The organism is Crossiella sp. CA198 (assembly GCF_052078295.1).
Lineage (GTDB): Bacteria > Actinomycetota > Actinomycetes > Mycobacteriales > Pseudonocardiaceae > Crossiella.
Window position 1 is genome coordinate 55071 of sequence record NZ_JBQJIM010000001.1, and the last position, 111847, is coordinate 166917.

Genomic DNA, 111847 nt, shown 5'->3' on the forward strand with positions numbered 1-111847 from the left:
CCGCCCGGTACAGGCCTTCCTTGGTGCCGAAGGTGTAGTGCACGGTCGCCTGGGCCACGCCGAGTTCGGTGGCGATGGCCCTGGTGCTGCCCGCGCTGATGCCCTCCCGGCCCATCAGGTCGATGGCCGCCCTGACCAGCTGCGGACGGCGTTCGGAAGCCGGAACGTGAGCCACGCGCGGACTATAACCGACTCAGTCGGGCGCTGAAGTTGCCCGACTGAGTCGGCTGATCGGGTCGCCGCTCAGCGGCTGACGACCTCGGCGAGGGCGTCGATGCCCAGGTCCAGCTCGTCCTTGGTGATCACCAGCGGCGGGGCCATCCGCAGCGTGTTGTCGTGCGTTTCCTTGCACAGCACGCCGCGCGCGGCCAGCGCGGTGGACGCCTCCCGCCCGGTCGGACCACCCGGCGCGATCTCCACCCCGGCCCACAGGCCACGCCCGCTGACCTTGGCGATGCCGCGGCCGATCAGGTCGCCGAGCCGGGTGTGCAGGTGCGCGCCCAGTTCGGCCGAGCGCTGCTGGAACTCGCCGGTGGCCAGCAGGCCGACCACCGCGCGGCCCACCGCACAGGCGAGGGGGTTGCCGCCGAAGGTGGAGCCGTGCTGGCCGGGCTGCAGCACGCCGAGCACGGCGGCGCTGCCTACCACCGCGGACACCGGCATGATGCCGCCGCCGAGAGCCTTGCCCAGGGTGTACAGGTCTGCACGCACGCCTTCGTGGTCCAGCGCGAGCAGGCGGCCGGTGCGGGCCAGGCCGGACTGGATCTCGTCGGCGATCATCAGCACATCGCGCTCATCGCAGAGCCGCCGGACCTCGGCCAGGTAGCCCGGCCCTGGCACGACCACGCCTGCCTCGCCCTGGATCGGCTCGACCAGCACCGCGGCGGTGTGCTCGGTGATCGCCGCGGCCAGCGCCTCGGCGTCGCCGTAGGGCACCACCACGAAGCCGGGGGTGTACGGGCCGAAGTCGGCGCGGGCGTCCTCATCGGTGGAGAAGGAGATGATCGTGGTGGTGCGGCCGTGGAAGTTCGAGCCGGCGACCACGATCTGCGCCTGGCCCTGCGGCACGCCCTTGACCCGGTAGGCCCACTTGCGGGCGACCTTGATCGCCGACTCCACCGCCTCCGCGCCGGAGTTCATGGTCAGCACCATCTCGGTGCCGGTCAGCTCGGCGAGTTCGCGGCAGAACAGGCCGAACTGGTCGTGGTGGAAGGCGCGGCTGGTCAGGGTGAGCCGGTTGAGCTGCGCGGTGGCCGCGGCGATGAGCGCGGGGTGCCGGTGGCCGAAGTTCAGGGCCGAGTAGCCGGCCAGGAAGTCCAGGTAACGGCGGCCGGACACGTCGGTCACCCAGGCGCCCTCGGCCTCGGCGATCACCACCGGGAGCGGGTGGTAGTTGTGCGTGCTCCATGCCTCGTCCAGCGCGATGTACTCGGCGGAGGAGCGCGGCGCGCCGGTCGTGGTGGGGTGCTCGGCAATGGCGGTCATGACCGTAAGGCTAAGCCCCCGATTGCGGAGATTTCATCCGCCAGGCATTGCGTAAGCCAGTGATCTGTTGCGCAATCGTCAGATTGGGTGGCGATATGTTGCATCGACGTTAAAACCGCGAATCGAGTGGGTGAGTTGCGTCAGGCGCAATCTTCGTTGCGCCCTCTTCCCAAACCGCAGTGGTCCAGTCCACTGTGAGCGCGGTGAGCACGACGACGACAGGAGCGGTGACATGGCAGATGTTGGGCGTCGCACTTTCCTCGGCGCACTCGGCGCGGCCGTCGTCGGCGGTGGTCTGATGAGCGCCGCGGGCACCGCCTCGGCCGGGACGCCGGAGGCAGGCGGCGAGATCTGCGCGCCGGCCGGACGGGTCTACCTGGGCACCTACACCGACGCGGCCAGCGGCGGCAAGGGCATCGGCCTGGCCAAGGCAGGCGCGGGCGGCGGACTGACCGTCGAGTCCACTGTGGCCAATGAGAGTCCGTCCTACCTCGCGGTGGGTCCCGGCGGCCGCACGGTGTACGCGGTCAACGAGCTGGACAAGGGCACGGTCAGCGCGTTCGCGGTGGCGGACAACGGATCCCTGCGTTCCCTTGGCGCCCGTTCCAGCGGCGGCGCGCACCCCTGCCACCTGAGCGTGCACCCCAGCGGCAAGTACGTGCTGACCGCCAACTACACCTCGGGCACCGTCGGCGTGCTGCCGATCCGGGCCGGCGGCGCACTGGGCAACCCGACCCACATCGTGCAGCATCCCGGCAAGCCGCACGCGCACCAGGTGGTGGTCAGCCCGGACGGAAAGCACGTGCTGGCAACGGATCTGGGCACCTCCTCGGTCTACACCTACACCCTGGACCTCAACTCCGGTCGCCTCACCCCGCGCTCCACGCTGGCCCTGGCCAAGGGCGCCGGTTCGCGCAACCTGGTGTTCCACCCCGGCGGCCGCACCGTCTACATCCTCAACGAGCTGGACTCCACACTCGTTGTGGCGGCTTATGATCCGGCCACCGGCAAGCTCACCGTGGGCCAGCGGATCTCCACCCTGCCGCCGGGCACCACCACGCCGAACTTCCCCGGCGGCATCGCCATCTCGCCGGACGGCCGGTTCGTCTACGGGGCCAACCGCGGGCACAACAGCGTGGCGGTCTTCGCCACCAGCGAAGGCGGCCGCAAGGTCACCCTGGCCGGCACGCCGGGCAGTGGCGGGGACTGGCCGCGGCACCTGGAGGTCACCCCGGACGGCCGCACGCTCTACAGCTCCAACCAACGCGGCAACGTGATCGGAATCTTCGGTGTCGACCCGGTGAACGGCCTGCTGAAGCCCAGCGGTGAGCTGCGCACTCCTACTCCGGTGTGCGTGGTTGTAGCTTAAAACGCCTGGCCAGAACACCCGCTCACGGCGGTACCGCGCATGTTACTGGCCGGTTAATTTGTGGTTCACCTCACTTACCCTGCTCGGAGGTATGGACCATGAACCAGAACCGGTTACTGGCCTGTTTAGCGGCTCTGTTCGTCGCCGGCGCGGTCACCGCCGCACCGGCGATGGCCGCTCCGGCGAAGGCCGCGGCGCCCGTGGACTACGTGGCGCTCGGCGACTCCTACCACTCGGGTGTCGGCACCCGGCAGTACGACTCCGCCAGCGGCGACTGCCGCCGGAGCCCGCTGGCGTATCCCGCGCTCTGGGCGAAGTCGCACCAGACCAGCTCGTTCACCTTCGCCGCCTGTTCGGGCGCGCGCACCGCGGATGTGACCGGCAAGCAGCTGGGCGCGCTCAACGCCAATACCGACCTGGTCACCGTCGGGATCGGCGGCAACGACGCGGGCTTCGCGGACATCCTCACCCGCTGTCAGCTGGGCAGTGACAACGACTGCCGCAGTGCGGTGGACGGCGCGATCGCCTTCGCCCAGCGGGACCTGCCGGCCCGCCTGGACTCGGTGTACCGGGCGATCAAGGCCAAGGCGCCCAACGCCAAACTGGTGGTGCTCGGCTACCCGCGCCTGTTCGACGGCGGACCGTCCTGCTCCTTCGGCGGCATGGGCCAGACCAAGCGGGTCAAGCTGAACTCGGCCGCGGACATCCTCTCCGACGTGGTCTCCGGCCGGGCCTCGGCCAACGGGGCCACCTATGTGGATGTGCGCTCGGCCTTCGCCACGCACGGGATCTGCTCGTCCAATGAGTGGGTCAACGGGCTGAGCTGGCCGATCGTGGAGTCCTACCACCCCAACAGCAAGGGCAACGCCGACGGCTTCCTGCCCGCGCTCAACCGCGTCACCGGCTGACCGGCAACCGCAGGTCGCGCCACAGCCGCACGGCTCGGCGCAGGTGCTCCTCGGCCAGTGCCTCCCGGCGCTCGCCGCGGAGCACCTCGCCGAGCAACTGGGTGGCCCCGGCCTCGCCGTGCCGGTCGCCGAGCCGCTGGTAGAGCAGCACCGCGCGTTCCAGTGAGCTGCGCCCGCAGGCCCGGCGGCCGTCCGCGGAATGCAGTTCGCCCATGGCGCGCAACACATACGCCTCACCGTGCGCGTCCCGGATCCGCTCGAAGATGGACAGCGCTTCGTCCAAACAGGACAGACCGCGGTCCGGGCGGCCCTGGCGCTGGTGCAGCACGCCGAGCTGGTGCAGCACGTGCGCGGCCCGGTGCTCGTCCCCGGCCAGCCGGGACAGTCGCAGCGCGTCGGTGAAGGCCAGCAGTGCTTCGTCGTTGCGGTGCTGGGCCAGCCGGGCGGAGCCGATCGCGTTGCGCGCGTAGGCTTCCGCGCACCCATCGCGGGCGGCGCGGAAGGCGGTCAGCGCGGCCTGGTGGTGTTCGAGGGCCTCGGCCGGACTGCCCAGCACCCTGGCCAGCGCGCCGAGTCCGCAGCGGGCCAGCGCGCGGCCGTAGTCCTCGGCGAAGAGTTCGTGCGCGGCGGTGAAACGTTGCCTGGCACGGCCGTACTCGTCGCGGTAGAGGTGCAGCTGGCCGAGTCCGCGCAGCAGTGCCGCGAGCCGATCCCCTTGTGCCACCGCCACCGCGGTCTCGTGCGTGCGTTCCCAGTCCTCGTGGTGGCTGCCCAGGTCGAAGTAGGGGACCAGGGCCAGCGCGAGGTCGGCGGCCAGGTCCGCTTCGCCGTGCCGGGCGGCCAGGTCCACGGCCTCGACCAGGGCGGGACGTTCGCCGTCCAGCCAGGCCAGGGCGCGCGGCAGCGAGTCGGTGGCCGCGGTGTCCCGCTGGCCGGGGGCGAAGATGTTGACCGGCAGCGCGGCGGTGGCGGCGCGGGCGCGATGCAGCCAGCGGTCCAGGACCTGGCGCACCCAGCCTGGATCCGTTGGGGCGGCGGCGATCGCGGCGCAGCGGGGGAGTTCGGGCAGCCGGTAGCGCGGGCCGCCGGTGGCCGCGGCCCCGGCCACCTCGGCCAGTCCGGCGTCCACCAGTTCCTCCACCGCGGCCGGGTCGCCCAGGCTGTCCGCGTCCACCGGGGCCGGTCCGAGCAGCCCCCAGCGAGCGAAAGTCGTTGCGGCGTCAGGGCTTAGCCGCGCCTGACTGGCGGCGATGCCCGCGCCCGCGTCCAGGTCGCCGCAGCGCAGTTCGGCCAAGCGGCTCGCCGGGTCGGCCAGCCGGGCGGCCAGGGTGCTCAGTCGCCAGCCGGGCCGGGCGGCCAGCCGGGCGCCCGCGATCCGCACCGCGAGGGGCAGTCCGCCGCAGGCCCGCAGGATGGTCGCGGCGGCCTCGGGTTCGGCCGCGATCCGGGCCGAGCCGACGATCCTGGCCAGCAGCCGGTCGCCCTCGGCCGGGGTGAGCGCCTCGACCGGGATCTCATGTGCGCCAGGCAGTTCGGTGAGTCGGCGGCGGCTGGTGACCAGTACCGCGCAGCCGCTGGTGGCCGGGAGCAGCGAGCGCACCTGGGCGGCGCTGGCGGCATCGTCGAGCCACACCAGCACCCGCCGGTCGGCCAGTGCCGAGCGGTACCGGGCGGCGCGTTCGGCGAGTCCAGCGGGGATATCGGTGATGCCCAGGGAGCGCGACAGTTCGGCGAGCAGGCGGCCGGTGGGCGCTGGCCGGTGCGAGCCGCCGAGGTCGAGGTAGAGCTGGCCGTCCGGGAACCGGGTGCGCACCGCGTGCGCGGCCTGGGCGGCCAGCGCGGACTTGCCGCACCCTGCCGGTCCGGTCAGCACCGCGATCCGGGCCGCGCCCAGTTGCGGGGACACCGGTTGCAGCAACGCGGTGAGCTGGTCCAGCGCGGGCTGCCTGCCGGTGAAATCGCCCTCGGCGGGCGGCAACTGGCTGACCGCGGACCGGATCACCGGCGCGGCGGCGGGTTCGGCGGCGGGCAGTTCGCCGGAGAGCAGCGCGGCGTGGATCCGCCGGGACTCCTGCCCCGGTTCCACGCCGAGTTCCTCCAGCAGCCCGCGGCGCAGGTCGGCGAAGGTTTGCAGGGCCTCGGCGTCCCGGCCGGTCCCGGCCAGCGCGAGCATGAGCTGCTGGCACAGGCCCTCCCGGAACGGGTGCCGGGCCAGCAGCTCACGCAACTCGGCGATGGCGGGCTCACAGCGGCCCAGCGCCACCAGCACGGCCAGCCGCTCCTCGGTGGCCTGCAGCACCCGCTCCTCCAGCCTGCGCAGCAACGCGGCCCAGCCAGGGGTCGGCGGCAGGTCCTCCAGGGGCGCGCCACGCACCAGGCCGTCGGCCCGGCACAGCAGTTCCAGGGTCAGCTCCAGCCGCCCGTCCGCCCGGCATTGCCGGGCCCGCCCGGTCAGCTCCTCGAAGACCAGCAGGTCCAGCTCGTCCGGCCGGACCACGATCGCGTAGCCGCGCGGCTGGGCCAGGATCCGTTCCTCGCCGCCGGCCCGCAGGCTGCTGCGCAGGGTGCTGACGTAGGTGCGCAGGTTGGGCACGGCCGAACGCGGCGGCGACTGCGGCCACAGCGCGTCCACCAGTGTTTCCGCTGGTACCAGGCGGTTCGGGTTGAGCAGCAGGGTGGCCAGTAGCTGGCGTGGTTTGAGGCCGCCGATGGGCAGGGCGAGGTGCTGTGCCCGGACCTCCAGGGGGCCGAGCACCCGGAAGTCCAGTTCGTCCTGGGCCATGACCACCCCCGCCGGGCTCGCGGTTGTATGCGGTTTGAAGCCGTTCTGTATGCGCCGCTCGCAGGCTGGCGGCGCCGACAGGAGGGACGGAAGCATGAAAATCAGACGTGTGGTAGCGGCGGGAGTAGGGCTGTTGCTCGCCACGGCCACCGCGGTGGTGCTCGCCCCCGCCGCCCAGGCCGCCGGTCCACGCCCCAGTTTCCAGCTGCCTTTCCCCTGCGGGCAGGCCTGGAACGGCGACAACGACAACAGCAGCGCGCACCGCGCCTACGAGATCGACTTCAACCGGGGCAGCAGCGCGGGCGCGGACAAGGGCGACACGGTCACCGCCGCGGCCGCGGGCAAGATCATCACCTCCGCGCACCAGGGCTCGGCCAACGGCTACGGCAACCTGGTGGTCATCGACCACGGCGGCGGCTGGCGCACTTACTACGCGCACCTGGACGTGCGCTCGGTCGGGGTCGGCGCGCAGGTCAGCCGGGGGCAGAAGATCGGCACCGTGGGCAACACCAGCAAGCCCGGCAACAACATCAGCCCGCACCTGCACTACGAGGTGCGCACCACCGACACCTCCTACCCTGGCAACATCCAGCCCGCCTACTTCAACGGCGCCCGCTTCGGCTACCCGAACCAGACCCTGACCTCCCGCAACTGCGGCGGATCCAGCAACCCCTACGACGCGGCCGAGGTCTGCGGCGCCGGCTACGGCGTGGTCGACACCGCCTCGCTGGGCGCGGCAGGCTCGGTGCAGCTGCTGTTCAACGCGGCCAACGGCAACAACTGCGTGGTCACCCTCAAGAGCGCCTCGGTCGGCACCGCCTCGGCCGTCTCGGCCTACCTGGAGGTGCAGGGCGCGGCCCGGAGCACCGATTCCGGGAGTTTCGAGTACTACGCGGGGCCGGTGCGGAAACCGGCGGACAACAAGTGCGTGAAATGGGGTGGCTCGGTCGGCTCGGCGGCCTACAACAGCCCGTTCGAGCACTGCGGCTGATCCACAACCAGGCGGTGGCAGGCCTGTTACCGGTCTGATAAACAGGCCTGCCACCTGCGGTGACACCCTCGGTCTAGATAACTCCGCCCCGATGGCCGCTTGTTGGTGAGTTTTGCACCGAGATACGTTCTTGGTGTTCTGCTCGCTGATCGAGGGGGCTTCGGTGACTCCACGGACCATCCCGGCGGTTCAGAGCTGGGCAGCCAGTGACGGCAGATTCCGGTTCGGTTCCGGGAGCACGATCCTGGTGGACCCGGCCGCCGCGGCCGAGCTGACCGCGGACGCGAACACCTTCGCCGCCGACCTCGGCCTGCTGCTGGAGGCCGCGCCGCCCAAGGTGCGCACCGCGGCCGCCGCCGAGGCCCAGGACGGGGATCTGGTGCTCGGGCTCGGCGCGACCGACGAGCAGCTCGGCGAGGAGGGCTACCAGCTGGAGATCGGGCCGGTGCTGCGGTTGCACGCCCGGCGCAGGCTGGGGGTTTTCTGGGGCACCCGCACGGTGTTGCAGCTGCTGCACGGCAGCGCGGGGGAGGCGATCGCGGGCGGGCGGATCCGGGACTGGCCGCGCTACACCGTGCGGGGCGCGCTGCTGTGCAACGCCACCAAGCACTACGACCTGACCTGGTGGACCAACCAGATCCGGGACCTGGCCTACCTCAAGTACAACGAGCTGGTCATCTACGTCGACGGCGTCGGGCTGACCCGGCCGGAGCTGGAGCACATCGCCCGGCTCAGCGAGCAGTACCACGTCACCGTGCTGCCGCAGCTGAACATGCCTGGCCACATGGACCAGGTGCTGCCGCCGCACCGCCAGTACCAGCTGCGCCACCCCAACGGCGAGTACCGGCACAACGCGCTGGACATCAGCAACGACGCCGCCAGGGAGTGGGCCTTCGGGCTGATCGAGCAGTACCTGCCGCTGTTCCCCGGCCCGGTGTGGCACTTCGGCGCGGACGAGTACCCGGCCTGGGCGGGCGGTATCGACGACTTCCCGCAGCTGGCCGCCTATGCCCGCCGCCGCTACGGCGCGCAGGCCAACGGCTGGGACGCCTTCAACGGCTTCATCAACGACGGCGCGGAGCGGATTCGCAGGCACGGCAAGCAGATCCGCATCTGGAGCGATATGCAGCGCACGCACGCGCGGGTGGTGCGGGTGGAGCCGAGCACGGTGATCGAGCACTGGACCTCGGACCGGGAAGGGCTGCTCTCGGTCCAGGAACTCATCAACCGCGGGCACAAACTGGTCAACGGCAACGACCAGTTCCTGTACTACAACGGCGGCCGCAACCCCGATGGCAGCCAGCGCAAGAAGACCGACGCGCGGCGGATCTACCAGGATTTCCGGCCAGGGGACATGCACGGCGGCCAGGACCTGCCGGAGGATCACCCGGCGCTGCTGGGCATCCGGTTCTGCCAGTGGAACGACCTGCCGGTGGAACAGCTGGAAAGCAGTCAGGCCACCGAACTGGCCATGTTCGACACCCTGCGCGCGATCGCCCAGCACGCCTGGGGCTCGCCGAAGCCGAGCGCGAACTGGTCCGCGTTCAAACCCGTGGTGGACAACGTGGGCCGGGCGCCCGGCTATGTGCCGCCGCTGACCGTGCCGTACGGGCACGGACCGGGTGCGGCCAGGGACGGCTACGAGGTGGTCACCTTCTTCGCACCGCGGTCCGACGGCAAGGTCGAACACGGCTGGCAGCATCACCCCGGGCACGGTCCGTGGGCGCGCACCGCGTTCGGCGGCCGCTTCGGCGGCGGCATCGCAGGCAACACCCCGGTGATCCTGGACGTCTACGGCAGGCTGACCTACCTCGCCCGCACCAACTCAGGCACGCTGGAATGCGGCAGGCAGCCCGCGCCCGGCTCGGGCCCGTGGACCGACTTCACCGAGCTGCCGGTCAAGACACTCGGTGACCCGGCACTGACCCTGGACGTGCAGGGGCGCCTGACCTTCGTGGTCCGCGCGGCCGAGGGCGGCCTGCTGCTGGGCCGGGAACGCACCCCCGGTTTTGGTGAGTGGGAGTTCACCCGCCTGGAGATCGACGCCCAGGGCGACCCGGCCCTGGTGCTGGACAAGGACAAACACCCCTGCTTCGCCGTGCGCACCGGCGGCAACCGGCTGCTGCTGGGCCGCCGCGAACGCCCCAGCGCGGGCAACTGGCAGTACGCCACCTTCGCCGCCGACGTGGCCGGTGACCCGGCCCTGGTGCTGGACAAGGACCGCAGACTGGCCGCGGCCGCCCGCACCACGAACGGGCGGCTGGTCATCGCGGTGCAGAACGGAAGTGCCTGGGACACCAGGCAGATCAGCGGCGCCGTGGCCGGTGAGGTGGCGCTCGCGCTGCAACCCGACGGCAGGCTGACCTTCTTCGTCCGCGACGGCGAAGGCCATATCCAGCACGGCTGGCAGAACCAGCCCGGCTCGGCGGAGTGGACCGAGGCCGACCTGGGCGGCGCGATCACCAGCGAGGTCAGCGCGTTGCAGGACCACGTGGGCAGGCTGCTGGTGTTCGCCCGCAACAGCGCGGGGCGGATGTGGCACGGGTGGCAGGACAGGCCGGGGCAGGGACCGTGGGAGTTCGCGGAGCTGAGCGGCGGGTTGCGCTGAGAGACACACCCCAGCGGAAATTTAGGGCGGGCCCACGCGCGGGAACCACAGGGGGGAGGGGCTCCGGGGCGTAGGCCCGCGTTAGAAACAGTACTGGCGTGTGTCGCTGTGCGCGGGCGTTTTCCCAAGATTTTTTGCGGATTCTTTCCGCAGGCCAACGCCGACTTCACACCGCCGGACAGCACGCCTCATTACTGCGCGGGAAACGACAACTTCGCGCACAAGTGCGCATCCGCCGGAGGTTTTGCCGGTAATCGGGGCCGGAGGTTTTGTCCCGGCTGCGACACATCAGTCTCATTCTGCCGGTTCCACGCCTTCGAAGATCGACTCCGTGGGTCATTCACGAGCTGTTTACCTTCTCGGACAACGGTTATCCGACTGAACCCTACGATCGGCGGGTGCGTTCCCCACGGTGTAGAACAGAGCGAACCGGTCAGGTGTCTTCGGTCACGACGATGTGACCTGGGACGATCGGTTGTCCAGACTGTGAGGTGTGGCGTGGTGCCGCCCTGCTGTGAGGTGTGACACATCCAAGTGTTGAAACACCCGGCTGGGCAGGTGCGAACTGACACGTGAAGCCGGGCTGAACTTCCCTCAGCTTTCCGGCCGTCGGAAGGAACATGCGATGCGATTCACCGGGATCCTGCGAATCGGTGCGGCGCTGGCCGCCGTCGCCTTGGTCGCTGCCTGTGGCACTGCCGGACAGGGATCCGCCAACGGCAGCCGCTCCCTGGTCGCCCGCGCCGAGGGCGACAAGAAGCTGACCATCGGCATTCGATTCGACCAGCCGGGGCTGTCGCTCAAGGTGACCGAGACCAAGTTCGAGGGCTTCGACGTCGATGTGGCGAAGTACATCGCCGCGCAGCTCGGCGTGCAGCCCGCGGACATCACCTGGAAGGAGGTGCGCGCCGCCGACCGCGAGAACTTCATCAAGAACGGCACCGTGGACTTCGTGGTCGCCACCTACTCGATCAACGACACCCGCAAGCAGACGGTGTCCTTCGCCGGACCGTACTTCGTTGCCGGACAAGGCATCCTGGTCCGGTCCAACACCAACGACATCACCGGCCCGGAATCGCTCAACGGCCGGAAGCTCTGCTCGGTCAAGGACTCCACCTCGGCCCAGCAGGTGCGGCAGAAGTTCGCCAAGGACGCCCAGCTCGTCGAGTACTTCCGGTACTCCGAGTGCATCAACGCGCTGCTGCTCAACAACGTCGACGCGGTCACCACCGACGACGTGATCCTGGCCGGCTTCGCCGCCCAGAACCCCGAGCTGCTCAAGGTGATCGGTAAACCCTTCACCCAGGAGCGTTATGGCATCGGCCTGAACCGGGACGACGCCGAGGGGCGGACCGCGGTCAACACCGCGATCGAGAAGATGATCAGCAGTGGCGAGTGGAAGAAGTCCATCGACCGCAACGTCGGGCCCTCCGGGTACCAGGTGCCGACCGCGCCGTCGATCACCGAGCGGTAGCGCTCACCAGCGTCAACGGCGGGCATCCCCCAGATCGGGGGGTGCCCGCCGTTCTTTTTTCGCCGGGCGGGAACATACCCCACGGGGGTATCGTTGCACTGGTCGTCCACTGAGGAGGAGAGACCGGTGCGCGAACACGAACAGCAGGTGCGGACGACAGCGCCACACGACGGCCACGAAGGCCACCAGCACACGGACGGCGGCCACAGCGCCGCCGGGCACGCCCACGGCGCCCACGGTCACGGTCATGGCGGGCACGGTGATCACGCCGCGCAGTTCCGCGACCGATTCTGGCTGAGCCTGCTGCTCAGCGTCCCGGCCGTCTTCGCCAGTCACATGGTCTCCGGCTGGTTCGGCTACCACGTGCCGTCCTGGCTGACCTGGGTCGCGCCGCTGTTCGGCACCATCGTCTTCCTCTACGGCGGCGTGCCCTTCCTCACCGGCGCCGTCAGCGAACTCCGCGCCCGGCAGCCCGGCATGATGACCCTGGTCGCCATGGGCACCTCCGTCGCCTTCCTGGCCAGCGCCCTGTCCACGCTCGGTGTGCTCGGCCCCGAACTCGACTTCTGGTGGGAACTCGCCCTCCTCGTCGTGATCATGCTGCTCGGCCACTGGCTGGAAATGCGGGCCCTCGGCCAGGCCTCCGGCGCCCTGGCCGCCCTGGCCGAACTACTCCCGGACACCGCGGAACGCCTGGACCCCAACGGAAACCCCGGACCAGTCCGCCTCGGCGAGTTGACCGTCGACGACGTCGTCCTGGTCCGCTCCGGCGGCCGGGTACCCGCCGACGGCGTGGTGACCGACGGCGCGGCCGAGGTCGACGAGTCCATGGTGACCGGCGAATCCCGCACCGTCCGCCGCGCGGGCGGAGACCGCGTGGTCGCGGGCACCGTCGCCACCGACTCCGCCCTACGCGTCCGCATCACCGCCGTGGGGGAGCAGACCGCCCTGGCCGGCATCCAGCGCCTGGTCGCCCAGGCCCAGCAATCCCGCTCCCGGGTCCAGGCCCTGGCCGACCGGGCCGCCGCCGCCCTGTTCTACTTCGCCGCCGCGGCCGGTGTGCTGACCTTCCTGGTCTGGACCCTGCTGGGCGACCTCACCGCCGCCGTCGAACGCACGGTCACCGTGCTGGTCATCGCCTGCCCGCACGCCCTCGGCCTGGCCATCCCACTGGTGATCGCCTTGTCCACCTCGCTGTCCGCCCGCGCCGGCATCCTGGTCAAGGACAGATTGGCCCTGGAACGCATGCGCCAGGTCGACGCCGTGCTCTTCGACAAGACCGGCACCCTCACCAAGGGCCGCCCCGCCGTGATCGGCGTAGCCGGTGACGAATCCACCCTGTCCCTGGCCGCCGCCGCGGAAAGCGACTCCGAACACCCCCTGGCCCGCGCCGTGGTCACCGCGGCGGGCGAGGACATCCCGCGCGCCACCGACTTCCGCTCACTCACCGGCCGGGGTGTGCAGGCCACCGTGGACGGCGCGCTGATCACCGTCGGCGGCCCGGCCCTGTTGCGCGAGAAGGGCATCACCCCACCCACCGACCTCGCCGCCCAGACCGCCGACTGGACCAGCCGGGGCGCCGCGGTACTGCACGTGCTGCGCGACAACCAGGTCCTCGGCGCCATCGGCCTCGCCGACGAGGTGCGCCCGGAATCCCGGGAGGCCGTGGCCGGCCTGCACAAGCTCGGCGTACGAGTGGTCATGGTGACCGGCGACGCCCGCCACGTGGCCGAAGCAGTCGCCGCCGACCTGGGCGTGGACGAGGTCTTCGCCGAAGTCCTGCCCGAGGACAAGGACTCCACGGTCAAGGCCCTGCAAGCCCGCGGCCACCGGGTGGCCATGGTCGGCGACGGCGTCAACGACGCCCCCGCCCTGGCCCGCGCGGACGTCGGCATCGCCATCGGCGCGGGCACCGACGTGGCCATCGAGTCCGCCGGAGTAGTGCTCGCCAGCGACGACCCCCGCGCCGTACTCGCTGTCCGCACACTCTCCACCGCCAGCTACCGCAAAATGCGCCAGAACCTACTGTGGGCCACCGCCTACAACATCCTCTCCGTCCCCCTGGCCGCCGGAGCCCTGGCCGGAATCGGCTTCATCCTGCCCCCGGCAGTCGGCGCCATCGCGATGAGCCTCTCCACCATCGTGGTAGCCCTCAACGCCCAACTCCTCCGCCGCCTCCACCTCACCCCCTGACCACAACGGCCAACACACCGGCAGGGTTTCCCCCTCCGCGAGTGTTGGCCGTTGTCGTACGCCGAGTTGGCCGTTATGGACGCCGAGTTGGCCGAACTCGTACGCCACGTTGGCCGTTGTTGTACGCCGTAGGCCGCTGCGGTCGGGCGAAGCCCGGGGCGGGGGGCGGGGGTGGCTTTTCGAAAACCTTCCCCGAGCGGTTCCCCATCCCCGTCAGCCTGGAGAGGACACACCGCATCCTGGGCAAGCGGCCTGCAACCTGCTTGGCCCTAGCCTCCCAACCGCAACGGGCCGCTTGCCCAGGATGTGGTTTGGTATCGGAGGGCTGACGGGGATGGGGAACCGTACGAGCACTGCTCTTTGCCTTTGACTTTGTTCTTCCCCCCATCCTTTGATTCCTGCCCGTCCGGCGAGGACGCCTGTAACTCTTGATCTTCGCTCTTGACTTTCAAGCCGAAGATCAAAAAAGGATGGCCTCGCCGGCCGGGCAGACCACCGGAGGGGGGAGGCAGATCAACACCCGGGCGAGCAGGTTGCGGGGCGGAGATTGTGCTGCCGGGGCCGGATCCAGCGTGGCTCCGAGGGGGCTCGCGTGTTCTCCGCACGGCCTTCCGCCAGCCAACCACACCCCGATGAGCGGCCCCCGTCACCTTGGGTGGGTTCGGCGGCGGATTGTGTTGCAGGGGCCACTCATCGGGGTGTGGTCTGCATGCTCCAGGCCGTACGGAGAACACGCGAGGGCCCTCGTCGTGGGGGTTTCACCCCTCCGCCCCGTCCCACAACGGCCAACGTGGCGTACGAGTTGGGCCAACTCGGCGTCCATAACGGCCAACTCGGCGTACGACAACGGCCAACACTCGGTGGGGGTTGAGTGTTGGCCGTTGTTGTGTGGGGGTTAGCGGTCGCCGGGGGTGGTTAGGAGGGGGAAGGAGAGGGGGCGTTCGTCGAGGACTCCTGCGGCGGCCAGGGCTCGGGCGGCCAGTTGCATGAGGGGGTGGAAGCGGTAGCGGAAGTAGGCGCTGTGGTTGGCTGGTTCGGCTGAGGCGACCTCGGCGAGCTGGAACTCCACCAGGCGCTCCAGGACCGCTTCCGCGGCGTCCTCGTCCACGTTGAGGGCCAGGGCGGCCTGTTCCACCGAGATCGGGCCGCCGGGCAGGGAGCCTAGGCGGACGAAGGCGGTGCGGTAGCGGCCGGCCAGGAGCCGGAAGTTGGCTTCCACGCTGGCGCGTACGTCGAGTTTGCCGCTGGCCAGTTCGCGCAGCCGCTGGTCCTCGGAGACCAGGCGGTCGGTGAGGCGGCCGATGGACCAGTGCGGGCGCAGGGTCAGCCGGGTGGCGGCGGCGAGCAGGGCCAGGGGCAGGCCGCCGCACAGGTCGACCAGGGTCTGCGCGGAGCCGGGGTCCTGGGCGACTCTGGGTGCGCCGATGACGGACTTGAGCAGTTCCAGGGACTCGGGGGCGCCCAGGGGAGCCAGGTCGACGGTGAGGGCGGCGCCGCGGAAGGGGACCCGGCGGCGGCAGGCGACCAGTACCGCGCAGCCCTGGCCGCTGGGCACCAGGGGGGCGATCTGGGCGGCGCTGCACGCGTTGTCCAGGACCACGATGACCTTGCGCTGCACTGTCCAACTGCGGAAGAGCTGACTGCGTTCGCGGAGTTCGGTGGGCAGCGGGGTGTTCGGGCTGCGGATGGCGCGCAGGAAACCGGCCAGTGCCTCCTCCGGCTCGGTCTCGCCCAGGTCGGCGTAGAGCTGGCCGTGCGGGAAGCGGGTGCGCACCCGGTTGGCCACGTGCGTGCAGAACGCCGACTTGCCCACCCCTGGCGGCCCGACCACCGAGACCACCGGCGGCGCGCTCTGCGGACCGGCGGTCAGCAGGGCCTCGGCCTCGGCGAGTTCCCTGGCCCGGCCGATGAAGGAGGGCAGGTCGGGCGGCAGCTGCGCCGGGGGTTCGGCCCAGCTGGGCGCCGGGCGGACCTGGGTGGTCAGCGGCGGCGCGGGTTCGGTCTCGTCCCCGCCGTTGAGCAGGGTGCGGTGCAGCCGCTGCAACTCCGGGCCTGGTTCCAGGCCGAGGCGGTCCACCAGGGTGGCGCGCAGCCGCTGGAAGACCCGTAACGCCTCGGAGCGGCGGCCGGAGCGGTGCAGGGCCAGCATCAGCTTGGTGTGCAGGCCCTCATGCGTGGGGTGCGCCTCGGCGAGGGTGGTCAGCTCGCCGATGAGCTGGTGGTGGCGGCCGAGCATCAGCTCGACCTCCATCCGCTGGTCGGTCACGCTGGCCCGGCTCTCCGCCAGCCGCGCCACATGCCCGCGCAGCACCGGCCCCGGGTCCACATCGGAGAGCGCGGGGCCGCGCCAGACCGCCAGCGCGCCACGCAGCGATTCGGCGGCCTCATCGAGGAGGCCGTTCTCCAGTTCGCCGCGGCCGCGCTGGGCCAGTTCGGTGAAGCGCTGCACGTCCAGGGTTCCCGACGGCATCGTCAGGGAATACCCGACGCGGTGCGTGTGCAGCACCACGGAGGCGGATTCGGGGGCGTTGCGACCGGTGGCCCCGAACAGCTTGCGCAGGTGGGAGACATAGGTCTGCAGGGTGGTGGTGGCTGTCGGCGGAGGGGTTCCGTCCCACAGCTCGGCCATCAACTCGTCCACGCGCACGACACTGTTCGCGCTGACCGCGAGAAGAGCTAGCACTTGACGCAGTTTTGGTGGGCTCGGCGTGATGGCCACCCCGCCGCGCAGCACCTCCAACTGGCCGAGCACGGACACTTGGATGTTCATCTACCTCCACGTTCCGGACCCCCTCGGGGGCACAGCACGCACTGGTATATCGCAGTTACTCACTCGATTGGTGCAATTGTGCCGGTTCAATCGAGTGAAGGGAAATCATCGCTGATCGAACTTCAGGTGTCATGCGAGATGCTTAGAGATTCTTTAAGCCCGAGATCACCCGAAAGAGCCGACGTCAGGGGGTTCCCATTGTGCGGAATCCGCGCTATGACGCCGGCTCTGCCGTCATCGGTTGTTAACAAGTGCGTGCTTTTGCTTCTCCCAGCATAAGCCTGACCGTCCGCTCAGGCGGCGAGGACCTGTCCGTCGGCCACCTTGACGGTGACCGGGGTGAGGCCGGTCTCGGCAGGCCCCTTCCGCTTGGCCCCGGTCTTGGCGTCGAACTGGCTGCCGTGGTTGGAGCAGGTGACCACGCCGTTGACCGGGGCGTCCACCGGGGTCCCGGCGTGCGGGCAGGCCGCGTTGAACGCCTTGACCTCGGTCTCCGAGGCGCGCACCAGCAGCAGCGGCCCGTTGGGGCCGGTGACCACGGCGCCTTTGCCGACCGGGATGTCGGCCAGCTTGGCCAGGGCCCCGCCGGGTGCGGGTGGCGCGCCGGTGCCCGGCTGGCCGGTGCCGGTGCCCGTGGGCGCGCCGGTGCTACAGGCCGAGATGAGCGCGCCGGGGGCCAGCAGGGCGGCGGCCAGTCCGCACAGCACGGTGCGTCGACTGGGCCCTGACAGCTCGGAAGCGGGCACGGGGAACCTCCTGTGGTGGGTGGACGGTCCGGTTCGTGCCCTGTACTACGCGACCTTCCCCGGACGGGTTCAGGCGGTGGCGAGCTTGATGATTTCCTCGGCCACGAGTTTCGGCGCCTGTTCCGGAATCCAGTGCGTGAGGCCCTCGACCTCGACGAACCGGTACTTGCCGGTGACGTACTGGACGCAGCGCTCGGCGCCTGCCCGCCCGAGTGCGCGGTCCTGCGTGCTCCAGATGTAGGTGGTGGGCACGGTGCAGGGGCCGAGGTCGCCGAGGCTGGGGTTGATCGCCCGGTACCAGTTGAGCGCGCCGGTGAGCGCGGGCCGGTTGCCGAGCAGGGCCAGGTGCGGGGCGGCCTGGTCGGCGGTCAGCGGCGGGGTGAGGGTCTGCCTGAGCCGTTCGCCGTCCTCGGCCAGCAGCACGTCCTCGGCCTTGCCCTCGGTGCGGAACAGGTCGATGTAGGTGGAGCGCTGCCGCTGGTCGGGGTCGTGCTCGCGGGCCCAGGCGAAGGCGGCCGGGTGCGGCACGGACAGCGCGGTCAGGGTCAGCGCCCGCCCGGGGTGCCGGACGGCGAGGTTCCAGGCCACGATGGCGCCCCAGTCGTGCCCGACGATGTGGGCTTGGGGCAGGTCGAGGGCGTCCAGGATGCCGACCGCGTCGGCGGCCAGCAGCGGGATGTCGTAGTCGGCGACGGCGGCTGGGCGGGCGAGCGGTGAGTAGCCGCGCTGGTCGGGGGCGATGGTGCGGTAGCCGCTGGCGTTGAGCTGCTCCACGACTTCGTCCCAGCAGTGGTGCGACTGGGGGAAGCCGTGCAGCAGCAGTACCGCGGGCCCGTCGGCCGGGCCGGACACGGCGACGTCGAAGGTCAGCTCACCGAGACGGATCTCCATGTGCCCCAACGTATCCGGTTCTCACTCCGGCCGCGCGGCCGCGTACCTCGCCCGCAGGATCCGGATCGCCTTGACCGCGCGCGGGCCGTCCCAGGACTGGATGGCGATGGCCGGGTAGTGCTCGTCGTGCGGCAGGTCGAGTTTGGCGAAGTAGGCCTTGTCCGGGAAGGAGATGCCGAGGATCTCGGTCCAGGCCAGCTGTTTGCGGGCGATGAACCCGCGCACGTCCACGCCGTCCTCGGTGATGATCAGCCGCGGCCGGGTGAGCACCAGGGCCCCGGCGGCCAGCAGCAGGCCGACGATGACCATGGCGACCTGGTCGGAGATCCGGAAGTGCGCGCCGGTGTAGGTGACCCGCATGAAGATCCCGGCGCTGCCGAAGGCGATGGCCAGGATCGGGGCCAGGGTGAAGCCGATGATCCGGATCAGGTGCGGGCGGAGCACGACGGTCGCCGGCCTGGCCGGTTCCGTCTTCGTCTGTTCAGCCACGACCGTCATTTTCCACCCCGCAGTTCGCGCAGGGTCACCGCGGTGTCGATGGCGGCCACACACGCCTCGAAGCCCTTGTCCTCGGCGCTGCCGGGCCGCCCGGAGCGGTCCAGGGCCTGCTCCAGGGTGTCGCAGGTGAGCACGCCGTTGCCGACCGGGGTGGACTCGTCCAGGGCGATCCGGGTGAGGCCGTCGGTGACCGCGTCGCAGACGTACTCGAAGTGCGGGGTGCCGCCCCGGATGACCACGCCGAGGGCGACCACGGCGTCGTAGCGGCGGGCCAGTTCCTGGCAGATCACGGGCAGTTCGATGGCCCCGGCGACCCGGACCACGGTGGGTTCGGGCACCCCGGCCTTGGCCGCGGCCACCAGTGCGCGTTCGACCAGCAGGTCGGTGATCTCCGGGTGCCAGCGGGTGGCGGCGATGGCCACGCTGAGCCCACCTGCCTCCGGGACCTCGATCTCCGGCCGTCCTGCCCCGCTCATGCCCGGTCTCCCGTCTCCGCCCCGAGGTTCTCGAGGTCGTACAGCTCGTGGCCCATCCGGTCGCGTTTGGTGCGCAGGTAGCGCAGGTTCTCCGGGTTGGGCCGGATCGGCATCGGCACCCGGTCGGCCACCCGCAGGCCGTAGCCTTCCAGGCCGACGCGTTTGGCCGGGTTGTTGGTGAGCAGCCGCATGGAGCGGATGCCCAGGTCGGAGAGGATCTGCGCGCCGGTGCCGTAGTCGCGGGCGTCGGCTGGCTGACCGAGGGCGAGGTTGGCGTCCACGGTGTCCGCGCCCGCGTCCTGCAGCTGGTAGGCCTGGAGTTTGTGCATCAGGCCGATGCCGCGGCCTTCGTGGCCGCGCATGTAGAGCACCACGCCGCGGCCTTCGGCGGCGACCGCGGCCAGCGCGGCGTCGAGCTGGGGTCCGCAGTCGCAGCGCAGCGAGGCGAACACGTCGCCGGTGAGGCATTCGGAGTGCACCCGGACCAGCACGTCCTCGCCGTCGCCGATCTCGCCGGTGACCAGGGCCACGTGCTCGATGCCGTCCAGGAGGCTGTCGTAGCCGACGGCGCGGAATTCGCCGTGCGCGGTGGGGATGCGGGCTTCGGCGACCCGCTGGACCTGCTTCTCGAAGCGGCGGCGGTAGGCGATGAGGTCGGCGATGCTGATCAGTTTGAGGTCGTGTTCGGCGGCGAAGACCTCCAGCTCGTCGCGGCGGGCCATGTCGCCGTCGTCCTTCTGGCTGACCACCTCGCACAGCACCCCGGCGGGCCGGAGTCCGGCGAGGCGGGCCAGGTCGACGGCGGCTTCGGTGTGGCCTGGACGGCGCAGCACGCCGCCTTCCTTGGCGCGCAGCGGGACCACGTGGCCGGGCCGGTTGAAGTCGGCGGCGGTGGAGTCGGCGTCGGCGAGCAGCCGGATGGTGTGGGCCCGGTCGGCGGCGGAAATGCCGGTGGACACACCGGCGCGGGCGTCCACGGTGACGGTGTACGCGGTGCCGCGGGCGTCCTGGTTGGTGTGGTACATCGGCGGCAGGTCGAGCCGGTCGCAGTCGGATTCGGGTAGCGGCACGCAGATGTAGCCGGAGGTGTAGCGCACGGTGAAGGCGATCAGCTCCGGGGTGGCCTTCTCCGCGGCGAAGATGAGGTCGCCTTCGTTCTCCCGGCTCTCATCGTCGACCACGATGACGGGACGGCCCGCCGCGATGTCGGCGATGGCTGCCTCGATGGTGTCGAATTCGGTCACCGGGTCTCCTTGGTAGCGGCCTCGATGGCCCCGCTGGCGAGCTTCTCGACGTACTTCGCGAGCACGTCCACTTCCAGGTTGACCTGGTCCCCTGGCTGGCGGATACCAAGTGTGGTCAAGTCGAGGGTGGTGGGGATGAGGCTGACGGTGAAGTAGTCGGCGCCGACCTCGACCACGGTGAGCGAGACGCCGTCGATGGCGACCGAGCCCTTCTCGACCAGGTAGCGGGACAGCGCCGGGGGGATGCTGACCCGGACGATCTCCCAGTGCTCGGAGGGTTCGCGGGCGGCGATGCTGCCGGTGCCGTCGACGTGGCCCTGCATGATGTGCCCGCCAAGGCGCTGGCCGAGGGCGGCGGCGCGTTCCAGGTTGACCGGGTCACCCGCGGCGGCCTTGCCGAGGTTGCTGCGCTGGAGGGTTTCCCGCATGACATCGGCGGTGAAGGCGCCGTCTGTGGCCTCCACCACGGTCAGGCAGACGCCGTTGACCGCGATCGAGTCGCCGTGTTTGGCGTCGGAGGTGACCAGCGGTCCGGCCACGGTGATCCGCGCCGCGTCGGTGAGCTGCTCGACCGCGACGAGGTGGCCTCGTTCCTCCACGATCCCGGTGAACACGTCGTCACTCCTGTGTTGTCTTAGTCGGCCTGGCGCGGGAACACCGCGCTGATCCGCACGTCCGGTCCGCTCATGCCGACCTCTTCGAACTGCAACCGCACGGTGTCCGCGATCGTTCCCACCCCGGCCTCGGCGAGCGCGGCGGGACCCGCGCCGAGCAGGCCGGGGGCGAGGTAGAGCAGCACCCGGTCGACGAGTCCGGCGGCGACGAAGGCCCCGGCGAGGCGGGGTCCGCCTTCCAGGAGCACGTCCACCACGCCGCGGGCGGCGAGTTCGGCCAGCACCATCTTGGGCTCGTGGGTGCGCAGGTGCAGGGTTTCGGCGAGATCGTTGCGCACCCGGGCGCCGACCGGCAGTTCTCCTGCCCCGACGACCACCCGGAGGGGCTGCCGGTCGGCGAGGCCGCCGTCGGCGGCGCGGGCGGTGAGTTCGGGGTCGTCGGCGAGCACGGTGCCGCGGCCGACCAAAATCGCGTCGACCTGGCGGCGGAGTTCGTGCACTTCGGCGCGGGATTCCGGGGAGCTGATCCAGCGGCTGGTGCTGTCCGCGGCGGCGACCCGCCCGTCCAGGGTGGCCGCGTATTTCCAGGTGACGTGCGGGCGGCCGGTGCGGGCGTAGTGCAGCCAGGCCCGCAGTGGCCCGCGCCGGACCTGCTCGTCCAGGAGGCCGCTGCTGACCTCGACGCCGTGCGCGCGCAGCCGGTCGGCGCCACCGGCGGCCTTGGGGTTGGGGTCGGCGACGGCGAAGTGCACCTCGGCGACCCCGGCTTCGAGGAGGCCGTCGACGCAGGGTGGGGTGCGGCCGGTGTGGTTGCAGGGTTCGAGGGTGACCACGGCGCAGCCGCCGCGGGCCTTCTCCCCCGCTTCACGCAGGGCCATGACCTCGGCGTGCGGGCCCCCAGCGGGCTGGGTGGCGCCGACGCCGACGACGGTGCCGTCGGCGGCCAGGATGACCGCGCCGACCGGCGGGTTGGGGCTGGTGGTGCCGAGCACGGCGGTGCTGGCGGCGATGGCCGTGCGCATCGCCTCGACCAGGGGTAGCCGGTCCTGGGGGCTCATCCCCGGACCGCGGCGGCCTTGGCGCGCAGCGCGCTGACGGCGGCGGCCGGGTCCTGCGCGCCGTAGACGGCGGAACCGGCCACGAAGCAGTCCACCCCGGCTTCGGCGGCGGCTTCGATGGTGTCGTCGTTGATGCCGCCGTCGATCTCCACCACCAGGGTGAGGTGGCCGGTGTCGACCAGGCGGCGGGCGGTGCGCACCTTGTCCAGTACCTCGGGCATGAAGGACTGGCCGCCGAAGCCGGGTTCGACGGACATCACCAGGAGCGTGTCGTAGTGCTTGAGCACGTCCAGGTAGGGCTCCAGGGGGGTGCCGGGTTTGACCGACAGCCCGGCCTTGGCCCCGGCCGCCTTGAGGTTGCGGGCCAGGGCGATCGGGTCCTTGGCGGCTTCGACGTGCACGGTGACGTTGTAGGCCCCGGCCTCGGCGTAGCCGATGGCCCACCGGTCCGGGTCCTCGATCATCAGGTGGCAGTCGATCGGGATGTCGGTGGCTTTGAGCAGGGACTGCACGACCGGCAGGCCGAGGGTCAGGTTCGGCACGAAGTGCGCGTCCATCACGTCGACATGCAGCCAGTCGGCGCCGCGCACGGCGGCGGTCTCCTCGGCGAGACGGGCGAAATCGGCGGAGAGGATCGACGGCGCGATCATCGGCTGGCGGCACACGCCGGGCAGTCTATGCCGCCGGCTGACGCCGCCTGGACAGCAGGTATGCGCCCACGAGCATGAGCAGGAACGGGACACCGGCCAGCCAGGCGGTGGCGAACTGTTCGGTGAAGGCGGTGGTGACCAGGACCGCGGCGACGAAGAGCATGGCGGCGATGGTGGTGTAGGGCGCGCCGGGCAGCCGCACCGGCGAGGGCGGCAGACCGGCGGCGGCGCGCTTGTGCCGGAAGGCCAGCTGGGTGGCGAAGATCAGGATCCAGGCGACCAGGGCCCCGAACAGCGCCAGGCCCACGAGCAGCGGAAACGCCTCGGCCGGGGAGAGGATGGAGACCAGCACGGCGATCACCAGGCCGAGTGCGCAGACGGCCAGGGCGCGGGTGGGCGAGCCGCGGTCGGAGACCTTGGCCAGTGCCCGCGGGGCGAGCCCGTCGCGCGCTAGGGAGTAGAGCATCCGGGAGCTGAGGTAGAGGTTGGTGTTCATCGCGGAGAGGGCGGCGGTGAGGATGACGAAGTTCATGATCCCGGCGGCGGCGGGGATGCCGGCGAAGGTGAACAACCTCACGAACGGACTTTCGGTGATGCCCTGTGCGGAGGCGGTTTCCCGCCAGGGCACGACGCTGACCACCACGGCCATGCCGAGCACGTAGAACAGCACCAGCCTGGCGACCATGGTGCGGGCGGCGCGGGGCACGTCCCGGCCGGGGTTCTTGGATTCGGCGGCGGTGACCGCGACGGCCTCGGTGCCCAGGTAGGAGAAGGTGACCACGGCCACGGCCAGCCAGACCGCGCCGAGCCCGTTGGGCGCGAAGCCGCCGTCGTTCCAGGCGGACAGGCCGGGCGAGGGGTGGCCGGGCAGGCCGAAGGCCAGGTAGGCCGCGCCGAGCAGGACGAACACCACGATGGTGGCGACCTTGATCATGGCGAACCAGTACTCGAACTCGCCGAAGAACTTCACCGAGGCGAAGTTGACCGCGAGCACGCCGAGGGAGAACAGCAGCACGGGCAGCCACAGCGGCAGTTGCGGGAACCAGAACCGCGCGTAGAGCCCGGCGGCGACGACCTCGCTGCCGATGTTGACCACCTGCGCGGCCACGTAGATCCAGCGCTGCACGAACCCGGCCATGGGTCCGAGGTAGCGGTGCGCGACGGTGCCGAAGCCGCCGGGTTCGGGGTGCACCACGGTCATCTCGGCCAGGGCGTAGGCCAGGGCCAGCGCGGCCACCGCGGCGACCACATAGGCCAGCACCACCGCGGGTCCGGCCAGGGAGATGGCCAGTCCGGAGCCGAGGAACAGCCCGGTGCCGATGGCCCCGCCGATGGCGATCATGCCGACCTGCCTGCCGGTCAGCTCTCTGCGCAGCCCCTGCTCTTCCACGTCCGTCGCCTCTCTCTGACAGCGGATGGCGGGACCGCTGGCGCATGTGCTCCAGAGGAGCATGCTGCCTGGCGACGCAGCGTGAGCGACGGGTGGGGCCTGGTTGTGTCCGAGGTCACTCCCCGGGATGCACTGTCCACAGTGGACTAGACGAGTTGGTAGCCTGCCCGGGGGACGGTGCGGATCACGTTGGGCTGGCCCAGTTTGCGGCGCAGGGTCATCACCGCCATCCGGACCGCGTTGGTGAACGGGTCGGCGTGTTCGTCCCAGGCCTTCTCCAGGAGTTCCTCGGTGCTGACCACGCCGCCCTGAGCGCGCAGCAGCACTTCCAGGACGGCGAATTCCTTGGGGGACAACAGTAACGGCGTGCCGTCGCGCAGCGCCCGGTGCCGGGGCAGGTCGAGGACCAGGCCGCCGTGTTCGAGCACCGGCGGCAGCGCCGGGCTGGATCGTCGGGCCAGCGCGCGGATCCTGGCCAGGAGTTCGGCGAAGGCGTAGGGCCGGGCCAGGCAGTCGTCGGCGCCCAGTTCCAGGCCCTGGATGCGATCCCGCACGCCAGGGCCGGTGACCAGCAACAGCCGGGAGCCCGGGGACAGCACGGATGCCTTGGCGCACAGGAATTCCCAGCCGGGCAGTTCCTGGCCGACGACGAGCACGTCGTAGTCGTGCACGCCGACCCGTTCCAGGACCGCGCCCATGTTCCGGCAGTGGTCGACCGAGATCGCCAGTCGCCGCAACGACTCCACCTCGTCCGCGACCCCCCGGTGCCCGGCCTCGCCCAACAGCACCCGCATCCCGACCCCTGTTCTGTCAGCGATCCATAAAGATCGTCCTTAGCGGCCCGATAACCGCCGCCACATACACCTGACTCCGCAGCCGGCCGTGTGTTGCGTCCGGAGTGGAGGGTGGAGGTGGCCGATGCACGCCACGTTGGCGAAACTGTGGCGCAGCCCACTCGGGCGCGCCGGGATCGTGCTGGCGAATCTGGTGGCGTTGACCGCGTTGGTGGTGCGCTGGGGTGATCAGGGACTGTTCCTGTTCACCACGCCGATCGATCTGGACGTGTACCGGATCGGCGCGCAGATGTGGCTGGACGGCGGTGAGCTGTACGGTCAGTTGCCGCTCACCCAGGCCGGGGTGGCGTTGCCGTTCACCTATCCCCCACTGGCCGCGATGTTGTTCGTGCCGTTGACCTGGATGTCCTGGGACAGCGCGGCGTTGCTGCTGGACGCGGTGACCGCCGGGCTGCTCGCACTGGTGCTGGCGCTGGTGCTCAAGCGACTCGGGGTCAGCTCGCCGGGCCGGGTGCCGTGGGCGCTGCTCACCGTGTTCCCCTTGGCCCTGGCCCTGGATCCGGTTCGCGGCACTGCCGGGTTCGGGCAGATCAACGCGATCCTGATGGCCATGGTGGCCCTGGACTGCCTGGTCCGCGCGCCGCGCTGGCCACGCGGCCTGCTGATCGGCGTCGCGGCCGCGATCAAGCTCACCCCCGCGGTGTTCCTGCTGTTCTTCCTGCTGAACAAGGATCGCCGCGCCGCGGTGGTCACCGTGCTCAGTTTCCTCGGTGCGACCGCGCTCGGTTTCGCGCTGTCCGCGCGGGATTCGGTGCAGTACTGGACTTCGACCCTGTTCGACACCGGCCGGATCGGCGGCGCCACCTACCCCGGCAACCAGTCGCTGAAGGGTTTCCTGGCCCGCACCGGCCTGGAGGGCGCCACGCTGAACATCCTGTGGCTGCTGCTGTGCCTGGGTGTGCTTGTGCTGCTGCTGCGCGGAATGCGGCACGCCCTGGACACCGTGGGCCTGCCGTGGGCGCTGTCGCTGAACGCCCTGGGCGGGTTGCTGGTCTCGCCGGTGTCCTGGTCGCACCACTGGGTGTGGGCCGCCCCGGCGCTGCTGTGCCTGGTAGTGCACGGCATCCGGAGCGGCAACCGGCTGCCGCTGTGGCTGGCCGGCGGGTTCGGCCTGGTCACCGTGTTGTCACCGCACTGGTGGTTCTCCTACTACGACCACCTCGGCTGGAACCTGTTCCAGCACGTGCTCGGCAACAGCTACTCGGTCCTGGCAGTGGTGATCCTGGTCGCCGCGCCGACGCTGTTCACGCCGAAGTCGGCCGAGCTGTCCGGCCCGGCCGACCAGGTCACGCTGACCCCGGTCGGCCGGTGATCGCCGGTTACTCCGCCGGGCGGCGCAGCAGCGCGCAGAACATCGCGTCGGTGCCGTGCCGGTGGGGCCACAGCTGGACCGACGGTCCGGCGCCGAGGTTGGGCACGCCGGGGAAGAACTCCCGGGTGTCCAGGGTTTCCGCGCCGGTGCGGCGGGCGATCTCGGTGACCACGCTGACCGTTTCCCGCACGTGCGGGGAGCACACCACGTAGGCGACGATCCCACCAGGGCGGACCAGGCCCAGCGCGGCGGTGAGCAGTTCGCGTTGCAGCTTGGTCAGCTCGGTGAGGTCGTCGGGGCGTCGCCGCCACCGGGCTTCGGGGCGGCGGCGCAGCGCGCCCAGGCCGGTGCAGGGGGCGTCGACCAGGACCCGGTCGTAGTGGCCAGCGGGCAGGCCGGAGTCGCGGCCGTCGCCGACGTGCACGGTGATGGGCAGCCCGGTGGTGGCCTTGCGGACCAGGTCGGCGCGGTGCGGGGCCTTCTCCACCGCGTCCAGGACGCCGCCCTGCATGCTGACCAGCGAGGCGAGCAGCGCGGCCTTGCCGCCGGGTCCGGCGCACAGGTCGAGCCAGGTCTCGTCCGGGCCTTCCAGGGGCACCCGGGTGAGGGCGAGGGCGCAGAGCTGGCTGCCCTCGTCCTGCACGGCGGCCAGGCCCTCGCGCAGCGCGTCCAGGTCGCCGGGGTCGCCCGAGCCGGGGTCCAGGTGCACGCCGTAGGGCGAGTAGGGCGCTTCTTCGCCGCCGGTGATGGCGGCGAGTTCCTCGGCGCTGACCTCGCCGGGGCGGGCGGCCAGGTGCACGGCGGGCCGGGCGTCGTCGGCGGCGAGGGCCTCGGCGAGTTCGGCCTTGTCGGTGGCCAGGGCCTCGGTGAAGGCCTGCGCGATCCACTTGGGGTGGGCGTGGGTGAAGGCGAGGTGCCCGACCGGGTCGGTGTCGGGGTCCGGGGCCAGTTCGGTGACCCAGGCTTCCTCGTCCTGCTGGGCGACCCGGCGCAGCACCGCGTTGACGAATCCGCCCGCGCCGGTGCCGAGTTCCAGGCGGACCAGGTCCACTGTGGAGGCGACCGCGGCGTGCGCGGGGACCCGGGTGCGCAGCAGCTGGTAGGCGCCCAGCCGCAACGCATCGAGGGCGACGCCGTCCACTTCGGACAGCGGCCGGTCGCTGCACGCCTGCAGCACCGCGTCCAGGAGGCCCTGGGCGCGGCAGGCGCCGTAGGTGAGTTCGGTGGCCAGGCCGGCGTCCCGGCCGTGCAGCCGCCGGTCACGCAGCAGGCCGGGCAGCACCAGGTTGGCGTAGGCGTCGCGTTCGCGGACGGCGGTGAGGGTGTCCAGGGCGGCCTTGCGGGCGGGGTCGGTCTCCGGCGGACGGCGCGGCCCCGAGCGCCGGCGCGGGGGTCCGCTGCGATCCGAGCGGGCCTGCCGACGGTTGGGCTGGTGCATCATCCGAGCCGTTCTCCCTGTTCCGGCCGCACGCCCCGAGCCCAGTCGGTGGCGGCCATCCGTTTCTTTCCCTGTGCCTGGACCTCGCCGAGGGCGACCGGGCTGCTGGCGGTGCCCACGAGCACCCGCTTGCGTTCGACCTTCAGCTCGCCGGGTGGCAGCGTCTCGGCCTCGACGAGGGTGAGTGGGCCCAGTTTGAGTCGTTCACCGCGGAACTCCGCCCAGGCCCCCGGTTCGGGGGTGACCGAGCGGACCAGGCGGTCCACCGCGAGGGCGGGCAGGCCGAAGTCGGCTTTGGCGTCCTCGACGGTGACCTTGCCCGCGTAGCTGACGCCGTCCTCCGGCTGCGGCCGGGCTTCCACGGTGCCTGCGGCGATGCCGTCCATGGTCGCGGCCAGCAGCGCGGCGCCGGAGATGGAGAGGCGTTCGAGCAGCTCACCGGCGGTGTCGGTGGGCCGGACGGTTTCGGTGACCACGCCGAAGACGGGTCCGGCGTCCATGGGTTTGACGATGCGGAACACGCTGGCCCCGGTGACCTCGTCACCCGCGCGGACCGCGGCCTGCACGGGGGCCGCGCCCCGCCAGGCGGGCAGCAGCGAGAAGTGCAGGTTCACCCAGCCGTGTCTGGGGATGTCCAGGGTGCGCTGGGGCAGCATCGCCCCGTAGGCGACCACCGGGCAGCAGTCGGGTTCGAGTTCGCGCAGCCGGTCCAGGAACTCCGGCGCTCCGGCCTTCTCCGGGGTGAGCACTTCGATGCCGTGCTCGTCGGCGAGCGCGCCGACCGGGGAGCGGTGCAGTGTGCGGCCGCGGCCTGCGGGCGCGTCCGGGCGGGTGACGACCGCGATGACCTCGTGTTCGGCCGAGTCGATCAGCGTGCGCAGGGAGGGCAGGGCGACCTCGGGGGTGCCTGCGAAGATCAGCCGCATGTCAGCGACCACCGCCGAAGAGCGGGTGCGGGCTCTGCTTGATCACCGGTGCGCTGTTCTCCTGCCCGAACCAGTCGGATTCGCGGATCTGTTTGAGCGCGAGTTTGCGGGTCTGCGCGTCGAGCCGGTCCACGAAGAGCACGCCGTCGAGGTGGTCGGACTCGTGCTGGATGCAGCGCGCGAGGAGGTTGCTGCCCTCGACCTCGACGGGTTCGCCGTGCATGTTCCAGCCTTTGGCGACCACGTGGAGGTGGCGGCGGCAGTCCCAGCGCAGGCCGGGGATGGACAGGCAGCCTTCGGGGCCGTCCTGTTCCTCCTCGCCGACCACGTCGAAGCTGGGGTTGATCAGGTGTCCGGCGAAGCCGTCGCAGTGGTAGGTGAACACGCGCAGCCCGACCCCGATCTGGGGGGCGGCCAGCCCGGCCCCGCCCTGGCCCTCCATGGTGTCCCAGAGGTCCTTGACCAGGTGTCGCAGCTCGGCGTCGAAGTCGACGACCTCGGTGGCCGGGGTCCGCAGCACGGGGTCCCCGAATAGCCTGATCGGCTGGACTGTCACACGGCTCCCTTCAGGACGGTTCGGACTGGTCGAGTCTAGTGGTTGAAATTTATCCGCAACGCCGGACGCCGATCGGTCACTTACCCATGTGACCGCGTTCGTGAGACAGAACTGGGGTGCGATGGTCTTGGCGCAACCTGTCGGCCAGCCCGAGCCGGTGCCACGAGCGGACGGCAAGGACGACGACCGTGTGCTGTGGCAGCGGGCGGCGGCCGATGACCGCAACGCCTTCGGCGAGCTGTTCGAACGGCACGCCGAGGCGGTGTGGAATCACGCCTACCGGTTGACCGGGTCGTGGTCGGCGGCGGAGGACCTCACCTCCACCACCTTCCTCACGGCCTGGCGCAAACGGGCGGAGCTGACCCTGGTGCGGGAGTCGGCGCTGCCCTGGCTGTACACGGTCGCGGGCAACCTGGCTCGGACGGAGTTCCGCAGGCTGGGCCGCTTCCGCAAGGCGCTGGCCCGGATGCCGGCGTTGCACGTGGTGCGCGATCACGCCGAGGAGGTCGTGGACCAGGTCGACGGGGACCGGCGGTTGCGGAAGGTCCTCGCGGCGATCGACGAGTTGCCCAAGGCGGAACGGGAGGCCGTGCAGTTGTGCCTGCTCGGTGAGTTGTCGATCCCGGAGGCCGCGGAGGCGCTGGGGGTGGCCGAGGTGAGTGTGCGTTCCCGGATATCGCGTGCCCGCAGCAGACTGCGTGGCCTGGTCGAGGAGGAGCTGTGATGGACGACAAGTTCGAGCTGCCTCCGCGGCGGGAGCTGCCGGAGGACATCAAGGACCGGATGCGCGCCACGGTGCGGATGCGGATGGACGACCCGGAGTTCGAGCCGCACGGCCGGGGCCGCCGGTTCCTGGCCGCGGCGGCGGCGATCATGGTGGTCGCGGTGGGCGCGGCGGTGGTGGTGCAGTCCGCGCAGGACGAGGGCGCGGCCAACGATCCGAGCACGACCACCTCGCCGAGCCAGACCGGCGGTTTCCAGGCGGGCAACCAGGCCACCGCGGATCGCGCGCTGGTGGACCGGTGCTGGCGGGCGGCGATGCTGTCGCCGCAGGCTGAGCGGTATCCGAAGCGCCGCGAGGAGTGGATGGGCGGCCGCCAGATGACCTGGGGCGGGGTGAAGCAGGTCGGGTTGCGGCTTGGCCAGCAGATCGCCGGTTGCGAGCTGAGCGAGACCACGGTGTGGCTGTCCGACCCGCAGACGCCGCTGTCCCCGGATGACCCCACTGAGGTCAAGATGATGATGATGACCCCGAATGGCGGTTCGGCGCTCAACGTCCGGGCCGGGGTCGGCAAGGTCGTAGTCGGCGTCGACCAGACCGCCCGGGGCGGTGTGAAGGCCTCGCTGGAGCCGTACGACTTGTTCTACGGGGTGCGCTCGGGTGAGCCACGGCAGTTGCCAGGGGGCGCGAGGATTCACGTCGGGGTCGAGGATCTGGAGACGCGCAAGTTCCGCGATGTCCTGTACGAGCAGGTGCCCGCGCCGATGGTGACCGTGGTCGACCAGCCACAGCCGCCGGGTGAGCGCACCTCGCAGGCCGGGAAGATGCTGGCCGAGTGCATCACGAGGGAGCGGACGAAGTACTTCGAACCGATGGTGGACGCGGAGCTGCTGGTGCCCACGCTGTACACCGAGTACGCGCAGCCGCGGCAGCCGATGGTGCTCGCCCGGCACAAGGACGTGATGGCCTACTGCGGCTGGGACCTGCAGACCGGGAGCAACCGGATGTTCACCTCCAACGACCGAGTCTCGATGCCGGAGATCCCCGGCCTGCTCGTCTCCCATCAGACCGTGCTCTACGTCGACCGGGGAGTGGGGCCGGTCCGGGACGGGGACGGCAAGGACGTCCTCGTCGCCGGTTTCGTCGGCCGGGTGATGGACAAGGTGACGGCGCTGGAGTTCAGCCTGCCTGACAAGAAGCTGCCGCTGCGCACCACGGTCAAGAACGGCACCTTCATCGCCCAGCTGACCGGTCCGCCGGTGCGCTCGCCCGAGTTCGACCTCATCGCCGCCACCTACGTCGCCAAGGACGCGACCGGCAAGGTGATCGGTTCGGGGCGGATGTTCCCGCGCTAGCGCCTCAGAGCAGTTCGAGGGGATCGAGCCGGACCCGCACCAGGTCCGGCTCTTTTCGCGCGGTGCGGGCGGCGACCGCGTCGTGCAGGGCGGCGGCCAGGGCGCGGCCGTCGGTGCGCGGAGCGCGGATGAGGGCGCGTTCGCGTTCCTCCTCCTGACCGCGGGTCTCCAGGGTGACCGGGCCGAGGATCTGGGCGGTGGGCGGCAGGGTGAGGCCGTCGAGGAACTCGTTGACCGCGGCGGGGGTGCCGTCCACGGTGGCGATGCGCACCGCGGGTGGGAAGCCGAGTTCGGTGCGCGCGTCCAGTTCGGTCTCGGCGTGCCAGACCGGGTCCCAGCGGACCAGGGCCTGCACCACGGGCAGGCTGGAGTCGGCGATGACCACCACCCGCCCGCCCTCGGCGGCGCCGCGGACCAGGGCGGCGGCGGTGAGCCAGCGGCGCAGCGCCTCCTCGCCCGCACGCAGGTCGGAGCGGGCCAGCATGGCCCAGCCGTCCAGCAGCAGCGCGGCCCCATAGCCTTGCGGCACAAAGGGTTCCGCCCCCGGGGTGGCCACCACGAGAGCCGGTTTCAGCGGCACCTCGGACAGCACTTCCTCCGCGCCGGAGGTGCGCACCGGGAAGCCGGGGAAGGCCCGGCCGAGTTCCTCGGCGGTGCGTTTGGCGCCGACCACGACGAACCGCAGCCGCCGCGATCCGCAAGCGGGGCAAGAGAATCCGGCCTCGGCCGCGCCACACCAGCGGCAGGCGGCCGGCCGGGGCACGTCCTCGCCACCGGCGGGCAGCGCGAGTGGTCCGGAGCAGCGGCGGCAGCGGGCCGGGGCCCGGCAGCCACCGCAGGCCAGCGCGGGCACATAGCCCCGGCGCGGCACCTGCACCAGCACCGGCAGTCCGGCGGCGAGGGCCTCGCGGGCGGCGGCGAAGGCCACCGAGGGCAGCCGGGCGGCCCGCGCGGCCGGGTCCCGCTCCTCTTGGCGGTCGTCCTCGCCGATGGAGGTGACCCGTGGCGCGGCGGCCCGCAGTTGTTCCCTGGCGGCCACGATCTCGTGCGCCCAGCCCGTGCGCACCAGCAGCGCGGCCTCGGCGGTCCTGGCGAATCCGGCGACCAGCAGCGCGGCCCCGCTGGCGTGCGCGCGCAGCATCAGCACGTCCCTGGTGTGCGGGTAGGGCATCCGCTGGTCGGCATGGAGGTCGTCCCCGTCGTCCCACACCACCACCAGGCCGGGGTCGGCCACCGGCGCGAACGCCGCCGCCCTAGTGCCCACCACGACCTTGACCGCGCCGCGCCGCACCGCCAGCCACCGCTTGTACCGCTCCGAGGGCCCCAGGTCGGCGGCCAGCGCCACCACCCCGGCCTCGCCCAGCACCCGCACACAGGCCGCGTGCACCCGCGCCAGGTCCCGGTGATCGGGCACCACCAGCACCGCGCCCCGCCCGGCCGCCGCGACCTGCGCCGCCGCCTCGGCCAGCCGCGCGGGCCAGTCCTCCCCCGGCAGCGCCTGCCACACCGCGTGCGCCGGCCGCGCCCCCCGCAACGCCTCCAGGAACGCCCCGCCCCGCGGATACCGCGCCCACCCGGCCGGGTCGGGGGGTTCCGGCGGCGGCGCGGCCTCCCGCGGCTCCGCGGCCTCGGCCTTGGCGTGCCGCGGCGGAATGGCCAGCCGCAACACGTCGATCAGGGTGCCCGCGTACCGGTCGGCCACCGCCCGCGCCAGGCTGAGGATCTCCGGCGACAGCACCGGTTCGGCCGAGGTCACCCGCTCCAGGTAGGCCAGTTTGCCCTGGTGCCCGGACTCCGCGACCCGCTCCAGCACGAACCCGTCCACCAGTTGCCCGGCGAAGCGCACCCGCACCCGGCACCCGGGCACCGCGTCCTCGGCGAACTTGTCCGGCACCAGGTAGTCGAAGGGCCGGTCCAGGTGCGCGAGCGGGACGTCCACACAGATCCGCGCCACCGGTTCGATGGCGGCGGGCTGCTGTTCGCCCCGTCGGTACCCGCCTGGTTTGCCCACCCACCTGGTCTATCAGACGAGCCGCCGCACCCCGGCATCGCCCGCCCAAGATCGCCCGCCAGTGCCACCACCCGCCCCGCCGAGGTCCACAGTGGACAACAACGGCCAACCAGGCGTACGACAACGGCCAACACTCCGGCGGGTGTCTCGAACCCTCGGCGTGTTGGCCGTTGTCGTACGGGGTCTTGGCGGTTGTCGTACGCCACGTTGGCCGAACTTGTACGCCACGGTGGCCGTTACGGACCGCCGTCCGCCGACTTGGGCCAACTCGGTGTCCCAGTTGGGCCAACGACCCGTACCACTTGGGCCAACTCGGCGTACGAGATCGGCCAACACGGCGGGCATAGCGAACGGCCGGGCTGCCTGTGGGCGGCCCGGCCGTTCGCTGTGGTCAAGCTCAGACCAGGAGGGCCTTGAGGGCGTCGGCGCGGTCGGTGCGCTCCCACGGCAGGTCCAGGTCGGTGCGGCCGAAGTGGCCGTACGCGGCGGTCGGGGCGTAGATCGGGCGGAGCAGGTCCAGGTCGCGGATGATGGCGGCCGGGCGGAGGTCGAAGACCTGGGTGATGGCCTGCTGGATCTTCTCCGGGTCGACCTTCTCGGTGCCGAAGGTCTCCACGAACAGGCCCACCGGGGCGGCCTTGCCGATGGCGTAGGCGACCTGGACCTCGGCGCGGGTGGCCAGGCCCGCCGCGACGACGTTCTTGGCGACCCAGCGCATGGCGTAGGCGGCGGAGCGGTCGACCTTCGACGGGTCCTTGCCGGAGAAGGCGCCGCCGCCGTGGCGGGCCATGCCGCCGTAGGTGTCGACGATGATCTTGCGGCCGGTCAGGCCCGCGTCGCCCATGGGGCCGCCGATGACGAAGCGGCCGGTGGGGTTGACCAGCAGGCGGACGTCGCTGGTGTCGATGTCCAGGCCGGCCAGCTCGGGCAGCACGACCTGCTCGCGGATGTCGACGGCGAGCATCTGCTCCAGGTCGATGTCGGCGGCGTGCTGGCTGGAGACGACCACGGTGTCCAGGCGGACCGGGCGGTCACCGGCGTACTCGATGGTGACCTGGGTCTTGCCGTCGGGACGCAGGTAGGGCAGCACGCCGTCCTTGCGGACCTTGGTCAGGCGGCGGGAGAGCCGGTGCGCCAGCGCGATCGGCAGCGGCATCAGCTCCGGGGTGTCGGTGCTGGCGTAGCCGAACATCAGGCCCTGGTCGCCGGCACCCTGCTTGTCGATCTCGTCCTCGGCGCCCTCGACCCGGGACTCGTGCGCGGTGTCCACGCCCTGCGCGATGTCCGGGGACTGCGAGCCGATCGCCACGTTCACGCCACAGGAGTGGCCGTCGAAGCCCTTGGCCGAGGAGTCGTAGCCGATCTCCAGGATCTTCTCCCGCACGATGGTCGGGATGTCGGCGTAGGCCTCGGTGGTCACCTCGCCCGCGACGTGCACCTGGCCAGTGGTGATGAGCGTCTCCACCGCGACCCGGCTGCGCGGGTCCTTGGACAGCAGACCGTCGAGGATCGAGTCGCTGATGGCGTCGCAGATCTTGTCCGGGTGCCCTTCGGTCACGGACTCACTGGTGAAGAGACGGCTGTTCTGGCTCACGGTTCTCCCCTGGAGACAAGTTAGGTACGGCTAAGTAGCTTAGTTTGGGGGTGCCCAGAGCATGGCTCACAGGCGGTCAGAGCGGGAAAGCCGCAGGATCGCGTCCCACACTGTGGACGCGAACCGGGCTTTCGAGCCCTGTGGGATGGGCGCCTCTGCGCCGTCTGCCGTGAGCAGCCATCCCTGGTTGTGCTCGACCTCGAAGGCCTTGCCGTCGCCCACCGCGTTGACGACCAGCAGGTCGCAACCCTTGCGGGCGAGCTTCGCTCGTGCGTGGTCGAGCACGTCGCCGCCTGGATCTCCAGTCTCCGCGGCGAACCCGACGACCAGTTGACCCGGACGTCGTCCCTTGACCAGCTCCACCAGGATGTCAGGGTTTCGCCGGAGTTCAAGCGGCTGTGGCTCGGAACCTTCGGTTTTCTTAATTTTGTGATCCACGAACTCTGCCGGTCGGAAGTCGGCGACGGCGGCGGCCATGACCACCACGTCTGCCTGCTCAGCGGCACCGAGCACGGCCTCGCGGAGCTGTTCGGCGGTGCTCGCCGGGATCACCTCGACCCCGGCCGGGTCGCTCAGCACGCCGCCGGTGACGGTGGAGATCAGGGTGACCTGGGCGCCGCGCTGGGCGGCGACCCTGGCCAGGGCGTAGCCCTGTTTGCCGGAGGACCGGTTGGTCAGGTACCGGACCGGGTCCAGTGGTTCGCGGGTGCCGCCCGCGGAGATGACCACGCGCAGGCCGGTGAGATCGCGCGGCAGCGCGTCCGGGCGCTCCAGCAGCAGGGTGGCCAGGGCCACGATCTCGCTGGGCTCGGGCAGCCTGCCCTTGCCGGTGTCCTTGCCGGTCAGCCGTCCTGCGGCTGGTTCGGCGACGATCACGCCGCGGGAGCGCAGGGTGGCCACGTTGGCCTGGGTGGCCGGGTGTTCCCACATCTCGGTGTGCATGGCGGGGACCATCAGCACCGGGCAGCGCGCGGTGAGCAGCGTGCCGGTGAGCAGGTCGTCGGCCATGCCGGCGGCGGCCTTGGCCATCAGGTCCGCGGTGGCGGGGGCGACGACGACCAGGTCGGCGCTCTGCCCGATGCGCACGTGCGGGACCTCGGGCACGTCGGTGAACACGCCGGTGGCCACCGGCTGCCCGGAGAGTGCCTCGAAGGTGGCGGCGCCGACGAAGCGGAGTGCCGCCTCGGTCGGCACCACGCGCACCGCGTGGCCGGACTCGGTCAGCCTGCGCAGGACCTCACAGGCCTTGTAGGCGGCGATCCCGCCACCTACGCCGAGCACGACCCGCGGCCGGTGCTCTGCTGGGGTGTAACTCACTCGCCTTCGGTGTGTTCGAGCACACCGGCGTGGATCTCGCGCATGGCGATGGACAGCGGCTTCTCCCGCGCGCCCGGCTCCACCAGCGGTCCGACGTACTCGAGCAGGCCCTCGCCGAGCTGCGCGTAGTAGTCGTTGATCTGACGGGCCCGCTTCGCGGCGTAGATCACCAGCGCGTACTTCGAGCTGACCTTCTCAAGCAGGTCGTCGATCGGCGGGTTGGTGATGCCCAGCGGGGTGTTGGCCGGTTCGGCCAGGACACCCAGCTCAGTGGGGATGCTCACTCGCATGCTCCTGCGGTCGTGTTGCGCACCGGATGAGTATCAGTGCCGGTCAACAAGGTTACCAAGTCCTCGGCGGCCCGTTGCACGTCGTGGTTGATGATCACCACGTCGAACTCGTCCTTGGCGGCCAGTTCCTCCCGCGCGGTGTCCAGTCTGCGGCGCACCACGTGCTCCGGTTCGGTGCCGCGACCGACCAGGCGGCCGACGAGCACCTCCCAGCTGGGTGGGGCCAGGAAGACCTGGACCGCCTCGGGCGCGGCGGCCCTGATGGCCCGCGCGCCCTGCAGGTCGACCTCGACGAGAATGGGCTCACCTGCGGAAAGCCGCTGCTCGACGGGGCCGCGGGGGGTGCCGGAGCGGTGCGTGCCGCGATGGATCTCGGCCCACTCCAGCAGTTCGTTCCCGGCGATCATCCGGTCGAACTCGGCCGGGGTGACGAAGTGGTAGTCGCGGCCGTCCTCCTCGCCGGGGCGCGGGGCCCTGGTGGTGGCGGACACGCTGAACCACAAGCCGGGCATGATCTTGCGCAGCCGCCCGACCACGCTGCTCTTACCGACGCCCGAAGGGCCGGCCAGTACTACCAGCCGGCCCCTCGTGGTTGTTGAGTCGGTCACTCGGCGCTGAACTCGGTCAGCAGCGCCTTGCGCTGCCGGTCACCGAGTCCACGAAGACGACGACTCGCCGCGATCTCCAACCGCTCCATGATCTGAGCGGCGCGAACCTTGCCAACGCCGGGAAGGGCCTCAAGAAGGGCCGAGACCTTCATCTTGCCCAGGACCTCGTCGGTCTCCGCGGCCTTGAGCACGTCCTTGAGGTTGGTGCCGCCGCGCTTGAGGCGCTCCTTGAGCTCCGCGCGGGCACGACGAGCCGCAGCCGCCTTCTCCAACGCTGCGGCCCGCTGCTCCTCGGTCAGCTGGGGAAGGGCCACGTTATTCCTCCGTATGTGGGGTGTCCTCTAGGAAAGGTGCCGCGACCGTACCGAGGGCTTCCGACTCGGCACAACGCGGGTCCGGATTCTCTACGCCGAGTGGTGCTGGAGTAGGCCCGTCCTCCGCCGGAAATCAGCCTGGGGGCTGAATCCCGTGCGCCGGGTCGTCGTTCTCGCGACGGACTTGGTTCGATGTCGTCCTTCGAAAATTTTCGGTTCCGGCCTGGTTTCGTACCCAGTTCGGGACGCCGTTCTCGTCGGCCGCATCTGGCACCGGCCGCAACTACTACCAGCTCAGACCGGGTTGACGCCACCCGCCGCGGTTGGTCGCCCCGATCTTGTAGGTCACACGGAGGACAGCGCGGCCACCTCCCGCTGGGTCCGGCGCACAGCCCCGCGAAGTGCTGCGACGTCCGGTCCGTGCTTCAGGATGTCCCGCGAACTGGCCGGCAGGACGTGCGGCAGCGCGTCCCCGAACACCGCCTTCAGCTCGGCCGGTCCGGCTCCCTGGGCGCCGTAGCCCGGCGCCAGGATTGGGCCGTTGAGCTGCGACAACTCCAGTCCGTGACGGCCGACGGTGGCCCCGATGACCACGCCGATCCCACCCAGTGGATCGGCCCCGGAGTTGACCTCCGCCGCCGAGTCCACAATGGACTGTGAGATCGTTTTGCCGTCCGCGGTGCGGGCGGACTGGACGGTGCGCGCCTCCGGGTTGGATGTGAGCGCGAGCGCGAAAATTCCGCTGCCGTTTTCCGTCGCCGCGCGCACGGCCGGGTCCAGAGAACCGAATCCCAAATACGGCGAAAGTGTCACCGCGTCGCCCGCCAAAGGTGAACCTTCGGTCAGATATGCGGCGGCATAGGCGGCCATCGTGGACCCGATATCGCCCCGTTTGGCGTCCACGAGCACCAGCGCGCCCGCCGCCCTGCCCTCCGCAATCACCCGTTCGAGTACTGCCATGCCCCGGGAGCCGTAGGCCTCGAAGAAGGCGGCCTGCGGCTTGAGCACGGCCACCTCGCCCGCCAGGGCCTCCACCGCGGTCAGCGCGAACCGTTCCAGCCCGGCCACGTCGGCGGTCAGGCCCCAGTCGGCGAGCAGGGCGGGGTGCGGGTCGATGCCCGCGCACAGCGGTCCCCTGGCGGAGACCGCTGTGCTCAGCCGCGCGCCGAAGCTCGCCTTCACCGGGCGTCCTTGAGCGCCGCCTGGAGCGCCTGCAGCGGCCGGACCTCGATATCGCCCCTGATGAGGGCCTCGATGCCGTGTACGGCGGCGGCAGCGCCCTGCACGGTGGTGATGCACGGGATGTCCTTGGCGACCGCGGCGGTGCGGATCTCGTAGCCGTCGATGCGCGGCCCGGAGTTGCCGTAGGGGGTGTTGATGACCATGTCCACGCCGCCGGCGTTGATGAGTTCGACGATGTCGCCGCCGACGGCCTCGCCGCGCTCCTCGAAGTGCTTGCGTACCACGGTGCAGGGGATGCCGTTGCGCCGGAGCACCTCGGCGGTGCCCTCGGTGGCAAGGATTTCGAACCCGAGGTCGGCCAGTCGCTTGATCGGGAAGACCATGGCCCGCTTGTCCCGGTTGGCCACCGAGACGAACACCTTGCCGCTGGTGGGCAGGGAGCCGTAGGAGGCGGCCTGGGACTTGGCGAAGGCCTTGCCGAAGGAGGTGTCGATGCCCATGACCTCGCCGGTGGACTTCATCTCCGGGCCGAGCAGCGAGTCCACGCCCTTGCCCTCGGGGGTGCGGAAGCGGTGGAAGGGCAGCACGGCCTCCTTGACCGCGACCGGCGCGTCGGCGGGCAGTTCGGCCCCGTCGCCGGTGGCCGGGAGCATGCCCTCGGTGCGCAGTTCGGAGATCTTCGCGCCGAGCATCACCCTGGCCGCCGCCTTGGCCAGGGGCACCGCGGTGGCCTTGGAGACGAACGGGACGGTGCGGGAGGCGCGCGGGTTGGCCTCCAGGACGTAGAGCACGTCGTCCTTGAGCGCGTACTGCACGTTGAGCAGGCCGCGCACGCCGATGCCGCGGGCGATGGCCTCGGTGGAGCGGCGGACCGCCTCGATGTCGGTGCGGCCCAGGGTGATCGGCGGCAGCGCGCAGGCGGAGTCGCCGGAGTGGATGCCCGCTTCCTCGATGTGCTCCATCACGCCGCCGAGGTAGACCTCGGCGCCGTCGCAGAGCGCGTCCACGTCGATCTCGATGGCGTCGTCGAGGAAGCGGTCCACCAGCACCGGGTGTTCGGGGCTGACCTCGGTGGCGCGGGCGATGTAGCCGGCCAGGGACTGCTCGTCGTAGACGATCTCCATGCCGCGCCCGCCGAGCACGTAGGAGGGCCGCACCAGGACCGGGTAGCCGATCTCGTCGGCGATCTTCTTCGCGCCGGTGAAGCTGGTCGCGGTGCCGTACTTGGGGGCCGGGAGACCGGCGCCGACCAGCACGTCGCCGAAGGCGCCGCGGTCCTCGGCCAGGTGGATGGCCCCGGCGGGGGTGCCCACCACCGGCACGCCCGCGTCGGTGAGCTTCTGCGCCAGGCCGAGCGGGGTCTGCCCGCCCAGCTGCACGATCACGCCCGCGACGGTGCCGGAGCGCTGCTCGGAGTGCACCACTTCCAGGACGTCCTCGAAGGTGAGCGGCTCGAAGTAGAGCCGGTCGGAGGTGTCGTAGTCGGTGGAGACGGTCTCCGGGTTGCAGTTGACCATGACGGTCTCGTAGCCGGCCTCGCGCAGGGCGAGCGCGGCGTGCACGCAGGAGTAGTCGAACTCGATGCCCTGGCCGATCCGGTTGGGCCCGGAGCCCAGGATGAGCACCTTGGGCTTGTCCGGCTGCGGGGCGACCTCGCATTCGGCGTCGGGGTCCAGCTCGTAGGCGGAGTAGTGGTACGGGGTCTGCGCGGCGAACTCGGCGGCACAGGTGTCCACCGTCTTGTAGACCGGCCGCACACCGAGCCGGTGCCGCAGGGTGCGCACGCCGTCCTCGCCGGCCAGCTCGTCGCGCAGCGCGGCGATCTGGCGGTCGGACAGCCCGGCCCGCTTGGACCGGCGCAGCAGCGGCTCGTCGAGCACCGGCGCGGCCAGGATCTCCGCGCGCAGTTCGACCAGGGAGGCGATCTGGTCGACGAACCAGGGGTCGATGCCGGAGGCCTCGTGCACCTGCTCGACGGTGGCGCCCAGGCGCAGCGCGAGGTCGACGGTGTAGAGCCGCCCGTCGTGGCCGCGTTCCAGCTTCCGCAGGGTCTCGGCCAGGGTGGCGTTCTCCGGGTCGGGGCGGGTCCAGAACCCGGCGGCCTTGGTCTCCATCGAGCGCAGTGCCTTGCCGAGGGCCTCGGTGAAGTTGCGGCCGATGGACATGGCCTCGCCGACGCTCTTCATGGTGGTGGTCAGCGTGGGGTCGGCGCCGGGGAACTTCTCGAAGGCGAACCGGGGGACCTTGACCACCACGTAGTCCAGGGTCGGCTCGAAGGAGGCCGGGGTCTCCTTGGTGATGTCGTTGCGGATCTCGTCCAGGGTGTAGCCGATGGCCAGCTTGGCGGCGATCTTGGCGATCGGGAAGCCGGTGGCCTTGGAGGCCAGCGCGCTGGAGCGGGAGACCCGGGGGTTCATCTCGATGACGACCATGCGGCCGGTCTGGGGGTGGATGGCGAACTGGATGTTGCAGCCGCCGGTCTCCACGCCCACCGCGCGCAGCACGTCGATGCCGACATCGCGCATGTGCTGGTACTCGCGGTCGGTCAGGGTCATCGCCGGGGCGACGGTGACCGAGTCGCCGGTGTGCACGCCCATCGGGTCGATGTTCTCGATGGAGCAGATGACGACCACGTTGTCCCGGTGGTCGCGCATGAGTTCGAGTTCGTACTCCTTCCAGCCGAGCACGCTCTCCTCGATGAGCACCTCGGTGACCGGGCTCTCCGCGAGGCCGGTGGCGGCCAGGCGTTCCAGCTCGTCCTGGGTGTAGGCCATGCCCGAGCCCAGGCCGCCCATGGTGAAGGAGGGCCGGATGACCACCGGCAGGCCGAGTTCGGCGACGGTGGAGCGGACCTCGTCCATGGTGTTGCAGACCCGGCTGCGCGGGGTCTCGCCGCCGATGGAGGCGACGATGTCCTTGAACTTCTGCCGGTCCTCACCGCGCTGGATGGCGTCGATGTCGGCGCCGATCAGCTCGACCTGGTACTTGTCCAGGGTGCCGCGCTCGTGCAGCGCGATGGCGGTGTTGAGCGCGGTCTGCCCGCCCAGGGTGGCCAGGATCGCGTCCGGGCGTTCCTTGGCGATGACCTTCTCCACGAACTCCGGGGTGATCGGCTCGACGTAGGTGGCGTCGGCGAACTCCGGGTCGGTCATGATGGTGGCCGGGTTGGAGTTGACCAGCGAGACACGCAGGCCCTCCTCCCGCAGCACCCGGCACGCCTGGGTGCCGGAGTAGTCGAACTCGCAGGCCTGGCCGATGACGATCGGGCCGGACCCGATCACCAGGACGTGCTTGATGTCGGTGCGTTTCGGCATCAGTTGTTCCCGTCCTTGTCGGCCATGAGGTTCACGAACTCGTCGAAGAGCGGGGCCGCGTCGTGCGGTCCGGCCGCGGCCTCGGGGTGGTACTGGACGCTGAAGGCGGGCACGTCGAGTGCGCGCAGGCCTTCCACGGTGTCGTCGTTGGGGCAGTAGTGGCTGATCATCGCCGCGCCGAACTCGGAGTCGAACCGTTCGCCGGGGGTTCCCTCGACGGCGAAGCCGTGGTTCTGCGCGGTGATGGCGACCTTGCCGGTGGCCACGTCGATGACCGGGATGTTGATGCCCCGGTGCCCGTAGCGCATCTTGTAGGTGCCGCGGCCCAGCGCACGGCCGAGGATCTGGTTGCCGAAGCAGATGCCGAACAGCGGCAGCTTGCGGCGCAGCACCTCGCGGGTGACCGCGACGGCGTGCTCGGCGGTGGCCGGGTCGCCGGGCCCGTTGGACAGGAACACCCCGTCCGGGTTGAGCGCGAGGATGTCCTCGATGCCCGAGCCCAGTGGCAGCACGTGCGTCTCGATGCCGCGGGCGGACATCATCCGCGGCGTGTTGGCCTTGATGCCCAGGTCCAGGGCGGCCACGGTGAACTTCTTCTCCCCCAGCGCCGGGACCACGTAGGTCTGCGCGGTGGTGACGTCCCCGGCCAGGTCGGCACCCGCCATCGCGGGGGCCTGCCGGACGCGCTGGACGAGCGCCTCGGTGTCGGCGAGTCCGTCGCCGGAGAAGATCCCGGCGCGCATGGCCCCGCGGTCCCGGATGTGCCGGGTCAGCGTGCGGGTGTCCACCCCGGCGATGCCGACGATGTGCTGGTTGACGAGTTCTTCGTCCAGGGAGCGCTTCGAGCGCCAGTTGGACGGGGTCCGCGCGGGGTCGCGCACGACGTACCCGGCGACCCAGATCCGGCTGGACTCGTCGTCCTCGTCGTTCCACCCGGTGTTGCCGATCTGCGGCGCGGTCTGCACCACGATCTGCCGGTGGTAGGACGGGTCGGTGAGGGTTTCCTGGTAGCCGGTCATGGCGGTGGAGAAGACGACCTCGCCCAGCGAGGCGCCGGTGGCGCCGTAGGCCTCGCCACGGAAGGTTCTGCCGTCTTCCAGCACGAGCACGGCGGCGTTACGCGGACTCATTGGCTGCCTTCCTTTGTGTGATTGCGGCGATCCAGTCGGAGTAGCCGGTTTTGTCGTCACCGCGGAAACCGGTGTCCAGCAGGTGTTCCCCGTGTGCCCAGGTGATCACCAGCAGTCCGTTGTTCCCGACGACCTTGCCGGCCAGCCCGCGTGCGGTGCGGGCGTCGCGGATCGTGCCGGCGTCGATCCACAGTGGACTGGCGCCGATGCGGTCGAGGAGCAAGCCCTCGGGGTAGAGGGTGGCCGTGGCCTCGGCGCGGTGGCCGATGTCGGCGACGGTGATGCGGTCGACCCAGTTCTCCGCCGCGGTGGTGCCGACGTAGACACCGGTCTCCGGCGGCAGCAGTGGTTCCACTGTGGACAGTCCGGCCGGGGCGGCGGGGAACGGGGGCAGTTCGGCGGCCTGGCGGCGGGATCGCTTGCGCCAGCCGTGCAGCATGCCGTAGGCGCACAACAGGATCAGCGCGATCATGGCCAGGGTGAGCAGGATCCGCATCAGGCGCGCGCCTTCCCGTCGGCGGCGGTGATCTCGCCGCGCAGCATGGTGAGCACGACCCTGGCGGGCAGCTCCATGCCTTCGAAGGGGGTGTTGGCGGCGATGCTGGCGAACTCGCGGCCGCGCACGGTCCAGCGGGCCTCGGGGTCGACGAGCACCAGGTTGGCCGGTTCGCCCTGCGCCAGTGGGCGGCCCTGGTCGGGCAGTCCGGCGATGGCGGCGGGGCGTTCGCTCATCACCCTGGCCACGCCGCGCCAGTCCAGCAGCCCGGTCTCCACCATGGTTCTGGCGATGACGGAGAGCGCGGTCTGCAGGCCGAGCATGCCGGGGCGGGCGGCGGCCCACTCGCAGTCCTTGTCCTGCACCGCGTGCGGGGCGTGGTCGGTGGCCACGCAGTCGACCACACCCTCGGCCAGCGCCTGCCGCAGCGCCTGCGCGTCACTGGCGGCGCGCAGGGGCGGGTTGACCTTGTTGACCGGGTCGAAGGTGTCCAGCCGGTCGTCGGTGAGCAGCAGGTGGTGCGGGGTGACCTCGGCGGAGACCTGGGTGCCGCGCTGTTTGGCCCAGCGCAGCACGTCCACGGTCCCCGCGGTGGAGACGTGGCAGATGTGCAGGCGCGCCCCGGCGTGCTGGGCGAGCAGGCAGTCACGGGCCACAATGGACTCTTCGGCCGCGGCGGGCCAGCCCTGGAGGCCGAGCCGGGCCGCGTTCTCCCCTTCGTGGGCCTGCGCGCCGACGGTGAGCCGGGGCTCCTCGGCGTGCTGGGCGATCACCGCGTCCAGTGCCTTGCTGTACTCCAGCGCCCGCCGCATGATCAGGGGGTCGTGCACGCAGTGCCCGTCGTCGCTGAACATCCGCACGTTCGCCTTGGACTTGGCCATGGTGCCGAGTTCGGCGAGTTTGGCGCCTGCCAGGCCGACGGTGACCGCGCCGACCGGGTGCACGTCGACCAGGCCGACCCGCTTCCCCTCGGCGTGGACGTGTTCGACGATGAGCGCGTTGTCGGCGACCGGGTCGGTGTTGGCCATGGCGAAGACCGCGGTGTAGCCGCCGAGCGCGGCCGCGGCGGAGCCGGTGGCGATGGTCTCGGTGTCCTCGCGGCCGGGTTCGCGCAGGTGCACGTGCAGGTCGACGAAACCGGGCAGCAGCACCTGGCCCTGGGCCTCGACGATCTCGGCGCCGTGAGCGCTGAGGTCGGCGCCGATGGTCTCGATCACGCCGTCGCGGATGAGCAGGTCCACGGGTTCGCCCGCGCCGTAGAGCCGGGCGCCCTTGATCAGGGTGGTCACGCGACGGCCTCCTCTCCGGCGAGCAAGTGGTACAGAACCGCCATCCTCATGTGCACTCCGTTGCTGACCTGGTCGGTGATGGCCGCGCGGGGCGAGTCGGCGACCGCGGAGGCGATCTCCATGCCGCGCAGCATCGGGCCGGGATGCAGCACGACCGCGTGTTCGGGCAGCATCCGCAGCCGGGCCTCGTTGAGGCCGTAGGCGATTGAATATTCCTTGGCGGAGGGGAAGAAATTGCCTCCAGGGCCGGCGGGCCCGCCCCCGCCGAGCATGCGTTCGGCCTGCACCCGCAGCAGCATGACCGCGTCCAGCGCGGGCAGTTCGGCGTCCAGGTCGTAGCTGACCGGCACGCCCCACTGCTCGACCCCGGCCGGCACCAGGGTGGGCGGGGCGACCAGGACGACCTCGGCGCCAAGGGTGCGCAGCAGGTGCACGTTGGAGCGGGCGACCCGGCTGTGCAGCAGGTCGCCGACGATCCCGATCCGCTTGCCCGCCAGGTCGCCGAGCCGCTCGCGCAGTGTGGCGGCGTCCAGGAGGGCCTGGGTGGGGTGTTCGTGCATGCCGTCACCGGCGTTGATCACCGCGGTGCCGGTGCCCTCCAGCCAGGTCGCCAGGCGGTGCGCGGCGCCGGAGGCCGGGTGCCGGATGATCACGCAGTCCGCGCCGATGGCGGCCAGGGTGAGCGCGGTGTCGCGCAGGGATTCGCCCTTGTTCACCGAGGAGGCGCTGGCCGAGACGTTGACCACGTCGGCGCTCATCCACTTGCCGGCGACCTCGAAGGAGACCCTGGTGCGGGTGGAGTTCTCGTAGAACAGGGTGAGCACGGTGCGCCCGCGCAGGGTGGGCAGTTTGCGGACCTCGCGGCCCAGCAGGGTCTTCTTGAGTTCCGCGGCGGTGTCGAGCAGCGTGGTGGCCCAGCTCGGTTCCAGCGTCGCGGTGGTCAGCAGGTGCTTCACCGCTGGGAGTCTCCTTCTTCGCTCCGGCGCAGCACGACCGCGTCCCGTCCGTCCACTTCGGACAACAGCACGGCGACCTCCTCGCTGCGGGAGGTCGGCACGTTCTTGCCGACGTAGTCGGCCCGGATGGGGAGTTCGCGGTGGCCGCGGTCGACGAGCACGGCCAGTTGCACGGCGGCGGGTCGGCCGTGATCGCGCAGCGCGTCCAGGGCGGCCCGGATGGTGCGGCCGGAGAAGAGCACGTCGTCGACCAGGATCACCAGGTGGTCGTCGATGCCGGTCTCGGGCAGCCGAGTGCGCTCTAGGGGCCGGTTGGGGCGGCGGCGCAGGTCGTCGCGGTAGAGGGTGACGTCCAGGGAGCCCAGCTCGACCTCGACGCCGCTGAAGTCGGCGATGCGTTCGGCGAGCCGACGGGCCAGGGGCGCGCCGCGGGTGTGGATGCCGAGCAGCGCGACGGGCGCGCTGCCCGCGGCGTCCAGCGCGGTTTTCTCGATGACCTGGTGGGCCATGCGGGCGATGGTGCGCGCGACATCGCCGACCGAGAGCAGTTCGCGCTCTCCGGCCGGATCCGCCGCGCCACCCCGCTCGGGGCGTGGCACGAGGATGACCTCCTTCTCCGCCTCACGGGACGGGTCCTTAAAGGATGTGTCCGCACGGTAACAAACAAGATGGGGACCGGCGAAGCACCGCCGGTCCCCATCAGTAGTTTCAGGGCTGCCGAGTGACAGAAACCTCGTCTACCGCCCAGTACCAGTTGTTCACGCCGGCCAGTCGTAGCCCGATCCGGGCGTTTTTGGCGCCGCTGGGTAGTGGCACGGTCACTGATTCCCGCCCACCGGGGGTGTCCGCGGTCCACTTCCGGACCTCGACCGGCGTGCCGCCGTCAACCTGCAGAAGAAGCTGGGCGAGCTGGCCGCCTTCCTGCCGGTAGTAGTGCGTGAGGTCGACCCGGAGCTTGCCGCCGGTCCCGCCCTCGGTCGGGGTCCAGAGGGTGGAGTCGAACTTCTTGCCGGTGGCGTCGGCGGTGTCGGCCCACTCGTCGGAGTCGGCGACCGCGATCACGCCGCGGCCGCGGACGAAGGTCTCCCGGTTCTGCCCGGTCTGCGCGGAGGACCAGAACGCGTCGGTGGTCAGGGTCCAGCCCCGCCACTCGGGCACGCCGCCGCCGGGCTGGGCCGCGTTGTCCACGCTCCAGCCGCTGGGCAGCTGCTGGGTCCAGCCGAGCACCGAGGCCGGGATGTTCTCCGTCTGCGCGGGCTTGAGCTGGGCGGTCTCGAACGGGTCGGTGACCGGCGCGAACAGCGAGCGGCCTGCCAGCTTGGCGTCGGGGGTGACGGCGAGGTGGGTGAGCGCGGTGTGCGCGAGGTCGACCAGGCGGGTGGTGCGAGGCTTGGCGGCCGGCACGCCGTCGCCGGTGGCCAGGATGAAGGTGGAGCGCTCATCCAGGCTGGGTCCGCCGTGGCCGCCGCCGGGGGTGTGGCCGTGGTCGGTGGTGATCATGACCAGCCACTTCTCCTCCGCGCGGCTGCTTCGCGCGGCGACGGCGTCCAGGAGTCGCTTGACGTAGCCGTCCATCCGGGCCAGTTCGGCCAGATACTCGGGGCTGGCCGCGCCCTTGTTGTGCCCGACGATGTCCTGCTGGCCGAGGTAGACGAAGGAGGCGTCGGCCCGGTCGTTGCGCAGATGCGCTTCGGCGCGCTGGACGATGGTGGCGTCGTGCGCGACGTAGCCGTCCCGGTCGCCATCGAGGACGATCTTGGTGTCGATCTTGTCGCCGATGACGCGGTCGCCGATCGGCTTCCAGTCCATCGCGGCCCAGGTGTCCTTGCCCGGATCGGCGGCTTCAACCCGGCTGAGCCAGTCGGGATACTCGGCGAGGCGGTTGCCTGCGAAGGAGTTCTCCTTGACGCCGTGCTGGTCCGGCCAGGCGCCGGTGAGGATGGTGGACCAGCCGGGGCCGGAGGAGGTGGCGGCCATCGGGTTGGCGTAGAGCAGGCTGCGCGCCTCGGTGCCGGTGCGCTGGAGTCCCTGCAGGGTGGGCGCGGTGGCGTCGGCGATCCGGGAGACCAGCAGCCCGTCGATGCCGATGACCAGCACCTTGGGCGCCGGGCTGACCGCGGCGGCAGGTGAGATCGCGGTGAGCAGTAGCCCGATCGCCGCAGCGATCGCCCCCGCCGAGCGACGCAGTGGTAGCCGCATGCATCCTCCTTCGAAGTGGTCTAGATGTGTTATCGAACTCTGGCGGGCACGAGGAGCCAACGGGCTAAGACCGGTCGTCACCCGAATGACCGCAGGGTGAACGACACGCCGTCACCAACTTGCTCACGGGCTGACACAGGACTGGTTACTGCCCGCTCAACTGGGGCGATGACGTGCGAAGGGTCAACCATCCGGGTGGTTGCGCCCCGCTCGCCCGCATGCCGCAACGAGATCAGCTTGACCTGGTGACTTCGACGAGTAACCATTACTCTCCGTATTGATCTGAGCTTTCCCCGCGGTAAGTGGTACCGGCTGACGGGGCGAACGAACGGAGAACCGCCACATGGGCGACTACGCCAAGGCGCTGGGTGCCAAGCTCCGCGCGATCCGCCAGCAGCAGGGCCTGTCCCTGCATGGCGTGGAGCAGAAGTCGGGCGGTCGCTGGAAGGCCGTTGTCGTCGGCTCCTATGAGCGCGGGGACCGGGCCGTCACGGTGCAGAAACTGGCAGAACTGGCCGACTTCTACGGCGTCCCGGTGGCGGAACTGCTGCCGGAGGGCCGGGTGCCCTCGGGCGCCGAGCCTGCCACCAAGATCGTGATCAATCTGGAGCGGTTGCAGCAACTACCAGCGGAGAAAGTCGGGCCGCTGGCCCGGTACGCGGCCACCATCCAGAGCCAGCGCGGGGACTACAACGGCAAGGTGCTCTCCATCCGCACCGAGGACCTGCGCTCGCTGGCCATCATCTACGACATGTCCCCCGGTGAGCTGACCGAACAGCTGATCGACTGGGGCGTGCTGCCGCCCGAGGCCCGTCCGGCCAAGGAAGACTGAGCGAGGAGGGTGGGTGGTTGTCGTGGAACCACCCACCAACCCAGGCAGTGCGGTGTTTCCGGAGTTCCGGCCGCGGTGCGGTCCCTCCCCCGCCGCGGCCCCCGATCAGCGCCCGTCCCCCTGCACGAGCTGACAACACCGCGGGGCGTCCCTGATCAGGGACGCCCCGCGGTCTGTGTTCCGTTGTTGCGGCGGCTCAGCCGTTGTTGGCCGCGCGTAGGTGATCGGCGATACCGGCGATCCGGCCGAGCACGCCGTTGACGAAACGCGGCGAATCGTCGGTGGACAGCGCCTTGGCGAGTTCGATCGCCTCGTCGATGGCGACCGCGTCCGGCACATCGGTGGCCCAGAGCAGCTCGAACAGGCCCAGGCGCAGCACCGCGCGGTCGACCGCGGGCATCCGGGACAGCGACCAGCCCTCGGAGTGCTCGATGATCAGTTCGTCGATGCGGTCACGGTGACTGGTGACGCCTTCCACCAGGGTGACCGTGTAGTCGTTGACCGGTGGCACGTCGGGCGAGCCGACCCGGCCGGAGAGCAGCGTGACCGGGTCGAGGTCGCGCTGATCGGCCTCGAAAAGGACGTCGACAGCGCGTTTGCGGGCTTTGCTCCTGGCGCCCATCAGGAGTTGACGCGACCGAGGTAGCGCCCGTCCCGGGTGTCCACCTTGACCTTCTCGCCGGTGGAGACGAACAGCGGGACCTGGATCTCCGCGCCGGTCTCCAGGATGGCGGGCTTGGTCCCGCCGGTGGAGCGGTCGCCCTGCAGGCCGGGGTCGGTGTGCTGGATGATCAGCTCGACCGAGGCGGACAGCTCCACGAACAGCGGCGATCCCTCGTGCGAGGCGACCATGGCGTTGGCGTTCTCCAGCAGGTACTTGGCCGCGTCGCCGACGGTCACCTCCTCCACCGGGATCTGGTCGTAGGTGTCCAGGTCCATGAAGACGAACTGCTCGCCGTCGCGGTAGAGGTAGGTCATCTCCCGGCGGTCGACAGTGGCGGTCTCGACCTTCACACCCGCGTTGAAGGTCTTGTCCACCACCTTGCCGGTCAGCACGTGCTTGAGCTTGGTCCGCACGAACGCGGGGCCCTTGCCCGGCTTGACGTGCTGGAACTCGACGACCGTCCAGAGCTGGTCCTCGATCTTCAGCACCAGTCCGTTTTTGAGGTCGTTGGTCGTGGCCACGGTGGTGGGTTCTCCTGTTGTCGTGAACGAGGTTCGTGCGGCTAGACGACCACGAGATCCTTGGTGGTCAGGGTGAGCAGCTCGGGCGCGCCCTCGCGCACCACGAGCGTGTCCTCGATGCGGACACCACCCCGACCGGACAGGTACACGCCAGGTTCGACGGTGACCGCCATGCCGGCGGTCAGTGTACCTACGCCGAGCTTGGACAGGCTCGGAGCCTCGTGGATCTCAAGTCCGACACCGTGCCCGAGACCGTGCAGGAAGCGTTCGCCGTGCCCCGCGGCCTCGATCACCGCGCGCGCCGCGGCGTCCACCGCGGCGACCTCGACCCCCGGCGCGAGCGCGTCCCGTCCGGCCGCCTGCGCGGCCGCGACCAGGTCGTACAGCTCCCGCTGCCAGTCCGCGGCCCGGCCCAGCACGAGGGTGCGGGTCATGTCGGAGTGGTAGCCGCCGACCCGGGCGCCGAAATCGAGTTTGACCAGGTCACCGGTGATCAGCACGGCGTCGGTGGGCCGGTGGTGCGGCACCGCGGAGTTGGCCCCGGCGGCCACGATGGTCTCGAAGGAGGGTCCGGCGGCGCCGTGTTCGGCCATCCGGTCCTCCAGCTCCCGCCCCACCTCCTTCTCGGTGCGGCCGGGCCGCAGCCCGCCGTGCGAGATGAGGTCGGCCAGGGCCCGGTCGGCGGCCGCGCAGGCCATCCGCAGCGCCTCCACCTCGTCCTCGTCCTTGACCAGCCGCAGTTGCTCGACCAGCCTCGGCGCCCTGGCCAGCTCGACCCGTTCGCCGGCCGCCGCCAGCAGGTCGAAGCCGTCCACGGTCACGTGATGGCTCTCGAACCCGACCCGCCCGCCCTGGACACCGGCGAGCAAGGCCACGTCGCAGGGCCGCTCGATCAGCCGTTCCAGGTCGGGGACCTGGGCCGAGGACTGGGTGAGGTAGCGCCCGTCGGTGCAGAAGACGGTGCCGCGTTCGTCCGCGGCCTCATCCTCGGCCGAGACCAGCAGGGCGGCGTTGGACCCGGTGAACCCGGTGAGGTAGCGGACGTTGAGCAGGTTGGTGACCAGCATGGCGTCCAACCGCCGGGCGCGCAGTTCAGCACGCAGGGCAGCACGACGACGGGCGTGCGACTCGGGCATGAGTGGAGCCTACGGGGCCCGCCCGATACTGTGCGCCCTCATGCGGAGCTGGGTGTGGCGGGGATTGGTGCTGGCGGTGCTGCACGCCGCCGCGCAGACCGCGGTAGCCGCCATCCGCGTCCACAACCCCCCGGCCACCACCCTGACCCAGACTCTCACCCTGGGTTTCCTGGTCGCCCTGGTCCTGGCCTGGGGCACGGTCGACGGCCGCCGCAGACCGGCCTGCGCGATGACCTGGTTCTACACCGGCCTCCTGGCAGGCCCGATAGCCGGCCTCCTGGGCGTCCTGGCCCAATCCGCCCTGGTAGACGCCACCGGCCTGGAGTCCCTGGGCACCGCGATGACCGGCGGCGCCGCCTTCACCGCCCTGCTGATCGCCGGCCCAGCCCTCCTGGGCACCCTGCTCGGCCGCCGCCCCCAAACCCCGGCCGCCCAGCCACCCGGCCCAGCCTGACCGCAACGCCCAGCTCAGCCAGCCCGACTCGCCCGTCTCAGCCAGCCCGGCTCAGCCTGACCAGACCGCCCGCAGCCCGCCCAGCTCAGCCTGGCCGTGACGCCCGCCCGCTCAAGCCATCGGGCCCGTCGGCCACGCCGCCCACCCACTCGGCCATCCGCCTCGACCTACCGCGGCCGGTTCCCACTCGTTCCCGCCGGTCAGCGCCGGGACAGCGCACCCGCTCGCGGCGTGTTCTCCCCCAGCCGAACCAGCACCCGGTGCTCAGCCCCGTAATGCACCCCCGAGGCCACCTCGACGAACCCGAGCCGCCCGGCCAGCCGCAAACTCGGCGCGTTCTCCGGCCGCACCAGCGCCCACACCGCGGGTAACCCCAAACCCTCGAACCCGTGGTCCAGCAACGCCCGCGCCGCCTCCCCCGCCAGTCCGAGTCCCCAGTGCGCCCGCCCGATGGACCAGCCGGTCTCCACCGCGGGCGCGGGCAGTTCGTGCGAGGGCCGCAGGTGCCCGTAGCCGATGACGGCCCCGTCGAGCAGGAACGTCAGATATCCCATGCCCTCGGGATACCCGGCCGAGGTCCGCTCCTCAGCCCACTCCCGCACCGCCTCGGGCCTGGACAGATCCCGCCCGAGCCAGCGCGAGGTGTCCGGATCGGCGAACACCTCGGCCAGCCGCGGCACATCGGCCAGCTCCAGCGGCCGCAACACCAGTCGCCGGGTCCGCAGCGGCGTCGCCGCCATCGCTCAGCTCCTCACCAGCACCGTCGCTTGGCTCAGCGCCGCCGCCATCGCTCAGTTCAGCTCGGTGCCCCCGGTTCGCTCCGCACCGATGCCATCGCCGCGCACAACGACAACGCCGTCTTTCAGCTCCGCACCAGCCGGCGGGGCTGGGCGCGGCTGGCCCGCAGCGACACGTGCACCTCCACCGACTGGCCGAGCTTCTCCTGCCAGCCGACGTTGACGAACCCGGCCCGCTCGGCCACCCGCTTGCTGGGCAGGTTGTCCGGGTGGATCAGCGCCCACACCGCGGGCGCCCCCACCGTGTCGTGCGCGTGCTGGAGCAGTGCCTGCACCGCCTCGGTGGCCAGTCCCTTGCCACGGTAGCCGCCGCCGATCGCCCAGCCCATGGACAGGAACGGCGGCGGGAACTGCCGGAAGGCGGACAGGTGCCCGAATCCGGCGGCCACCCCGTCGACCTCGAACACGCAGTGCCCCAGCCCATCGGTGCGCTGCTCGACCAGGTTCATGGTCAGCAGCGCCCGCAACGCCTCCGGGTCGGCCAGGTCGACCGAGGTGTAGGGCGACCCGTCCAGTCCTTCCCCGGCGAACGCGGTGACCAGGCGTTCCTCATCACCGACGGTGAGCGGCCGGAGCACAAGGCGGTCGGTGCGCAGGACCGGCAGGCTCATGCCTTGCCGGCCAACCATCGCAACGCCAGCGCGTAGCCGTCCACGCCCAGTCCGACGATCACCCCGGCGGCCAGTTCGGAGAGGTAGCTGTGGTGCCGGAACTGCTCGCGCTTGTGCACGTTGGAGATGTGCACCTCGACCACTGGCGCGGTGAGCGCGGCACAGGCGTCCCGCACCGCGATCGAGTAGTGCGTCCAGGCCCCGGCGTTGAGCACCACGGGTGTCCGCGCGTCGGCGGCCTCGTGCAGCCACTCCAGCATCTGGCCTTCGTGGTCGGTCTGCCGCACCTCGACCTCGATGCCCAGTTCCGCGCCGGTGCGCAGGCAGAGCGCGATGAGGTCGTCGTGGGTGGTGCTGCCGTACACGGCGGGTTCGCGGGTGCCGAGCCTGCCGAGGTTGGGGCCGTTGAGGACGAGCACGTTCACAGCAGCACTCCCCCGGCGGCGGTGTCGTCCTTGGCGATCGCCGAGTAGGCCGCGGCGAGCAGGCTCGGGTCGGGTCCTTCGAGCCTGCCCGGTTTGGCCAGCCCGTCGAGCACCACGAACCGCAGCAGCCCGGCCCGGTTCTTCTTGTCCCCGCGCATGCCCTCCATGAGCTGGGGGAAGGCGTCGGCGTCGTAGCTCACCGGCAGGCCGAGGGACTGGAGCACGCTGCGATGCCGGTCCACGGTGGCATCGTCCAGCCGCCCGGCGGCCCGCGCCAGTTCGGCGGCGAACACCAGTCCGACGCTGACCGCGGCCCCGTGCCGCCACCGGTAGCGTTCCCGCCGCTCGATGGCGTGCGCCAGGGTGTGCCCGTAGTTGAGCACCTCCCGCAAGGAGGACTCCTTGAGGTCGGCCGAGACCACATCCGCCTTGACCTGGATCTTGCGCCGCACCAGCTCGGCCAGCACCTCGCCTGCCGGGTCGAGCGCGACCTGCGGATCGGCCTCGATCAGATCGAGGATCACCGGATCGGCGATGAACCCGCCCTTGACGACCTCGGCCATCCCGGCGACCAGTTCGTTGCGCGGCAACCCGTCCAGGGTGGCCAGGTCGACCAGCACCGCGGTGGGCTCGTGGAACACCCCGACCAGGTTCTTGCCCGCGTCGGTGTTGATCCCGGCCTTGCCGCCGACCGCCGCGTCGACCATGCCGAGCAGCGTGGTCGGCACGTGCACGACCCGCACCCCACGCATCCAGGTGCCCGCGACGAACCCGGCCAGGTCGGTCACGGCCCCGCCCCCGAGGCCGATGACGACCCCGGTCCGGTCCAGCCCGATCTTGCCCAGCACCTCCCAGCAGAAGGCGGCCACACCCAGCGCCTTGCCGTCCTCGGCGTCGGGAACCTCGACGCGATGCGCGTCGACCCCGGCCGCGGCCAGTTCCGCGCGCACGATCTCGGCGGTCTCGGCGAGCGTCGGCTGGTGCACGATGGCCGCCTTGCCCACCCCACGCAACGTCTCCACCAGCTCGCCCAGCAACCCTCGCCCGACGATCACGTCATAGGGCGCGCCACTGTCCACCCGGATCCGCACCGGCTCGGTCATCGTGTCCCTTCCTCAATCCGCGCCTGCGCCACGCTGCCTGCTCCCGTGTCGTCTGCCGCCGCGCCGCCCGATTTCGAGCCACTGGCTGCCTCGCCACTGGCCGCCGGGCCATCCGCTGCCGGACCACCGGCTGCCGGTTCGCCTGCAACCGAGCCGCCTGCCATCAGTCCGCCCGTTGCCGGGTCGCCCGCAACCGAGTCGCCCGCGGCCGGTGCGGCCGTGGTCGTGGCCAGGCCGCCGAGCGCCGCGGTGACGACCTCGTCCGGGGTCAGCGCGTCGGTGGCCACCTCCACCGTGGCGACCTCCCGGTACAGCGGAAGCCGCGCGTCCAGCAACGCCTTGAACGTGGCCCTCGGGTTGACCCCCGCCAGCAACGGCCGCGCCGTGGACAACCCGGTGCGCCGCACGCCTTCGGCCATGCCGACGTTGAGGAACACCACGGTCTGCTCGGCCAGCAGTGCCCGGGTGCGCTCGGACAACACCGCGCCGCCGCCCAGGGACAGCACCCCGTCGTGCTCGGTGAGCGCGGCCGCGATGGCCTGCTCCTCCAGCCGCCGGAACACCGGTTCGCCGTCGGTGGTGAAGATCTCCGAGACCGCCTTGCCCGCGGCCTTCTCCACCAGGGCGTCGGTGTCCTGGAAGCCGAGCCCGAGCCGTTGGGCCAGCAGCTCGCCGACCGTGCTCTTGCCTGATCCGGGCGGTCCGACGACCACCGCTCGTGGGCTCACCGGCGGTTCTCCAGGGCCTTGAGGTAGGACTCGACGTTGCGCCGGGTCTCCTCGACGGAATCGCCGCCGAACTTCTCCAGCACCGCGTCGGCCAGCACCAGGGCGACCATGGCCTCGGCGACCACACCGGCCGCCGGGACCGCGCACACGTCGGAACGCTGACTGATGGCCACCGCGGGTTCGCCGGTCGCGGTGTCCACCGTGGCCAGGGCGCGGGGGACGGTGGAAATCGGCTTCATCGCGGCGCGCACGCGAAGGATCTCGCCGTTGGTGATGCCTCCTTCCAGTCCGCCTGCTCGGTTCGACCTGCGGTTCACTCCGGACGGTCCACTGCCCGGTTCGATCTCGTCGTGCGCCTGGCTGCCTCGCCGCCGGGCGGTCTCGAAGCCGTCGCCGACCTCGACGCCCTTGATGGCCTGGATGCCCATCAGCGCACCGGCCAGCCGCGAGTCCAGCCGTCGGTCCCAGTGCACGTGCGAGCCGAGACCCGGCGGCAGCCCATAGGCCAGCACCTCGACCACACCGCCCAGGGTGTCGCCGTCCTTCTTCGCCTCGTCGACCTCGGCGACCATGGCTTCGCCGGCCGCCGCGTCGAAGGCCCGCACCGGACTGGCGTCGACTGCTTCCAGGTCGGCGGGCGTGGGCAGCACCCCGGCGGGTGCGGCGACGGTGCCGATGGAGATGACGTGGCTGAGCACGTCAACGCCGAGCGCCTGCTTCAGGAACGCCTTGGCCACGGTGCCGAGCGCGGTGCGCGCCGCGGTCTCCCGGGCGCTGGCGCGTTCCAGCACCGGCCGCGCGTCGTCGAAGCCGTACTTGAGCATGCCGGGCAGATCCGCGTGGCCGGGCCGGGGCCGGGTCAGAGGTGCGTTGCGCCCCAGGTTGGCCAGCTCCTCCGGATCAACCGGATCGGCGGCCATGACCTTGTCCCAGCGTGGCCACTCCGAGTTGCCGATACGGACCGCGACCGGCCCGCCCTGGCTGCGTCCGTGGCGGACACCGCCGAGGAACTCGACCTCGTCGGCCTCGAATTTCATCCGGGCCCCACGGCCGTGGCCGAGTCTCCGCCGGGCGAGCTGGGTGGCCAACTCCCCCGTGGTGACCTCCACTCCGGCGGGCAGACCTTCCAACACGGCGACCAGGGCCGGTCCGTGTGATTCCCCAGCAGTGATCCAGCGCAACACGACACGATCCTGCCATGTCAGCCCACTAGCCCAGGACTCCGCCCTGCCCCGCCAGAACCGTGACCAGCCAGGTCGCGGCCAGCAGCCCCGGCCCGTGCGGCACCCCGCGGTGCACGGGCGGCGCCCGCACGCGTAGCCGCCGCACAAGATCGGCGATCACGGTCACCACTCCCGCCAGCACGGTGACAACGATCAGCGCAGGCCAGGACACCGCGGCAGCCAGCCCACCCACACTGGCGGACAGTTTCACGTCACCGGCCCCGAGCGAGCCTGGGCTGATCAGGTGCACCGCGAGGTGTGTGAGGAAGAACAAGGCTGCGCCGAGTCCCGCCCGCACCGCCATCCCACCATCCGGTCCGACCACGGCGGCCAGCGTGATCAGGACCGCGAACACCGGCACCGCGGAGAGCGTGAACAGGTCGGGCAGCCGTCGGTGGCGGAGATCGACAGCCGCCAGCGGAACGGCCAGCCACGCGAGCATGACCGGAACCGGCAGCCAGGCCCAGCTCAGCAGGCCGGCGCCGGCGAGCCCGGCGGGGATCGCGGTCAGCACGGCGGTGGTGGGGACGAGCCAGGGCGGCGGGAGGGCCGTTCCGCGGGGGAGTCTGCGGAGCAGGGCGCGGGCGGATGTTCCGGCGAAGGTGCCGACGAGGGCGCCGAGAGTGAGGGCGAGGAATGCGGGGAGGTGGGGCATGGCATTGATGCTGCCATATTCGATGCGGATGCCTTGACCAGAATCCGTCACACGAAGGTGGGTATTCGGGGAAGGCGTTGGTTGATTTCGCTGTTAGCGAACTGAGCTGCGGGTTGTGGATAACTGGAGCCTGTGGATTGACGATTTGCAGGATTCCCGGGGGTGTTGGATAGATTGGAAATGGGGGGTCCCCCTCGCGCGCGGGCGAATATGGGAGGGCAGGCGCGGGCGAGGGTTTTCTGGGGTTTGGCGGGAGCTGCTGGGGTTGGGCGCGGGAGGGGCTGGGGCTGAGAGCAGGAGGGGGTTGGGCCGGGAGCGGGTTGGGAGCCAGAGAGCTGAGGCAGGGCGGGGTTGGTGGCAGGGCAGCTGGCTGGGTGGGCGGCAGGCAGGGGTCGACGGCAGGTTGCGAGCGACAGGGCGGCGATGGGCTGCGACTGGGGACAGACAGGGGGCTGGCAGCGGGTCGCAAGCGTCAGGGCGGCGGGCTGTGCTTGGGGAGTGATGGTTGGGGATGGTCGTGGGGATGTGGCGGCGGAAGGCGGCTGGGGTCTTGGTCGGGAGCCGCGACGGAACCCTGTGGCGACAGGCGCGTAGTGGCGGGAACCGGCGGCAGGGTGCGAGCAGCAGGTGGGCGAGGCAGGTGCGCGAGCGGGCAAGCAGGTGGGGCAGGCAGGACCGGCGGGCGGGGCGAGCGGAGATGACGGCGGGCTCGGGGCAACGGCCGGGTGGGAAAGTCGTGGCGCAGGAAGACAGTGGTGGGACGAGAAAAAGCAGTGGCGGGCAAGCCGTGACGTGGACGGCTTCCAAGGAAGGAGCGCGCGGAGGCTAACCGGGCAGGCATTGAGGGGAACTGGGTACCGGCGTTGTGCGATCCGGAAAAGAGCGACCAGGACCGGGTTCCGAGTTCGGTCACTTGCGGACGACTCGTGTGACAGGGCCCGGGGCAGCGAAGTCAAGCCGCGGCCACCGCGGAGTTGAAGCGCAGGCGGCAGGGCAGGAGAACTGGGCTTGAGTTCCGGGATATGGGGACCGAGCCGAAGGACGATGCTGTTTTCATCGGACCGAACCAGCCCCAGACAAGAGTGAAATATCGGGCATTCGAGACCCGGCTGGCGCGCCTTAACGACAGGAGTCAACGGCAGAAAGCCGACAAAGTGACGTCAAACGTCAAAGAATTGCCAGCACGCGCAAGAGCGCCGAGTCATTCGAATGGCCGCTCTCAGATCAGGAAAGACCGAGAGCGGCCCTCGCGTTTCAGTTCCAGCTGAACAACGGGTCGCCTGCGGTGACCGGGCCGGGCTCGCGCAGGTCGGACAGCTTGTCCGCCGGGGCGTCCAGGGCGACTACCGGGCAGACCGGGGAGTAGCCGGTGGTTTCGATGTCGGCCGGGTTCCAGGTGATCATGGGCTGGCCCGCGCGGACCTTCTCGCCCTTGACCACATGCTGGGTGAAGCCCTCGCCCTTGAGTTTCACCGTGTCGATGCCCAGGTGGACCAGGACCGCGATGCCGTTGTCGGTGGCCACCACGTAGGCGTGCGGGTGCAGGGTCACCACCGTGCCGTCGACCGGGGCGACCGCCTCGCCCGCCTCGCGGGCCGGGTCGATCGCGAGACCGGGGCCGACCATGGCCTGGGCGAAGACCGGGTCCGGCACCTCGCTCATGGGCACGACCGTGCCGGTCACCGGGGACAGGATCGTCAGGCTCACATCAGGTCCTGGATGTCGTCGTACAGGTTGTCCGCTTCCGGACCCACCACGACCTGCACCACGGTCCCCTGCTGCATCACCCCGTGCGCGCCCGCGGCCTTGAGCGCCGCCTGGTCGACCTTCCCGCCGTCGAGCACCTCACACCGCAAGCGGGTGATACACGCCTCGATCTCCTCGATGTTGTCCGCTCCGCCGAGCCCGGCGAGAATCGCCGCCGCCTTGTCCGCCACCGTGACCTCCTCCAACTGTGCCGTTCGATCCGCGGTGTGCGGATGCTGCCACCAGGGCGACACGAAGCCATAACGGCCGTTGACACCCGTCGCGGTCGCGGAGCATCCTCCCGCACTAACTGGTTTAGACCGGACCGTACCAATCCGCGGGCGGCGGGGCGAGACGGTGGTCCACGAGAAGGACCGGACAGCGACAAGGAGGTGTGCGTGGCCGGCAGCAGCAACATCGAGGACCCGTTCCTCGGACCGGCGGCACGCCTGGTGGAGGGACCGACCCCCAAGCACGCGCAACTGCGCGAGATCCTGCGCCGACTCGCCGAGGAGCACCTGCCCCCCGGCTCCCCGGTGCCCTCGGAACGGGATCTCGCCACGCACTACGGGGTCTCCCGGCTGACCGTGCGCGAAGCGGTCGGCCAGCTCGTCACCGAGGGCCTGCTCAGCCGGGTCCGCGGCAAGGGCACGTTCACCGCGCGTCCGCGGGTGGAGGCACAGCTGCACCTGGCCTCCTTCACCGAGGACATGCGGCGCCGGGGCATGGAACCGGCGACGGAGGTACTCGACTTCGCCGAGGTGGTCCCCCCGGAGAACACCGCGGCGGCGCTGGGACTGCGTCCGCACGAGCCCGCGTACTGGCTGTTCCGGCTGCGTCTGGCCAACGGCACGCCGATGGCCGTCGAACGCGGCTGGTACAACCCGCGCGAGGTGCCAGGGCTCCTCCAGCAGAACCTCTCCCGCTCGCTGTACGGCCTGCTCGCCGACACCTATCGGGTGCAGTTGGACCACGGCCGGCAAACGGTCCTGGCCGACGGCGCCGATCCCGCCACCGCACGGCTGCTGGGTGTCCGGCCCGGCAGTCCGGTGCTGGTCTTCCGCCGCGTCTCCACCTGTGGTGGGCGGCCGGTGGAGGACATGACCTCGTGGTACCGGGGCGATCTCTACCAGGTGACCATGCAGCTCGACCGGAACCTGCCCGGTTCCGGCTCCCACCCCGACCCGGGAGGTACCCGATGAGCGAGGAGCGGTCATGAGCGCCACTCCAGCGACCGGCGGTCGCGAAGTGAAGGGCCTGGCGACACTGCAGAAGCTGGGCCGCAGCCTGATGCTGCCGATCGCGGTGCTACCCGCGGCCGGTCTGCTCGCTCGCCTCGGCAGCGACGATCTACTCGGCTCGTTCTCCTGGTTCAAGGATGCCGCCGCGGTCATCGCGGCCGCCGGTGGCGCCATCCTGGACGGGCTGCCGTTGCTGTTCGCCGTCGGTGTGGCCATCGGATTCGCCCGCAAGTCCGACGGCTCCACCGCGCTGGCCGCGGTGGTCGGCTACCTGGTGATGCAGGGCGTGTTCAAGGCCCTCTCCCCCGTGGTGCTGGGCAAGGCCGCGGAGGGCGCGAAACAAGCGCTGGTCGACTACAAGGTGCTCGGCGGCATCCTGGTCGGCGTGATCGCGGCGTTGCTGTGGCAGAAGTACCACCGCATCAAGCTGCCGCCGTACCTGGCCTTCTTCGGCGGTCGCCGGTTCGTGCCGATCCTGCTGTCGGTGGTCATCGCGGTCCTCGCGGTGCCGCTGGCGCTGATCTACCCGTACTTCAACGACGGCCTGACCTGGCTCGGCCAGCAGATCACCGCCAACGTGATCATCGGCGGCGGCGCCTTCGGTGTGCTGAACCGGCTGCTGCTGCCGCTGGGTCTGCACCACATCGTCAACACCACGGTGTGGCAGGTCTTCGGCGACTTCACCGACGCCACCGGCAAGGTCGTGCACGGTGACTACAACCGGTTCCTGGCTGGCGACCCGAGCGCGGGCACCTTCCTCACCGGCTTCTTCCCGATCATGATGTTCGCCCTGCCCGCGGCGGCGCTGGCCATCTGGCACACCGCCAGGCCCGCGCACCGCAAGCTGGTCGGCGGCATCATGCTCTCCGCCGCGCTGACCGCGTTCCTCACCGGCGTCACCGAGCCGCTGGAGTTCGCGTTCATGTTCGTCGCGTGGCCGCTCTACCTCATCCACGCGTTGCTGACCGGTGTGTCCCTGGCACTGGTGAACGCGCTGGACATCCATCACGGGTTCTCGTTCTCGGCGGGCGCGATCGACTTCTTCCTCAACCTCGGTCTGGCCAAGAACCCGTTGGGGCTCGCCGCGATCGGCCTGGTCTTCGCGGTGGTCTACTACTTCCTGTTCAGGTTCGTGATCACGAAGTGGAACCTGGCGACCCCCGGTCGCGAGGACGACAACACGGCGATCGACCCGAGTGCGGCCGCCGACGCCGAAGAGGACAAGAGCGCTCGGGCCAAGAAGGCCTGAGCGGGCACTACCAAGGAGGAGAAGGACATGCCGGAACTGCGGGTCACGGTGGCCAGCCGGGTCGGTCTGCACGCGCGGCCCGCGGCCGTGCTGGCCAGGACCGCGGCGGAGCAGCCGGTGGCGGTCACCATCCGCAAGGAGGGTGGCGAGCCGGTGGCCGCGGCCAGCGTGCTGGGGTTGATGACCCTGGGCGCCATGCACGGTGACGAGGTGGTGCTCGCCGCCGAGGGCGAGGGCGCCGAGGCGGCCCTGGCAGCAGTGGCCGCACTCATCGACACCGACCTTGACCAGGAGAAACCGGCCTGATCACGCTCCTCTGACCAGCCCTGTGGACAAGCCTCGCCCGGTTGTCCACAGGGCTGGTCGTTGTACACGAAGGGGTCAAGCAGACCCTGGCGGCTCGCGAGCGGGACGAGCCGGGTGGTACTCCGGAATGGCACGTTCCCTCGCCATCACTGGAGTCCCCATGCGTTCCCTGCTCCCCTGTCTGCTCGCCCTCACCGCCCTGCTGTTCGGCCAGCTGCCCGCGTCCGCGGCCGCCGGTGGCGACTACGTGGCACTGGGCGACTCCTACGCCTCCGGAGTCGGCGCCGGCGGTTACGAACGCGGCAGCGGCGCGTGCAGACGAAGTCGCCATGCCTATCCACAGCTGGTGGCGAAAGTCTTAACCCCCAGTGCTTTCCACTTCCCTGCCTGCTCCGGCGCGTCCACTGTGGACGTGCTGAACCAGCAGCTGGGCGCGCTCGGCGAACGTACCGCGCTGGTGACGATCACCGTGGGCGGCAACGATCTCGACTTCACCGACGTCATGACCACGTGTGTCCTCAGTGGAGACTCGGGGTGCAGGCGCCGGGCGGAGCGGGCCGCCGCGTTCGTCCGGGACGAACTGCCCGCCCGGCTGGACCGCGCCTACGCCGCGATCCGGGCCAAGGCCCCGAACGCCCGGCTGCTCGTGCTCGGCTACCCACGGCTGTTCGAGGCGAAGTCCTGCTCCGGCGGGCTGAGCGCGGCCAAACGCGCGGCGCTCAACGCGGGCGCCGACCTGCTCGCGGACACCACCGCGGCCAGGGCCAAGGCCGCCGGGGCGCGGTATGTGGATGTGCGGGGCCGGTTCGCCGGACACGGCATCTGCGGCTCGCCCAGCTGGGTCAACCCCCTGGTCTCCCCCACCACGGATTCCTTCCACGCCACCAAACTGGGGTACGCCCAGGGGTACACGCCCGCGGTGCTGGAGAGCGGCTTAGCCGGTACCTGAGCGGCGGGCGCGGGCCGCCTGACTTGCGCCCCCACCCGTGCTACAGCGGGAGTTCCAGCAGGTTGTCCGTGGCGGCGCGCAGGGCCGTGCGCATGGCTTCGCGGGGAGCCGGTTGGCCGGTGAACTGCTCGCTTTGGCCGAAAGCCTGGTGCAGCAACATGTCCAGGCCGGTGGCCAGGCGGTTGCCGCGGGCCAGGACCGCGGTGGCCAAGGGTGTCGGGAACGGGTGGTAGATCACGTCCAGCACGCAGGGTGCGGCGGCCAGGGCGGTGGCGTGCGGCTCGGTGGCGGCCGGGGGCACGGTGCTCACCAGGACCTGGGTGTTCGCGGCGAGGTGGGCGAGGTTCGCCTCGGAGAGGAGGATCGTCTCGGTTTTCAGGCCCACCCGGGCGGCGCAGTCCACGGCGTCGGTCGCGCGGGCCGGGTCGCGGACCGCCAGGGTCAGTTCGGTCAGGCCCAGTTCGGCCAGGGCGACGATCGCCGCCAGGGCGGTGCCGCCGGCGCCGAGGATGGTGGCGTGGCCGTGGCTGAGGCGGGTGATGCCGCCGGCGGCGCGCAGGGCGCCGGCGACACCGTCGACGTCAGTGCAGTCGGCTCGCCAGCCCTGCTCCGGCAATGGGGTCAGCGTGTTGGCCGCGCCGACCAGGCGGGCTCGTTCGGTGGCCTCGGTGGCGAGGTCCAGGGCGAGGCGTTTGCCGGGCATGGTCACCGAGAAGCCTGCCCAGGGTGGATCCGCCTGGGTGGCTTCGGCGAGCAGGGCGGGCAGGCGTTGCTCGTCGCACTCGATTCGCTCGTAGTACCAGCCGGTCAGGCCGAGCGCGGTGAAGGCCGCGTTGTGCAGGACGGGCGAGAGCGAGTGGGCCACTGGAGCACCCAGGATCGCCGCTCGACGCGGCGCCCCTGCCCGGTGTGGGTCAGCCCGGTGTAGGTCAGGCCGGTGTGGGTCAGTAGGCGCCACGGGCGATGGCCTCAGTGCGGTTCTGGTTGTGCTGGGCGTTGGTTTCGGCGAAACAGGAGGTGCCGTCCTTGTAGCACTTGACGAAGAAGATCCAGTTCCCCGCCTCGGGCTTGGTCGCGGCCAGGATGGCCTCGGTGCCGGGTGAGGCGATGGGAGTGGGCGGCAGGTTGGTGTTGGCGTAGGTGTTGTACGCGCCTGCGCGGTCCCGGTCCTCCTTGCTGGTGCGCACCAGCGGGCGGTCCAGGGCGTAGTTGATGGTGGAGTCCAGCTCCAGCTTCATGTCCTTGGCCAGGCGGTTGTACAGCACCCGGGACACCTTGGCGAAGTCCTTGGTGATGCCCTCGCGTTCGATCAGGGAGGCGATGACGAGCACGTCGTAATCACTGAAGCCGGTGTCTCTGGCGATCTTGGGCATGCCCACGGCCTGGAGCCGGGTGGCCGAGGTGCTCAGCACCGACTTGAGCAGCTCCTCGGGTGAGGCGCCTGGCTTGACGTCGTAGCGGCCCGGCACGATCAGGCCTTCCAACCGGTGCTTGGGATCGGCCTTGGTCACGCCACCGATGGCCCAGTCGGGCACGCCGATGGTGGCGGGGTCGGCCTTCTCCATCACTTGGCGGATGGCGTCGGCGGTGACGCAGGTGTCCTTGCCGTTGACCTTGGCGCAGCTGGCCTCGGCGATGCGGGACAGGATGCCCGGGTTGACCTTGTTGTCGGGCTGCTTGGTGTCGTAGAGCTGGTAGCCGCCCTTGACCTCGAAGTCGCCGACGCGGGCTTCCTTCTCCAGCAGCCGGGCGCCCGCGGTGGCGCCGGACATCTTGGTCTTGAGGAGGTAGTAGCCGGGCTGGACGCCACCGAGCTTGGAGTTGGCCTCGGCGGCCTCGGTGTAGGCGCGGGCGCTGGCGACCACGCCGGCGTCGGCGAGGGTCTTGCCGGTCTTGGAGATGGTGCCGGCCTCGATCTGCACGACCACGTCGGACTCGCCGGAGCCCTCGTAGTCGTCGTAGGAGCCGAGGCCGATCAGCTCCAGGGCGCCCATCCACACGCCGACGCCGATGACCACGGCGGCCACGCCGGCACCGATCAGCAACTTGGTGCGCTTGGCCTTCTTGTCACGGGCCGTGCGCTCCTCGGAGGAGTGCTGCCCCTCGTCGAACAACCCGAGATCGTCGCTGCTCACCGATTCTCCTCGCCGCGTGCGGCTACCGCGTTGGCCCTGGCGTCCAGCCAGGACTGCAGGATCTCCACGGCGGCCGCCTGATCGATGACGGCACGTTGCCGCTTGCCCTTGACGCCGCGCTGACTGAGCATCCGCGCGGCACTGACGGTGGTCAGGCGTTCGTCGGTCAGCCGGACCGGCACCGGCGCGATGCGCTCGGCGAGCCGGTCGGCGTAGGCGGTGGCGGTCTGCGCCGCGTCGCCGTGCCGGCCGGCCAGGGTCCTGGGCAGGCCCACGATCACCTCGACCACCTCGTGTTCGCTGACGAGGGCGACCAGCTGGTCCAGGTCCCGGCCGGTCTTCTCGTCACGCGACAGGGTAACCAGCGGGGTGGCGAGCATGGGGGCGGGATCGCTCAGGGCGATGCCGACCCGGACCGAGCCGACGTCCACGGCGAGCCGCCGCCCCGGGCCCACGTCGTGGGCGCCGGGGCGGTCAGGCTGACGTGCGGGCTGGTCAGCGCCGGTCACGTGCCGTCCGTCTCGCCGGTGGGCGGGATCGGCGGCCCGGCTGGCGGCGGCCCGGCTGGCAGTAGCCCGGCCGGCAGTGGCCTGGTCACGATCCGCCCAGGCTGCGGTGCAGGGCGGCGATGGCGGCGGGCACCCCACCGGGGTTGTCGCCGCCGCCCTGGGCCATGTCGGGCTTGCCGCCGCCGCGGGCGCCCAGTTCGCCGGCGAAGCTCGGCACGAGCTTGCCTGCGGCGTGGCCGAGGTCACGGGCGGCGGAGGTGGTGGCCAGCACGAAGGCGACCTTGGCGGCGTCCGGGTCGACCGAGAACAGGGCGACCACGCCGGGGCGGTTGCCCAGGCGGTTGCGGACCTCGGTGGCCAGGGCGCGCAGGTCCCCGGCCGGCACGCCGTCGGGGATCTGTTCGGCGATCACGGACAGTTCGCCGAGCTGGATGGCCCGGTCGGCGATGGCGCCCGCGGAGCGGAGCACCTCGCCGACGCGGAGCTGCTCGATGGTCTTCTCGGCGGCCTTGAGCTTGGCCAGCACGCCGGAGATCCGTTCGGGCAGTTCGGCGGCGGGCACCTTGAACTGGTCGGCGAGCTGGGTGACCAGCAGGTGTTCCTTGTTGATGTGGCGCACGGCGTCCATGCCGACCAGGGCTTCGACGCGGTGCACGCCGGAGCCGATGGAGGCATCGCCCACGAGCTTGACCACGCCGAGCTGGGCGATGTTGCGCACGTGCGTGCCACCGCACAGCTCACGGGAGTACTCGCCCATGTCGACCACGCGCACCGAGTCGCCGTACTTCTCGCCGAACAGGGCCATGGCGCCGAGTTCGAGGGCCCTGTCCATGGTGGTGGTGAACGATTTCACCTCCACGTCCTCCTGCAGGTAGGCGTTCACCTCCTCCTCGACCTCGGCCAGCACCGAGGCCGAGACCGGGCCGGGGGTGGTGAAGTCGAAGCGCATCCGGCCGGGCGAGTTGAGCGAACCGGCCTGGGCGGCACGCTTGCCGTAGGCGCCGCGGACGGCGGCGTGCACCAGGTGGGTGGCCGAGTGCGAGCGCTGGATGGCGTTGCGCCGGGCCACGTCGACCTCGGCCTCCAGGACGTCGTCCAGGCCGATCTCGCCGGAGACCACGGTGGCGCGGTGCACGAACAGGCCGGGCACGCTGCGCTGCACGTCGGAGACGGCGAGTTCGGCGCCGGCGCCGAGCAGGCGGCCGGTGTCGGCGATCTGGCCGCCGCCCTCGGCGTAGAACGGGGTGCGGTCCAGGACGAGTTCGACCTCGGTGCCCGCACCGGCCTTGGCGACCGGCTGGCCGCCGACGAGCAGGCCGACGACGCGGGCCTGGCTCCGCAGGTCGGTGTAGCCGAGGAACTCGGTGGGTCCGTGCTGCTCCAGCACCGAGCGGTACACGGTGAGGTCGCCGTGTCCGGTCTTGCGGGCGGCGGCGTCGGCCTTGGCGCGGTTGCGCTGTTCGGCCATGAGGGTCCGGAAACCCTCCTCGTCGACGGTGAGGCCCTGCTCGGCGGCCATCTCCAGGGTGAGGTCGATGGGGAAGCCGAAGGTGTCGTGCAGCTGGAAGGCCCGGTCGCCGGGCAGCTGGGTGCTGCCACCGGAGCGGGTTTCCTGGGCGGCGGTGTCGAAGATCTTCGAGCCGCTGGAGAGGGTGGCCAGGAAAGCGTCCTCCTCGGCGCGCATGACGGCGTCGATGCGGTCGAAGTCGGCCTTCAGCTCCGGGTAGGAGGGGGCCATGGCGTCGGCGACGACCTGGGTGAACTCGCCGAGCACCGGCTCCTGCACGCCGAGCAGGCGGATGGAGCGCACGATGCGGCGGAGCAGGCGGCGCAGCACGTAGCCGCGGGCCTCGTTGCCGGGGGTGACGCCGTCGCCGACGAGCATCACGCCGCTGCGGGCGTGGTCGGCGATGACCCGGAAACGCACGTCGTCGACCTGGTCGGCGCCGTAGCGGCGGCCGGAGAGTTCCTCGGCCTTGGCGATGACCGGGCGGATCAGGTCGGTCTCGTAGACGTTGGGCACGCCCTGGAGCAGCATGGCCACCCGCTCGATGCCCATGCCGGTGTCGATGCTCTTGGCCGGCAGGTCGCCGAGGATCGGGAAGTCGGTCTTGCCGGTGCCCTCACCGCGGAGGTTCTGCATGAACACGAGGTTCCAGAACTCCATGTAGCGGTCGCCGTCGGGCTCGGCGCCGTCACCCTGGTCGACGAACTCCGGCCCGTACCGCGGGCCGCGGTCGATGAGGATCTCCGAGCACGGGCCACAGGGGCCGGGCACGCCCATGGACCAGAAGTTGGGGCCCTTGCCGAGGCGGATGATCCGGGACTTGGGCACGCCGATCTTGTTGCGCCACAGGTCGTAGGCCTCGTCGTCGTCCTCGTAGACGGTGGTCCACAGCACCGACTCGTCCAGGCCGTAGCCGCCTTCGGAGGCCGGTGTGGTGACCAGCTCCCAGGCGAGCTGGATGGCGCCGTCCTTGAAGTAGTCGCCGAAGGAGAAGTTCCCGGCCATCTGGAAGAAGGTGTTGTGCCGGGTGGTCTTGCCGACCTCGTCGATGTCCAGGGTGCGCACGCACTTCTGCACGCTGGTGGCGGTCGGGGACGGCGGCGGGGCCTCGCCGAGGAAGAACGGCTTGAACGGCACCATGCCGGCGTTGACGAACAGCAGGTTCGGGTCGTCCAGGATCAGCGAGGCGCTGGGCACGACGCGGTGGCCGTTGCGTTGGAAGTGATCGAGGAACCGCTGGCGGATGTCATGGGTCTGCACGAGATGTCCTAGGTGTGGCTGCGCGCCGGGGCGCGGGGTTGACGGGTGGTCGGCGGGGGCGGCGAAGGGCAGGGGCGTGGGCTCAGCCCTCCGCCCAGCGCGCTCGCCGGCTCCCCTCCGATCCGCTCCGTGGCGACTCGTCCAGACCGGTCAGCCAGCCGGCGTCGTCGGCGCGGTGGGCGCCGGTGTCGCGGCTGTCCTGGGCGCGGGCACTGGAATCCCGGCCGCCGGCGCCGTGGCCGCCGGAGTCGCGCGCGCCGGTGTCCCGGCCGCCGGAGCCCCGGGCGCTGGTGCCATGGCCGCTGGACTCGCGGGCCGGGCGGTTGCGCCTGCGCGAGCGGGAACCGAGGGGTTCCTGGGCGCGGGCGACCACGTCGGCCAGTTCGTCCTCGCGTTCGGTCATGCCCGCGCGGACGTCAGCCCCGAAGGAGCCGACGGCGCCGGCCAGCTCGCGCACGGCGTCGCCGAGGTTCTCCGCGATGCCGGCCGGGGTGAGCTGCTTGGTGGTGGCGGTGGCCTTGCGGGCGATCGCCACTCCGGCGGCGACCCCGAGGCCGAGCCAGAACAGCCGCCTCATCGCTTACCACTCCTGCGGGTGCGCCGGGAGTGCCGTCCGGTGGGCTCCATGGCGGCGGTGCGCTTGCGCCGGGCGCGCAGCGCCTTGCTCACGCCGTAGGAGAACGCGGCGGCCTTGACCAGCGGTCCACCCAGCGTGGCGGTGAACAGGGAGGTCAGCGCGGAGACGTTGCCGCTGACGGCGCGGGCGTTCGCGGTGATCCCGTCCACCCGCTCCAGCTGGGTGTTGACGTGGTTGAGGGTGGTGTTGGCGCCGGTGAACAACGGATCGGTGTTCTCGTGCGCCTTGCGGATGGCGATGGTGGCCTCGTCCAGCGTGCGGCCCAGCTTCAGCAGCGGGATCGCGAGCAGCAGCACCAGCAGCACGAAGGCGCCAGCCGCGACCAACGCGGCAATCTGCCCTGGTGACACGAGCCCTCCATGCGTTGTCGAAGTCGGTGGTCCACAGCACCACGACGAGGAGGCCCACGCGCGGTCACGCAGGTCTTCAGGCGTGTCGCAGGCGCTGTGGATGATCGGGGACAGGCTACCGCGCCGGTGTCGTGGACCTCACGCCGGTTACTGCTGGGGTGGCTCGGCGGCCGTCGCCACGCGCAGCCCGGTGCGGGTTGGCGGGCGTGGCCGGGAGGTCAGGGCTGTTCGCCCCGGATCATGCGGCGCAGCTTGGGCACCCGGTCGGCCAGGACGCGTTCGGCGCCGCGGTCGACGGGTTCGTAGTAGTCGACGCCGATGAGGTCGTCGGGCGGGTACTGCTGGGTGAGCACGCCCTCGGCGACGTCGTGTGGGTACCGGTAGCCCTGGGCGTTGCCGAGCTTGGCCGCGCCCGCGTAGTGGCCGTCGCGCAGGTGTGGCGGGACGGGGCCGGTGGCGCCCTTGCGGACGTCGGCCTGGGCGGCGCTGATGGCGAAGTTGACCGCGCCGGACTTGGGTGCGGTGGCCAGGTGGATGGTGGCCTGGGCCAGGGCGAGGCGGCCTTCGGGCATGCCGATGAGTTGCACGGCCTGGCTGGCGGCGACCGCGACCTGCAACGCGGTGGGGTCGGCCATGCCGATGTCCTCGCTGGCGTGCACGACCAGGCGGCGGGCGATGAACCGGGGGTCCTCGCCGGCTTCGATCATGCGGGCCAGGTAGTGCAGGGCGGCGTCGACGTCGGAGCCGCGGATGGACTTGATGAAGGCGCTGGTGACGTCGTAGTGCTGGTCGCCCTGGCGGTCGTAGCGGACGGCGGCCTTGTCCACGGTGGCCTCGACGGTGGCCAGGCTGATCTCGGTGGCGCCGGTGCTGGCCGCGGCGTCGGCGGCGGCTTCCAGGGCGGTCAGCGAGCGGCGGGCGTCGCCTGCGGCGAGGCGGACCAGGTGGTCCTCGGCGTCGGCGGCCAGGGTCAGCGTGCCGCCGAGGCCGCGGTCCTCGGTGACGGCGCGGCGGACGACGGTGCGGATGTCCTCATCGGTGAGCGATTTTAGTTGCAGCACCAGGGAGCGGGACAGCAGTGGGGAGACGACGGAGAAGAACGGGTTCTCGGTGGTGGCGGCGACCAGCAGCACGGTGCGGTCCTCGACCGCGCCGAGCAGGGCGTCCTGCTGGGTGCGGGAGAAGCGGTGCACCTCGTCGATGAACAGCACGGTGGACTCGGCGGTGCGGCCGAGCCTGCGTTTGGCCTCGCCGATGACCTCGCGGACCTCCTTGACCCCGGCGTTGAGCGCGGACAGCGCCACGAACCGGCGGCCGGTGGCCAGCGAGACCAGGGTGGCCAGGGTGGTCTTGCCGGTGCCGGGCGGTCCGTAGAGCAGCACCGAGGCGGGTGCCGCGCCTTCGACCAGGCGGCGCAGCGGGGCGCCGGGGCCGAGGAGGTGTTGCTGGCCGACCACCTCGTCCAGGGAACGCGGGCGCATGCGCACCGCCAGGGGCGCGTTGGCCGTCAGGTGTTGCTGCGCCTTCTCCTGGGCTTCGGCCGCGAACAGACCACTTTCGTACAGACCGTCGTCCACGTGCGGGACGCTACCCGGCGAGGCTGACAGTTCCGGTCCGCGGTGTGCGAGGATCAGTACCCGTGCCATCACCTGCCGCTGCGCTCCGTGTCGTGTTGCTCGCGGGTCCTTCCGGATCGGGCAAGTCCCACCTGGCCGCCGAACTCGGCTGGCCGGTGCTCAACCTCGACGACTTCTACCGCGACGGTGACGACCCGGCGATGCCGGTGGACGAGTCGGGTCGCGCGGACTGGGACCACCCGGATTCCTGGAACACCCAGGCCGCGCTGAACGCGATCGTCGAGCTGGCCGGCACCGGGGTGGTGCAAGCGCCGGTGTACGCCATGACCGAGGACCGGCGGGTGGGCACGCACGAGATCCGGGCGGACGGCCCGTACTTCCTGGCCGAGGGCCTGTTCGCGGAGCGCCTGGTGGCGGGCTGCCGGGCGGCGGGGGTGCTGGCGGACGGGATCGTGCTCGCGCCGAACCGCCTGGTGACCTTCGTACGCCGGTTCGCCCGGGATGTGGCCGAGGCGCGCAAGCCGTGGCCGACGCTGGTGCGGCGGGGGTTGCGGTTGCTGCGGGAGCAGCCCGGGGTGGTGGCCAGGGGGACCTCGGCCGGACTGCGCGCGCTCACTCCCGGGCGGGCTGTCGAGCAGCTCACGGCGCTCGCGGCGGCTCCGGCCGAACCGCTGGCGCGGGTGAGCTGAGGCGCCGGCGGAGCTTCGGGCAGCCGAGGGCCGGGCCGCGGCTGGCGGCTGGCGGCTGGCGGCTGGCGGCTGGCGGCTGGCGGCTGGCGGCTGGCGGCTGGCCGAGCGTCGTTCGGCGGCGGGTTCGGCCTCGGCTGACGGTCGGCCGAGCTTCGGTCGGCGGTCGGCCCGGCTTCGGTCCGCGGTCGGTGGCTAGCGGCTGGCTGACCGGGTGCGACACCGTAATTCGACCGGCTCCTTACCGGCGGATGAACACCTGAACGGCCGCCTTCTCGACCCGGCCCGGTCACGCCAGAGTGCTGAACATGAATCATCCTCTGGACCGGCGGGCCGTGCTGCGCGCCACCGGAGCCGCGGCCCTGGGTGTGGCCGCCGCGACTGCTCTGCCCGCCACGAGTCTGGCCGCTGCCGCTGACGTCCCGGTTTTCGGGCACGGGGTGGCCTCCGGTGATCCGTTGCCCACCGGCGTGCTGCTGTGGACCCGGGTCACACCCACGTCCGAGTCGACGCCGGGTTCCGGTGTCGGCCCGGAGGTCGAGGTGCGCTGGGAGGTGGCCGTGGACGCCGGGTTCGGCGTGCTGGCCGCCACCGGGGTCACCAGCACCGGCCCGGCCCGCGATCACACGGTCAAGGTCGATGTCGGCGGCCTGTCCCCGGCCACCGGCTACCACTACCGGTTCACCGTCGGCGGCGTCCGTTCCCCCATCGGCCGCACCCGCACCGCCCCGGCCACCGACGCCGCGGTGTCCCGGCTGCGGTTCGGGGTGGTGTCCTGCTCGAACTGGCAGGCCGGGTACTTCGCCGCCTACCGCTACCTCGCCGAGCGCGGTGACCTGGACGCGGTGCTGCACCTGGGCGACTACCTCTACGAGTACGAGCCGGGTGGTTTCCCGGTCGGCACCTACGTCCGGCCGCATATGCCGCCGCGCGAAATACTCAGTCTCGCTGACTATCGGCAGCGGCACGCGCAATACAAGACCGATCCGCACTTGCAGCGGCTGCACGCGGCCTGTCCATGGATCACCACCTGGGATGACCGCGAAGTTACGTCGTCACACAACGGCCGTCAAGCTCAGGAAGGAACCGGAGCAAGAGGCCCTGCGGTGCCTTTGACGTGCAAAAATGCTGCTGGCATCGCCCAGACGAGCCGTCGTCTGTCAACGGCGGCCTGCTCCTTGCTCGCCGCCTGACGCAGAACGCCTGTGACGCTGCCAGCGCCTCCGCGAGCCGGCCACGACCGGATACGGATAGCATCCGACCCGTGACGCCGAGTACAGCCGCCGAATGCCTAGCCCGGCGCGAGGCCCGCAGCGCGGCCGTCCGCGCCGCCCTCTCCGACTCCCCATTGGTGACGTGGGTCGTGGTCGAGACTGGCCCGCCGGACCCGCTCGCCGGAGACGACGAGACGCCGGGGCCAGACACCACCACGGCCGCATACGGCGGTGCTGTCCCGGCGGCCGAGGTGTGCGCAGACCTGGGCAGTCGCCTGGTGACCGACGACAACGTGTGCGGCTGGTTCGAGGCTGTCGCCCCGGCGAACGAGTACGGGCGCGTCATCGTCACCTGGGGATCGGATGGCGTACTTAGCCCCGCCGACGTGTCCCGGAAGAACGCTGAGATGGAGCGGGTGAGGCGGAGGGAAGCTGCGCAGCTGGGGCACCGGAGGCGAGTCGCAGTCAGGTTGTTCGACTGAACGATGAGGCCGCCGGCCGCCACATCCTCAGCCGCGACTACCGCGGGCTCGTCTTGAGACATCGACGGTCGAACTCCCTGTTCCGCACCCCACTCAGCCAGCAGGACCACTCGGCGGTCGTAAACAGGAGCACTCCGTCGGGCGCCGAGTTGTTGCGCAGCCCGACGTAGGTGTCCCCGTGCACGACAGGGAACGCAACCTCCATCACGCCCATCGCGCTGGGGTCATCGTGCATACGAGTCCACGGCTCCATGTAGAGCGCGATCCGCTTACGCACACCCGATTTCGTGTTGTCGGTCGAGGGGACCGGCACGCGCCGTACCGGGCAGTCGAACCGGCCCGCCTGCACCAGCCTGGTGGCCGCCTCGAACGCCGGCGGGTCGAAGGTCAACCAGTGACCGTCTGGATCTTTCGAGTCTCGGACGACCAGGATGGCCCCGAGATCCGCGACCTCAACGCATTCCCCGTTGTCCTGCACGCCACTGAAGCTGCTCTTGATCCACCTTGGTGGCCGGGTGTGCACGTTGCGCCCCCTCACGGCAGCTCAATGTCGTCCGCGATGGCAGAGATCAGATCCACCGACTCCGCCGGGCTGAGTGCCACAGACTGCAAGCCAGCAAACGCAATCTTATACGGCCGGACGGCATCGTTCTCCAGGTTGAAGACGTACTGGAGGTTGTCGACGGAGACCACGTCGTCGAAGTGGTCCTCCTCGAAGGACAGCAGGGTGAACGGTGAATCCGCAGGCGAGTAAGGGACGCCTTGACGGATCACTCGGATCTCGACGTTCGGGAGCTGGGCGAACTGGACAAGCCGCTGGAGCTGCTCACGACGAACAGCAGGGCTGCCCCAGGGGCCATGGAGCACCGCCTCAAGAAGCACGATCTTCAGATCAAGCCGCCGTTCGCCGTACAGGCGCTGACTGCGGGTGGCTGTGGCGTCGACGCGCTGTTGGGCTGCTTCCTCGCTGACCGGTGGATGCAGGCTCTTGATCACAGCAAGCCGGTAATCCTTTGTTTGCAGCAGGCTGGGCACGATCTCGGTTCGGAAGATGCACAGGAGGCTGGCTTCGCTCTCCAGCTCGGCGAAGTCCTGCGCGCCCTGGTTGAGGGTCTCCATTTCGGCGCCATGCCACCACTGCGGCTCGCCCAGCCGCTGCGCGATGGAGAACCACTTGTCCCGTTCGTCCCCATCGATCCCGCAGGCCATGCCCCATGCCAGCACCGTGACTGGCTTGATCGGCGTGCTCGCGGTCTCGTTCCTGCTGACTGTGGCCGCGGAGATGCCTAGCTTCGCCGCCAGCTGAGTTCCGGTGAGCCCGGCTCGGTCACGCCACCCCACGAGTTGGCGCGCAACCGCGCGCAGCCGCAGACCAGCCTTGTGTTCCAGCTCGGCCACCATGCCTCCGTCCTGTCGCGGGTCTGGACTGTGATCAGCCTACGGCGGCGCCGCAAAGCTCCGGTACTACGTCGACCGGGTGAAGATGCAAATTTTCATAGTGCTTCAGCTTGCAAACTGATGCCCGTGGGCTCATCTTGAAAGTGCACGATCGGAGATGGGCAGCAACTCCTGACCGGGTCTCTGATCTGCGAAAAGAATGCGTATTGCCGGATCTTCACTGCGCCGGTACGCGCATCTCCGGCTGGTCGAGCAACCCAACTCGCCCGACCGCCGGTCGCTACCTGGCCCCTGCATAAGGAGTTCGCGATGGAGACGAGCGCCAACACAACAACGGTCGACGGAAAGCATGAGGCGCTGAAGATCCCTTACATCGACACCGAGGGTTCCCCCCGGGAACTGACGGTTTGCATGCACGAGACCGGTGCGACGCTGGTGAAGCCCACCGCGGTTGCGACCTTGAACCGGAACAGCCTTCAGGGTCTCCTGGTCGGTCTGGCGCAACACCTCGGCCACCTGGACCCGGCGAGTACGTGATGTTCTCGCACACGGAGCGCGAGGTCCGCAGCCTGCTGTCCACCGTGCGGGCCGCCGCAGTCAACGGCGATGACTACCGGGTCGCGGTTGTGGGCCGAATCGAATGCCCCATCGTGGTGGAGACCTTCCTTGAGGTCCTCGAACTACATGAGCTGGACAACCAGGGGTACTGCGCCCGTTGCAGCCGCGCCGGTTCAGTCTGGGACCGGCTCATGCGCCGCCGCGTCCATTGCCGCGAGTACCTGACCGCCCTGCGCGGCCTGAACGTGGTGCTGGACGAAGAAGCCGGCGCGCACGCCGTGCGAACTGCGCAACACATGACTTCGGCCAGGTGACGCGACCCCGACCCCTTCACCTGGTCGACCGACCGGTGCCGCCTCCTGGTGTTCCAGCAAGAGCACGCCCAAGTCTGGGGACGGCACCGGTCGGAACCCATCCGCGTTACACAGAACGGACCTGGCCGTGACTGGCAGCACGAGTGAACGCAAAGCCCAGCAGACCGAGCGGGACAACGAGTGCGTCCGGTTGTACCGGCAGAACCAGTTGTCCCCCAAGGAAATGGCCAGCCAAGTTGGGGTCTCGCTGAACACCTTCTACGAGGCCCTGAAGAGGATGGGGGAACCCACTCGCAGGAGGCTCGCACCACACCTCAAGGGAACCCAACGCATTGCAGCCGCGGCCATCTGCCTCCATCTGAACGAGGTCCACGGTCATGGTCCTAATGCGATCGGGCGTCTGGTTGGGCGTTCCCACACGGTGGCCGGAGTACTCATCAAGCTCGCCAAGAACCTGTCGGCGGGCCAGTTGGACACAGCAACCCGGGAGTGTCCCGACCCCTTCGACATCGAGCACACGGCGCCCGAGCAGGCGGCGATCGGGCACGCCAGCAGATGTGGCTGCACCAAGGCGAGGCCGTGATGAACAACCCGCAACGTGAACAGAACGACGTGGACCTGTCTGATCGTGAGGTCTCGTTCTTCAGCTTGGTGAGCACCTTCAGGTTCGCACTGGACTTGGGCTCGTTGACCGCCAACAAGCTCACCAGCCTGTACCTGAACCAGGCAGTCCCCGGCGGCAACCAGGCCGAGATCCGCAAGCACCTGCAACGGGTTCGGGTCAGCCTGAAGGTCGCGCGGAAGTCGATGAACGAGCTGAACAGGATCACGGCGGCAAAGCTGGCGGAAGATCACTGTGAACGACTTGGACTCCCACCTCACTAGCAACCGACGGGTCGGTGCAGCACGCGCGAACCCCCAATTTGCGAAGCGCCCACCCCGCGAGGGGGCCGTGGGCACGCCGGCGCTCAGCCCCACGGCCCCCGATTCTTCTGTGCTAGCAACCGATTCCGGTCCCGTCGCGAAAGGACTCGCATGCCCCCCACGGAGTACAGGTGCACGAAGACTGGCTTCGAGGAGGAGTGCATTCCCGAGCGGCGTACCGGAAGCGACGATGCGGAGTGGTGGTACTGCAAGGTCTGCGACACCCCACTCCGGCCGACGCACGGCGGAGATTGACCACCGCACCCCGTGACGAGGTGGCTACCGTTCGCGTTCAATCATGTACGACAGGTAACCATGCAAGGAGGAGTGATGACACAGAGCGCAGCCCCGGGGCTGTTCTTCGACGATCCGTTCGCGCCCGTCAGCGGCCAGTTCGCTCTCCGGGGTACCAGCTTCAACGAGGACGACCGGCACGTGCCTTCTTCGCCGGAGGCACGGCCGTTCGGGCTACGCCGCATGGTGCCCGCACGGCCAGCCGCAAGCCTGCCCCCCGCGCAGTACAGCCCGGTGCACCAGATGAGCGTGCTCACCGACGGCACCGGCCGGTTCTTGCTGGACACGGCCAACCAGCAGCCAACGGCAATCCCGACCAGCCCTGTTGACGGCGAAGACCCGCCCTCCAGCACGGACTGGACCAACGACTAGCGAGGAGAATCCGGTGTCCGTACTTGTCCTGGCCCGAGAAGCTGATATCGGCGCAGACCTGGTGGTGCGAGCGCTGCACGACCGGTCCACGCCGGTGTACCGACTCGACACAGCCTGGTTCCCCGCGGAGGTGGCCATGAGCGCGGAGATCACGGCGAACGGGCGGTGGGCAGGACAAATTCGGACGCCGCATCGCACGGTGGAGCTGGAGGAGGTGCGGTCCATCTGGTACCGCACCCCCTCCACATTCCGCTTCCCCAGCCACCTCAATCCGACCGAGCGCCACCACTCGCTCATCGAGGCGAAGCTCGGCTTCGGCGGCGTGCTCGCCGCCCTGCCGGTCCAGTGGGTGAACCACCCGCACAAGGAGGCCGCGGCTGCCTACAAACCCGTGCAGCTGTCGGTTGCGGCGCAGGCCGGCCTGGAGATCCCGGCCACCTTGATCACGAACAATCCCGGCACGGTAGCGCCCTTCGTCCAGGGCAGCTCCGACAACAAGGTGCTGATCAAGACGCTCGGCACACCCAGCATCATGGAGACCGACGGCCGGAAGGTGGCGCTGTCTCAGGAGATCGACCTGGGGACGCTGGCGGATCTGCGCGGCGTCGAGGTCACCACACACCAGTTTCAGCACTGGGTTCCGAAAGCCGCCGACATCCGCCTGGTGGTGATCGGCGACCGGATGTTCGCCTTCGCCATCCACGCCGCCACAGAGGAAGCCCGCCTGGACTTCCGGGCGGACTACAGCGCCTTGAGCTACGAACCGATCGACGTTCCGGACGTGGTGGCCCTCGGGGTTCGCGGGTTCATGGCCGCCATGGGCCTGGTCTACAGCGCGATGGACTTCGTGCTGCGCGAAGATGGGAGATGGGTGTTCCTGGAAAGCAACGCCGGCGGCCAGTACGGCTGGATCGAACAGCACACCGGAACCGCCTCGATGACTGACGCACTCGCCGACCTGCTCACCGAAGGGCTTCGCCCGTGATCGACGATTGGACCACCCACGCGACGCAGCTCGCCGACAAGCTCGCCGCGGACGGCGCGCTGCATGACCCGCGCTGGCGCCAGGCGCTTGTGACCGTGCCCCGTCATCTGCTGGCTCCGCACTTCTACCGGCAGACCGGCACGGAGTGGCACCTGATCGACGGCCGCGACCCTGCCCAGCGTGAGCATTGGTTGTCGGCGGTCTACTCCAACACCGGCCTGGTCACCGCCCTCGCCGAGGACAACGGCCAGCGGGTGACACGCTCTTCCACCACCACACCCAGCCTGATGGTCCGGATGCTGGAGGCGCTGGAACTTCACGACGGCCACCGAGTGCTGGAGATCGGCACCGGAACCGGGTACAACGCTGCCCTGCTCTCACACCGCTTGACCGCGGCCAACGTCTGCTCCGTCGATGTCGACCAGGACCTTGTGGACCTCGCGCGCGACCGGCTTGCGGCACTGGGGTACCGCCCCACGCTGACTACCGCCGATGGCGTGGCCGGCCTGCCCGAGCACGGCCCCTACGACCGGATCATCGCCACCTGCGCCCTGCCGGGCGTGCCGTGGAGCTGGGCCGAACAACTTCGGCCTGACGGCCTGGCGCTGGTCGACATCAAGCGGCTGCTCAACGCGGGCAACCTGGTGCTGCTGCGCAGGAGCGAGGACCGCCTCGAAGGGCAGTTCCTGCCGAAATGGGCGACCTTCATGAACATGCGATCGACAGCGATCCCCGTCGGGGAGAAGGCCCCGAAGTAGGACCACCGCGGCGGACAGGCGTCCGTGACTGAGCTGTCCGCCTCCCCGTTCGACAACCTGGTCGCGTGGTTCATCGCCAGTTTCGTGCTTCCGAGCGGGGTGCAGTCCGGGTACCGGCTGGACCCGGATTCCGGACGGCCGGTCGCGCACTTCCTCACAGCCGCGGACGGCTCCTGGTGCGATGTTGAACTCGACGCCCGGGACGGCCGCCGCACTGTCCGCCAGGATGGTCCGCGGCAGTTGTGGGACAGCATCGAGACCTCAGTGGACACGTGGGAGTACCTCGGCCGGCCTGGCTGGGATCGGTTCGGGGTGACCGTGACGGTTGACGAGTCCTGGGTCTGGCTCGACACCCCACACCGCAGGATCGGGAACCTCGGCAACCTCTGAACGCCGCCTGCATCGTCGACCCTGGCCGTGCACCGGACGGTCGGAGCGTGCTGACCGAGCCCTGCGGCTGCGGTAAGAAGGTAAGGCCCCCGGCATCGTCCTCGCCGGGGGCCTTCGCGTGGCTCAAGGTCCGAGGGGGGTCGATGAGGGGGAAGATCGTTGCCGCGGTTGTCGGCGCGAGTTTGGTGGTGGCCGGGTTGGCGGTGTGGGCTTGGCCGGCCGGACCGGTCAACGGCCAGCCTGCCGCGGTCACCGGGCAGGACCTCGGCCCGGAGGACGCCGGGTTGAGAAAGTTCCTGGACGCCGAGCACGGCAAGAAGCCCTGGTATCCGCGCGTGCGCAGCGTGCATGAGAAGAAGCCGTTCGCCGTGGCCGTCACCGACCAGTCCAAGAGCGAGCTGACCGCGGAGACCGCGGCCGGCATCTGCTCGGCGCTGGCGGGCTACCAGGTCAGGACCGGGAACGGGATCACCGGGGTGCAGGTGCGGGCCTCGACCGGGGAGACCGTCTTGACGATCTACTCGGGGCGCGATTCCTGCAACGGGTGACTGCGCCAGGGGGTAAGGGGGTCCGTACCGGGTAAGGGGGGTCATCAAGACCACGGGGGGCTCCACCACCAGGGGGACCTTCCGCGGAACTGCCGTCGCGCCTTGAACCTTGACCGAGGCGCCCGCGGTTGGCGCCCGCGACCGACTCAAGGGCCTGCGCCTCGCCAAGCTGGACAGCCTCGGCCTGGCGGTCGGCCGCAGGCAGCCGGGCATTCCCTGGGGTTGTCGCCGAGGCTTGCCGCCAGCCAAGGCGGAATGCGCCGGACTGCCGTCCCTGACCGCCACGGCCGGCACTGGGATTGCTTTCCGTGACGAGCCGGAGCCGGACTGTGCCCGAGACGGGCGGCAGTGGCCGGGTTCTGAGGTTGTCCAGGTGCGAGAATGCATGAATAAGCACCGGGGCGGACTGGGTCTCATATCTTTGCTTTAGCAGAGAACCTCAACTTTCCTACATTCATGCACTCCAGCATCGGGCGCCCGTCACCGGCGTGCTTCTCATCGACTGGACAAGCGCGCACCCTGGATACAGTTCCGGTGGCAACGTTCGCCGCAGCCTGCCGCCTCTCCGGCGCGGTGCTCCTTTGCGGAATTTCTTGATCGCGCGCGCCCGCGCACCCGCGCGTATATAAAAATCGTGATTTTCCATATGGGGAAGAGTTCTGCTGCCCGCGTATTTTCACCGAACTACCCTCTCGCGAGGGGTGCGCGCATGCGCGTACACGATTCGAAATGCGTGCGTCAATGAAAGCCCCTTGGATAGTGGCATAAATCACCGCCTATGTGCTCCGGAAGCACAAATAACCCCCGTCGGGGGGCATGTTTCACCCACTACGCGTGGGTGACGTCGCGGAGTTCTCCTCTCCGCAAGGCGAATAAGTGCAGGTCAGGCGACTATCTGCGCATGTTCCTCCCGTGTGGACGTACATGGTTGTGGCAACCGCGTACGGGTACCGCTCGCCTAGTTTGCCAGTAAGGCGGACACACACATAGCTTGTGTCGTGTCAGTTACGCCGAATCGAAAGCGAGCAAGCAAATGGAACTCCGACAGTTCGTCAAGCGCCCGCTGACACCAGCGGAAGCGGGCATCATCCTTCCGGCGCTCCACAAGGATGGGGATGCCCTCAACTGCGACGTCGTCACCATGGCCGTTCAGCACGGGTGGCACCCGGTGAGCCTTGTTGAGGTGGTACGCGTGCTCGACCGGTTCACCTACAGCACGGCCGACAGTGACGACGTTGAGGCACTTGCCTACATTGCTAATGCCGCTCTGGACTTCCTTAACAAGGAAGCCGCACCCCTCGGCTACGCGTTTACACGCGGCGTGTCTCTCATGATGACGCCGCGTGTAAACGAGGACTAGCCCAATGCGACGTGCGATCGGCGTTTTCTTGCTGGTTGTCGCCATTGTGGCGTTCATCTTCGCGTTGCGCCCCTACGGATGCGCCGTGTTGCCACGCTATATCGAGGTCATCTACGAAGATGACCCGCGCTTTGACTGTCGAACCATGGGAAACCGAATCTGCGGACCGGGGGTTAAGTGATGGGAGTTCGGCTCAGTACAACGCGTACATGCTCGGAATGGGGTATCAAGGAATTTGGGATCTTCTTTGAAGGGTACGTAGGGGCGGCACTCTGGGCGTCTCTGGATTGGGAGTCAGTCAAAGGAACAGAAGAAAACCCCACTAGCCTTGAACTCAACTACGGCATGTACGACTTGTCGCAGGTTGCGTACTTCAGTCTCTTTGCGGACTGCCTGGACTTCTTTCGGTCGAACATGGATGACCTTTCCGGACTGAACCCGGAAGACGCAGGGTCGGACTTCTGGCTTACCCGAAACGGGCACGGTGCAGGATTCTGGGATCGAGGGCTTGGTGACCGTGGTGACCGGCTGACCGCCAGCAGTAAGTCATATGGCTCGTCTGACCTGTACGCGGCACAGGGGGAAGTCCATGCCGTCTGACGCGCGCTACACCCGTGAGCAGGATCTGACGAATGCTCAGCGGGAAGAAATCGAGGATGCGCTAGCAGCAGACCACCCCTGTGATGACCGCTCATGCGGCATTGCGGTTGCGCACAGCGCCGGGTTCCTGCTGGCGGCGTCGCGGCTATTGCTGGGTGCGACGGAGGCATATGAGTTATCCGACGTGCTTGAGCGTCACGCGATCTCGATTGATCCTGCTTCGTGGGATACGGATGGGTGGGCCGATTACCACGCCCAGCACGGCGTGAAGTGCCTTGAGTGCGGATGTTTCACTTACGGCGACGAAGGCTGGACGCCGGACACGTGTGGAGATTGCCGCGCCATACTGCAATCGGCGTAAGGGAGCGAATCTATGCCGGTATATCTGGTGACAGTGACCGAGAGTGCCGTTTTTGAGGTGCGGGTACGCGCCGATACTGAGAGCGAAGCTATTGCGCAGGCCGGAGACGCTGTGACCGACGTCGGCGATAAGTATCAAACGGGCGCGAGCACCTCAGTTAACTGCGTAGAGGTACCCAGCAAGTAAGTAGTCGACTAGTACGCAATCGATCCGGGAATTCAAGAGACGGGACAGCTATGCCCAAGTTCGAGGTTGTAATGACACATACGGCCGAATACCGCGTGCTTGTTGAAGCCGCCTCGCATGACGAAGCTGAAAGCGAAGCCAGCAAGAGCCTCGCCGGTGACCCTGGCAAGTATCGGGTCTCTGCGGGCCGTCTCCGGACTGAAGTTATTCGGAAGTTCACCGGGGAAGGCGAATAGCCGTGCCCAAGTATCGAATTTCGCTGACCGAAACGGTTCAATACGTGGCCGAGGTTGAGGCCGATAGCGATGAGGACGCACTGGATCAAGCCTCGGTGCTCGGCGTCGACTATGGCGAGAACTTCTATGAAATCCACGGGAATCAGGTTATGGAAGCTCGATTTATCTCATTCGAGTAGTCCGACCACCCTGGTGACACTCGGCGGACTTCCTCCGAGTGTCACCACCCTGGCCGGAAACAGAAATTCTACGAAAGGGGTAGCTATGACCAAGTACAGGGTGACGGTAAAGCAGCTTGACGTATACGAGGTCGTGGTAGAGGCCGATTCGGTTTACGAAGCGGAGGAAGCAGCTAAGGCCGAGGTTATCGAGGATGGAAATAGTTATTTCCGTTTCACCGAAGAGCGATATGCCGATTACAGTCAGGGGCTGAGCAAGTGCCAAGATTCGTCGTTTCGCTGACCGAAATAGTCGAGTATCAGATCACCGTTGAAGCGAGTGACGCCGAAGTCGCGACAGACCTCGGATTGGAGCGAATTGAACGGGCGACTGGGGAGCATTTCCACGCGAGCCATGGCGACGACGTAATTGAGACCTGGCTAGAGGGAGAGCAGTAGCCCTGCCTTTTTGGTGGCACTCGGCGGTTGTCCTCCGAGTGTTGCCATCCCGGACAGGAATACCAGCCCAGTCCTGCGCTTCGTAAAGGTGGCATGCATTTGAGTTCTCCGCGTATCTATGTCCGCTCACTTTCCGACTACAACAATGCCGTGCTTACTGGCCGGTGGATTGACGCGGATCAAGACCATGACGATATCTACAACGATGTTCAAGACATGCTGGCCGAATCCAGTTTCGGACCGGCCGAGGAATGGGCGATTCACGATTACGAGGGGTTCGAGGGGCTGAAGATCGGCGAGTACGAAAGCTTGGAACGGGTCAGCATTCTCGGCCGAGGAATAGCTGAACACGGAGACAGGTTCGCCGCGTACGTATGCGCCTTGAGGGAGCTTTGGGGAGAGGACTGGTTTGACGAAGACGAACTCGGCAAGATGGAAGCCCGAACAATTGGCAACTTCGCCACAGTGGAAGATTTCGCCGAGTACCACGCGAATGCATTCGGGTTGGATGACTTTCTAGAAACCGCCCCAGAATCACTGAGATGGTTCCTCAAGTTCGACTACGAAGACTACGCCTCTGCGTTGCAGTCGGACTATTCTATTGTTCAAGTCGAGGGCGGTTATGACGTTTTTGACATGGAAGCAGCCTGACGCTCGCCAAGGGGAGGGGCTATGAACTACAACACTCCGCGCATTCGGGTATGCACTTTTGACGAGTACATAGAGGGAACCTCGCTTGGGCATTGGATTGACGCCACTCAGGAGCCGGACATTATTCGCGAGCAAGTTGCGAAGATCGCGGGCCGTGACGCCGCAGACGTGGAACTGGAATGGGTTATTCGTGAGCATGGCGCATTCCGGGGAGTGGAAATTGAATGGCACGCGGATTGGGATACGGTAAGTCGCATTGCCAAGGGGATTGCCGAGTACGGCGACACATTCGCAGCATACGTGCTGGCATTCCGCGGGCACTTCCCCGAACAGCATTTCGGTCAGCCCGAAGCGGAACTGTGGGAAGACCGGACGCGCGGTAGATGGCTGAGCTTCGAAGAATTCGCCATGAGCGAACTTGACGCACATGAGTTTCCGGAATGGATCAATTCCAACCTGTCCGATCTGATGCTCAAGCATCTCAGGTTCGACTTTCTTGGTTACGCAGAGGATTTCCGGAAACAGCACTCCGTTGTGCAACTAGATGACTGGCACTACGTATTCAACATGAGTATCGACAAGGCACACTGACCGAGCACCACCAAGCCGCCCCGGGGCATACCGCCCCGGGGCGGCTTTTTGCATGTCCGGACCCTGCCGCGCCCTGGCGTACACGCCGCACACAGGTAGTAGGTGTGGGGCAGCGCCGCGCCGTGCCGCCCCCGCCGACCGGGGAAGGGGTAACGCACAGGTGCCCACCCTCCGCCCGTGCCTTTCGTGCGGCCGTCCCTCCTCCCGCGCGCCCCGCTGCTCGCCCTGCCGACGGGTAGCCGACGCACCACGCGACCGGCGCGCCTACCTCCGCCGCGCCCATACGCCCGGGGACGGTGCCGCAGGCCGGTTGCGCCAGCAGCTCAACCGCACCGGCCACGGCCGGTGTGAGGGGTGCGGCGGTGGCCATCCGGCCAACCAGTTGCAGGTGGACCACATCCGCCCCCTGGTCGACGGCGGCACCGACACCGACCCCAACGTGCGCCCGTTGTGCCGTGCCTGCCACACGCAGGCCACCAGCGCGCAGGCACGCGCCCGCGCTGTCCAGCGGCGGGCAGGTCGGCGGTCAGCCTGAGCTGTGCGTCCTGGTCGCCCTGGTCACGGCCGCGCCGTGGTCGCGCCAGTCCGCGTCCGGCCGAACTCTGCTCCATTCGACGCAACTTTGTTTGTGTTGCAGATCACTATGATCCACATCATCTTTCCTTGATTCGATCATGTCTATGTGATCCACGCGGGCGGGGCACCGTCCAAAGTGGACGGCCCCCCTGCCTGCCTACCCCGGGCACCCGCCGCCGTACATGCGCTGAGTGCCGATCGATTTTTTGTTGCTGGGTAACGGAACCGCTACTCCCAGCCACCGCCTGAAGTCTCACGTGGTTGGTTTCTGGCCCTCGTCCGCGGGCACCACCACGTCGCCGCGGGGCCGCGCTCCCGCCCGGCGCCCTCCTCTCCGCCAGCACGGCGGTCGAGCGCACCCGCAGCATCCCCACTCCGCCCCGACGACCCCCAGTCAGCCGGGCCTGACCCGAGCCCACCCAGGGGAACTCCATGAGCCGCGCGAAAGCGCCTGATCGCCGCGAAGGCAGGCCACGAGCCGCCGCGACGCCCGACAACACGCAGCTGGTCCCCGCATCCGCCCCCACACCACCCGAGACCCTGGGCGAGAACGGCCGGCGCGTGTGGAACGAGGTCTGGGCCGCAGGCTCCGGCGCCTACGTCGCCACCACCGACCACTTCGCCATCGCCCGCTACGCCGAACTCCACGAACGGCGCCTTCTCCTGCTGGAGATCGCCGCGGAGGACGGCTACGTCAGCGTCGGCTCCACCGGCCAGCCCGCGGTGCACCCCGCGCTGCGCGCCGTGGACTCCATCGAGACCAAGCTCGCCCACCTCGAAGACCGCCTCGGCCTCAACCCCGACTCGCGCATTCGCCTGGGCCTGTCCGCGGCCGAGCTGCGCAACGAACTCGACGCCTTCCTGGAGGAGTAGCCGCCCGTGCACGACGCCGACTACTACGGCGACGGCCAGGCGGACTTTCCCACCGAGGGGCACCGCGTCATCGCGTTCATCCAGAAGTTCTGCCGCCTGGTCGGAAGCCACGCCGGCCAGCCGTTCCGCCTCGCCCGGTGGCAGAAGCAGTTGCTGCTGGATGCCTACCGGCTCGACCAGCACGGCCAGCGCCAACACCGCACCTGCGTGGTCTGCGTGGCCCGCAAGAACGGCAAGTCCACCCTGGCCGCCGCGATCATGCTCTACCACCTGGTCGCCGACCGGGCCGACGCCGAACCCCAGGTCATCGCCGCGGCCAACGACCGCAACCAGGCCAGGATGGTCTTCGACGCCGCCCGCAAGATGGTGCTGTCCTCCCCGGAGCTGTCCCGCCTGCTCATCGTCCACCGCGACTCGATCACCAACCCCCGCAACGGGGGCACCTACCGCGTCGTCTCCGCCGACGCCGGGCGCCAGCAGGGCCTCAACGTTTCGGCCTGCTCGCTGGATGAGTACGCCTTCGCCCGCAACGCCGACCTCTTCGACGCCCTCACCCTGGGCAGCGCCGCCCGCAACCAGCCCATGTTCTGGGTCATCAGCACCGCCGGCCCCGACCCGGACGGCGAGTTCGCCGAGCTGTGCGCCTACGGCCGCCGCGTCAACTCCGGCGAGATCACCGACCCCTCCTTCTTCTACCGCTCCTGGGGTCCGCTGCCGGATGAGGAGGTCGAGCACACCGACCCCGCGGTCTGGCGGGCCTGCAACCCGGCCTACCCGATCCTCAACGCGGATGACTTCAAGGCCGCGGTCCAGCGCACCAGCGAGGCCGCGTTCCGCATCTACCGGCTCAGCCAGTTCGTCCGCGGCGGCACCACCTGGCTGCCGCACGGCACCTGGAAGAAGCTGCTCAAGTCCGAGGGTTTGGAGCCCGGCGACGAGATCGTGGTGGGAGCGGACGGTAGCTGGCGCTCGGACTCCACCGCGCTGGTGGCCTGCCGGGTGCGCGACCGGCACCTGGTCCCGATCCGGATCTGGGAAGCCCCGCGCAACGACCCGGACTGGCGCGTCCCGCTGCACGAGGTCAAGGCCGTCCTCGAAGAGGTCTGCCGGACCTACCGCGTAGTCGAGATCGCCGCAGACCCCTACCGCTGGGAACAGACGCTCCAGGAGATGTCAGACGAGGGGCTGCCCGTCGTGGAGTTCCCGACCAGCTCCCTGGCCCGAATGATCCCGGCCACCCAGACCTTCACCGATGCCGCCCGGGACGGACACCTCTCCCACGACGGTAGCGCCGTTCTCGCACGCCACGTCGCCAACGCGATCCTCAAGGAGGACCACCGCGGCGGGCGCATCTCCAAGGAGTTCCGCAGCTCCAAGCGCTTCATCGACGCGGCTGTGGCCGCCGTCATCGCGCATCACCGAGCCCTCTTCTACGCCGATCCCGGCGAACCGGAACTCCTCATCCTCGCCTCCTAGGAGTTCCCGCTTGCGTTCCCTGCTCGCCGTGCTCGGCCTGGTGCTGGTCACCGTGGGCGCCGGCATGGCCTGGCTGCCGCTGGCCCCGCTGGTCTGCGGCGCCGCCCTGCTGCGCGCCGCCCTCGTGCTCGACTCACCCACCCGGGAGGCCGCTGAGTGAGTCTCCTGGACCGGATCTTCGGCCGCGGGAGCCCCGAGCAACGCGGCATCAGCCTCGATTCCTTCACCCCGGAACTCCAGCGCTTCCTGCTGGAGAACTACGACACCAAGACCGGCCTGCGCGTCAACGCCACCACCGCGATGCGCCTGTCCGCGGTCTACGGCTGCGTCAACATCATCAGCTCCACCATCAGCACGCTGCCAATCGAGACCTTCCGGCGCGGCAAGGACGGCACCCGCACCGCCCAGCCGCTGCCCAAGTGGATCGAGGAGCCCCGCGGGCCGCGCGGATCGATGAACCAGATCCGCTTCATCGGCCAGCTCATCGTCTCCCTGCTACTCAACGGCAACGCCTACTTCCTCGTCGAGCGCAACGGATACGGCCGCATCCTGGCCGCGGTGGTCCTCGACCCGCGCCTGGTCGCACTGTCCGATGAGGACGGCCGGATCACCTACCACGTCAACGGCCGCCGCCTGACCCCCAACCTCGACCTGGTGCACATCGTCGGCATCGAGATGCCCGGCGAACACCTGGGCGTCAGCCCGATTAAGGCCGCCTCCCAGTCCATCGCCGTCACTCTCTCCGCCCAGGAGTACGGCGCCAAGTTCTTCGGCAACAGCGCGATGCCCACCGCGGTCATCGAAACCGCCGGCCGCATGAGCGACGAGGCCGCCAACCGCCTCACCCAGCGCTGGAAGCAGCTGCACGGCCGCGACGCCCAGGGCGGCCTCGCGGTGCTCACCGAGGGCGCGGCGTTCAAGCGCATCTCGCTGAGCCCCGACGAGGCCCAGTTCCTCGAAACGCGAAAGTACGGCGTCGCCGATGTCGCGCGGCTGTTCTGCGTCCCGGTGCACCTGCTGGCCGATGCCAGCCAGTCCACCTCATGGGGCTCCGGGCTGGCCGAGCAGAACGCCATGTTCGCCCAGCACACCCTGCGGCCGTGGGTCACCCGGGTCGAGCACGCGCTCACCCGCCTGGCCCGCACCGAACCGGACACCCCGCTGGACACCTACATCCGCATCAACATGGACGAGCTGCTCCGCGGCTCGCTGGAAGAGCGGTTCCAGTCCCACATCTGGTCCATCCAGTACGGCATCAAGACCATGGACGAGATCCGGGCCGAGGAAGACCTCCCGCCGCACCCCGACGGCATCGGCACCGCTCCCTACGTCCCGCTCAACATGGGGCCACTCGGCCCGAACACGGAGCGCGCCGAGGGCCAGGCCGCCGAGCAGGAGCACAAGGCCGAGATCGCCCGCCTCACCGCGGAGAAGCTGGCCATCGAACTCCAGCAGGCCACCCACCCCGACCCTGACCCGGAGTACCCCGGCGGCGGTGCCCCCGGCCACGGCGACGGGCTCGGCGACCCTCCCGCCGGCACCCCGCCTCCCGGCCCGCCACCGACAGCACCAGACCAGAAACCCACTGTGCCGCAAGGAGAAAAACCCACGTGACCCCCGAGCACCGCACCCTGACCCTGCCGGTGGAACACCGCCAGGCCCAGGACGCCACGGGGACCACGATGACCGGCTACGCCTGGGTCTACGGCCAGTGGTCGCGCGACCTCGGCGGCTTCGTCGAGCAGATCGCCCCCGACGTGCGCTACGAGCCCCACCACGGCGACGTCCTCGCCCTGGCCAACCACGACCGCAACCTGGTCCTCGGCCGGCTCAGCTCCGGCACCCTGCGCCTGGTCCCCGACGCCCGCGGCATGCGCTACGAGGTCGACATGCCCGACACCACCGCAGGGCGGGACTGGGCAGAGCTACTGCGCCGCGGCGACATCGCCGGGTCCTCCTTCACCTTCTTCGCCGACGAGGACGAGTGGGAAGAGCGCGACGGCCTCGTACGCCGCACCCTCACCCGGATCACCGTGGTCGACATCGGCCCGGTCACCGTCCCGGCCTACCCGCAGGCAGAGGCCGCGATGCGGTCCCTCGAAGCGTGGCGTACCGCCCGCACCCCTGCCACACCCCCGGCGCCCAAGCGCGTGCCGCGGCGTGTGGTGCCCGCCGCGTGACCCTTCTGGTCCCGGCATCCCCGCAGCGCACCCGATAGCGCGCGGTTCCCTTCACCCCCTCCGGGCTGGCTCTCTGGCTGCCCGTGATCTGGAGACAGCACACGTATGTCCATTGAGGACGCCAAGAGGGCGTTCGAGTCACGGCAGAGCGCGGTCGTCGAACTGCGCCGCCTGGCCGATGCCACCGAAGGCCGCGAACTCACCGCCTACGAGGTCGAGCAGGAACAGCGGCTCAACGACGAGATCACCCGCCTCGCCCAGGCGGAGAAGGACGCGCTGGACGCGATCGAGCGCGACTACGGCGCCGCCCGCGCCGGAGTGGCCTCCCGCCACGAGCAGGCCAAGGGCAAGCTGGACGGGCTGGTCGAGGAGTACGAGCAGCGCCTGGCCGGCCTGCTCAACGGCGAGGTCCGCTCCACCGCCTTCACCGCCACCGAGTCCCGCCAGCTCAACCGGGTCGACGACCCTGACATCAAGCTCAGGGACGTCTACGGCGCGATGTTCGAGTACATCCGCGAACTCTCCTCGGTGATGACCGCGGGCGCCACGGTGCTGCGCACCGACTCCGGCGAGCGGCTGTACTGGCCGAAGGTCACCGGCTACAGCTCGGCCACCATCGTCGGTGAAGGCGCCGCCATCCCGGAGTCTGACCCGTCTTTCGGGCCGCACGTGGAGATCAACGCCTTCAAGTACGCCTACCGGGTCCTCGCCACGCGCGAGATCCTGGAGGACTCGATCTTCGACCTCGGCCGCTACCTGGTCTCCCAGGCCGGCCCGGCCTTCGCCGACGGCTTGAACCGCCACTTCTTGGTTGGTGACGGTGTGGGCAAGCCCAAGGGGCTGTTCACCGCCGCACCGGTCGGCAAGACCCTGGCGGCCAAGACCGCGGTCACCGCGGACGAGCTGATCGACATCTACCACACGCTGATCCCGCCGTACCGGCGCGCGGCCACCTGGCTGATGCACGACTCCACCGCCGCGAGCATCCGCAAGCTCAAAGACAACACCGGCAACTACCTCTGGCAGGAGTCCCTGCGCGTCGGCGAGCCCAGCACGATCCTGGGCAAGCCGGTGCTCAACGACGTCGCCGTGCCCGCGCTGGCCGCGGACGCCAAGGTCATGTCCTTCGGCGACCTCTCCGCCTACTACGTGCGCTTCGCCGGTGCCCTGCACGTCGACCGCTCCGAGCACGTCGCGTTCAACACCGACCAGATCAGCTGGCGGTTCATCCAGCGCGCCGACGGCGTGCTGATGGACGACCGTGCGGTGACCCTGGTCAAGACCGCAGCCTGATTCCCAGCCCCGCCAACGGAAGCGCGCCCCCGTGACCACTCCGGGAGCGCGCTTCCGCGTCCAGAAACGGAGCACGCATGAAGGTCTGGATGCTCACCGCGATCAGCGGCAGGGACATCAACTACGCGGCCGGCGACCTCGCCGAGGTGGACGCCGAGACCGGCCAGCGCCTCATCGAGGTCGGCCTGGCCCAGCCCGTCGCCGAGAACGCGCCGCCGGATGCCCCGCGCCGGGGCAAGCGCACCGCCCGCAGCGCCGAACTCCCCGACCGCGGCGAACAGCGGTAGCCGCCCATGGCCTACACCACCATCGCCTCGGTGCGCGCCGCCGAGGGCTTCGACAACCTCGCGCTCTACCCCGACACCGACGTCACCGCGGCCATCGCGTGGGCCGAGACGATCATCGACGACGTCACCGAAACCAGCTGGGAACACAAGGTCTTCCAGCAGTGGGCCGCCGCCACCGGAACCGACTGGATCGCGCTGCCGGTGATCTACCCGCGCCGCATCACCTCGGCCCGCCTGGTGCAGACCAACACCGACCTCGATGTCTCCCAGTGGCGGGTGGAGTCCTTCACCGCCACGATCTACCTGCCCACCCGGCTGCGGGGCGTGCTCGAAGTCCAGGGCACCGCCGGTGAGACCGCCCAGGCGCCGCCCGACATCGTCTTCGCCGCCGACACCCTCGCCCGATTCTGGTTGCGGGACTTGGATTCCCGCATCCCGGACCGCGCGGTGTCCGCCCAGTCGGAGTACGGGCAGATCATCTTCGCCACCGCCTCCGAACGCCGACCCACCGGCCTGCCGGACGTGGACGCGATCCTGCTGCGCCACTCCCACCGCGCTCCCGGGACGGCCTGATGGCCCGCGTCACCATCGCCGCGGTCAAGGCCGAGCTGCACCGCCGCATCACCGAGCTGCTGGCCGACGAGCCCATCCAAGTTCTCTACGGCGACCGCGCCGATCGACGCCGGACCTCGGTCTGGCTGGGCGCCACCGACATGTCCGAGGCCGCCCCCACCGCCTTCCGCGCCGGGACAGTCCGCCGCCAGGAGACCTACACCGTCGAGGTCCACATCGAGGTCGTCGGCACCCACCCCCAGGAGACCGAGGCCCGCGCCATCGACCTGACCGGTCGCATCGAGGAGATGCTCGCCCGCGATCCCGTTCTCTCCCACGCGGTCCCCGGCGTCAAGTCGGTCGTCATGGCAGCCCTGCGGTCCAACACCAACGAATCCGGCGAAGGACCGATTTGCCACGTCGAACTCCAGCTCCGCGTCATGGCCAGCCTGCCCTAGGAGCGGACAGCCCTGACACACCAACACATCTGACCTACATCGGGCCGTTCGAGGCCGCCGATGTCGTGCTCCCGTCCCGCCTTCTGACTGTCCATCGAGGACAGAGCGCCGCGTTCACCGCCGCCGAGGCCGAGACCCTGCACGGCGATCCGCACTGGCAGGCCACGCCCCCGAGCACACCCCTTGAGGAGCCGCAGGGATGAGTGTCCTGCAAGGCGCGATCGTCGTGGGCAAGGAAACCGCTTACGGCACCGCGCCCGCCGCGCTGAATCGCGGCTATGAAGCCAAAAACGACAGTTGGAAGCGCCAGACCGAGTACCTGGAGTCGGTCGGGTTCCGCCCCGGCATGCAGACCGTCCGCGCGGACCGCCGCCGCCCCGTCCACAAGGGCGGTACCGGCGAGATCGAACTGGACCTGCTCACCTCCGGCGCCGGCCTGCTGCTAGCCAGCATCTTCACCACCGCGACAGCCACCGACGTCGAGGCACCCGGCCAGCCTGGCGCCAAGGTCGCCACCAAGTGGACCTTCGGCGTCGCGGTCGACGAGTCGCCGTTGTCGCTGACCGTCCAGGCCCAGCGACCCAAGGTATCCGGCGGCATCGTCCCCTTCACTCACCTGGGCTGCGTGGTCACCGAAGCCTCCTTCACCCAGGAGGTCGACCAGAACCTGTTGGTGAAGGCCGGGTTCGACTTCCAGGACGTCAAGCTCGACGTCCCGGCCGGCACGCCGACCTACCCGGCCACCGCGGTCCCCTTCGCCTGGAGCGAATGCGAGATCAAGCTCAAGGTCGCCGGGAGCGACGTGGTCTTCGAGCCGTCGAAGTTCGAGCTGAACGCGAATTTCGGTATGAAGGCCGACCGGTACCGGCTGATCAACGGCGGCCGGAAGACCCGGCCGTTCCGCAGCCAGGTCCCGACCTACGAGGGTTCGCTGGAGATCGACTTCGACTCCACCGACATCTACCGCGCCTACGTCGAGGGCACGCCATGTGAGCTGACCGCGACCTGGTCCGGGCCGCAGATCGCCTCCGGTGTGCACAGCCAGTTCGCGCTACGCATCCCGGTCATCCAGTTCTCCGGCGAGAGCCCTGAGATGTCGTTGGAGGACCTCACCAAGCAGCCGCTGCCCTTCCGCGTACTCGACCCCGGAACCGGCACTCCGGCTGTCTCGGCGACCTACGTCACCACCGATGCCGAACTCTGATCCGATGCACATGCAGGCGCGCTTCAAGCACTGGTCTCGCGGATCAAGTTGTGGAGTGCCTCCGAGACCGCTTGCATCACTTCCGACGCATCTTCACCGGTTTGCACAATGTGGACATTTGCCGGGACTTCAATCCTGTTTACGCGTACATCCACACTAGCGAATTCACTGGTAAAGAAAATGAATCCAGAAAAGCGAGTCTGCTTGGCGCTTTCGATCACCTCTTTAAGTGCAGATATCTTTCCATGCCCCGGGGCACCGTAGGCATTCCGGTACGCGTAGGTCTTTATTTGATCTCTCGCTCTGATGTGCACAAAACCGAGCTGAGGGCCACCTTCCACTTCAACCCTGTGATCTGACGCCGAAAATGACCGCAGCGCCCTGGCTACCGCCACTTCGTAAGTTCGCGCTCTACGTTCGTAAGTAATCCTGGGGTAGCCAATAAAACCCTGACCGGAAAAGGCCCCGGGGTGGGAAAGTGCTACCGCCTCAACGAGCTCCTTGGCATCATCAGGCTCGGCCTGGTCAATCTTTTTCGCGATTGCTTTTGCGATCGGCATAGATACTTCATGATCGCCAAACTTCAACTTACTTGGAAGGCGACCACTAAGGGCAATGAGTGTAAGCAGTGCCGAAAAAGCAAGTAGGACCGCAGTTCCCGCCTGATTGCTCGTGATAAAGACTGCCGTCGCGCCAGCGCCGCCAGAAGCTATGGCTGCAATACCGGCAGTCCATCGAAGGATTCTCGATACCTCCGGCGAATCTGAGACCTCTTCGTCAACGCCCTCAGTCTCGTCGGTCACAAAACCTCCTCTGTCAACAGCGGTCGCTAAGCTCGGTCTACTTCGACGACATTCCCCTGAACATTACTAGGACTGCTGTGCACACCCGCATCCACGTCGAGGGCATGAAGGAACTCCGCCGCGAACTGGGAGCCCTGGACCGCAACGCCATGCGCCGCACCCTCCGCGGCGCTCACGTCGAGGTCGCCGACCTTGTGGCCGCCGAGGCGAAGTCCACCGCGCCGCGCCGGACCGGCCGCCTGGCCGCCAGCGTGCGCGGCACCGCCTCGGAGTCCAAGGCGTACGTCATGGCCGGCACCTCCGCCCGCGTCCCCTACGCAGGGCCGATCCACTTCGGCGTCCCGGCCAGCCGCATCCGCCCCCCGCGCAACATCACCGCGGACCGGTTCATCTGGCGCGCGATGGGCCGCCGCTACGACGCCGCGGCTGAGAAGTTCCGCGACGCCATCGCCCGTGCCCTGCAACGCATCAACACCACCTGAGAGAGGACACCCCACCTTGTCCGAGGCGCTCACCGCCGACATCAACGACCTGTCCGTGGCCGAGATCGAACTCATCGAGGACGTCACCGACACTCCCTTCGACATCCTGTGCGACCCCGTGGGCAAGAAGGGCCGGATGCTGCGCGCCCTGGCCTTCATCGTGCGCCGCCGCGAGGACCCCGAGTTCACCTGGGAGCAGGCCGGTAACGAGCGGATCGTGCTGGTGGACAAGGAAAACCCTCACGAGCCCAGCGGACGGTGATGCTGGCCCGTCTGCTGGGTGCCTACCCCGGCCTGACGATGACCGACCTGCGCACCCTGCCCTGGCGCGAGGTCATCGCCCTGCACACCGCCGCCGCTGACGCGGTCCACGCCCGCCGCGACGCCGACTCCGGATACGAGCGGCTACCGCGCATCGTCTAGGAGCCCCGTGGCGAAACCCATCCGCATCACCATCCTCGGTGACGCCAGCTCGGTGTCCCGGGCACTGCGGCAGACCGCCACCGGCCTGGACCAGCTCAGCAGCCGTATTGGGCGCTTCGCCGCCTCCGCCACCCGCCAGGTCGCCCAAGTCGGTGCCGCCGTGGCCGCCGCGGGCGTCTTCTTCGGTGGCCGGTACGCCGCGAACATCGAGGCCGCCCGGCTGGCCCTGGAGAACATGCTCGGCTCCGCCGAACGCGGCGCCGCCATGTACAACCAGCTCGTCGAGATGTCCCGGCGGAGCCCCTTCGACGTCACCACCCTCGTCGACGGAGCCAAGCAGATGGTCGGCCTCGGCGTGGCCACCAAGAACGTCATCCCGATGCTCCAGACCGTCATCGACGTCGCCGCCGGCCTGGGCATGGGCACCGACCAGATCGAGCGGTTCATCAAGGCCCTCAGCCAGATGAGCGCCAAGGGCAAGATCCAGGCCGAGGAACTGACCCAGCAGCTTGCCGAACTCGGCATCGACGGCATGGGGATTCTGGCCGCCAAGACCGGCAAGTCCCGCGAAGAGCTGATGAAGCTCATGGAGCAGGGCAAGCTGATGTCGGCGACCTACCTGCCCATGCTGATGGACGGCCTGCGCGACGGCACCGCCGCGACGGTGGCCTTCGGCGGGTCCGCGGAGAAGCTGTCCGGGACCTGGAAGGGCATGGGCACCGGCCTCAAGCGCGAGTTCGGCCTGGCCTTCAGCGCCATCGCCGAGGCGATCAAGCCCGTGGCCACCGGCGCCTTCCCCGGTGTGACCTCAGCGATCCAGCGCAGCGGCGAGGCGGTAGCCGCCTTCATCCGCAAGGCGATCCTGCTGCACCGCACCCTGCGCGCCGCCGGGGTCTACACCGAGATCCGGGAAAAGATCGCCGGAATCTGGCAGGCCGTCCGGACCTGGGCGAAGCCCGCCTTCGACGCCCTGGCGCAGTACGCCACCAAGGCCCGCGGTTCGCTGGTCACCACCTTCGGGGCAATCGGCCTCGCCGTGGGGACGGTGTTCAAGGCCGCGCTGCCCGCGCTGACCGCCCTGCGGGACCTGCTCATCGACGCCCTCAGCAGCCCGACCGGCCCGGCTACCGCCTTCACCGCCGTGATCAAGGTCGCCGCACAAGCCGTCGTCGTGCTGGCCAAGCTCGCCAGCCCGCTACTGGTCGTACTGGAGGCCGCGGCCAGTGCCTTCGAGGCGCTGCCCGGCCCGGTACAGACAGCCCTGCTGGCCCTCACCGCGCTGCGGCTACTGCTGCCCCGGCTGGCCAACACCTTCCCCACCACGGGAATGAAGGCGTTCTCCGACCACCTCCAGGTCCAGTCCGCCCTCGCCCGCGCCAACGGCGTCGAGGTCGGCAAGCTCGGCGCGGCCATGGTGACCATGTCCGTCACCGCCCAGCGCGTCGTCCCCGGCTTCCGCGGACTGCTCACCACCGCGGCGGAGATGCGCGACTCCTACACCTCCGGTGCGACCGCGGCCGGCCGCTGGATCGCCGAACAGCACGCCCTCACCAACGCCTCGGGCGTCGTGGCCGGAACGTTGCGGGGCGCAGCCCCGGCTTTCGACACCTACGCCCGCGCGGCGGGTGGCGCGGCCAACGCCTTGAGTAGCGGCCTGCGCAACGCCGTCACCGGCCTGGTCGGTGCCCTCGGCGGTCCCTGGGGCCTAGCCATCGGCGCGGCCATCATCGGACTGTCGCTCTGGTCCGGACGGCAGGAACACGCCGCCGCGCGCGCACGCGCGCACCACCAGGCCGTCTCCCAGCTCACCGACACCCTCGACCGCAACACCGGTGCGATCACCCAGGCCACCCACGCCCACGTCGCCAAGTCCCTCCAGGACGCCGGGGCGCTCAAGACCGCCCGGGAACTCGGTCTGTCCACCAAGGACCTGGTCGCCGCAGCACTCCAGGAAGCCGAGGCGACCCGCCGCAGTGAGGAGTCCATGCGGCGCAAGACCGAGGAGACCATCCGCTCCACGCTGTCGCAGGAAGACCTGAACGCGGTCCTCCAGGCCACCGGCATGTCCATGGACCAGCTCATCACGGCCATGCTCGGCGGCTCCACCGAGCTGGAGCACTACAACCGGGTGCTGGACAATCTGCGCTCCGGACAGGAAGGCACCAGCACCAGCATCGCGGGCCTGGGCGAGCGCCTCCGGCAGGCCACCGGCCCGCTGAAGGGCCTGCGCGACAGCTGGATCGACGTCACCGGCAAGACCCGCGAGTCCATCGACGCCTGGCGCGAGGCCAACGGCGCCGCACAGAACACCAACCCGAGCATGAAGTCCTTGTCGGAGGCGATGTCGGTCCTGTCGGACAACACCGCCGACGCCGACAGCAAGGCCCGCGCCCTCAACACGGCCCTGGACGCGCTCTCCGGCGGACAAATTTCCGCCGAGCAGGCCGCGGCCCGACTCAACGAGAGACTCAGCGGGGTCAAGGAAGCCGTCCGGGCAGCCAGCGGCGAAGCCGGAAAGCTGCACGTGAACATGCTCAACAGCAACGGCTCCATCAACACCACCACCGACAGCGGCCGGCGGTTGCTCGACGTGCTCACCGGCACCCGCGAAGCGATGCACTCCTCGGCGACCGCGGCCTACCAGATGGCCATCGCCAACGGCCAGGACGTCCCGACCGCCCTGGCCGCCGCCCGCGCCGAGGCCCAGCGCACCCGCGACGAGTTCGTGCGCCAGGCGCAAGCGGCCGGGCTGAACCGCGAGCAGGCCAACCAGCTCGCCAACGCCTACGGGTTGCTGCCCGACCAGGTCCAGACGCTCATCTCCCAGCCCGGCATGCTCGCCGCCCAAGGGCACCTGAACACCTTGCGTGCCAAGGTAATCGACGTTCCGGATGAGAAGACGGTCATCGTCGACTCGACCGCGCTGGACGAGGCGAAGAAGCTGGAGCAGTTCGGCTACAAGGTCACCCAGCTGCCGAACAAGCAAGTCCAGATCACCGCGGACACCGACAAGGCCAAAGCCGAGGTCAAGAGCTGGCTGAGTCAGCCCTTCTCCGCCACGGTCAAGTTCTTCGCCAAACTGTTCGGCCCCAACGCGATGGGCAACATCTACGAGTTCTACGCATCCGGTGGCATCCGCGGAATCCAGGGCATGTCCAAGATGAGTTCGGCCATCGCCTCAATCGTGCGCCCGAACTTCTGGCGCGTAGTCGGCGACCGGACATCCGGCCGCGAAGCGTTCATCCCGCTCAACCGGGAGCACCGCAGCCTGGCCATCCTCGCGCAAGCCGCCCGCACCATGGGCGAGCCCCTGGCCTCGGACGCGCCCACTAGCCTGGTCGCCGCCCCATCGGTGATCAACCACTACGCGATCACCGTCAACGCCAACACCAACGCCCACCCCGACGAGATCGGCCGCAGCGTCGCCTTCGCGGTGAAAACCCTTGGGAGGTAGACGCTTCTGATCACCCAGGACTGGCAGATCGCCTACCGCGGCCTAGTCACCGGCCCCGGCACCGCCTACTCCCTGGTCGAGGTCGCCGGCCTGCTGGACGCCCCCGAGATCCGTACCAGCGACCGCGCTCGGCTCCGTGCCCACGGTGTCTTCCTCAGTCAGGACGTCCTCGGCGGACGGTCGGTCACCCTGACCATCGAGCTATGGGCGCCCAACCCCGCCGAGTTCCAGGCCACTGTGGACGCCTTCATCGCCGCGTTCAGCCCCTCCCAGCCCCCAGCACCGCTGACCTTCCAGCTACCCGGGGTGGCCGGCGGACTCCTCTCGGAGGTCTCCGCGGTGGTACGCCGCCGCACCGTCCCGATGCGCTACCCGGACTACCTCTACGGCCGTGCCGAAGTCGTGGTCGAACTCTGGTGTCCGGAGCCCCGGATCTTCGGCCCCGCCCAGACTGCCACCGTCGGACCGCCACAACCGCAGCCCGGGTTCACCCCGCCGTTGCGGTTCCCACTGCGGTTCGGCCCGATCCGCCCGGCCGGCGCGGTCACCGTGCTCAACACCGGTTCGACCGACACCGACCCGGTCGTCCGGCTCACCGGCCCGATCCCCTCACCGCGGGTCATGAACTTCACCACCGGGCAACACCTCGCCCTCGACCTCAACCTCCGCGCCGACGAGTTCCTGGAGATTGACTTCGCCCGCCGGACCGTGCTGCTCAACGGGACCGCCTCGCGCTACTCCTCCCTGGTGTCCCGCCCGAGCTGGTGGACCCTGCCCCCGGGCGTGCCTATCAGCATGGGCTACCGCAGCCCCCCGCACCTGAGCCCAGGGCCGACCTCGTCCATGACTGTCACCTGGCGCCCCGCCACGATCTAAGGAACCCCTTGGCGCTACAGGCAAATCCGCTCTTCCTCCAGACCGGCGAGTACTCCGCCGCCAACCTGCGGGAGATGCTGGCCTACCTCACCGACCGCGGCCACGGCGTGATCAACCGCGGCAGGGACTCCCTCGCAGTCACCCCGATGCCGACCCCGGAGATGGCCGTACTGGTCCGCGGCGGCGGCGCGATGCTGCGGGGCGAGCAGGACACCACCCAGGGCTCCTACCTGGTGCGCAACATCTCCGACGAACGAGTGCCGATCGGTCCGGCCAGTGACATCGCCCCGCGGGTAGACGTCGTCGCCATCCGCGTGGTGGACCCGGAGTACTCCGGTGGCCGCCCCGCCGCGGTGGACTTCCGCGTCATCGAGGGCCAGCCCGCCACCAATCCGGTCGCCCCGCCGCTTCCCACCGACGCCGTCTACTTGGCCCTGGCGCACGTCGTCGTTCCTGCCCGCGCCACCGCGATCACCGCGCCGGGGGTGAACGACCTCCGGGCCTTCGTCGAAACCGTCGGCGGGGTACACCGGCTCGGCTCCGACCGCGCCGCGCCCGCCGGTGCCCCGGGCCGGATCGTCTACGACGAGCAGCACCCCGACTTCCCCCTGCGCTACCTCCACCACGACCGCCCCGGCGGACTGCTGTCCCGGCCCTACCAAACCGTCGACATCGCCCCGCACACCGGCAATCGGGACCAGCACATCGAGCTGGCCCGCCTGGTCATCCCCGACCCCGGCTTCCCCTATGTCTTGGACACGTCCTTCCGCTTCGAGTACTCGGTGGAGAACAGCCGCTACGACGGCCACGTGTTGCTCAACAACCTGATCACCGGCCCGATCATCAACCTCTACGTCGGCAACGAGGCACAGGTGGCAGGGGTGAAGCTGGCCGTTTCGGCGGTGCAGTCCTCTCCAGTGCTCACCGGCACCACCACGGTGTTCCTGCGCGCGACCAAGGTCCACGGAGACGGCGGGTTCTCCAGCTCCCGGGTCAACGGGCTGTTGTGGGCGCGGCTGTTCCCGGCGACCCCGCCCAGGCCCGCCTAATGCCGGCCGAGTACCGCTTCCTCTACGGCGACCTGCTCACCCGCCGCATCCTCGGCGAACTGCCCGCCACCGCCGCCCGCTACACCGAGACCCGCAACGCCCCCGGCTCGATCAGCGTCACCATCCCCCTCGAACCCGGACCGGTCAGCGGGCTGGGGCCGGAGTCCTTCGCCGAGGGACGCACCACCCTGTGGGTCGAGCGCGACGGCGTGGTGCTGGCCGGCGCGATCTTCTGGACCACCGAGATCGACCTGGCCACCGGCGAACTGACCCTCAACGGTGAGGGCTACCACTCCTACTTCCGGCGCCGACTGCTCCGCGTCAACTTGTCGTTCCCGCCGACCACCGACCGGGCCATGATCGTCAAGGGCTTGCTCGACCACGCCCAGGACAACGGCCCCAACTTCCCGATCTGGCCGCACGTCAGCGGCAACATCGGCGTGGACACGAGCCGCATCAGACCTCTCGGCGCGACCAGCGAACGCAACTACCTCGGTTACGAGCGCCACTCCTACGGCCAGCTCATCGAGAACCTCACCGACGACCTGGACGACTTCAGCTTCCGCTACGTCCACCGCTGGGATGCCCACCGCGCCACGATCACCACCTACGTGGAGGTCATCGCCCCCGGCGCCGCCCCGCCGAACCTGACCTTCGACCTCGGCCGCAACTGCGCAGTCACCAGCCGCATCACCCGCGACGGCACCCTGCTGACCAACCGCGCTGACGCGATCGGCGAAGGCTCTGGTGCGGAGGCCCCGATCCAGACGCGGATCGCCCGAACCGAGGGCCTGCCGCTGCTGGAACGAGCGGAGACCTTCTCCACCGTCTCGGAGCCGCTCACCCTGCGAGGCAAGGCCGACGGCATGCTGCGCCTGGGCGCCGCACCGATCATCGTCCCTACCCTGTCGATCACCCCGGATGCAGAGCCTGCCCTGGGTTCCTACGGTGCCGGCCACACCGCCCGGTTCATCGCCGACGCGGGCCTGCTGCACGTGGACGCCCGCTACCTCATCGGCGAGCTGTCGGTGGACATCGTCGACGGCATCGAGGACGTGCGCGTGTCCCTGGCCTCCGACCCTGACCTCCCCCAGACCGCCTAGGAGCAGCGCCATGCCCGCAGACCCCCGGCTCCCGCCGTCCCTGGCCGCCGAACTCGCCGCGCTCCGACGCGACATCGATGCCCTCAAGCGCCGAAATCCCTTGGATCACACTGCGTCGGTCAACGGGACGCTCACCGTCGGTGGCGAAATCGTGTTGCGGGACAACGGGATCATTCGCGCCCAGGCACCCAACGGGCGCGATGCCGCGGTACTGGCCCCAGACGCTGCGGGCAACTACGCGCTCACCATCTACGACCCGAGCGCCGCCGTCGGTCAAGCCGAGGAACGGATACGGATAGGGCGCCTACCTGGGGAAAGCTACGGCCTGTCGCAGACCGAGCCCATCACTGGCACCACGATACCGCTGCTCGCGCTGACCTCCGGGCCGGACGGCCGGGACAACACTGTCCAGCGGGACCTTGTTCCTAACGCGGCGTGGGTGAGCACCGGCCCAGACATCCAGGTCCACATCCGTACCGGCAGGTTGATCGTCTTCGCCACCGCGGATCTCACCGCCACCGGCCGTTCCACCACGACCTACTACTCCTGGGAACTTGCCGGCCCGGATCTCATTGCCCCTGCGGAGAACCGCGCATTCGCCGTCTCCTCAACGGCCGGAACCGTGCGGATGCAGGGAACGTTCGCCTACATCCACCGCGGTATCACCCCTGGCTACTACCAGATTCGTTCCCGGACGCGGTGCGTTGCGGCCCCGAACGACGGCGCGGCTGCCGGGCGGCTAAACACCCCGAGCCTCCTGGCCTTGCCGTACTAGGTCAGCGACTACACGACCACGCCGGTCGAGCGCGGCCGTCGAGCGCGTCAGTCTCGCTGCTCAGGGACCTCGGCGAGCCGGCCCTTCGGATCACGTCGCCACCGATATCCATGCGCGTCGGTGAACTCAACGCTCAGACCTGCCTGGCACCACTCCCTGTTCAGCGCCTCAATCGACTCGGCGGTCGGCTTGGACAGCACTTCGCGCCGCACCTGGAGATCGACGCGGAGCTGATCCGTGATCGCAGGCAAACGGCCGTTGAGATGATCGGGTGACACGAGATGTCGGGTTGCCTTCCTCGACACGCCATCATGTTCGAAGCGAATCAGCACGTCGTAGATGGGCTGATTGGACGCGTTTGAGAACGACACGGTCATGTCGCCGCTGAGCCAGACCGCGAACTGGCCTGCCTGAGCACGTTTTTCCTGCACACGGGCCTCGGCAAGCTGGGTGGACTGGGCCTTCAGGGTCCCGTACGTCGCGATGGCGGCTGCGATCGCGGCGCCGAGGGTTCCAAGTGTGATCAGAGCCGTCGCGAAGTCCGACCACGCGCTTAGCCAGTCCGCAGCGTTCGGCTCGTCGGCGGCCAAAATCCTGATTGCCCGATGCATACACAGAACTTAGCTGAACGCGTCCCAGCATCAATGTCCTCGAATGCTGCCCGAGCCGTCCAGGTGCGCATCAACCTCACCGGCCTCGTCCGCGTCCGCGTCGACGGAGTCTTCGGCCCGGTGACCGCCAGCGCGTTGCGCCGCGTCCAGGCCCACTGCGGTCTTCCCGTCACGGGTGCTCTCGACGACGCGACCACACGCGCGCTTGGCCTTCCTACGGCCCAGTAGCGCCTGACGCTCCTCCCCACCACCAGCTACCGCGAACCCGGCGACCGCCGGGCCTTCGCCATGCCCTCATTGGAGACCACCACTTGCCTGTGAGCCAGAACGGCTGGCCCGCATCCGCCAACCGCGCCGCCATCGGCGTCGAGACCTTCACCATCCCCGGCACCGACATCCGCGTCCCGCTCCAGCGCGACGCCGCCCCGCTCCTGCTGGCCATCGCGGTCTGGTGGCGCGATCACGTTGAGCCACTGATGAATCCCGGCTGCTGGGGCCACAACTACCGCCCCATCTCCGGTAGCGGCCAGCTCTCCAACCACGCCAGCGGCACCGCCATCGACCTCAATGCGCCCAAGCACCCGCTAGGCAAGTTCGGCACCGTCCCCGGTCACCTCCGCGGCGCCATCTCCGCCCGCGCACGCCAGCTTGGCCTGCGCTGGGGCGGGGACTACACCGGCCGCAAGGACGAGATGCACTTCGAGGTCATCGTCAACCGCGCCGAGGCCCAGCGCATCGCCGCCAACCTGCCCGGGGGCGGTGGTACCCCTCCTCCCGGAGGGCGACCCACCCTCCAGCGTGGTTCCCGCGGAGCCGACGTCGCCCTCGTCCAGCGCTACCTCGGTGTCACCCCCGCCGACGGAATCTTCGGTCCCGCAACCGAAGCAGCCGTCAAGCGGTACCAGGCCAACCAGGGACTCGTCGCCGACGGCGTTGTCGGACCGGCAACCTGGCGGCGCATCCAGTCCGGGCTGGGCGGCAAGCCTGCTGTTCCTGACGGTGGCAGCGCTCATCCGCCTGCGGACCCGGCGCTCCAGCGTGGCGCGCAGGGTGACGCTGTCCGATCCCTCCAGCGCGTCCTCAACCGCTGGTACCCGCACCTCGGCCTCACCGAGGACGGAATCTTCGGTACCGCAACGGAAAACGCCGTGAAGGAACTCCAGCGCCGTGCGGGCCTGGAGGCCGACGGCGTGGCCGGCCCGCGCACCCGCACCGTGCTTGGCCTGTAGGCAGCCGCAGTTCTGCCGCTGCCCCAACCCTCAACGAAAGGCAGTTCGTCCATTGTGGACCTCTGTATTCTGGCGCTCCGCCGCTGAGCGCGCTCTCAAGACCCTCGCCCAGACGCTCGTCGCGGTGCTCGGCGCGGACGGCATCGGCCTGCTGAACGCGCCTTGGACAGCCGCGCTGTCCGCGGCCGGCATGGCGGCGCTGCTCTCACTGCTCACCTCGGTCGCCTCGTCCGGCCCGGTCGGCGATCTCGGCACTCCGAGCCTGGTCAGCACCAGGCGGAGCCGACTCGACTGATCCTCTGCGCCCCGTTCGCAACGAGCGGGGCGCTTTTGGCGTTGCGGGACGACGACACTGGATGCGAACAACCCGTGCCAGGCCCTCGAAATACTCGCGAACGACCAGCCGAAGAGCCTCAAACCGCGTGGCCGCATCGACCGGGTCGGGCGCGTCTGGCCTGGTGCAGATGCGATCGAACTGGCGCAAGATCAAACCTAGTCCGGCGAGCGCGACCAATGCGATCGATACGGGACCTGCTACGACTACAAGCAGGGTAGTTGAAAGTGACACTACACCGACCTCAGCAAAGGGTGAGCCGACCTGAGCCATCGGCATTGCTTTAGTTGGCGTATTCAGTTGTCTCGCCCAGGTGTGGTTGAAATGGGCCTCTCCGGCTCAGGAAGAGGTGATCCGCCCGACGCGCGTTGGCATACACAGGGGCGGATCTTCGCTGTCAGGCCGTCTCTGACTTGGCTTCTGTTCAAGGCGAGTGCTGCGGATACGGAAGCGCCTTGCGCCAGACAGGCTAACAGGCGTACACGTCCCGGCTTTCCGCAGTCAGTACCTGCACATGTCGACTCTGCCCACCATCGGTCTCGTCGGTCCCGCGCGCTCCGGCAAGGACTCGGTCGCCGACTACCTGTGCCTCCGCTACGGCTACAGCCGCCTCGCCCTGGCCGACCCGGTCCGAACTGCCCTGCTCGCCCTCGACCCGATCGTTCCCAGTCTGCGGGGTGCGAACGTCCGGGTTTCCCGCCTCGTGCAGGAGCAGGGCTGGGAGAAGGCCAAGCAGCACAACGAGGTTCGACGCCTTCTCCAGCGGCTCGGCACGGAGGTTGTGCGCGAGATTGTCGACCGTGACGCCTGGGTCAAGATCGCAGCCCGCCAGCTCACCAGCTCGCCAGGACCGTGGGTGATCACCGACCTGCGCTTCGCCAACGAGGTCTTCCTCGCCGACCAGGTCTGGCGCATCCAGCGGGACACCGCCCTGCCGGCCAACGACCACGTGTCCGAGCACGAGCTGGCCGAGGTCGAGGTGGACCGGCTGTTGCGGAACAACGGCGATCTCGCTCAGCTCGAAGACCAGGTTCACCAGGTCATGGCGACCGTGCTGTCGGAGTACTGACCATGCGACTTCTTCAGGTATCCCCGTGTGAGCATGGATCAACTCTCCGCTCGTTCGTCACGGTGCCGGAGGGCGCGGAGTTCTGGGACTTCGGCTGCGTGACCAGCAGAGGAGTTCCCCGCTACCACAAAGCGGACGCGCGGAAGTATCCCCCTGTCGACCGCGGGCGTCCCCGAAATGAGGGCTGACGATCTCGCAGTCCGCGCCGATGTGTGTCCGCCTTACAGGTATTCTCCGGGCCATGGATGATCTCGGCGCCGCGCGGCATGCCCTCCAGGGCATGTGGGATGCCGCCAAGATCCTCGTGCAATCCGAGCTACCGGACGCGGTGGTTGTCGTCGGGCCGACGAAGAAGCGGCACGCGAAGTGTGTTCGCCCCACCCAGATCAACGAGGGCAACGTGCAGGTGGTGATTGACCCCTTGGTGATCGAGACCGGCGACCGCGCTGCGCAGGCTCTCATGCACAGCGCGACCCACGCCTTGGCCGATACCCGCGGCATCAAGGTGCTCTCGACCAACCTCCGCCACCACCTCTACTCGTTCCTCGGGGTCGCCGAGGATCTGGAGTTGGTGCACCCGCCCTCCGCAAACGACTCGACGTCGATGCGGTTCTACGAAGTCGCCCTCAGCCGGGAAGCGCGTGCCCGGTACCGCAAGCCGCTGCACGTCCTCCTCGAAGTCTGGCCAAGCCTCCGCGGCGGGTTCTCCCCCTTCACGAGCGCGACGGACCGCCGCTTCCGCGTGCTCTGCCCGGCCTGTGGGCGAGCAGCGGGGCGCATGTCGCAGAAGCAGTTCGACGACGGCCCCTGGACACACCGGCCCTGCGGGACCGACCTGGTGATCGACCCCCGGGACATCGAGAACCTGGACCTGGCGCCCTGATCCTGAAGGGACAGAACAGGCACGCCGCATACAGGTAGCCAACGGTCGGGGAAGAAGTCCCCAACAGCCCGAAGGCTATGAATGACCGTTCCCAAGGTTCGCACCATCCAGCGCGGCGGGTCGCGCTTCTACATCCACCCGCAGACCAACGACCGGGTCCCCGGGGTCACCTCGGTGGTCGGGATGCTGCCCAAGAGCTTCCTCACCGCCTGGGCCGCCAAGAAGACCGCGGAGTCCGCGGTGGAGTTCCTCGGTGAGGTCGTCGGCATCGCCATGCGCGACAGGCCCGCCGCGATCGACTTCCTCAAGCGCTCCTACCGGCGCGACACCGCCGCCGCGGCCGACATCGGCACCGAGGTGCACGAGGTCTGCGAACGGCTGGCACGTGGCCAGGCGGTTGGTCGGCTGCACCCGGACATCGAGGTTTTCGCCACGGGGTTCCGGGAGTTCCTGGAGACCTACCAGCCGGAGTGGCTGGAGTTGGAGGCCACGGTGTGGTCTGAGCGGTACGGCTATGCCGGCTCCTTCGACTGGATCGCCCGGATCGGCTCCGACATCGTCATCGGCGACAACAAGACCACCCGCAGCGGCGTGCACGCCGACGTCGCACTCCAGTTGGCCGCCTACGCCCATGCCGACTACATCCTCCGGCCGGACGGCACCCGAGATCCGTTGCCGGAGATCACCTCGGCCGCGGTGCTGCATCTGCGCCCGGACACCGACGATCCGACCCAGCCAGCCTGGAAGCTTGTCCCAATCCGGATCGAGCAGGACGTCTTCGACGCCTTCCTGTCCCTGCGCGAGGTGTTCCGGTGGGATCGCGAGATCCAGGGCACCGTGCTCGGAGCGCCGCTGACCCCCGAGCGCGCCGGGGTGGTCCAGCCGACCAGGACCATCGCCTCACCGCGCCGCCGCGCCGCCTGAGTTCCTCCACTCCACCGCCGACCGGATCACCTTCCGGTCGGCGGCTTTTTTTGTTTCCCCTCCAGGGGCGTACAGAACTCCTTGCGCCACAACAGGTAGGTGGATGAAGAGAGCAGACAAGCTGCGCTCATTGTCCGGAAAGGACAGTCCTTGTCGATTCGCGAAGTCTTCGCCGACGAGCCCGCCCGCAAGCGCGAGCAGTCCGACATCGTAGGCCGTTTCCGCGCGGGCCGGCTGCTGGGCAAACGGCCGGTCGCTCTGGACCACTGGCGAGTCACCTCCGATGATCCTCTGGTGCTGGAGACCCTCATCGAGGAGTTCGGTGGCAGCGATGTCGTCGAGTACGACCCCGAGGGCAAGGAAGGGTTCGAGACCGATCTCGACGTGGACGCGGTCGAGATCCTCATTCCCAGCCCCAAGATGCTGCGCACCGAGATGCGCTTGTACGGCCGCAAAACGATCCTGCGACAGTGCGACGGCGCCAAGCAGCGCGACGGCCAGCCCTGCGCCTGCCCCCGCGACCTCCGCGAGCGCAAGGAAGCCGCCTCCAACGGGGTCGGGTGTGAACCGAGCATCAGCCTGCTGTTCCAGCTCACCGAGTTCCCCGACCTCGGCCTGTGGCGCTACGAGACCGGTAGCTGGTCGATGGCCCGCGACATCGGGGACATCGAGAGCGCCCTGGCCGCGATCAACGGCCCAGCCATCGGCATCCTGCGGCTGGAAGAGGTCAGCTGGACCGACAAGACCACCGGCAAGAACAAGTCCTTCCACAAGGCCGTGATCTCCGATCTGCGCCCGGCACCGGAGGAGAGCTGATGCCCGCCGAGGCAGGCGAGGACGCCGACCCGGGCACGCGGTACGTCCTGGACGCCTCGGTCTACTACATCGCCGACGACGGCAAACCCCAGATCGACCTCGATGACTACATGGCCCGGGTCACCGTCGCGCCGGGGATCAACCGCCTCATCTGGATGTCCATCGACGGCACCACCCGGCGCCTGCCCGATCTGATCCTCAAGGCCGAAGAGGCGATCCAGCTGGCCAACGTGCTGGTGCTGGCCGCCAAGACGGTGCGGCTGCACCAGTACCAGGAGGGAGCGGAGTGAGAAAGCTCTACCCGCCAGCGTTTGACGCGGTCTTCCCGGTGGCGCTGGATGCCTCCGGGCAACTCTGGGACGAGCACCTCACCGTCGATGTCCCCGACGAGCAACCGGATACCGGCTTGCTGGTTCGGCTGTTCACCGCGGGCCTGGACCATGCCCTGGTCCTCAACCGTGCCAGCGCGCTCGGCCTGGCCGCCGCGCTCACCGCCGCCGTCGCCACGATCGAAGCCAACCTCAACGACCCCGGGGAGTCGCCACGATGACCGAATCCCAGCCACGTGCCGTGGTCGCCTGGCTCCCGCACCTGGGGAGCCTGGCCGCCTTCCTTCAGCAAGACCCGTTGACCCGCTCGCACGAGGCGCTTGGGTGCCCGGAGGAGTCCCGGATGGTCGACTCCGAGCACCGCGCCTTCCTCGCCGACCTCGGCTTGGACACCCTGCTGGCAGAGGACGAGCAGGCTGCCTTCGCCAGCTACACCACCATCCAGCTGGTCATCACCCGCGTCCACCAGTGGGCAGACAGCTGCCGCAAGGTCGGCACACCAATCCCAGACCGCGCACTCAAGGCCCTGGTGGTCCTCCTGCGGGTCATCTGGCAGCGCCTGGCCTGGCACGCCGTCGGGTTCGCCCTCGACGAGCACGACGCGGACGAGCCGTTCCCGCTGGCCGTTCCACTGGAACAGCTGAGCCACCTGGACTTTCCGGCCGAGACGGAGGGCACGTGAGCATCACCTTCCTGCCCTGGCCCAAAACTCCGCGGCTGCACCGGCGGATGGTCATCACCGAGAAGATCGACGGGTGCAACTGCGCGATCATCGTGGCCGAGGAAGGCACGGTCGGCGCCCAGTCCCGCAACCGCCTGCTCACCCCCAACTCGGGCGACCACTGCGGCTTCGCCGCCTGGGTCAGCCGCAACGCCGAGCAGCTCCGGGAGATCCTCGGTCCAGGCCACCACTACGGCGAGTGGTGGGGCGCGGGCATCCAGCGCGGCTACGGCCTGCGGGAGCGTCGGTTCTCCCTGTTCAACACCTACCGCTGGGGCGCCGCCGCAGAGGCTCTGGCCCGGGTTCCCGGGCTGGGGGTGGTGCCGGTGCTCTACGAGGGACCCTTCGACACCGGCAAGGCCACCGAGGTCGCCGAGCTGCTACGCGAGTTCGGCTCTGTCGCGGCGCCGGACTACGTCAACCCGGAGGGAATCGTGGTCTACCACGAGGCCGCCAGGGCGATGTTCAAGCTGGTGCTCGACCGCGACGACGTGCCGAAGGCGCTGGCGGCATGAGACCACGGACGGCCCGAGGAGGGCGCCAATGGTGAACCCGAACAAGGCCAAGGGAACCCGGACCGAGACCGAGATCGCCCGGTACGCCAGCGCGGTCACCGGCCTGCACGTGCACCGCCTGGCCCAGGCCGGCGCGCTCGACGTCGGCGACCTCGGCGGCCTGCCCCTGACCGCGCTCCAGGTCAAGAACCACGCGAAGTTCGACCTGGCCGGTTGGTGCGACGCCACCGCGGCCCAGGCCCAGCGGGCCGGCCAGCCGTACTGGGCGGTGGTGATCAAGCGCCGCGGCCACCCCGCGGGCAGGGCCTACGTGCTCAAGAGCCTGGACGTCGAACTCGCGCTGTACCGCGACCTCGTCATCCCCCACCTGGCCCACGACAACCCGTGAACGAAGCGGCGCCCCAGCAAGCACGATGCTGCCGGGGTGCCGCTGTCCACCCGTAGGCGTGTGCATACGCACAGTGCTTCACCCGATCAGACCAAGCCTTTTCGGTACCGAAACGGTCTTATAAGAGACTGTAATGTCTCATGATGTAACTAGATAACGTCGTTAGCTCAGCACCAGCCAGGTGCGCCTCGCGGTCCCGTACACCCCCGGACCTGCCGCAATCAGCTATCGAGCGTCCGGGATGGCACGACCGAGAGGACCCAGGTGAAGCTGAACGACCTGCTCGACCGGCTGGCCGCCGGCGGCGGGCTGACCGAGCAGTCCGACGGATGGCTGACGCACTGCCCCGCCCACCACGACCGCGTGCCCTCGCTGCGCATCGCCCTGGCCGAGGGCGGCAAGCTGTTGGTCCGGTGCCGCGCAGGCTGCGAGACGGCCGCCGTGCTGGCCGCGGCGACACCGCCGCTGACCTTCGCCGACCTGTCCGGTGTGGACAGCGACGGCTACGCCCGCACCCCGCGCCTGCACACCCCGGCCGGTCCGGTGTCGATCGCGGACCAGGTCGCCCTGCGCACCTACGTACTCAGCCGCGCTGACCTCCTCCACGAGGACACCGCGCTGGCCGAGCAGGCGCGCGAGTACTTGCAGACCCGATTCGGGGTGCTCCCCGAACTCGCCCGGCGCCTGGACATCGGCCTGGAGCCCGGCGACGGCGGCAACTTCAGCGGATACCTGTCCGCCCCGTTCCTCGCGGTACCCCGCATCGTGGTGCCCTTCGGTGACGAGGAGGGTGTTCACCGCGGCATGCAGGGCCGGGCACTTGCCCCCTCGATCGCGCGCTGGTGCGGTCCCATCAACCCCGCGGCCTCGGCTTGGTCGAAGTTCGCCCTATTCCCGGCCGAAACCGGCCTGGACACCCTGGTGGTCTGCGAAGGCCCAGGCGACGGCCTGACCGCCTGCGCCGCCGGGTTCGACTCCGTCGTTCTGCGCGGAGCCTCGATCACCCAGCCCGAGGTCCTCGCCCCGATCGCTCGCTGGGCCAAGATCCGCGGCAAGCGGATCGTCGTGGCCGGCCAGGATGACAGCGCGGGCCAGCGGTTCGTCGCCGGACTTCGCGCCGCCTTCGCACACCACGGCCTGGATGTGGCCACGCTCACCCTGCCCAAGGGCCTCGACGATGCCGATCTGTCCGGCTGGCACGTCGCCCGGGGCGAGCGCTTCGCCGCGGAACTCTACGACGCGGTCAACCAGGCGACCCCGGACTCACCGACCGTCACCGCCAAGCGCAAGATCCACAGCTTCGATGACCTCGGCAACGCCGCCCGGCTCGTCGAGGAGGTCGACGGCAACATCCGCTACATCCCCGCCCTGGGCTACCTGCACTGGGACGGCCGGATCTGGCGCCGCGATGACACCGACGCTACTCGATACGCCGCCCAGGAGGTCGCCAAGCGCATCGGCGCGGAGATCACCGTTCCGGGACCGGACGGGGTCGTGGACCGCAAGGCCGCCGCGCACGCCAAGTACACCCGCAGCTCCCGCGGCATCGACTCGATGCTCAAGGAGTTCCGTTCCCACCGCGACGTCGTCTGGTCCGTGGACGAGCTGGACCGGCACCATCACCTGCTCGCGTGCCGTAACGGGATAGTTGACTTGCGTAACAACTCCATGTTTGCTCACGATAGGACCTTCGGTCTGACGAAGCTGATCGATGTGGACTACGTGCCCAACGCCGTGCCCACACGATGGCTGAGGTTCCTGGGGGAAGTGTTCGAGGGGCAGCCGGAGCTGGTGGGCTACGTGCAGCGCCTGATCGGGTATGGGATCACGGGGGAGTCGAGTGAGCAGTGCTACGTCACGCTCTTGGGGGCGGGAGCGAACGGCAAGAGCGTCTTCATGGACGTGCTGTTCGAGATTTTCAGGACCATCGCGGCCACTACACCGTTCTCGACCTTCGAGAAGCGGTTCGGCGGCGGTGGCATTCCCAACGACCTGGCTGCCCTGCACGGCTCCCG

At 69.6% G+C, this 111847-nt stretch carries 119 protein-coding genes and 1 pseudogene (2 of these 120 only partly in view); 66 read left to right on the forward strand and 54 right to left on the reverse strand.

Going from position 1 to position 111847, the window contains the following annotated elements; all coding sequences use genetic code 11:
- Both ACTOWY_RS00300 and rocD read right to left on the reverse strand, forming a co-directional pair.
- A protein-coding gene (locus ACTOWY_RS00300) for a TetR/AcrR family transcriptional regulator (RefSeq protein ID WP_441307564.1) crosses the window boundary here: on the reverse strand, window positions 1–175 show its beginning. The gene continues 443 nt to the left of window position 1, outside the view; only the first 175 of its 618 coding nucleotides appear in the window; its start codon is at window positions 173–175; its stop codon lies off the left edge, out of view.
- Window positions 176–243: 68 nt separating this feature from the next.
- On the reverse strand, window positions 244–1485 hold the full coding sequence (gene rocD, locus ACTOWY_RS00305) for an ornithine--oxo-acid transaminase (RefSeq protein WP_441307565.1): 1242 nt from the start codon (window positions 1483–1485) through the stop codon (window positions 244–246).
- A 232-nt stretch (window positions 1486–1717) separates the two neighbouring features.
- Between rocD and ACTOWY_RS00310 the strand changes: the two genes are divergently transcribed.
- Entirely contained in the window at window positions 1718–2854 is a 1137-nt protein-coding gene (locus tag ACTOWY_RS00310; RefSeq protein ID WP_441307566.1) for a lactonase family protein, read from the forward strand.
- Window positions 2855–2952: 98 nt separating this feature from the next.
- Window positions 2953–3762, forward strand: a complete 810-nt coding sequence (locus ACTOWY_RS00315) for an SGNH/GDSL hydrolase family protein (RefSeq protein WP_441307567.1) — start codon at window positions 2953–2955, stop codon at window positions 3760–3762.
- On the opposite strand, the gene ACTOWY_RS00320 is transcribed toward ACTOWY_RS00315, so the two are convergent.
- The gene (locus ACTOWY_RS00320; protein WP_441307568.1) at window positions 3752–6544 is read right to left on the reverse strand and encodes a BTAD domain-containing putative transcriptional regulator; all 2793 of its coding nucleotides are present in this window, start codon (window positions 6542–6544) and stop codon (window positions 3752–3754) included. The genes ACTOWY_RS00315 and ACTOWY_RS00320 overlap by 11 nt on opposite strands.
- 94 nt (window positions 6545–6638) lie before the next feature.
- Here ACTOWY_RS00320 and ACTOWY_RS00325 point away from each other — a divergent pair, with 94 nt between their 5' ends.
- The 4 genes from ACTOWY_RS00325 (at window position 6639) to ACTOWY_RS00340 (ending at window position 13810) form a co-directional block, all read left to right on the forward strand.
- The gene (locus ACTOWY_RS00325) at window positions 6639–7535 is read left to right on the forward strand and encodes a M23 family metallopeptidase (protein ID WP_441307569.1); all 897 of its coding nucleotides are present in this window, start codon (window positions 6639–6641) and stop codon (window positions 7533–7535) included.
- 163 nt (window positions 7536–7698) lie between these two features.
- On the forward strand, window positions 7699–10143 hold the full coding sequence (locus ACTOWY_RS00330; RefSeq protein WP_441307570.1) for a glycoside hydrolase family 20 zincin-like fold domain-containing protein: 2445 nt from the start codon (window positions 7699–7701) through the stop codon (window positions 10141–10143).
- A 625-nt stretch (window positions 10144–10768) separates the two neighbouring features.
- On the forward strand, window positions 10769–11617 hold the full coding sequence (locus ACTOWY_RS00335; protein ID WP_441307571.1) for a glutamate ABC transporter substrate-binding protein: 849 nt from the start codon (window positions 10769–10771) through the stop codon (window positions 11615–11617).
- A gap of 126 nt (window positions 11618–11743) precedes the next feature.
- Complete coding sequence (locus tag ACTOWY_RS00340; protein WP_441307572.1) at window positions 11744–13810, forward strand: copper-translocating P-type ATPase; 2067 nt, start codon at window positions 11744–11746, stop codon at window positions 13808–13810.
- 895 nt (window positions 13811–14705) lie between these two features.
- Here the strand turns inward: ACTOWY_RS00340 and ACTOWY_RS00345 are convergent.
- The 11 genes from ACTOWY_RS00345 to ACTOWY_RS00395 form a co-directional block, all read right to left on the reverse strand.
- On the reverse strand, window positions 14706–16580 hold the full coding sequence (locus tag ACTOWY_RS00345; RefSeq protein ID WP_441307573.1) for a BTAD domain-containing putative transcriptional regulator: 1875 nt from the start codon (window positions 16578–16580) through the stop codon (window positions 14706–14708).
- Between the two features lie 293 nt (window positions 16581–16873).
- A complete protein-coding gene (locus ACTOWY_RS00350; protein ID WP_441307574.1) occupies window positions 16874–17326 on the reverse strand; it encodes a Rieske (2Fe-2S) protein in 453 nt (150 codons plus the stop codon).
- A gap of 69 nt (window positions 17327–17395) precedes the next feature.
- A complete protein-coding gene (locus tag ACTOWY_RS00355; protein WP_441307575.1) occupies window positions 17396–18217 on the reverse strand; it encodes an alpha/beta fold hydrolase in 822 nt (273 codons plus the stop codon).
- 21 nt (window positions 18218–18238) lie between these two features.
- Window positions 18239–18706, reverse strand: a complete 468-nt coding sequence (locus ACTOWY_RS00360) for a PH domain-containing protein (protein WP_441307576.1) — start codon at window positions 18704–18706, stop codon at window positions 18239–18241.
- 5 nt (window positions 18707–18711) lie between these two features.
- On the reverse strand, window positions 18712–19191 hold the full coding sequence (ribH, locus tag ACTOWY_RS00365) for a 6,7-dimethyl-8-ribityllumazine synthase (protein WP_441307577.1): 480 nt from the start codon (window positions 19189–19191) through the stop codon (window positions 18712–18714).
- Window positions 19188–20435: a bifunctional 3,4-dihydroxy-2-butanone-4-phosphate synthase/GTP cyclohydrolase II gene (locus ACTOWY_RS00370; RefSeq protein WP_441307578.1), complete on the reverse strand. Its 1248-nt coding sequence runs from the start codon at window positions 20433–20435 to the stop codon at window positions 19188–19190. The genes ribH and ACTOWY_RS00370 overlap by 4 nt, the downstream gene beginning before the upstream one ends.
- Window positions 20432–21049: a riboflavin synthase gene (locus tag ACTOWY_RS00375; protein ID WP_441307579.1), complete on the reverse strand. Its 618-nt coding sequence runs from the start codon at window positions 21047–21049 to the stop codon at window positions 20432–20434. Before ACTOWY_RS00375 ends, ACTOWY_RS00370 begins: the two co-directional genes overlap by 4 nt.
- A gap of 20 nt (window positions 21050–21069) precedes the next feature.
- On the reverse strand, window positions 21070–22107 hold the full coding sequence (ribD, locus tag ACTOWY_RS00380; RefSeq protein WP_441307580.1) for a bifunctional diaminohydroxyphosphoribosylaminopyrimidine deaminase/5-amino-6-(5-phosphoribosylamino)uracil reductase RibD: 1038 nt from the start codon (window positions 22105–22107) through the stop codon (window positions 21070–21072).
- Complete coding sequence (gene rpe, locus ACTOWY_RS00385) at window positions 22104–22757, reverse strand: ribulose-phosphate 3-epimerase (RefSeq protein WP_441307953.1); 654 nt, start codon at window positions 22755–22757, stop codon at window positions 22104–22106. The genes ribD and rpe overlap by 4 nt, the downstream gene beginning before the upstream one ends.
- A 25-nt stretch (window positions 22758–22782) precedes the next feature.
- Complete coding sequence (locus ACTOWY_RS00390) at window positions 22783–24147, reverse strand: amino acid permease (RefSeq protein WP_441307581.1); 1365 nt, start codon at window positions 24145–24147, stop codon at window positions 22783–22785.
- Between the two features lie 146 nt (window positions 24148–24293).
- Complete coding sequence (locus ACTOWY_RS00395; RefSeq protein ID WP_441307582.1) at window positions 24294–24941, reverse strand: response regulator transcription factor; 648 nt, start codon at window positions 24939–24941, stop codon at window positions 24294–24296.
- A gap of 124 nt (window positions 24942–25065) precedes the next feature.
- Between ACTOWY_RS00395 and ACTOWY_RS00400 the strand changes: the two genes are divergently transcribed.
- Entirely contained in the window at window positions 25066–26313 is a 1248-nt protein-coding gene (locus tag ACTOWY_RS00400; RefSeq protein WP_441307583.1) for a glycosyltransferase 87 family protein, read from the forward strand.
- Window positions 26314–26320: 7 nt separating this feature from the next.
- On the opposite strand, the gene ACTOWY_RS00405 is transcribed toward ACTOWY_RS00400, so the two are convergent.
- From ACTOWY_RS00405 to def, 3 genes are read right to left on the reverse strand one after another with little or no spacing between them, the layout of a single operon-like run.
- Window positions 26321–27751: an RsmB/NOP family class I SAM-dependent RNA methyltransferase gene (locus tag ACTOWY_RS00405; protein WP_441307954.1), complete on the reverse strand. Its 1431-nt coding sequence runs from the start codon at window positions 27749–27751 to the stop codon at window positions 26321–26323.
- A complete protein-coding gene (gene fmt, locus ACTOWY_RS00410; RefSeq protein ID WP_441307584.1) occupies window positions 27751–28677 on the reverse strand; it encodes a methionyl-tRNA formyltransferase in 927 nt (308 codons plus the stop codon). Before fmt ends, ACTOWY_RS00405 begins: the two co-directional genes overlap by 1 nt.
- Before the next feature lies 1 nt (window position 28678).
- Window positions 28679–29233 carry a peptide deformylase gene (gene def / locus ACTOWY_RS00415; protein WP_441307585.1) on the reverse strand — a complete coding sequence of 185 codons (555 nt, stop codon included), beginning with the start codon at window positions 29231–29233 and terminating at the stop codon, window positions 28679–28681.
- Between the two features lie 127 nt (window positions 29234–29360).
- Between def and ACTOWY_RS00420 the strand changes: the two genes are divergently transcribed.
- Together ACTOWY_RS00420 and ACTOWY_RS00425 are read left to right on the forward strand one after the other, a co-directional pair.
- Window positions 29361–29957, forward strand: coding sequence for an RNA polymerase sigma factor (locus tag ACTOWY_RS00420; protein ID WP_441307586.1), 597 nt, complete (start codon window positions 29361–29363; stop codon window positions 29955–29957).
- Window positions 29957–31309: a hypothetical protein gene (locus ACTOWY_RS00425; RefSeq protein WP_441307587.1), complete on the forward strand. Its 1353-nt coding sequence runs from the start codon at window positions 29957–29959 to the stop codon at window positions 31307–31309. The genes ACTOWY_RS00420 and ACTOWY_RS00425 overlap by 1 nt, the downstream gene beginning before the upstream one ends.
- A gap of 4 nt (window positions 31310–31313) precedes the next feature.
- Here the strand turns inward: ACTOWY_RS00425 and ACTOWY_RS00430 are convergent, their stop codons facing one another.
- The 14 genes from ACTOWY_RS00430 to ACTOWY_RS00495 form a co-directional block, all read right to left on the reverse strand.
- On the reverse strand, window positions 31314–33320 hold the full coding sequence (locus ACTOWY_RS00430; protein WP_441307588.1) for a primosomal protein N': 2007 nt from the start codon (window positions 33318–33320) through the stop codon (window positions 31314–31316).
- A 397-nt stretch (window positions 33321–33717) separates the two neighbouring features.
- Window positions 33718–34914: a methionine adenosyltransferase gene (gene metK / locus ACTOWY_RS00435; protein ID WP_185006978.1), complete on the reverse strand. Its 1197-nt coding sequence runs from the start codon at window positions 34912–34914 to the stop codon at window positions 33718–33720.
- 66 nt (window positions 34915–34980) lie between these two features.
- Window positions 34981–36231: a bifunctional phosphopantothenoylcysteine decarboxylase/phosphopantothenate--cysteine ligase CoaBC gene (coaBC, locus tag ACTOWY_RS00440; RefSeq protein WP_441307589.1), complete on the reverse strand. Its 1251-nt coding sequence runs from the start codon at window positions 36229–36231 to the stop codon at window positions 34981–34983.
- Complete coding sequence (gene rpoZ / locus ACTOWY_RS00445; RefSeq protein WP_086789245.1) at window positions 36228–36515, reverse strand: DNA-directed RNA polymerase subunit omega; 288 nt, start codon at window positions 36513–36515, stop codon at window positions 36228–36230. Before rpoZ ends, coaBC begins: the two co-directional genes overlap by 4 nt.
- The gene (gene gmk / locus ACTOWY_RS00450) at window positions 36512–37129 is read right to left on the reverse strand and encodes a guanylate kinase (RefSeq protein ID WP_441307590.1); all 618 of its coding nucleotides are present in this window, start codon (window positions 37127–37129) and stop codon (window positions 36512–36514) included. Before gmk ends, rpoZ begins: the two co-directional genes overlap by 4 nt.
- Entirely contained in the window at window positions 37126–37443 is a 318-nt protein-coding gene (gene mihF, locus ACTOWY_RS00455) for an integration host factor, actinobacterial type (protein WP_247757456.1), read from the reverse strand. Before mihF ends, gmk begins: the two co-directional genes overlap by 4 nt.
- Before the next feature lie 345 nt (window positions 37444–37788).
- Window positions 37789–38625 carry an orotidine-5'-phosphate decarboxylase gene (pyrF, locus tag ACTOWY_RS00460; RefSeq protein WP_441307591.1) on the reverse strand — a complete coding sequence of 279 codons (837 nt, stop codon included), beginning with the start codon at window positions 38623–38625 and terminating at the stop codon, window positions 37789–37791.
- Window positions 38622–41939, reverse strand: coding sequence for a carbamoyl-phosphate synthase large subunit (gene carB, locus ACTOWY_RS00465; protein ID WP_441307592.1), 3318 nt, complete (start codon window positions 41937–41939; stop codon window positions 38622–38624). Before carB ends, pyrF begins: the two co-directional genes overlap by 4 nt.
- Window positions 41939–43069, reverse strand: coding sequence for a glutamine-hydrolyzing carbamoyl-phosphate synthase small subunit (gene carA, locus ACTOWY_RS00470; protein ID WP_441307593.1), 1131 nt, complete (start codon window positions 43067–43069; stop codon window positions 41939–41941). The genes carB and carA overlap by 1 nt, the downstream gene beginning before the upstream one ends.
- Entirely contained in the window at window positions 43056–43565 is a 510-nt protein-coding gene (locus ACTOWY_RS00475) for a PH-like domain-containing protein (protein WP_441307594.1), read from the reverse strand. Before ACTOWY_RS00475 ends, carA begins: the two co-directional genes overlap by 14 nt.
- Window positions 43565–44854: a dihydroorotase gene (locus ACTOWY_RS00480; protein WP_441307595.1), complete on the reverse strand. Its 1290-nt coding sequence runs from the start codon at window positions 44852–44854 to the stop codon at window positions 43565–43567. Before ACTOWY_RS00480 ends, ACTOWY_RS00475 begins: the two co-directional genes overlap by 1 nt.
- Window positions 44851–45810, reverse strand: coding sequence for an aspartate carbamoyltransferase catalytic subunit (locus ACTOWY_RS00485; protein WP_441307596.1), 960 nt, complete (start codon window positions 45808–45810; stop codon window positions 44851–44853). Before ACTOWY_RS00485 ends, ACTOWY_RS00480 begins: the two co-directional genes overlap by 4 nt.
- Window positions 45807–46415: a bifunctional pyr operon transcriptional regulator/uracil phosphoribosyltransferase PyrR gene (pyrR, locus tag ACTOWY_RS00490; RefSeq protein WP_441307955.1), complete on the reverse strand. Its 609-nt coding sequence runs from the start codon at window positions 46413–46415 to the stop codon at window positions 45807–45809. Before pyrR ends, ACTOWY_RS00485 begins: the two co-directional genes overlap by 4 nt.
- A 103-nt stretch (window positions 46416–46518) precedes the next feature.
- Window positions 46519–48009, reverse strand: coding sequence for an alkaline phosphatase family protein (locus tag ACTOWY_RS00495; RefSeq protein ID WP_441307597.1), 1491 nt, complete (start codon window positions 48007–48009; stop codon window positions 46519–46521).
- A 343-nt stretch (window positions 48010–48352) separates the two neighbouring features.
- Here ACTOWY_RS00495 and bldD point away from each other — a divergent pair, with 343 nt between their 5' ends.
- A complete protein-coding gene (gene bldD, locus ACTOWY_RS00500; RefSeq protein ID WP_016698573.1) occupies window positions 48353–48841 on the forward strand; it encodes a transcriptional regulator BldD in 489 nt (162 codons plus the stop codon).
- A gap of 196 nt (window positions 48842–49037) precedes the next feature.
- Here the strand turns inward: bldD and nusB are convergent, their stop codons facing one another.
- From nusB to ACTOWY_RS00515, 3 genes are read right to left on the reverse strand one after another with little or no spacing between them, the layout of a single operon-like run.
- Window positions 49038–49463: a transcription antitermination factor NusB gene (nusB, locus tag ACTOWY_RS00505; protein ID WP_247757464.1), complete on the reverse strand. Its 426-nt coding sequence runs from the start codon at window positions 49461–49463 to the stop codon at window positions 49038–49040.
- Window positions 49463–50026 carry an elongation factor P gene (gene efp, locus ACTOWY_RS00510; protein WP_247757465.1) on the reverse strand — a complete coding sequence of 188 codons (564 nt, stop codon included), beginning with the start codon at window positions 50024–50026 and terminating at the stop codon, window positions 49463–49465. The genes nusB and efp overlap by 1 nt, the downstream gene beginning before the upstream one ends.
- A gap of 41 nt (window positions 50027–50067) precedes the next feature.
- Window positions 50068–51162 carry a M24 family metallopeptidase gene (locus tag ACTOWY_RS00515; protein ID WP_441307598.1) on the reverse strand — a complete coding sequence of 365 codons (1095 nt, stop codon included), beginning with the start codon at window positions 51160–51162 and terminating at the stop codon, window positions 50068–50070.
- 40 nt (window positions 51163–51202) lie between these two features.
- Here ACTOWY_RS00515 and ACTOWY_RS00520 point away from each other — a divergent pair, with 40 nt between their 5' ends.
- Complete coding sequence (locus ACTOWY_RS00520; RefSeq protein ID WP_441307599.1) at window positions 51203–51616, forward strand: B-4DMT family transporter; 414 nt, start codon at window positions 51203–51205, stop codon at window positions 51614–51616.
- A gap of 200 nt (window positions 51617–51816) precedes the next feature.
- Here the strand turns inward: ACTOWY_RS00520 and ACTOWY_RS00525 are convergent, their stop codons facing one another.
- The 9 genes and pseudogenes from ACTOWY_RS00525 to ACTOWY_RS00565 form a co-directional block, all read right to left on the reverse strand.
- Window positions 51817–52356 (reverse strand): GNAT family N-acetyltransferase, encoded by a 540-nt coding sequence (locus tag ACTOWY_RS00525; RefSeq protein WP_441307600.1) that lies wholly within the window; start codon window positions 52354–52356, stop codon window positions 51817–51819.
- 122 nt (window positions 52357–52478) lie between these two features.
- Complete coding sequence (locus ACTOWY_RS00530; protein ID WP_441307601.1) at window positions 52479–53024, reverse strand: GNAT family N-acetyltransferase; 546 nt, start codon at window positions 53022–53024, stop codon at window positions 52479–52481.
- The gene (gene aroQ / locus ACTOWY_RS00535; RefSeq protein WP_441307602.1) at window positions 53021–53449 is read right to left on the reverse strand and encodes a type II 3-dehydroquinate dehydratase; all 429 of its coding nucleotides are present in this window, start codon (window positions 53447–53449) and stop codon (window positions 53021–53023) included. The genes ACTOWY_RS00530 and aroQ overlap by 4 nt, the downstream gene beginning before the upstream one ends.
- Window positions 53446–54552, reverse strand: coding sequence for a 3-dehydroquinate synthase (gene aroB / locus ACTOWY_RS00540; protein WP_441307603.1), 1107 nt, complete (start codon window positions 54550–54552; stop codon window positions 53446–53448). The genes aroQ and aroB overlap by 4 nt, the downstream gene beginning before the upstream one ends.
- Before the next feature lie 212 nt (window positions 54553–54764).
- Window positions 54765–55280, reverse strand: a pseudogene (locus tag ACTOWY_RS00545) (shikimate kinase); the annotation flags it as partial.
- On the reverse strand, window positions 55277–56464 hold the full coding sequence (aroC, locus tag ACTOWY_RS00550; RefSeq protein ID WP_441307604.1) for a chorismate synthase: 1188 nt from the start codon (window positions 56462–56464) through the stop codon (window positions 55277–55279). The pseudogene ACTOWY_RS00545 and the gene aroC, both read right to left, overlap by 4 nt.
- 25 nt (window positions 56465–56489) lie before the next feature.
- Complete coding sequence (locus ACTOWY_RS00555; protein ID WP_441307605.1) at window positions 56490–57158, reverse strand: prepilin peptidase; 669 nt, start codon at window positions 57156–57158, stop codon at window positions 56490–56492.
- 1254 nt (window positions 57159–58412) lie between these two features.
- Window positions 58413–58865, reverse strand: a complete 453-nt coding sequence (locus tag ACTOWY_RS00560) for a PTS sugar transporter subunit IIA (RefSeq protein ID WP_441307606.1) — start codon at window positions 58863–58865, stop codon at window positions 58413–58415.
- The gene (locus tag ACTOWY_RS00565; RefSeq protein WP_308301013.1) at window positions 58862–59422 is read right to left on the reverse strand and encodes a glucose PTS transporter subunit EIIB; all 561 of its coding nucleotides are present in this window, start codon (window positions 59420–59422) and stop codon (window positions 58862–58864) included. The genes ACTOWY_RS00560 and ACTOWY_RS00565 overlap by 4 nt, the downstream gene beginning before the upstream one ends.
- Here ACTOWY_RS00565 and ACTOWY_RS00570 point away from each other — a divergent pair.
- The 4 genes from ACTOWY_RS00570 (at window position 59303) to ACTOWY_RS00585 (ending at window position 62649) form a co-directional block, all read left to right on the forward strand.
- A complete protein-coding gene (locus tag ACTOWY_RS00570; RefSeq protein ID WP_247757474.1) occupies window positions 59303–60106 on the forward strand; it encodes a GntR family transcriptional regulator in 804 nt (267 codons plus the stop codon). The two genes, ACTOWY_RS00565 and ACTOWY_RS00570, sit on opposite strands and share 120 nt — an antisense overlap.
- Window positions 60107–60119: 13 nt before the next feature.
- Entirely contained in the window at window positions 60120–61394 is a 1275-nt protein-coding gene (locus tag ACTOWY_RS00575; RefSeq protein WP_441307607.1) for a PTS transporter subunit EIIC, read from the forward strand.
- Window positions 61395–61421: 27 nt separating this feature from the next.
- The gene (locus ACTOWY_RS00580; RefSeq protein WP_441307608.1) at window positions 61422–61700 is read left to right on the forward strand and encodes an HPr family phosphocarrier protein; all 279 of its coding nucleotides are present in this window, start codon (window positions 61422–61424) and stop codon (window positions 61698–61700) included.
- A 160-nt stretch (window positions 61701–61860) separates the two neighbouring features.
- On the forward strand, window positions 61861–62649 hold the full coding sequence (locus ACTOWY_RS00585; RefSeq protein WP_441307609.1) for an SGNH/GDSL hydrolase family protein: 789 nt from the start codon (window positions 61861–61863) through the stop codon (window positions 62647–62649).
- Window positions 62650–62689: 40 nt separating this feature from the next.
- On the opposite strand, the gene ACTOWY_RS00590 is transcribed toward ACTOWY_RS00585, so the two are convergent.
- The 7 genes from ACTOWY_RS00590 to ACTOWY_RS00620 all read right to left on the reverse strand — a co-directional run bounded on the left by ACTOWY_RS00590 (window position 62690) and on the right by ACTOWY_RS00620 (window position 70624).
- On the reverse strand, window positions 62690–63607 hold the full coding sequence (locus tag ACTOWY_RS00590; RefSeq protein WP_441307610.1) for a shikimate dehydrogenase: 918 nt from the start codon (window positions 63605–63607) through the stop codon (window positions 62690–62692).
- Window positions 63594–64784, reverse strand: coding sequence for an endolytic transglycosylase MltG (mltG, locus tag ACTOWY_RS00595; RefSeq protein ID WP_441307611.1), 1191 nt, complete (start codon window positions 64782–64784; stop codon window positions 63594–63596). The genes ACTOWY_RS00590 and mltG overlap by 14 nt, the downstream gene beginning before the upstream one ends.
- Window positions 64781–65293: a Holliday junction resolvase RuvX gene (gene ruvX, locus ACTOWY_RS00600; RefSeq protein ID WP_441307612.1), complete on the reverse strand. Its 513-nt coding sequence runs from the start codon at window positions 65291–65293 to the stop codon at window positions 64781–64783. The genes mltG and ruvX overlap by 4 nt, the downstream gene beginning before the upstream one ends.
- Before the next feature lie 85 nt (window positions 65294–65378).
- Window positions 65379–68060, reverse strand: coding sequence for an alanine--tRNA ligase (gene alaS / locus ACTOWY_RS00605; protein WP_441307613.1), 2682 nt, complete (start codon window positions 68058–68060; stop codon window positions 65379–65381).
- An 82-nt stretch (window positions 68061–68142) separates the two neighbouring features.
- On the reverse strand, window positions 68143–68637 hold the full coding sequence (locus ACTOWY_RS00610) for a hypothetical protein (RefSeq protein WP_441307614.1): 495 nt from the start codon (window positions 68635–68637) through the stop codon (window positions 68143–68145).
- Window positions 68634–69047 (reverse strand): DUF948 domain-containing protein, encoded by a 414-nt coding sequence (locus ACTOWY_RS00615; protein WP_441307615.1) that lies wholly within the window; start codon window positions 69045–69047, stop codon window positions 68634–68636. The genes ACTOWY_RS00610 and ACTOWY_RS00615 overlap by 4 nt, the downstream gene beginning before the upstream one ends.
- A gap of 218 nt (window positions 69048–69265) precedes the next feature.
- Entirely contained in the window at window positions 69266–70624 is a 1359-nt protein-coding gene (locus ACTOWY_RS00620) for a replication-associated recombination protein A (RefSeq protein WP_441307616.1), read from the reverse strand.
- 92 nt (window positions 70625–70716) lie between these two features.
- On the opposite strand from ACTOWY_RS00620, the gene ACTOWY_RS00625 reads away from it, so the two are divergent.
- The 3 genes from ACTOWY_RS00625 (at window position 70717) to ACTOWY_RS00635 (ending at window position 73006) form a co-directional block, all read left to right on the forward strand.
- Complete coding sequence (locus tag ACTOWY_RS00625; RefSeq protein WP_441307617.1) at window positions 70717–71313, forward strand: uridine kinase family protein; 597 nt, start codon at window positions 70717–70719, stop codon at window positions 71311–71313.
- Between the two features lie 305 nt (window positions 71314–71618).
- Entirely contained in the window at window positions 71619–72503 is an 885-nt protein-coding gene (locus ACTOWY_RS00630) for an alkaline phosphatase D family protein (protein WP_441307618.1), read from the forward strand.
- Window positions 72504–72574: 71 nt separating this feature from the next.
- Entirely contained in the window at window positions 72575–73006 is a 432-nt protein-coding gene (locus ACTOWY_RS00635; RefSeq protein WP_441307619.1) for a hypothetical protein, read from the forward strand.
- A gap of 37 nt (window positions 73007–73043) precedes the next feature.
- Here the strand turns inward: ACTOWY_RS00635 and ACTOWY_RS00640 are convergent, their stop codons facing one another.
- Together ACTOWY_RS00640 and ACTOWY_RS00645 are read right to left on the reverse strand one after the other, a co-directional pair.
- Window positions 73044–73544, reverse strand: coding sequence for a DUF397 domain-containing protein (locus ACTOWY_RS00640; protein ID WP_441307620.1), 501 nt, complete (start codon window positions 73542–73544; stop codon window positions 73044–73046).
- Window positions 73541–74407 carry a helix-turn-helix domain-containing protein gene (locus ACTOWY_RS00645; protein ID WP_441307621.1) on the reverse strand — a complete coding sequence of 289 codons (867 nt, stop codon included), beginning with the start codon at window positions 74405–74407 and terminating at the stop codon, window positions 73541–73543. The genes ACTOWY_RS00640 and ACTOWY_RS00645 overlap by 4 nt, the downstream gene beginning before the upstream one ends.
- Window positions 74408–74713: 306 nt before the next feature.
- Between ACTOWY_RS00645 and ACTOWY_RS00650 the strand changes: the two genes are divergently transcribed.
- From ACTOWY_RS00650 to ACTOWY_RS00780, 27 genes are all read left to right on the forward strand, one after another.
- Entirely contained in the window at window positions 74714–74941 is a 228-nt protein-coding gene (locus ACTOWY_RS00650; protein ID WP_441307622.1) for a hypothetical protein, read from the forward strand.
- Complete coding sequence (locus ACTOWY_RS00655; protein WP_441307623.1) at window positions 74941–75276, forward strand: hypothetical protein; 336 nt, start codon at window positions 74941–74943, stop codon at window positions 75274–75276. Before ACTOWY_RS00650 ends, ACTOWY_RS00655 begins: the two co-directional genes overlap by 1 nt.
- A 127-nt stretch (window positions 75277–75403) precedes the next feature.
- Window positions 75404–75859: a hypothetical protein gene (locus ACTOWY_RS00660; protein ID WP_441307624.1), complete on the forward strand. Its 456-nt coding sequence runs from the start codon at window positions 75404–75406 to the stop codon at window positions 75857–75859.
- Window positions 75856–76161: a hypothetical protein gene (locus ACTOWY_RS00665; protein ID WP_441307625.1), complete on the forward strand. Its 306-nt coding sequence runs from the start codon at window positions 75856–75858 to the stop codon at window positions 76159–76161. Before ACTOWY_RS00660 ends, ACTOWY_RS00665 begins: the two co-directional genes overlap by 4 nt.
- A 369-nt stretch (window positions 76162–76530) precedes the next feature.
- Window positions 76531–76866 (forward strand): putative ATP-grasp-modified RiPP, encoded by a 336-nt coding sequence (gene tgmA / locus ACTOWY_RS00670; RefSeq protein ID WP_441307626.1) that lies wholly within the window; start codon window positions 76531–76533, stop codon window positions 76864–76866.
- A gap of 13 nt (window positions 76867–76879) precedes the next feature.
- Complete coding sequence (tgmB, locus tag ACTOWY_RS00675) at window positions 76880–77851, forward strand: ATP-grasp ribosomal peptide maturase (RefSeq protein WP_441307956.1); 972 nt, start codon at window positions 76880–76882, stop codon at window positions 77849–77851.
- Complete coding sequence (locus ACTOWY_RS00680) at window positions 77848–78609, forward strand: methyltransferase domain-containing protein (RefSeq protein ID WP_441307627.1); 762 nt, start codon at window positions 77848–77850, stop codon at window positions 78607–78609. Before tgmB ends, ACTOWY_RS00680 begins: the two co-directional genes overlap by 4 nt.
- 24 nt (window positions 78610–78633) lie before the next feature.
- Window positions 78634–78999: a hypothetical protein gene (locus ACTOWY_RS00685; RefSeq protein WP_441307628.1), complete on the forward strand. Its 366-nt coding sequence runs from the start codon at window positions 78634–78636 to the stop codon at window positions 78997–78999.
- 143 nt (window positions 79000–79142) lie between these two features.
- Window positions 79143–79547 (forward strand): hypothetical protein, encoded by a 405-nt coding sequence (locus ACTOWY_RS00690; protein WP_441307629.1) that lies wholly within the window; start codon window positions 79143–79145, stop codon window positions 79545–79547.
- Between the two features lie 1033 nt (window positions 79548–80580).
- Complete coding sequence (locus ACTOWY_RS00695) at window positions 80581–80907, forward strand: hypothetical protein (protein WP_441307630.1); 327 nt, start codon at window positions 80581–80583, stop codon at window positions 80905–80907.
- Window positions 80908–80911: 4 nt separating this feature from the next.
- Entirely contained in the window at window positions 80912–81088 is a 177-nt protein-coding gene (locus ACTOWY_RS00700; protein ID WP_441307631.1) for a hypothetical protein, read from the forward strand.
- 408 nt (window positions 81089–81496) lie between these two features.
- Window positions 81497–81868: a hypothetical protein gene (locus tag ACTOWY_RS00705; protein ID WP_441307632.1), complete on the forward strand. Its 372-nt coding sequence runs from the start codon at window positions 81497–81499 to the stop codon at window positions 81866–81868.
- Between the two features lie 424 nt (window positions 81869–82292).
- Window positions 82293–82469 carry a hypothetical protein gene (locus tag ACTOWY_RS00710; protein ID WP_441307633.1) on the forward strand — a complete coding sequence of 59 codons (177 nt, stop codon included), beginning with the start codon at window positions 82293–82295 and terminating at the stop codon, window positions 82467–82469.
- Window positions 82470–82554: 85 nt separating this feature from the next.
- Entirely contained in the window at window positions 82555–82752 is a 198-nt protein-coding gene (locus tag ACTOWY_RS00715; RefSeq protein WP_441307634.1) for a hypothetical protein, read from the forward strand.
- 248 nt (window positions 82753–83000) lie between these two features.
- The gene (locus ACTOWY_RS00720; RefSeq protein ID WP_441307635.1) at window positions 83001–83558 is read left to right on the forward strand and encodes an antirestriction protein ArdA; all 558 of its coding nucleotides are present in this window, start codon (window positions 83001–83003) and stop codon (window positions 83556–83558) included.
- Between the two features lie 21 nt (window positions 83559–83579).
- Window positions 83580–84149: an antirestriction protein ArdA gene (locus ACTOWY_RS00725; RefSeq protein WP_441307636.1), complete on the forward strand. Its 570-nt coding sequence runs from the start codon at window positions 83580–83582 to the stop codon at window positions 84147–84149.
- A gap of 310 nt (window positions 84150–84459) precedes the next feature.
- Window positions 84460–84684, forward strand: a complete 225-nt coding sequence (locus ACTOWY_RS00730) for an HNH endonuclease (RefSeq protein WP_441307637.1) — start codon at window positions 84460–84462, stop codon at window positions 84682–84684.
- Between the two features lie 473 nt (window positions 84685–85157).
- Window positions 85158–85598: a phage terminase small subunit P27 family gene (locus tag ACTOWY_RS00735; protein WP_441307638.1), complete on the forward strand. Its 441-nt coding sequence runs from the start codon at window positions 85158–85160 to the stop codon at window positions 85596–85598.
- A 6-nt stretch (window positions 85599–85604) separates the two neighbouring features.
- Entirely contained in the window at window positions 85605–87074 is a 1470-nt protein-coding gene (locus tag ACTOWY_RS00740; protein ID WP_441307639.1) for a terminase large subunit domain-containing protein, read from the forward strand.
- Window positions 87075–87084: 10 nt separating this feature from the next.
- Window positions 87085–87234 (forward strand): hypothetical protein, encoded by a 150-nt coding sequence (locus ACTOWY_RS00745; RefSeq protein ID WP_441307640.1) that lies wholly within the window; start codon window positions 87085–87087, stop codon window positions 87232–87234.
- On the forward strand, window positions 87231–88688 hold the full coding sequence (locus ACTOWY_RS00750) for a phage portal protein (protein ID WP_441307641.1): 1458 nt from the start codon (window positions 87231–87233) through the stop codon (window positions 88686–88688). The genes ACTOWY_RS00745 and ACTOWY_RS00750 overlap by 4 nt, the downstream gene beginning before the upstream one ends.
- On the forward strand, window positions 88685–89254 hold the full coding sequence (locus ACTOWY_RS00755; RefSeq protein ID WP_441307642.1) for an HK97 family phage prohead protease: 570 nt from the start codon (window positions 88685–88687) through the stop codon (window positions 89252–89254). The genes ACTOWY_RS00750 and ACTOWY_RS00755 overlap by 4 nt, the downstream gene beginning before the upstream one ends.
- A gap of 105 nt (window positions 89255–89359) precedes the next feature.
- Window positions 89360–90547 (forward strand): phage major capsid protein, encoded by a 1188-nt coding sequence (locus ACTOWY_RS00760; RefSeq protein ID WP_441307643.1) that lies wholly within the window; start codon window positions 89360–89362, stop codon window positions 90545–90547.
- 77 nt (window positions 90548–90624) lie between these two features.
- Window positions 90625–90834 carry a DUF7302 family protein gene (locus tag ACTOWY_RS00765; protein ID WP_441307644.1) on the forward strand — a complete coding sequence of 70 codons (210 nt, stop codon included), beginning with the start codon at window positions 90625–90627 and terminating at the stop codon, window positions 90832–90834.
- A 6-nt stretch (window positions 90835–90840) separates the two neighbouring features.
- Window positions 90841–91407, forward strand: a complete 567-nt coding sequence (locus ACTOWY_RS00770; protein ID WP_441307645.1) for a hypothetical protein — start codon at window positions 90841–90843, stop codon at window positions 91405–91407.
- Window positions 91407–91844: a hypothetical protein gene (locus tag ACTOWY_RS00775; RefSeq protein WP_441307646.1), complete on the forward strand. Its 438-nt coding sequence runs from the start codon at window positions 91407–91409 to the stop codon at window positions 91842–91844. The genes ACTOWY_RS00770 and ACTOWY_RS00775 overlap by 1 nt, the downstream gene beginning before the upstream one ends.
- 199 nt (window positions 91845–92043) lie before the next feature.
- Complete coding sequence (locus tag ACTOWY_RS00780) at window positions 92044–93048, forward strand: phage tail tube protein (RefSeq protein ID WP_441307647.1); 1005 nt, start codon at window positions 92044–92046, stop codon at window positions 93046–93048.
- Between the two features lie 23 nt (window positions 93049–93071).
- Here the strand turns inward: ACTOWY_RS00780 and ACTOWY_RS00785 are convergent, their stop codons facing one another.
- On the reverse strand, window positions 93072–93851 hold the full coding sequence (locus tag ACTOWY_RS00785; protein WP_441307648.1) for a hypothetical protein: 780 nt from the start codon (window positions 93849–93851) through the stop codon (window positions 93072–93074).
- A gap of 77 nt (window positions 93852–93928) precedes the next feature.
- On the opposite strand from ACTOWY_RS00785, the gene ACTOWY_RS00790 reads away from it, so the two are divergent.
- From ACTOWY_RS00790 to ACTOWY_RS00825, 8 genes are all read left to right on the forward strand, one after another.
- Complete coding sequence (locus ACTOWY_RS00790; RefSeq protein WP_441307649.1) at window positions 93929–94333, forward strand: HK97 gp10 family phage protein; 405 nt, start codon at window positions 93929–93931, stop codon at window positions 94331–94333.
- 16 nt (window positions 94334–94349) lie between these two features.
- Entirely contained in the window at window positions 94350–94595 is a 246-nt protein-coding gene (locus ACTOWY_RS00795) for a hypothetical protein (RefSeq protein WP_441307650.1), read from the forward strand.
- Window positions 94595–94756 (forward strand): hypothetical protein, encoded by a 162-nt coding sequence (locus ACTOWY_RS00800; RefSeq protein ID WP_441307651.1) that lies wholly within the window; start codon window positions 94595–94597, stop codon window positions 94754–94756. The genes ACTOWY_RS00795 and ACTOWY_RS00800 overlap by 1 nt, the downstream gene beginning before the upstream one ends.
- A gap of 7 nt (window positions 94757–94763) precedes the next feature.
- Complete coding sequence (locus ACTOWY_RS00805) at window positions 94764–98210, forward strand: tape measure protein (RefSeq protein ID WP_441307652.1); 3447 nt, start codon at window positions 94764–94766, stop codon at window positions 98208–98210.
- Between the two features lie 237 nt (window positions 98211–98447).
- Window positions 98448–99086 (forward strand): phage distal tail protein, encoded by a 639-nt coding sequence (locus tag ACTOWY_RS00810; protein ID WP_441307653.1) that lies wholly within the window; start codon window positions 98448–98450, stop codon window positions 99084–99086.
- Between the two features lie 8 nt (window positions 99087–99094).
- On the forward strand, window positions 99095–100135 hold the full coding sequence (locus ACTOWY_RS00815; protein ID WP_441307654.1) for a hypothetical protein: 1041 nt from the start codon (window positions 99095–99097) through the stop codon (window positions 100133–100135).
- Entirely contained in the window at window positions 100135–101238 is a 1104-nt protein-coding gene (locus ACTOWY_RS00820) for a hypothetical protein (protein ID WP_441307655.1), read from the forward strand. Before ACTOWY_RS00815 ends, ACTOWY_RS00820 begins: the two co-directional genes overlap by 1 nt.
- A 10-nt stretch (window positions 101239–101248) precedes the next feature.
- Window positions 101249–102013 carry a hypothetical protein gene (locus tag ACTOWY_RS00825; RefSeq protein ID WP_441307656.1) on the forward strand — a complete coding sequence of 255 codons (765 nt, stop codon included), beginning with the start codon at window positions 101249–101251 and terminating at the stop codon, window positions 102011–102013.
- Between the two features lie 47 nt (window positions 102014–102060).
- Here the strand turns inward: ACTOWY_RS00825 and ACTOWY_RS00830 are convergent, their stop codons facing one another.
- Window positions 102061–102624, reverse strand: coding sequence for a hypothetical protein (locus ACTOWY_RS00830; RefSeq protein WP_441307657.1), 564 nt, complete (start codon window positions 102622–102624; stop codon window positions 102061–102063).
- 33 nt (window positions 102625–102657) lie between these two features.
- On the opposite strand from ACTOWY_RS00830, the gene ACTOWY_RS00835 reads away from it, so the two are divergent.
- The 13 genes from ACTOWY_RS00835 to ACTOWY_RS00895 form a co-directional block, all read left to right on the forward strand.
- On the forward strand, window positions 102658–102852 hold the full coding sequence (locus ACTOWY_RS00835) for a peptidoglycan-binding domain-containing protein (protein WP_441307658.1): 195 nt from the start codon (window positions 102658–102660) through the stop codon (window positions 102850–102852).
- An 89-nt stretch (window positions 102853–102941) separates the two neighbouring features.
- Window positions 102942–103853 (forward strand): peptidoglycan-binding protein, encoded by a 912-nt coding sequence (locus tag ACTOWY_RS00840; RefSeq protein WP_441307659.1) that lies wholly within the window; start codon window positions 102942–102944, stop codon window positions 103851–103853.
- Between the two features lie 52 nt (window positions 103854–103905).
- On the forward strand, window positions 103906–104148 hold the full coding sequence (locus ACTOWY_RS00845; RefSeq protein WP_441307660.1) for a holin: 243 nt from the start codon (window positions 103906–103908) through the stop codon (window positions 104146–104148).
- A 553-nt stretch (window positions 104149–104701) separates the two neighbouring features.
- Complete coding sequence (locus ACTOWY_RS00850; RefSeq protein WP_441307661.1) at window positions 104702–105256, forward strand: hypothetical protein; 555 nt, start codon at window positions 104702–104704, stop codon at window positions 105254–105256.
- Window positions 105257–105497: 241 nt separating this feature from the next.
- Window positions 105498–106139: a hypothetical protein gene (locus tag ACTOWY_RS00855; RefSeq protein ID WP_441307662.1), complete on the forward strand. Its 642-nt coding sequence runs from the start codon at window positions 105498–105500 to the stop codon at window positions 106137–106139.
- 81 nt (window positions 106140–106220) lie between these two features.
- Complete coding sequence (locus tag ACTOWY_RS00860; protein WP_441307663.1) at window positions 106221–107063, forward strand: hypothetical protein; 843 nt, start codon at window positions 106221–106223, stop codon at window positions 107061–107063.
- 150 nt (window positions 107064–107213) lie between these two features.
- Window positions 107214–107879 carry a recombination directionality factor gene (locus tag ACTOWY_RS00865; RefSeq protein WP_441307664.1) on the forward strand — a complete coding sequence of 222 codons (666 nt, stop codon included), beginning with the start codon at window positions 107214–107216 and terminating at the stop codon, window positions 107877–107879.
- On the forward strand, window positions 107879–108169 hold the full coding sequence (locus ACTOWY_RS00870; protein WP_441307665.1) for a hypothetical protein: 291 nt from the start codon (window positions 107879–107881) through the stop codon (window positions 108167–108169). The genes ACTOWY_RS00865 and ACTOWY_RS00870 overlap by 1 nt, the downstream gene beginning before the upstream one ends.
- Entirely contained in the window at window positions 108166–108429 is a 264-nt protein-coding gene (locus ACTOWY_RS00875; RefSeq protein WP_441307666.1) for a hypothetical protein, read from the forward strand. Before ACTOWY_RS00870 ends, ACTOWY_RS00875 begins: the two co-directional genes overlap by 4 nt.
- On the forward strand, window positions 108426–108890 hold the full coding sequence (locus tag ACTOWY_RS00880) for a hypothetical protein (protein ID WP_441307667.1): 465 nt from the start codon (window positions 108426–108428) through the stop codon (window positions 108888–108890). Before ACTOWY_RS00875 ends, ACTOWY_RS00880 begins: the two co-directional genes overlap by 4 nt.
- A complete protein-coding gene (locus ACTOWY_RS00885) occupies window positions 108887–109444 on the forward strand; it encodes an RNA ligase family protein (protein ID WP_441307668.1) in 558 nt (185 codons plus the stop codon). The genes ACTOWY_RS00880 and ACTOWY_RS00885 overlap by 4 nt, the downstream gene beginning before the upstream one ends.
- A gap of 28 nt (window positions 109445–109472) precedes the next feature.
- Entirely contained in the window at window positions 109473–109832 is a 360-nt protein-coding gene (locus ACTOWY_RS00890; protein WP_441307669.1) for a hypothetical protein, read from the forward strand.
- A 264-nt stretch (window positions 109833–110096) separates the two neighbouring features.
- Window positions 110097–111847, forward strand: the 5' portion of a protein-coding gene (locus ACTOWY_RS00895) for a phage/plasmid primase, P4 family (protein WP_441307670.1). The gene runs 709 nt beyond the window's last position; the window shows 1751 of its 2460 coding nt (coding positions 1–1751); its start codon is at window positions 110097–110099; its stop codon lies off the right edge, out of view.

Excerpts from the sequence above, each read along its gene's own strand:
- rocD (WP_441307565.1), bottom strand. The coding sequence starts at position 1,485 with ATGACCGCCATTGCCGAGCACCCCACCACGACCGGCGCGCCGCGCTCC.
- ACTOWY_RS00310 (WP_441307566.1), top strand. The coding sequence starts at position 1,718 with ATGGCAGATGTTGGGCGTCGCACTTTCCTCGGCGCACTCGGCGCGGCC.
- ACTOWY_RS00315 (WP_441307567.1), top strand. The coding sequence starts at position 2,953 with ATGAACCAGAACCGGTTACTGGCCTGTTTAGCGGCTCTGTTCGTCGCC.
- ACTOWY_RS00320 (WP_441307568.1), bottom strand. The coding sequence starts at position 6,544 with ATGGCCCAGGACGAACTGGACTTCCGGGTGCTCGGCCCCCTGGAGGTC.
- ACTOWY_RS00325 (WP_441307569.1), top strand. The coding sequence starts at position 6,639 with ATGAAAATCAGACGTGTGGTAGCGGCGGGAGTAGGGCTGTTGCTCGCC.
- ACTOWY_RS00335 (WP_441307571.1), top strand. The coding sequence starts at position 10,769 with ATGCGATTCACCGGGATCCTGCGAATCGGTGCGGCGCTGGCCGCCGTC.
- ACTOWY_RS00345 (WP_441307573.1), bottom strand. The coding sequence starts at position 16,580 with ATGAACATCCAAGTGTCCGTGCTCGGCCAGTTGGAGGTGCTGCGCGGC.
- ACTOWY_RS00355 (WP_441307575.1), bottom strand. The coding sequence starts at position 18,217 with ATGGAGATCCGTCTCGGTGAGCTGACCTTCGACGTCGCCGTGTCCGGC.
- ribH (WP_441307577.1), bottom strand. The coding sequence starts at position 19,191 with ATGAGCGGGGCAGGACGGCCGGAGATCGAGGTCCCGGAGGCAGGTGGG.
- ribD (WP_441307580.1), bottom strand. The coding sequence starts at position 22,107 with ATGAGCCCCCAGGACCGGCTACCCCTGGTCGAGGCGATGCGCACGGCC.
- rpe (WP_441307953.1), bottom strand. The coding sequence starts at position 22,757 with ATGATCGCGCCGTCGATCCTCTCCGCCGATTTCGCCCGTCTCGCCGAG.
- ACTOWY_RS00395 (WP_441307582.1), bottom strand. The coding sequence starts at position 24,941 with ATGCGGGTGCTGTTGGGCGAGGCCGGGCACCGGGGGGTCGCGGACGAG.
- ACTOWY_RS00400 (WP_441307583.1), top strand. The coding sequence starts at position 25,066 with ATGCACGCCACGTTGGCGAAACTGTGGCGCAGCCCACTCGGGCGCGCC.
- ACTOWY_RS00405 (WP_441307954.1), bottom strand. The coding sequence starts at position 27,751 with ATGCACCAGCCCAACCGTCGGCAGGCCCGCTCGGATCGCAGCGGACCC.
- fmt (WP_441307584.1), bottom strand. The coding sequence starts at position 28,677 with ATGCGGCTGATCTTCGCAGGCACCCCCGAGGTCGCCCTGCCCTCCCTG.
- ACTOWY_RS00425 (WP_441307587.1), top strand. The coding sequence starts at position 29,957 with ATGGACGACAAGTTCGAGCTGCCTCCGCGGCGGGAGCTGCCGGAGGAC.
- carB (WP_441307592.1), bottom strand. The coding sequence starts at position 41,939 with ATGCCGAAACGCACCGACATCAAGCACGTCCTGGTGATCGGGTCCGGC.
- carA (WP_441307593.1), bottom strand. The coding sequence starts at position 43,069 with ATGAGTCCGCGTAACGCCGCCGTGCTCGTGCTGGAAGACGGCAGAACC.
- ACTOWY_RS00475 (WP_441307594.1), bottom strand. The coding sequence starts at position 43,565 with ATGCGGATCCTGCTCACCCTGGCCATGATCGCGCTGATCCTGTTGTGC.
- ACTOWY_RS00495 (WP_441307597.1), bottom strand. The coding sequence starts at position 48,009 with ATGCGGCTACCACTGCGTCGCTCGGCGGGGGCGATCGCTGCGGCGATC.
- bldD (WP_016698573.1), top strand. The coding sequence starts at position 48,353 with ATGGGCGACTACGCCAAGGCGCTGGGTGCCAAGCTCCGCGCGATCCGC.
- nusB (WP_247757464.1), bottom strand. The coding sequence starts at position 49,463 with ATGGGCGCCAGGAGCAAAGCCCGCAAACGCGCTGTCGACGTCCTTTTC.
- ACTOWY_RS00515 (WP_441307598.1), bottom strand. The coding sequence starts at position 51,162 with ATGCCCGAGTCGCACGCCCGTCGTCGTGCTGCCCTGCGTGCTGAACTG.
- ACTOWY_RS00520 (WP_441307599.1), top strand. The coding sequence starts at position 51,203 with ATGCGGAGCTGGGTGTGGCGGGGATTGGTGCTGGCGGTGCTGCACGCC.
- ACTOWY_RS00525 (WP_441307600.1), bottom strand. The coding sequence starts at position 52,356 with ATGGCGGCGACGCCGCTGCGGACCCGGCGACTGGTGTTGCGGCCGCTG.
- ACTOWY_RS00530 (WP_441307601.1), bottom strand. The coding sequence starts at position 53,024 with ATGAGCCTGCCGGTCCTGCGCACCGACCGCCTTGTGCTCCGGCCGCTC.
- aroB (WP_441307603.1), bottom strand. The coding sequence starts at position 54,552 with ATGACCGAGCCGGTGCGGATCCGGGTGGACAGTGGCGCGCCCTATGAC.
- ACTOWY_RS00555 (WP_441307605.1), bottom strand. The coding sequence starts at position 57,158 with ATGCCCCACCTCCCCGCATTCCTCGCCCTCACTCTCGGCGCCCTCGTC.
- ACTOWY_RS00575 (WP_441307607.1), top strand. The coding sequence starts at position 60,120 with ATGAGCGCCACTCCAGCGACCGGCGGTCGCGAAGTGAAGGGCCTGGCG.
- ACTOWY_RS00580 (WP_441307608.1), top strand. The coding sequence starts at position 61,422 with ATGCCGGAACTGCGGGTCACGGTGGCCAGCCGGGTCGGTCTGCACGCG.
- ACTOWY_RS00585 (WP_441307609.1), top strand. The coding sequence starts at position 61,861 with ATGCGTTCCCTGCTCCCCTGTCTGCTCGCCCTCACCGCCCTGCTGTTC.
- ACTOWY_RS00610 (WP_441307614.1), bottom strand. The coding sequence starts at position 68,637 with ATGAGGCGGCTGTTCTGGCTCGGCCTCGGGGTCGCCGCCGGAGTGGCG.
- ACTOWY_RS00630 (WP_441307618.1), top strand. The coding sequence starts at position 71,619 with ATGAATCATCCTCTGGACCGGCGGGCCGTGCTGCGCGCCACCGGAGCC.
- ACTOWY_RS00645 (WP_441307621.1), bottom strand. The coding sequence starts at position 74,407 with ATGGTGGCCGAGCTGGAACACAAGGCTGGTCTGCGGCTGCGCGCGGTT.
- ACTOWY_RS00650 (WP_441307622.1), top strand. The coding sequence starts at position 74,714 with ATGGAGACGAGCGCCAACACAACAACGGTCGACGGAAAGCATGAGGCG.
- ACTOWY_RS00655 (WP_441307623.1), top strand. The coding sequence starts at position 74,941 with ATGTTCTCGCACACGGAGCGCGAGGTCCGCAGCCTGCTGTCCACCGTG.
- tgmA (WP_441307626.1), top strand. The coding sequence starts at position 76,531 with ATGACACAGAGCGCAGCCCCGGGGCTGTTCTTCGACGATCCGTTCGCG.
- ACTOWY_RS00690 (WP_441307629.1), top strand. The coding sequence starts at position 79,143 with ATGAGGGGGAAGATCGTTGCCGCGGTTGTCGGCGCGAGTTTGGTGGTG.
- ACTOWY_RS00695 (WP_441307630.1), top strand. The coding sequence starts at position 80,581 with ATGGAACTCCGACAGTTCGTCAAGCGCCCGCTGACACCAGCGGAAGCG.
- ACTOWY_RS00700 (WP_441307631.1), top strand. The coding sequence starts at position 80,912 with ATGCGACGTGCGATCGGCGTTTTCTTGCTGGTTGTCGCCATTGTGGCG.
- ACTOWY_RS00705 (WP_441307632.1), top strand. The coding sequence starts at position 81,497 with ATGCCGTCTGACGCGCGCTACACCCGTGAGCAGGATCTGACGAATGCT.
- ACTOWY_RS00715 (WP_441307634.1), top strand. The coding sequence starts at position 82,555 with ATGACCAAGTACAGGGTGACGGTAAAGCAGCTTGACGTATACGAGGTC.
- ACTOWY_RS00720 (WP_441307635.1), top strand. The coding sequence starts at position 83,001 with ATGCATTTGAGTTCTCCGCGTATCTATGTCCGCTCACTTTCCGACTAC.
- ACTOWY_RS00725 (WP_441307636.1), top strand. The coding sequence starts at position 83,580 with ATGAACTACAACACTCCGCGCATTCGGGTATGCACTTTTGACGAGTAC.
- ACTOWY_RS00735 (WP_441307638.1), top strand. The coding sequence starts at position 85,158 with ATGAGCCGCGCGAAAGCGCCTGATCGCCGCGAAGGCAGGCCACGAGCC.
- ACTOWY_RS00760 (WP_441307643.1), top strand. The coding sequence starts at position 89,360 with ATGTCCATTGAGGACGCCAAGAGGGCGTTCGAGTCACGGCAGAGCGCG.
- ACTOWY_RS00765 (WP_441307644.1), top strand. The coding sequence starts at position 90,625 with ATGAAGGTCTGGATGCTCACCGCGATCAGCGGCAGGGACATCAACTAC.
- ACTOWY_RS00770 (WP_441307645.1), top strand. The coding sequence starts at position 90,841 with ATGGCCTACACCACCATCGCCTCGGTGCGCGCCGCCGAGGGCTTCGAC.
- ACTOWY_RS00775 (WP_441307646.1), top strand. The coding sequence starts at position 91,407 with ATGGCCCGCGTCACCATCGCCGCGGTCAAGGCCGAGCTGCACCGCCGC.
- ACTOWY_RS00780 (WP_441307647.1), top strand. The coding sequence starts at position 92,044 with ATGAGTGTCCTGCAAGGCGCGATCGTCGTGGGCAAGGAAACCGCTTAC.
- ACTOWY_RS00800 (WP_441307651.1), top strand. The coding sequence starts at position 94,595 with ATGCTGGCCCGTCTGCTGGGTGCCTACCCCGGCCTGACGATGACCGAC.
- ACTOWY_RS00820 (WP_441307655.1), top strand. The coding sequence starts at position 100,135 with ATGCCGGCCGAGTACCGCTTCCTCTACGGCGACCTGCTCACCCGCCGC.
- ACTOWY_RS00825 (WP_441307656.1), top strand. The coding sequence starts at position 101,249 with ATGCCCGCAGACCCCCGGCTCCCGCCGTCCCTGGCCGCCGAACTCGCC.
- ACTOWY_RS00830 (WP_441307657.1), bottom strand. The coding sequence starts at position 102,624 with ATGCATCGGGCAATCAGGATTTTGGCCGCCGACGAGCCGAACGCTGCG.
- ACTOWY_RS00835 (WP_441307658.1), top strand. The coding sequence starts at position 102,658 with ATGTCCTCGAATGCTGCCCGAGCCGTCCAGGTGCGCATCAACCTCACC.
- ACTOWY_RS00850 (WP_441307661.1), top strand. The coding sequence starts at position 104,702 with ATGTCGACTCTGCCCACCATCGGTCTCGTCGGTCCCGCGCGCTCCGGC.
- ACTOWY_RS00855 (WP_441307662.1), top strand. The coding sequence starts at position 105,498 with ATGGATGATCTCGGCGCCGCGCGGCATGCCCTCCAGGGCATGTGGGAT.
- ACTOWY_RS00860 (WP_441307663.1), top strand. The coding sequence starts at position 106,221 with ATGACCGTTCCCAAGGTTCGCACCATCCAGCGCGGCGGGTCGCGCTTC.
- ACTOWY_RS00870 (WP_441307665.1), top strand. The coding sequence starts at position 107,879 with ATGCCCGCCGAGGCAGGCGAGGACGCCGACCCGGGCACGCGGTACGTC.
- ACTOWY_RS00880 (WP_441307667.1), top strand. The coding sequence starts at position 108,426 with ATGACCGAATCCCAGCCACGTGCCGTGGTCGCCTGGCTCCCGCACCTG.
- ACTOWY_RS00890 (WP_441307669.1), top strand. The coding sequence starts at position 109,473 with ATGGTGAACCCGAACAAGGCCAAGGGAACCCGGACCGAGACCGAGATC.